Below are 99,181 nucleotides of genomic sequence, written 5' to 3' on the forward strand. Positions count from 1 at the left end.
ATGAATAGGACCTTACCTAGCTTACGGGTGCAATCCGGCGGGTAATGGTGTAAATTCCATCCTGCCCGGACATGCTGCACTACGTAATGCATTAATTTCCAATGTTTCGCGAATGTTAACAAATCGCATCGTGGTCAATTATGGAAATTTTAGTCCTGCCAAATAAAACAACATCCTGAATATTGGAAGAAATTTATAGTGCGGACCGTGAACAACGGTCCCCTAATCATGAGAAAATTTACGCCATTTCAATAACCCGTGCTTTCCTTCAGGAACACAAGTACGACAACTGATCATCATCGCGACCCGGGTTATTTGACATGGCAGGTCAGTTGCAGCGAAATGGTTAAGGCTCTCCAATAGCACCAGCACTTATGCCGGTCCTGCTACCAAGGCTAGCCCGGCAGGATACGCATTACATACTCTCTTTTTAACCCCTGGAGCACCTCCAGGCTTGCAGGCCGCCGTACACTGGGAAATTCAGTTGCAATATGCCAAACAGGTTGAGTGGCGAACGCGCCCTCGATCGTGTGCTGCATCCACAAACATTAAGAAACCGTTACACTGTCATGCGAAAAAACATCCTGGAGCGCCTGGAGCGTATTGACCGCCTTATCCGAATCAAGGGAACCGGGAATCCGGCAAAACTGGCGGCCAGACTGAAAATGTCCGAAAGAAGCCTGTACCAATACCTCAACCTCATGCGGGAATTGGGGGCTCCTATCAAATTCGACCAATTCCGCGACACTTACTACTATAGTGAGGATGGTCAGTTTATCATTAGTTTTCAACGATCTCTCAACGAAAAACAAAAGACCATCTCCGCATTGATCCAAACGGAAGTGCAGGTGGCCTAGTATTCACTTTTATCTGCCATCACCATATGAACTACGCAAAAGTTATCGGATCGGCACTGCAGTTGTTTCCTAAAAAGATACAGGTCACCCTGCTGGAGCCAGGCACCGACAGGCTCCTGGGCAAATGCAAGCTGCCAGCGGCCACTTTACCGCCCGCTTTCGACCGGCCCACCACCCTTACCATCAACAACACATTGTGGCGGGTACTGGCCGCATCGCCCTTGTCGGCAGATGATTTTCTATATTCCAAAAAGTTATTGTTGCATGTACAGCCGGTGACACAGACATCGCCCGATCGCTTCTTCTGGCCTACCCGTTGCGATTGGGAGCCCGAAGTGATCAGTTACCCGGCGGGGCTTGCAACAGACGAGGTAAGTAGTAGGACAGACCCCGCAGGTGCCAGTGAATCTGAACGGCTGACCCTCGACCGGCGCGACTGGCTGCAGTTACAACTGCTACCCTTACAACAGCGGGAGATCGTAGAAGAAGCACTGAGTCATATACGGGCCATCCTGAAACGCGAGTCCAATCCACTGCTCGGGTACGAACAACAATACTTGCGAACGGGTATCGCCGTAGCAGGGCTTTCCATCATGTGGGAAGACTTCCTACAACAGCTGAACGAGCCAACGCCCATGTCACTGACCCTGGAGCCGGGACACGCGGTACGCAATGCCTTTTGCCTCCGCACAGATAGCTACACCTACTATGGCCTGGTGCAGGATGGCCTCATCACCAGCCTGGGGCTGGCCGCCCTGGAGTATGTCGATGAAGAACTCATGCGCATCCTGGAGGCTTTTCAATTGGAGTTGGTCGACTGGTGCCGGGTAAGTCGGCTCAGCGCAGAACCAGGTGACCCGCCAAAAAGTGAAGCGATCGATTGGTAGATTGGTGCCTAATCGTATTTAATCCCCTTGCTGAACAGGAACTCGCGCAGCGAAAGCGTGAGCGTCGCCTGCACATAATTTTCCTTGATGAGGTTGTTGGTAATGGTACCACGACGGCCTGCTTCCAGCGATAATCCATAAAAGAGGCTGCCGCTCAGGTAGCCGCCATACCCAATGCTGCCACCCACTTCTTTGATCGGTGTGTTGCGGATGCGCAGGTAAGAGTCATGGGTGAAGAAGCCAGCCTGCAGGTAATTCTTTTCATAACGACGTCCCCATTTCTCTAGCTGGTTGCTGATCTGTACGCCGGCAGATAGTCGCCGGCTGTCGATGAGGGAATAGCCCAATCCCCGTTGTTGCAGGTCGGTCCAACTCTGGTAATTGTAATCTACTGCGAGCGTCACACGATTTTTGTGGGTAAGCGACAGGCCGGCGTCGTAGGATACCGGTAAGGAGAATGCGGTGGCTGCGATTGTTTCATCTTCTTTTACCGCAGTAGTACCTTCCGTAATGGAGACCGTTCTTTCCGCGTTGAGGGTTGCCTTGGTCGTCATCTTGCCGCCCAGGGCAAACTTCCAGTTCTTGCTGAGATTGGCCGAATAGATGGAGCCAAATTCAAACCGGACATTGTTGTAGTATTCACGGGTTTTGGTGATCAGCGATGCTGCCAGCATATCCCCCGTGAGGGTTTCCGTATGGTTGATGGACCCAAAGATAAAAGACGAGCGAACACCGATCGACAGGTGTTTGCCAATGGCGAAGGCATTGTTCCAGTATACATTGTACAACCCACCATCACCGACATAGTCACCTGCATAGGTATCTTCGGAACCTTCTACATTTTTGGTCGCTGCATAGTGGTAGCCCACATAACTCACCGGCATAAAGCCCACGCTGCTGGCCCATACATTGTTCAGCTTGGTGGCTACCGAAAATGACTTGATCGAGAAGTCGCGCGTTTTGCTGGCGGTAACGTCGATGGGGGTGCCGGCATAAGTAATGATCTTGCCGGTCAGGGCCATGTTCACGTATACATTGCTGCGCTCCAGCCCGCTCAGTGAAGCGGGATTCTTCAGAAACTGGTAATGGGGGCTGCTCATCAGCGATACCGAGCTATTGGCCATCCCAAGGCTACGGTCGTAAAAGCGTTGCTCCAGGTCGCCGACGCCATAAATAGAGTAGGGGGCATTGTAGTCCTGCGCCGTGGCAGCTCCGGCCATCAACAGCGACAGGATCGTAAGAGTCTTCTGCATGAATATTTTTTTGAGTAGTGGCATGTGCAAGGTTTAGCTTATTCAACGGCCATGACGGTCACGCTCAATTGGGTTTTGTACTTGGGGTGGTTGGCGCTGCCCATCAACACCCGGTCGAGGCCCTGGGTGGTGCCGGGTGCTTCCTGCAATACAAAGAAGCCACCTTCCGTAGTGCCGGCGGTGGTGAGCAGGTAGTTGATATACGACGATACGTCAAACGTATAATTGGTATTGCTACGACTGATATAATCCACGAAAGGCGACGCGTACATCATGGAGGCTCCGTCGCTGGAGGTGAGCGCGCTGCCGATCAGGTTGCTCGCATCCGTTTGCGCCAGGTAAAGGCTATCCGGCAGGCGGTATCCATAGTCATCAAAAGTTTGCTCCACGGGTTTCAATACCAGTTTGGCGCTGATCAGCCGTACTACAGGGGTATAGCCCAGTATATTGCGCAGGGAAGGAAACTTCACCTTCATCATCACGCCGGTACCTGCCTGGCTAAAAGCATAAGATGTTTGCGCATCGGGAAAGAACTCTGTTTGTAAGTTGTTTTTAGGCGCCAGGGGCGTGTTGCTGCGATCGCTCACGACGCGGTTGTACTGGTAATCGGTACGGGTGATGTAAAATTGGATGATATGTTCCTGGTAGGTAGGGATGGTGGTATGATAATGAAGCTTCATGACGACACTACTGTCGGCATTGAAGCTATAGATGGCGCCTTTGTCGGTAGCGCCCACCCGGATGCAGAATCCACGCAGGTAGTTGAGAAAATTATCGGCCGTGCTGACCTCGGTGGCATTCGTCCGGATCTTGTTGTACAGGTCCAGTCCCTTGTCTTGCGGCAACCTGATCTGCAGGGAGTCGCCATAACCGGGCCGCAACTGTCTGGTAACGCTGGCCAATGGTGCAGGCAACAACCCCGTGGTCGACGTATTGTAGATCTGGCTGGCATAGGTATAATCGGGTTGGTAGGCCATCTCATACACCGAATAGGTTTGGGCACCAAGCGTATCGCCATAGTATTGTTGTATTGGGTTAAAACCAAGCGCTATGGAGTCGTATACGGCATCGTTGGGGAAAGTGAAACTGACGAGATCGGCAGGCAAGCCAAACTGCAGGTAGGTGCTGGCATCCGTAGTGCCGAGCTGTGCATCGCTCCAGCGGCCGATCAGTATGATCTTGTTGCCGTTGGTGGGGAAGGAGTCAAGCACGACGGTAGACATCACCGGGGTGATCGTGTCGATGGTAATGATCCTGGTATTGCTGTCGCCGTCGGTGATGTCGCCAAAGCTGATCTCGTCTTTATAACAAGAAGTAAAGAACAGGGCGAGGAAAATAACAACGGGTAGCACACGGGTGGCTGATCTCGGTAAAGTCATACGCTTGTCTGGAATGTTGATTGGCGCAATATATCGGCCCGTCATTGGGTGACTTTGTTATAATATATGATCATCCATGAATAATCGACGAAGTCGACATTTCGATCTGTAAAGGGAAAGAGCCTGCTGAATACGTTGCTGCGGCCTGTTGTGCACTTGTTATTGAACCAGCACTGGTACTGATGAAGCGGGTCCGGTGGGTGTTTTTGTCCTGGCAGATTATATTCAGAATTTCGTCGATTCAACCTCGCTACCCATCTATTTTACCAAGACGTTTGGAGACGCACGGAATACTTTTATCGAAAATACTGTAACGCCAGCGGGCTATTGGTGACCGCGCCTGTTTAAACCCCTGCGAAAACCGCGGAAGGTGGAAGACCAGGCCCCTGCTACCTAAAAAAAAAGTAAATGATGAAACAAATTGCTGTTTATGCTGCTGCTTTGTTAATTGTACTATCGCCTATCTTGTTGTTACCGGGTTGTACCAAGAGTACAGACAGCGATGATGAACTGGTGGGCAACTGGTCGATCAGTAAGGACTTTGAAAGCGATGCGCGCGGAGAAGCCATTCTGTTTACGATCGGTGATAAAGCTTACCTGGGCACCGGTGTTTCTTCCACCAAGCGTTACAACGATCTGTGGGAATATGATCTCTACAGAGATTTCTGGACCAAGATGAAAGACTTTCCCGGTACTGCGAGAAATTCTGCCGTAGCATTTGCCGTAGGCAGTAAAGGATATGTTGGTACGGGTACAGATGGTTATGCCCAGTACAATGATATGTATGCATTCGATCCCGCCAATAATACCTGGGATCCCATTACAGCCTTCCCGGGCTCTGCACGTTACAATGCTGTGGCCTTTACCATCGGCAATGTTGGCTATGTATGTTCAGGGTATGATGGCAGCGACTTGCAGGATTTATATTCCTATACCCCTGCTACCGGTCAATGGGAGCAATTGAAAAGTATGAACAGGCGCCGCTCGGCCAGTACGGCTTTCGTATTGGACAACAAGGCTTATATCGTGAGTGGCAATAACAACGGATCGGCCCTCAACGACCTGCTTGTTTATGATCCGGCTACCAAAGACTGGACGGAAAAACGTAAGCTGACCAATGTCTCGGATGAAACCTATGATGACGACTATACCTCCATCGTACGCTCCAACGCTGTCAGCTTTGTGATGAACAACAAGGCCTACCTGGCTACCGGTGTCAATGGATCGTATGCTTCCACGGTTTGGGAGTATGATGCGACCACAGACCTGTGGAGCCGTAAAACGGATTTTGAAGCCAAAACCCGCGAAGGCGCTGTGGCCATGACCTTGAGGAACAGGGGATTCGTGATGACTGGCCGCAACGGATCGGAATACTACTACAATACATTTGAGTTTCATCCCAACGATGAGCAAAATGACAATGACAACCAATAGAGCTGTCCGTATCTTACTGGGGGCCGTGCTGATCGCGGTAGCTATTACGGCGGTAAAGTGGTATGCCTATTACCAGGCTACTCCAGTGGCAGGCTTGCGTGTTCGTTGTTTTGAAGAGGGACCAGGTTGGGGATACGATATCATGGCCGGTGGTAAAGTGGTGATCCATCAACCGATCGATCCGGACCTGGCAGGCCGCCAAAGCTTCGGTAGCCGTGAAGCGGCGGCCGACCATGCACGAATTGTTATCAATAAGATAAAATTGGGTGAGACACCGGTATTTGGTGCGCCTGCCAAGCAGCGTACTGGTGGCTTACCCGCTCATAAACAGGATGACTAAAGAAAAGGCCCGGGATGCCATCTCCTATATACTGGGGTTCAAGCCGGTGAAAACGGCCCGTCATCGGGTGATGGTAATTGTGTCACACATGATCTTGTGGGGATTGTTTCTTGCGATGCCCTTGCTGATCTATCGCATCCGGATCCTCGATGTGACTTTCTTTTATCGAGAGCTCGTGACCAAGTCTTTCCTGGTCATCTTGTTCTATGTAAACTATTATTACCTGCTGCCGACCTTCTTTCAGCGGGGAAAGATGGCCAATTATTTTCTATCGATCACGGGCGCGTTGGTGATGCTGTTTGCCATGAATGCGGCAACGGAATATTTCTTCCGGGAGCATTTGCGGATGCATCCCCGGCGCTATATCCTGACCAGCAAGATGGGCAATGGTGTGATCGCCACGAAGGATTCGGTAGCCGAAGCACGTTTATGGCCCGATGCGCAGGCAATACCTGCCCAGCCGGCCGTCGCTTCGTATCATATTGCGGGCAGTGGGCAAAGAATAGAAGGGGCGGTGATCTTGAATCACCAGGTCATGGTGGATACCCTGTACCGGCCTGCGCGTCCCTGGCATCGTACCTTCCATACCACCTTACCCGGCGACTCGAACAGGATGCAACCGGTGATACCTGCTGGGGGGCCATTCTTCCGGGAAGGGCCTTTCAATGAACGGGGCATTTTCTGGATGGGCTTTCCGATGGTCTTGATGAATACCCTGTCTTCGGGAGTGCTCATCCTGTTGTTTGGGGGATTCATCAAACTAGCCAATTCGCTCATCGTGAGTGAAAAGCAGAAGAAAGCATTGGAGAATGAGCGGTTGAATGCCGAACTGAATTTCCTGAAGTTGCAGATCAACCCGCATTTCCTGTTCAATACGCTCAATAGCATTTATTCGCAGGCACACCTGAAGTCGGAGCAAACGGAGTATTCCATTCTCAAATTCTCGCAGATCATGCGGTATGTGTTGTACGACAGTACGACGGAGAAGATCCCGCTCACCAGAGACCTGGAGTACATCCGCAACTATATCGATCTGCAGAAGCTACGGATATCCCGCAATATCACGATCCAGTACGAGGTAGCTGGTGCCACCGGCGACCTGCTGATCGCGCCTTTGCTGCTGATCACTTTTATCGAGAATGCTTTCAAGCATGGCATCAGCTATTCGAGTCCTTCGGCAATCGATATCAAGATCAGCGTGATCGGTAAGGAACTGACCTTGACGGTAGGCAATACGATCATCCGGAAAACGGCTGCAGCCACCGAAACATCGGGTGGGGTAGGCCTGGTCAATGCACGCCGGCGGCTCGATGTATTGTATCCCAACCGGCACCTGCTCGATATCAGCGACAACACCAGTATTTATGTAGTAAACCTCCAAATCACCCTGGATCATGAATCCGGAAGCGACCAGATCGCCCATGCCTGATCTGTCTGCTACCAGAAACGCGGACCAGTATTAAACAAATAAATGCTAGATCGATGAACCTGAACTGTCTCATCATTGACGACGAACCGTGGGCACTGGACCTCATGGAAGATTTTATCCGTAAAATGCCCAACCTGCGTTTGGTGGGGCGTTGCGAAGGGCCGATGGCAGCGATGCCTTACTTCGAGAAGGAAGAGATCGACCTGGTATTCCTCGACATCCGGATGCCCGATCTGTCAGGTATCCAATTTCTCAAGATCCTGCCCAAGAAGCCAGCGGTGATCTTTGTGACCGCTTACCATGAATTTGCCGTGGAAGGGTATGAGCTGGATGCCATCGATTACCTGTTAAAGCCCGTGCCTTTCGACCGGTTTGTAGCGGCGGTGAATAAGGCTTCGGAGTACATCGGCTATCGCAAGAATAAATCACCCCAACGTAAAGATGATTTCTTGTTCATCAAAACGGCGCACAAGATCCAGAAGCTGTTTTACCATGACATCATCTACCTAGAAGGGCTCAAGGACTATACCCGCATCCACCTGGCTGATAGTAAAAAGCCCGTCGTGACGCTGCAAAGCCTCAAATACTATGAAACCCGACTGCCCAATGAGGACTTTATCCGCATTCACCGGTCCTATATTGTGTCACTTCGCAAGGTCGATACGGTCTCACGCAAGACTGTGTTTCTGGGTGAAACAGAGCTTCCGTGCAGCGAACATTACAAGGACCTGTTGTACAATATCATCGGTGAGAAACTGTAGCACTCCCCCGATGTGTTAATAGTCAGCCAATTATGGCGGTAATAAGGGCTATCTTTTATGGTCTATATATAACTATCTATAAAATGTGTTCTCCCGGCGTAGATTAGTCCGGGGTAACCGTAAAAACCGCTATTTTCGTCCGCGTCCAAAAAATATCCATATTCTCTGGCTATTGGGCAATTTTAAGCCCATTAGCTCGTTGATACTGAAATCATTGATCAATTTGTTCATCCCTTAAAACGGCTGAATCTATGGAAAAACCGAACAAGGCAAGGTGTCGTGGATGGGTAAGTGCCCCTTTATTAGGTGTGGCAATACTGCTCCTATGTTCTTTTGTACCCGTAGCTCCTACGGTCATCGGCAGTACTTTTAACTTTCGTGCTACTACTGCCACTGCTGCGGACATTCCCGGCAAGTCGGCTACTTTTTCCTTTCGCAACGTAATGGACATTTACGATAGTCTCCACCTGGAAACGATGGGGCTGTCGAAGAGTGTATTCCGCCTGGCGGTAAAAGGGATGGAAAAGTTGGCGAAATCGGGTCGCCTGCACAGTAGTGTGCTGTCGATCGTGGATTTTAGTCAGCCCAGTTCGAGCAAACGTCTGTATGTCATCGACCTCGACAACAGCGAGTTGTTGTACAATACCTGGGTGGCACATGGCATGAAGTCGGGCAAATCGATGGCCAATGTCTTCTCGAATAAACCTTCCTCCAATAAAAGCAGTCTCGGTTTTTACATCACGGGTGAGGCGTACCAGGGCAGCAACGGCTATTCGCTGAAGTTGCAGGGCGTTGAAAAAGGCATCAATGATTTTGCCTACCGCCGTGCCATTGTGATCCATGGAGCCGATTACGTGAGCGAACAATTCATTTCCAGCCAGGGATATATTGGTCGCAGTAAGGGCTGTCCTGCTGTGCCGCAAGAGATCTGCCAGCCTATGATCGATCAGATCAAGGAAGGTACCTGCCTGTTTATTTATCACCCAACTTCCACTTACCGTAGCCGTTCACCGTTGTTGAAATAGAATCCAGGGTCTGTCAGCTGCCGGTAACACGCCGTCTGGCGGTACAACTCACGCTGTAGATAACTCGTGCAATTCCTTTTTCCAATTCGAATAGCCAATGGTTTATCTTTGATTTTTAATTCATTATAACTCACAATACCTATGCTAAAGGTTGGCGTATTCGGCGTTGGTCATCTTGGTAAATTCCACCTGAACAATTGGAAAGAAATAACGGATGTTGAACTGGTAGGATTTTACGATCCTAATGATGCGGCGGCGCAGGAAGTCACGGAAAAATACCAATTGCCCCGCTTCCTCGATCCCGAGCGTCTTATCGATGCCGTGGATATGGTAGACATCGTTGCGCCAACCAACTACCACTTCGACCTCTGCAAAGCAGCCATCCGCAAAGGGCGGCATGTGTTTGTGGAAAAGCCCCTGGCCAATACGATGGAAGAAGCGCGTGAGCTGGTAAAACTGGTACGGGAGTCGAACGTAAAATTACAGGTAGGTCACGTAGAACGCTTCAATCCGGCGTATTTGGGTATCCAGCACATGCAGCTGAACCCCATGTTCATCGAAGTACACCGTCTCGCCCAGTTCAATCCCCGTGGTACGGAAGTCAGTGTGATCCTCGACCTGATGATCCACGATATCGATATCATCCTCAGCATTGTGAAGAGTGAAGTAAAGCAGATCTCTGCCAGTGGCGTAGCCGTTATGACGGATACACCCGACATTGCAAATGTGCGGATAGAATTCAACAATGGCTGTGTGGCCAACCTTACTTCTAGCAGAATTTCGATGAAGCGGATGCGAAAAATGCGCTTATTCCAGAAAGATGCTTATATTGGAGTGGACTTTCTCAATAAAAAGTCGGAAGTTATTAAACTGAAGACGCCTCAGGACGTGGATGCCTTTTCCTTTGACCTGGAAACACCGCACGGGACCAGAACGATTGCGGTTATCAACCCCCAGGTTCCAGAAGTCAATGCGATCAAAAAAGAACTGGAAGCGTTTCGTGATTCCATTCTGCACAATACCCCGACCAAAGTGTCGGAGGTAGATGGTTATAGGGCCATGGATGTAGCACACCAGATATTGCACAAAATAAAAAACAATAGTATTACCTCTTAGCGTACATGTCAGCTAATAAACGTATCCATAGCGTCTGGTATTTGCTCAGCGACTATATGGCTGCCCTCCTGGCCTGGATCGTTTTGTACTTTGCACGACGGTATTACCTGCATGAGCCCATCTTTTCAGCGGATGGGCATATCTTTTTCAGTAAGCCCTTCTTGTGGGGCATATGGATCATGCCGATAGCCTGGCTCATCTTTTTCACGCTGGTAGGGTCTTATCATTCCCTGTACAAGAAATCGAGGTTGAGCGAATTCACGAATACCATCGTCACCTGTATTATCGGTTGTATCGTCATCTTCTTTTGTATTGTCATCAACGACCCGCAGCATAAGTATACCTATTTCTACAAAGCGCTGTTTACGTATATCTGGGCCCAGTTGTTCTTTACCTGGATTGGTCGCAGCTTTATCCTGAGCAAAGTGCGGCGGCAGCTGTACGAAGGCAGTGTACAGTTCAATGCCCTGCTGGTAGGAGGCAATTCGCTCGCCACCAAAATTTACACGGATACCAAAAACGGCCTGAGGCTGGCCGGATACCATTATACTGGATTTGTGGCGGCACCTTCGGAGGTGAATGGCATCAGTGCTCACCTGCCACAATATGGCCATATCGCCGATATAGGATCGGTGGTACGCGATCAGCAGGTGCAGCTGGTAGTAATTGCGTTGGAGCGGTCGGAAAAACACCAGGTCGAAAATGTGGTGTCGGTACTCAGTGAAGCGGATGTCGATATCAAGATCGCACCGGATATCATCGATATCTTGTCTGGCTCTGTAAAAACAAGCAGCGTATTTGGGGCTGTGTTGTCGGATCTCAAGACAGGCCTGATGCCCGAATGGCAACAGAATATCAAACGGGTGATCGATGTAACGATCGCCTTGCTGGGCCTGGCCTTGCTGTTACCGGTGTATCTGTATGTGGCCATCCGCGTGCGTCTATCTTCTCCCGGACCGATCTTCTATGCGCAGGAAAGGGTAGGGCTGCGTGGCCGTCGTTTTAATATTTACAAGTTCCGGTCGATGTACCATCCTGCTGAAGAAGCCGGACCGCAATTGTCATCGGCCCATGATGAACGGATTACCAAATGGGGCAAAGTGATGCGCACCTGGCGCCTGGACGAACTGCCTCAGCTGTGGAATATCCTGAAGGGAGAGATGAGCCTGGTAGGTCCCCGTCCGGAACGTGCCTATTTCATCCAACTCATTGAGCAGCGTACACCTTACTTCAAGTACCTGTTGAAAGTGAAGCCGGGGCTTACCTCCTGGGGCATGGTCAAGTTTGGCTATGCAGAAAATGTGGAGCAAATGGTGGAGCGGATGAAGTACGACCTGATTTATATCGAGAACATCTCTCTGGCGCTCGACGTCAAGATCATGATACATACCCTGCGCATCATCTTTTTGGGGCAGGGCAGGTAGCAGAGCGGGGGAGATGTATGACAAATACCTATTCAATAGCATGCTTAAAAAGATCGTTCCCCTATTAACCCTGGTCCTGGTATCCCGTACGGTTGCTGCGCAAGATTACTGGCAACAGGAAGTACAGTACACCATCGACGTTGCCCTCGATGTGCAGCAACATAGCCTCAAAGGCTCCCTGCAGCTGAATTATACCAATCATTCGCCCGATACCCTGCGATATATCTGGTTCCATTTGTGGCCCAATGCCTACAAGGATGAGAACACGGCTCTGGCTCGGCAACTGGCAGCCGATAAAGAAGGCAAAAAGAAGCTGAAGAACCGCAAGAGCGCCGGCTCTATCGATGGATTGGCCTTTGCCGTGAACGGCAAAAAAGTAACGACCGCCCCGGACTCGCTCAACAACCCCGATGTCACGAAGGTTGTATTGAATGAGCCACTATTGCCGGGGCAGTCTGCCGACATTACCACGCCCTTCGTGGTCAAACTACCATTTTATTTTTCCCGCTCCGGATATGATGGCGATCAGTATATGCTGTGCCAGTGGTATCCCAAACCAGCCGTTTACGACAGGAAGGGATGGCATGCTTTCCCCTACCTGGATCAGGGCGAATTCTACAGCGAGTTTGGCAGCTTCAAGGTCAATATCACCGTACCTGCCGATTATATTGTAGGAGCTACCGGTACCCTGTTGACCACCGCCGAACTGGAGCAATATAAATCGGTAGGGGCAAAGAATTACCAGGCAAAAGCAGCTGTTGCGCAGTACAAGCCTGCCAACCCCGGTGGTAACAAAACCCTTCAGTATTTTGGGGAGAATATCCATGACTTTGCCTGGTTTGCCGACAAAGACGTGATCATACAGTACGATAGTCTGCAATTGCCCTCAGGCAAGGTCATCGATGCATTTACCTGGTACCAGCCCAACGGGAACAATAAATGGAACAACAGCATCGATTATGTGGAGGATGCGGTACGACGTTACTCGACCTGGATCGGTGAATACCCCTGGCCGGTGGTACAGGCGGTAGAAGGTCCCAGGAATCTTTCATCAGGAGGGATGGAGTACCCGATGATCACGCTGATCACCAGTCCGGATGCCGGTGTGGAAGAGTTGGATGCCGTTATTACCCACGAGGTGGGCCATAACTGGTTCTATGGCATCCTGGCCAGCAATGAGCGTGACTATCCGTGGATGGATGAGGGTATCAACAGTTTTTACCAGTTTCGCTATGAAGCGGAGAAGTATAAGTCGAACAGTATCTTTGGTAAGTCGATGCCGAAAGAAGTGAAGGCGTTGCCGGCGGAAGAATTGTTGAGCCGGGTGTACAACGCATTGAACAGCATCCCGTCCAAGGAACCTGTCAATACCAGCTCAACGGGATTTGCCAACAAAGATGATTATGGGATCGTGGTGTATGTAAAGGCGGCCACCTGGTTGTACCTGGTAGAGATGGCACTGGGCAGGGAAGGATTCGATAAAGCCATGCAAGCTTATTTCGAGACCTGGAAGTTTAAGCATCCATACCCGGAAGACCTGAAGGCGGCGCTGGAAAAAGCTTCGCAGCTCGACCTGGAAAAATACTTCGAGTTGCTCAATAAGGAAGGCAATTTTTAAGCTAGTATAACGCATGAACATACGTTTGGTCATATTCATCGGTCTTATGCTGCTGCAGCAGGTGGTGCGGGCGCAGGCTTACTGGCAGCAGGAAGTTCATTATATCATCGATGTGGAGCTGGATGATAAGGCCAACAGCCTGAACGGCTACCTTAAGCTGCGTTATATCAACCACTCGCCAGACAGTTTGAATTATATCTGGTTTCACCTGTGGCCCAATGCCTTTAAGAACGACCGCACCGCATTCAGCGACCAGCTGTTACTGCATGGGCGTACCGACTTTTATTTCTCCGATCGGGAAGACCGGGGATATATCAACCGCCTCGATTTCCGCACCAACAATGTAACGCTCGAAACGGAAGATCATCCGCAGTATATCGATGTGGTGAAGGTGCTATTGAACCGCCTGCTATTACCTGGTGCGGCTATCGAGATCACGACTCCTTTTCATGTCAAGCTGCCCAAAAACTTTTCCCGTGGTGGACATGTGGGGCAATCCTATCAGTTAACGCAATGGTATCCCAAACCGGCCGTGTTTGACCAGCGTGGCTGGCACCCGATGCCTTACCTCGACCAGGGAGAATTTTACAGTGAGTTTGGCAGTTATGATGTACGTATTACCGTACCACAGGATTATATTGTGGCCGCTACTGGCGAATTGCAGGATGCCAATGAGAAAGCATGGTTGCGTACAAAGGATGGCGCTTATTGGCTGCAGCATCCCGAGACGAAGCCGGTGACCCGGGCGAAGTTCCTGGCGCCACCGCCCAAGCCGGTGAAGAAAACAGGACAGGGGAGCTCCTCCACTGCGAAAAAGACGACTGTTAAAAAAACAACAACCAGCCAGGGAAAGAAAACAGCACCGGGCAAGAAGAAACCGGCCGATGACATGCCCGTGCCCGAAACACCGGTTGCACCACAGTCCCCGGCAGTACCCACCAAGACCCTCCGTTACAAGCAAGACCGGGTACATGATTTTGCCTGGTTTGCCGATAAACGATTTGTCGTCAACACCGATACTATTCAATTGCCTTCGGGCAGAACCATCGAAGCCTGGACCTTTTACAAGCCAGGTGACAAGATCTGGGAAAGCAGTTTGCGCATGGCCAAGGATGCCATCCGTTTCCGTTCTTCCCTGATTGGTGAATACCCGTACAATGTGGTGAGTGTAGTGGAGACGAGCGGTGATTTTAATGGTGGTATGGAGTATCCCACGATCACGAATATTGGTCCGGTAGACGATACGACTTCATTGGATGCAGTAATCGAACACGAGATCGGCCACAACTGGTTTTATGGCATACTGGCCAGCAACGAGCGCGATCATCCCTGGATGGATGAAGGCATCAATTCTTATTATGGTGATCGCTATAAGGCCTGGAAATATCCGGTGCCCCCGGTCAGGAACGGCCTGGAGCAAAGATTACCGGCCGACCAGGCGGCATTATTGGTAGCGGCGCTCGTGAAAGAAAAAAAGGATCAGCCGATCAGTACGCCTTCGGCCGAATTGTCGCAGCAGAACTATGGTGCGATAGCTTATTTCAAGACAGCACAGTGGATGCGGCAATTGGAGCAGACAATGGGGCAACCTGCATTTGACACGGCAATGCGTCGCTACTATCAACAATGGCAGTTCAGGCATCCATCCCCCGACGATTTCCGGGCAGTGATGGCAGGTAGTACTTCCAAAGACCTGAATGGATTGTTCAGGTTACTTGATACCACCGGTGCGTTGCCAGGCGGGTATACCGGGCCTAAAAAGATCAAGCCGGCTTTCCTCTTCTCGATCAAAGAGTATGACCGGGTAAACTATGTCAATTTCCTGCCGGCTATGGGGTATAATATGTACGATAAGTTCATGGTAGGCCTGGTGCTGCATAACATCAGTATACCTACGCATGACTTTCAGTTCATACTGGCTCCCTTGTATGCTACCAATAGCAAGCAGTTGAACGGCATTGGTAATATCAATTATACCTGGAGACCCAACAAGACGTTCAATACTATCGAACTGGGCGTGACGGGTTCGCGTTTTTCTACGCTGGATGGTGTAGACAGCAATGGAGCTAAGGTATTTGGCGGTTTCCACAAGGTGGTGCCCTCGCTGCGGTTCACGTTCAGGAATAAGTCACCCTTGTCGACGGTGGAGAAGTGGATCGAATGGAAAACCTACCTGATTGGGGAGAAGGGATTCCGTTATGTAACCGATAGCGATGATTCCATGACCTATCCTTCTCCGGCAGCGGTACGCAACCGCTACCTGAACCAATTGACCTTCAACGTGACCAATTACAGGAAGCTATATCCTTACGATGCCCAATTGCAGGTGCAGCAGGGAGAAGGATTTTACCGGGTTAATGCGACCGGGCATTATTTCTTCAACTATGCCAAGGGCGGTGGTTTGCAGGTACGGGCGTTTGCTGCCAAATTTGGTTACCTGGGTGGTAAGACGAATCAAAAGTACAGCAACACCTATCTCTACCAACCTAAGCTGACTGCGGTGCGGGGTGATGAGGACTATACGTACAGCAATTACTTCATCGGTCGATCGGAGTTCGATGGGGCTGCCAGTCAGCAGATCATGGTGCGGGATGGAGGATTAAAACTGCGTACCGACTTGTTTGCAGGGTTGCAGGGGCGTTCGGACAACTGGATCGCTTCGGTAAACTTCAATACAACGTTGCCCAATAAGCTGTTGCCTTTTAAACTACCTGTTCGGGTGTTTCTGGACATTGGTACCTATGCCGATGCCTGGGAAAAAGACGCCGTAACGAGCCGCTTCCTGTATGTGGCCGGCTTACAGGTATCGTTGTTCAAAGACCTACTGAATGTGTATGCGCCCCTGTTTTACAGCAAGGAGTTCAAGGATAACCTGAAGACAGTACCAGAGCAAAATACTTTTGGCAAACGTATTTCCTTTAGCTTCGATATTCACCGGTTTAACCTGCGTAAAATCATTGGCCAGTAACAGGTATTGGCAACCAGTGCTGTCACACGGATAACTTATGCACAATAATTCTATCCAATACTATACCCGTGCGCAGATCGATCCGGTTCGGTGGAACCGGTGTATCGATGCTGCACCCAATGGTCTGGTCTATGCAACGACGCTGTACCTGGATCATATGGCCGGACAGTGGGATGCCCTCGTGATGGGAGATTACGAAGTGGTGATGCCATTGCCCTGGAAACGGAAGTTTGGGATCAGGTATCTTCATTGGGTACCATTTGCGCAACAGCTCGGGGTATTTGGGCCGGCTTCACTGTCGGCAATACAGGTGCAGGCTATGCTGCAGGCAGCCTTGCATCATTTCAACTACGGAGAACTCTTCTTTAATTATGCCAATCAGGGCATTGCGCTGGCTGATGCCCGTACCAACCTGATACTGGACCTGGCGCCTGCCTACGACCAATTAAGGGCTGCTTATAAAAACGACTTGCTCAAGAATCTCGACAAGGCTGGCAAGTTTCCTCTACAGTATCATCAGCAGGTTGCCTTACCGCTGGTGTTACGTGCTTTCCGTGACACCTACAGTGAACAGATAGCCGTGATCAAGCCTGAAGAATACGACCGTTTTGAGCGGCTGTGTACCGACGCGTGGCAGCAGGGGCTGGTCATTACGAGGGGCGTTAAGGAAGCGGACGGTGATTGGTTGTCGACTGCCTTGCTGTTTCAGTACAAAGGGCGGCTATACCTGTTGCACAGCGCTACTGTGGGAGCCGGCCGGAAAGTGGCTGCCAATCATTTTTTGCTGGACCAATTGATCCGGGAGTTTGCGGGCAGTGCTACCGTACTCGACTTTGAAGGATCTGACCTGCCAGGGGTGGCGCATTTTTACCGTAATTTCGGGAGTGTGGAGGAGCCTTATTTCGTGTATCGCTTCAATAGGCTACCGGGGTGGATCAAATGGCTAAAGCGCTTTTCTTAGCGCGATGCCCAATAAATATCTTCATAAGCCATAGGCCGTTTTGTTACCTGGAATCCATGTGCTGCTGCCGTGAGGAGGAATAAGTTCCTCAACTGATCGTCATGTAGTTCAATAAGTATGTGCTGGGTAATGGGCATCCAGGTGTCTGCTTCCTGCAGCAGGAATTTTTCGGCTCCTTCGATATCTATCTTCAGGATGTCGATTCTTTTCAACTCGTAAAGCGTAATGAGGTCGGCGAGCCGGATGCCGTCGACAGGCCATTCGGTAATGGTTTCTGCCACATGGGTGTTGTAGGAAAAGAATTCCTTTTGGAGGTATACAGGCTCCTGTCGGTGGTGTATAGCGGCATGTGTAGGTACTACCCGGCCTGTTTGGATGACGGGGGCCAGGTTACTGCAAAGCAGCTCATAGTTCTGGTTGTCTGCTTCTACCGGGTATATGGTGGCGTTGGGTGCGTGGCGGCTGAAATACAGCGAGGTCATGCCTACATGGGCACCGAGGTCTACAATGACGGCTGCGCGTTGCAGGATGGCATTTGGCAGCTGGTAGGTAGATCGCCACCAAACGTCGTAGAATATCTGCAGGTCTCCCTGCAGAGTGCGTAAGGCAAGGGTGGCTGGTTGGCGGGCAAGGGTAAAATGATAGGAGGTGGTGGCTTCATCGGCCTGGGAAAGGTGACCGGCTGCCGACCAGGATAGTTTCTTGGTATTGGTGATCAATCGGAACCAGGTACGGAGATCACGGCTCACTTTGCAGCAGAACAGCAATTTGCTCGTAGCTGCCGACAAACGGTGTATGAAATTGCCGGAGCGATTAATCGTCATGTATTGCAAGTTATCAAATCCCCATCTCTCTTTCTTCCAGGATCTTTTCTGCGATCAGGACATCAATGGGGTGGGTGATCTTGATGTTGGTGGATTCGCCATCGATCAAGTGGATCTTTACACCCAGTCTTTCTACGACGCTGGCTTCATCGGTGAAGGATTCTTCGTATTCCTGTTCAAAGGCGGCCTTGACGATATCGCTGTAGAAGGTCTGCGGCGTCTGAATGATCTTCACCTTACTGCGGTCGATGTATTCATTGCCTCCGAAGTTCTCGATGCGGATGGAATCGACAGAACCGATGGCGGGGATGGCATTGCCGCGCTCCTGCGCCATGGCATAGCAGCGACGGATGAGCTGTGGCGTGAGCAGGCACCTTACGCCATCGTGTACAAAAACGATGGAGTGGTGGTGGATATGGGACAAGCCATTCCGGACGGAGTGGAACCTGGTTTCGCCGCCTACGGTCATCCAGATGCGATCGGGGGCATAGGTAGAGCGGAGTATTTCCTGCCCGATCTGCAGGTGTGCTTCCGGCAGTACCAGGATGATCTCCAGGTCGGGGAAAGCGTCGAGAAAGGCGGTCAGGGTGTACCAAAGCACCGGTTTACCCTGGAGGGGGAGAAACTGCTTGGGCACGACCGTACCCATGCGCATACCGGAACCTCCGGCTACTATAACAGCATACTTTTTCATGTAAGGAGCAACGTCGACTTTAATATAATGTACTGGTTAAGAGCAAAAAAAGATTTATAAAGCTGCAAATGATCCAAAAAACACCTGTCGGGGCCCCCACGTGACCGTTTTAAGCCCCAATGGCTATGATTTCGGGCGGATCAGGAAGGTTTGACTTTGGATATAAAACACCTGCATGCCTTCTTCCAGGCAATTGCCGCCTATGGCCATGGTGAAATCGACAATTTCAAAGGCTTTATGGGGACATTCCAGTTTGCCAGCTACCAGTACCATTTCCTTCGTAATGGAATCGGTGCGGCCTGCAATGGTGCATTTTCAGGAGAATTGAGCCATTCGGCTTCTTCCCTGTGCAATCGTTAGATGCGGGGCCAAAAATAAGCATAGGAAGCTGAATACAACAAAACGCATGATGACTCTGGTGTTTGTTGAACAACGTGCTACCGGGTCGGCAAAGTATATAGTCGTTACCGGTCGCTAACAATTATTCGCCACCGAGTATCTCCCGTTCGATCTCCTCCATCTGCACGATATCCCATGCTTCACTTTCGGTGGGGGTCACGTTCATCAGTTCAAGAATGCCGGCCTTATCGAGCGCGTCTTCCACACCAGGCTGCATTTCGCAGATCACGAACGACGCACCTTGCTCATAGAAGGTTTGTTGTACCTTTAACAGGTATTCTCCTGCAGCATCGTCCAGTTCGTTAATGTCTTTAACAATCAGTACTACGTTTTTAACGTCATTTTGGAGGATCGGAAGCAAACATTCATCCAGTTCTGCTGTCATATTTGCAGTTAAGACCGGTTCAATGATCGTTATGGCATGGAATTTTTGCTTGGTATCAATTTTGACCTGCATACACACTTAATGTTTGTTAACAGCCGTTAATAAAGAGGCGAGAACATAAGTCAAAAATATTCGTTATTATTGTATAACACAACAAATTACGCAAATGGATAACAATTTTTCAGCCCAGGTAAAGGAGATTATTTCGTTTAGCAGGGAAGAAGCTTTGAGGCTGGGGAATGATTTTATCGGTACTGAGCATTTGTTGCTTGGGTTGATTCGTGAGGGTGAAAATACGGCAGTTCGGATCCTGAAGAGTTTCAATGTTGATCTTTATGAGCTGCGCAAAGAAGTAGAATTGGCTGTCAAGGACAAGACCGGTAAGAACATCGCCAACATAAACAGCTTACCCCTGACCAAACAGGCAGAGAAGGTAATTCGTGTAACGGTGCTGGAGGCGAAGGCACTCAAGAGTCCGACCGTTGAAACGGAACACCTGATGCTCTCCATACTGAAGAACAAGGAAAACATAGCTACTCAAATCTTAAATCAGTTTGACGTGGATTACGATTTATTCAGAAACGAGTTAGGTGTAGTCAAGAGCAACGATGTACGCAGTGAGTATGCAGACGAGAATGAAGACGACTTCGATGAAGAAAAGAAGTATTCTCAGCAAAAATCACGTGCTGCCGGCAACACGAAAAGCAAGACCCCCGTATTGGACAATTTTGGTCGCGATATTACCCGTCTTGCCGAGAGTGGTGCACTGGATCCCATCGTAGGCCGCGAAGAAGAGATCGAGCGTGTATCGCAGATCCTCTCCCGCAGAAAGAAAAACAATCCCATCCTGATCGGTGAGCCTGGTGTAGGTAAAACCGCCATCGTGGAAGGCCTGGCACTGCGTATCGTGCAGCGCAAGGTATCCCGGGTACTGTTTGACAAACGTGTTATTTCGCTTGACCTGGCTGCCTTGGTAGCCGGTACCAAATACCGTGGTCAGTTTGAAGAAAGAATGAAAGCGATCATGAACGAATTGGAAAAAAACCGTGATGTGATCCTGTTCATCGATGAGATCCACACCATCGTTGGTGCCGGTGGCGCCAGCGGATCACTGGATGCATCGAACATCTTCAAACCAGCCCTGGCCCGTGGCGAACTCCAATGCATTGGCGCCTCTACCCTCGATGAGTACCGCATGTACATCGAGAAGGATGGTGCCCTCGACCGTCGTTTCCAAAAAGTAATGGTAGAACCACCGAGTGTGGATGAAACCATTCAGATCCTCAATAACATCAAGTCTAAATACGAAGACTACCACAACGTTACTTATAACGACGAGGCCATCGATGCCTGTGTGAAGCTGAGTGACCGTTACATCACCGACCGTTTGTTGCCCGATAAGGCGATCGACGTGATGGATGAGGTAGGTGCCCGTGTTCACCTCAAGAACATCAATGTGCCCAAAGAGATCCTCGACCTCGAAAAGAAGATCGAAGATGTGAAGGTGGAAAAAAACAAGGTCGTCAAGAGCCAGAAGTTTGAAGAGGCTGCTTCGCTGCGTGATACGGAGAAACGCCTGCAGGAAGAACTGGAAAAGGCGAAAGCCAGCTGGGAAGAAGAAAGCAAACACAAGCGTTACCCGATCGATGAGGAGGCTATCGCCGAAGTGGTGAGTATGATGACCGGCATTCCGGTAAAACGAATGGTGCAGGCCGAAACCGAGAAATTGCGCAACATGACCTTCGACATGCGCAGCATGGTGATCGGTCAGGATGATGCCATCTCCAAGGTGGTAAAAGCCATCCAGCGTAATCGGGTAGGTCTGAAAGATCCCAAGAAACCGATCGGTACCTTTATCTTCCTCGGACCTACCGGGGTTGGTAAAACGGAGCTGGCCCGTGCGTTGGCCCGTTATATGTTCGACTCGGAAGATGCGCTGATCCGCATCGATATGAGTGAATACATGGAGAAATTCACAGTGAGCCGTTTGATCGGTGCGCCTCCCGGATATGTAGGTTACGAAGAAGGTGGTCAATTGACCGAGCGGGTACGCCGCAAGCCTTATTCCGTGATCCTGCTCGATGAGATCGAAAAGGCACACCCTGATATCTACAACATCCTCTTGCAGGTACTGGACGATGGCCAGCTCACAGATGGTCTGGGCCGTAAGGTGGACTTCAAGAATACCCTGATCATCATGACATCCAATATTGGTGTACGCCAGTTGAAGGATTTCGGTGACGGTGTAGGTTTTGCGACCGCTTCACGTCAGCAAAATGCGGAAGAGAACAACAAGGCGGTGATCGAAAAGGCTCTGAAAAGGACCTTCTCCCCCGAGTTCCTCAACCGTATCGACGATGTGATCATCTTCAACTCGCTGAGTAAAGAGAATATCTTCTCGATCATCGATATCCTGATGAAGGGCGTGATGAAACGGCTCAACAGCCTTGGATTCAGCCTGGAACTGACGGAAGAAGCGAAAAACTTCATCGCCGAGAAGGGGTACGACGTTCAGTTTGGTGCACGTCCGCTGCACAGGGCCATCCAGAAATACCTGGAAGATCCGCTGGCAGAAGAGATCCTCAACCTCCATATTAAGCAAGGTGATGTCATGATTGCCGACCTCGATAAGGAGAAAACGAAGATCCAGTTCACCCTGAAGGAAACTTCTACCGAGAAATCAGAAGCGTAAGTATTACCGCTTCCTTACATAATAGCCCCTCCAGCCTGGCCGGAGGGGTTTTTTATTGCGGACCCCGGGGTCTGCAATGCTTTTCTTGACTTCAGTCATGCACTATAATCTTATGAAAGACGTTTATATATCAAGTCCCTCTGTTTAATACTGTAGGCTGGCCGGGGTATCTTTCGCGGTACCAACACCCTGCTTACTGGAACATGGAAAAATCCAATGCTTATGATAACAAGGTGACTTACGCGTAGTAGGTCCGGAATCGTCCCCACTACTTTATTAATGCCGCTCTACGCGTTAGAGCGGCATTACTATTTTGTTTACAAGCTATTACTGGCTGCTGCGAGCAGTACTGCATTCGTCTTTTTTCTTAGTTTTGCTTCCACAACATGGAAAAGAAGATCATTATAACCATCGACGGCTGGTCATCGTGCGGAAAAAGCACCGTGGCGAAACAGCTGGCGCGTGAACTGGGCTATGTGTACATCGACAGTGGTGCCATGTACCGGGCTATTACGCTGTATTTTCTCCGCAATCATATCGACTGGACCCACCACGAAGCGGTGGAAGATGCCCTGGGCAAGATCACCCTTGAATTCCTCTCCAACCACAAGAATGGTCAAAGCGAGATCTACCTGAACGGGGAGAACGTGGAATACGTGATCCGCGACCTGGTCGTGGCCGAAAAAGTAAGTGAAGTGGCGGCGATCAAAGAAGTCAGGGCCTTTGCCGTACGCCAACAGCAAAGCATGGGCTCCAGCAAAGGGATCGTCATGGACGGCCGCGATATCGGAACGGTAGTGTTCCCGCAGGCTGAATTGAAGATCTTCATGACAGCCGACAATGCCATCCGCGTTGAACGCCGTTTCCGCGAGCTTTACGACAAGAATCCCAACGTTACGATCGAGGAAGTGCGGGCCAACCTGGAAATGCGCGATTATATCGACTCCCATCGCGAGGTAAGCCCGTTGCGCCAGGCTGAAGACGCCCTGCTGCTCGACAATTCCAAACTGTCGATGCGCGAGCAACTGGACATTGCCCTTCACTGGGTGAAGGAGCGCCTCAATTCCTGACGATAAAGGCGAAGCGGTCTTTCAGCTTCAGGAACCTTTTCTCGAACAAATGATAGGACAGCATACTGATGCCGATGGTGATCAGCAGTGCTGCTATGCCCAACGTGAGGTTGATGGGTACGGAAAACTCATTGGCGCCAGCCGATCTGAACAAGGCCAGGGCAATGTATATCCCTATAAAATGCAGGCAGTACAGGCCGTAGGTATAGATGCCCATGCTGCTCATCCTGCGGAATTGTGCAAACTTGAAAAAGGAGTTTTGTGAGAAGTTTTGCTCAACGATGATGAGCCCAAAGAAGGTGCCGATGATCAGCCTTTCGGTAATCGCAGCGGCGGGAATCCCTGAATAGAACAGTTTGCGTCGCAGCAGGAACAATCCGGCGGCGATGGCGTAGATGGCAATGATCTGCCAACGCGGCAGTTTGGTGATCCAACGCAGGAAACGGCTGTCGTAGGAGGTCCAATAGGCGAGGAGGCCACCTAGGGCCATGTCACCAATGACGGCAAAGGTGTTGAAATACAATACATCGGGCTGGTTGTGGTGGAAGGCTCTGAATAGCAGCGACCCACCCAGTATCAGCAGGCATACATGCTTGAAGTAGCGCAGCGGGACGAACGACAGCAGCAGGGGCCAGGTGAGGTAAAACTGTTCTTCTATGGCGATGGACCAGAGGATGCCCAACACGAGTGAGTTGGGGTGGCCGGTTTCGATCACGTCGAAGTTGTTGAGAAAAGTGAGGTACCAGAGGGGGCGGGCATGCTCTTCGGCACCCATGCCGATGAGGTAGGCCACTTTGGGAAATACCACAAAGCCTATGAATACGCAGAGGTAAAATAGCGGCCAGATCCTCAATATCCGACGCATATAGAAATGCCCCACATGGATCCTGCCGGTATGTTCTTTCTCGCGGATCAGGAGGAAGGTGATCAGGAATCCGCTCAGCACAAAAAAGAAGTTGACCCCCAGGTTACCATTCTGAAACAAAACGGTAAAGGCTTTAAAGAAGGCTGGCACTTCGCGTTGGCTGGCTTGATAATGTTCAACCGTTGTTTTATTGAAATGGAAAAGGAATACGAGGAAGAAGCATACAAACCGCAGACCGTCGAGGTGGGGGAAGAATACCTTGGCTTTTTTTGCCGCAGGGGTGCTGGCCAGATCGGGTACTGTTGGGTTGCCACCGGCAGCGATGGGGTTGGGTATGCTTGACATGGGGCCGAAAATAGTAATAACCCTGCAGCTTTCCAATGGCGTGACGTTTCGTTAACACGTAGAATTCCGGGTGATATAATAATTTTTATTATTTTGGCGTTTAACTGGGTAATTTTCAGCAGGCAATAAGGCAACCCGTCCGGCGGTACTTCCGGTTATGGATTGATTTGCTTTACTTTGCCCCGGTTTCTACTAAAATATACCCTTAAGCTAAGCCAGGATGGTATTCAACAGCATTACATTCTTAATCTTCAGCGTCGTCTTTTTCCCTATTTACTTTGCGACCAAAGGTAAGCTGCGGCTTTGGTGGATCTTGTTGGCGAGTTACGTATTCTACGGCTCCTGGGACTGGCGCTTCCTGGGTATTATCATGTTGTCGACCTTTATGGACTTCAATTTCGGCAAGCTGATCGGCGCTACCGAGAACAAGGCCAGGAGGCGGACTTACCTGATCCTGAGTATGATCATGAACCTCGGGTTCCTGGGTTTTTTCAAGTATTTCAATTTCTTCATCGATAGTTTCGTGAGCCTGATGCATACGTTTGGCCTGAATCCCGGGTTGAGTACGTTGCAGATCTTGTTGCCGGTCGGTATCTCTTTCTATACATTCCAGAGCCTTTCCTATACCATCGATATCTACCGCCGGGAAATCCCGGTGGAGCGGGATATGCTGAAGTTTGCGGCCTTTATTGCGCTTTTCCCGCAATTGGTGGCGGGACCGATCGTACGGGCACGTGACCTGTTGCCACAGATGGAAACGGACAAAAAGTTTGACTGGGATAATTTCAACTCTGGCCTGGGGCGTGTGTTGTGGGGCTTCTTCAAGAAGGTAGCGATTGCCGATTCGCTCGCACCTTTTGTAGATCAGTGCTGGGCCGATCCTTCTAAATTCTCTTCGTCGCATCTGTTGGTGGGCGTCATCTTCTATTCATTCCAGATCTACTGTGATTTTTCCGGTTACTCGGATATTGCCATTGGATTGGCGCGGATCATGGGTTATCGTTTCGTAGAGAATTTCAAAACACCTTATTTTTCGCAAAGCTTCAGTGAGTTCTGGACACGCTGGCATATTTCGTTGTCGAGCTGGCTGCGGGATTACCTGTACATTCCGTTGGGCGGTAACCGTCACGGAAAGTTTGGCACTTACAAGAACAATATGATCACCATGCTGCTGGGAGGTTTGTGGCATGGGGCCAACCTGGCCTTTATATTCTGGGGTTTTCTGCATGGGGTATACCTGATCATACAACGGATCACGACACCGATCTGGCGGAAGTTTGTACAGTTGGTACGCATGCCGGCCTTTATCAACTCGGCGATCTGTATGATCATCGTGTATACTTTAACCGTAATTGCCTGGATCTATTTCCGTTCCGGCAGTATGGGGCATCGCAGTTTTTCGGTGGCCAATACCATTATCGGCCGCATTACCTCGTTTGAAGAGTTTTCCTGGTATACGGTGTTGAACAAATACCAGGTACTGAAGGGCATTTTGTTGCTGGTGATCATGCTGGCGGTGGAGATCACCAACCAGCGAATGTCGTGGAATGTAACGCAGCTGCGTCGTCCGGCTTTGCGGATAGCGCTGTTTGCCTCCGTGCTGTGGCTGATCGCCCTGTTCGGTACGTTTGGTTCCAACTCATTCATTTATTTCCAATTCTAACCTTACCACATCATGAAAAAGGCAATTTGGGTTGTTGTGTTCCTGGGAATCCTGTTTGTGGGCGACCGCTTTATCGGCTATATTTTCCAACAGCAAATCACTAAAAGCCAGTTCCGTTATTCCCGTATGTACCGTGGTGAGGGGCAGGCTGATATCCTGATCGTGGGTAACTCCCGTGGTCTCAATTTCTACCAACCGAGTGTGGAGAAGGCTACCGGCTTAACTACCTTCAGTCTTTGTTATTACAGTATGCCTTGCGAGATCGCTACAGTACTCGCCAAAGACTACCTGGATCGCTATCCCAAGGTAAAGACGGTATTGGTGGAAACGACGATCGTGGAGATGTCGGATGATAAGTTATTACCTGGTTTTACAACCTATATGCCTTATTCCGAACGCATCGATTCGGTGTTGCGGCTAAAGACCAAGGAGACCTGGAACTACGCTAATTTCTCCCATATCTATCGGTTCAACAATGAGGTATTTCAGCGCGCGATGTATTATCGCAACAAGCTGGACAATGACTGGTATTTTGACCACACGATCACGCAGGACCTGATCGACCAGGCGCCGCACCGGAGTGTGGAGTTTAAAACGCCTGATAGTCATGTACAGGACCTGAAACAATTGGCTGATTACTGCAAGGCCAGGAATATCAACCTGCAATTTGTGATCGCTCCTATCTTCCCAACTTATACTGTCAAGAAACTGGATGTTTTCAAGCAGAAGATCGAAGCGGCTACCGGCATTACTGTGCATGATTACAGTAAAGCTATTCTTGATTATTCTTCCTTTACGGATTACCTGCATGCCAACCTGAAAGGGGGGGCCGAGATCGTGGATACGATGGTGAAGGATGGAGTGCTGCCCCGCGCACCGCAAACTGCTGTGAGTAGTCGTTAACTAACTTTTCATACAATGATAGCTGCCCCGGAATGTAAACCGGGGCAGTTTTGTTTTTAGGCCTCTTGCAGGGGAAGAGGAGCATTCCGTGTTGAAGAAGGGCGCCGGATTCAAATCCCGGGGGCATGGGATATTGACCGCTATTCTGGGCCCAGGTTAACGATTATTGTGTTGGTGGATGATTTTGTATATGATGATTTATTGTGTAAGGCGTTGTCTTTCTTTTAGTAAGAAATGTGTCAACATCCTATTTGTTCCCACGGTGGAATATGTTTCCGGTAATGGGAAGAAATGGACTGTCAGGACTTTTTAATCATCGTTTACGGGCATGAAATCTTTGGGAAAAAACGTAGTGGGTAAGTCGTTGATTGAATATGGCTTAGGATATATTTCGTATAAGTACCGGGTTTAGGGTCGAGTAATTAAAAAGCGGTCTGGCGCGCCGATTGGATATTCTGTGCCAATAACCCACGTATCATGAAACAATCGTACCCTAAACAACTGATCAGTAGCGGACTGATCTTTCTGATCACCCTTACAACTGCTGTGTCTGCGGTGGCACAGTGTCCTTCGGGCAGTGTGGCTCCGGTAGCCAATACCACGTACACGAATGGACAGGTGGTGTGCATCTCCACCAATTACAGTGGTAATCTGCAATTGAACAATGGCGCTAAAATGGTGATCGTGAATGGCGGTCACTACAGTGGCAGCCTTACTGCGATCCAGGGCTCCACTGTAGAGGTTCGTGATGGCGGTAATTTTACTCCCAGCGGCGGTAACTTCAGTGCGACGGTCACTGTAGGTAAAGATGCCAACGTGACCTTGTCTGGTATCAATCCTGGCAATGGTTTCACTATCATCAATAGTGGCAAACTGTTTTGGCCCAACAACATCAACCTGAACAATGCCTTTTCTATTACCAATACTTCGTGCGGAACGATGCGGATTTCCCCTTCCTTGAATTTGTCGAAGTCCGGTACCACCATTCAGAACAGTGGCACGATGGTGTTGTTGGGTGGTCTGGAAACAAGCAGTGGAGTGTCCATTGACAACCGGGGGCAGTTTATCGTGGCGGGCGATACCAAGTTGGCTGGCTCGTTCAAGAACCAATGGAAGGCGGTGTTCAAAGGTGCCAGTCATACTTTCAACAGCGGTGACTCCATCATCAACCTGTACACGATGGTCTTTGGCGGTTCGGTCATCGGCGCCCCACGTGTGCGGAATGAAGGGTTGCTGTGGTTTGCCGGCGCTTTTCAATATAATGGCGGTGGCGGCATCAAGAACAATCGTACGAACGCTCAATTGCGTGTAGGCGGGTCTTTTGTAAGCAATGGTGCCATCAGCGGATTTGGAAGCTTATATACAGGTGGTTCCTTTTTGAATCAGGGAACCATCACTGGTCTTAGTAGCACACAACGGATTATTTTGCGGCAATCGGGTGGTGGAACAACTTCCAATACGAGTACTAATAGTGCTATGGCAGCGGAAGACACCCTGACCTATGCTGGTGGTGCCGGTAACCCGGATGCCAGTTGCCTGGCCCTGCTGCCGATGGTACTTTCCAATTTCAAAGGCATGTATACCGAGGGTGCCGTTGACCTGAGTTGGACAACGCTGAGCGAAACCAATGCGAAGCAATTTGTGGTGGAAGTAAGTACCGATGGTATCTACTATACCCAGGTGGGCACGGTGGTAGCCAGGGGTAACAATGTGCAGGGCGTGAGTTATCAATACCGGTATAGCAAGGAGATGTATCCTACTTTATATTTCAGGCTGTTGCTGGTGGATCAGGATGGACGTACGGAATATTCTTCTGTAGTGAGCATCCGGACGGCGACGAAGCAATCGATATCTGCCGGCGTATATCCCAATCCTTTTGTCGAGAAACTAGTGGTGAACGTAACGATCCCGCGGGCGGCTGCTGTAAGCCTCCGGTTATTGGATATGAATGGTCGTGTTATAAAGACGCAGGATCATGCAGGGCAGGCGGGGATCAACAAGTGGCAACTCATCGGCCTGACCGACCTGGGCAAAGGCCTGTACTTGCTGGAAGTGACAGCGGGCGAAGACAAATGGCTGCAGAAAATAATCAAATAAGGCTAAGAGGTTTTATTTTCATGAATAGTGGTTAAGAAGTCCCGCCCCGCAGGCGGGATCTTCTTTTTTAAACAATTCGGTTGGATAGATACTAAATGCCCGGAAGTGCCCGTTTATGGAATCCGCTGTTTTTGATATAGACAGTGAGGTGTAAAGAGCGCCGGGGTAATGTAGCTGATCCTGTAGTTGTTTTGGAAGGATGATTTTACCGAAAACACGAATGAGATTTACATAAAGCATTACATTAAACCTGATCCTGTGTAGTCGCAGGCTTGCTCTGTAACCTACTTAAGAAGCCCGTTGTATTTGCCGCAGTTGCGCCTTATACTACGGGCTTCGCCTATTGTGGTCAGTACTTTTTGACGTGGGAGGTGAGTGGACACGAGGCACCCTTTCGCCTTTGGTGTAAGTGATTGATTTAGAAAAGTTGTGCTATTTTCATTACACTTCCATGGGAGCGAGTAGGGAGCGGCATGGAAGCGAGTAGGGAGGGGTACCCTCCAGCTGTACGCCGGCGGCAAATATAAGTTCCCAGACAGGGGGGGCCAAGTTTGCTGATAAATGTCATGACATGGCTTGAAAATGTTAAAGAGTTCTGAAAATAACATTGCTGAATAAGTTGATAATCATTGCTTTAGAATATGTTTTGGCCATTATCGGGTATCCTGGCACAGGCCTTGAAATACATAGTACTGAAAGGAATTATTCACTAAACCGAGAGGCTATGAATCAATCGTTCAGTATTCATTTCAAGTATCCATTTAAAGAGAAGAACATTTCCATCGAGCTTACCGGAAATGTCACCCTACACCACTCAACCCCTCATTATACGGTCAGCAATATCCGTTTTGTGAACCGGCCAGATGGCCCTTATGATGCATTCCCAGAGATCCGCCTTCAGCAACGTCCGTTGCATGGTGAGCTGGTATGGGTGCATATGGACACACAAAAGGAAAGTGAGTTAAGTCATATTGTGGGTAAAGCTATTGATGACCATTTGGGCGATTCTTCTGTTGAATAATCGTATGCCTACCATACTCCTATGAGCAGCTGGCTATAAGCTGGCGAACCGGGCCGGAAGCAATTATGAGCTTCCGGTTTTTTTATGGCGCTAATATGGCGCTAATGAGGCATGCCGGTGTGCCTGGTGGGCAGATATTATTCTCCATGTTGGTAGTCATCGATGTTTTCCAGGGGTTCGTCTTTCAGGAACTCTTTGCATACGCAATATTCTCCCAGGGGGCAAGAGGGGGGATCGACGCTGCAAAGTTCAAAGGTCATGAGGCTATTGCTAATCTCGGTTTTGATGTCGAGTGTACTGATGAGTAACTGGTATTTTTTGCTCAGGGGTACCTGGTCGGGGATATCGGTATCGAGGTTCCAGGTGAACATCATTTTACTGAAGGCCTGGCAAATGTTGTCTAACTGCAGAGAGCTCAGCAGGTGTGCCGGCGGAAACAGCTCTTTCTGCAGGCCACAGTAATAACTGAAAGTATGTGTTGGCTCAGTTTCGGACCAGCGGTCATCCTCCTCTGCGCCATCGTCCAGCATTTCAGGAAATACATATTGTATACCGGGTTCTTCGGGCCTTTCCGCTTCCTGAATGTCCGAGATGAGGTGTCTTACATAGGCTTCCATACGCTAAAACATTTAGGTTGTTCCTACACTCATATACGATAAATCGCGCCAAAGGATTTCGATAGTCATGCATTTGAGCAAGATTGTTGCACAAATAACGAAATCCGGTCATTCAGGCTGCTTTAGATATGGCGATATCTATCATACCGGGCAGTTTGGTGGCGTTGTGGGGAAGATGATTTTAAAAGGTTGATTTTAATTGGGGAGAATCCTTCCCCGGAGGATGCCCTGCAGGGCAACAGGGTCACCTGACCGCAAGAAAAACCCCGCCCTAAAAAAGGCGGGGGCTCCCATTCATATGCGTTAACCATTAAACCTTATCCTATGGAGTTAGTTACTAACAATCATGCCGCATAGTTTTATTATATGACTGCTTTGATATTCTGTGTTGCCAATTGGCCATGTTTCTACAGATTAAGCGCCTATCTATAATGGTTGTGATCTGGTTTGGGTATGCTTTGGCCGATTGTGTGCATAGATATTTCTTTTGTTCAATTGTGGCTTGCGGTACTAGTCCCCATACAGGCTGTTAGTATGTAGACGGTTTGTCACAATAGAGGCTGGCACGGGTTTGTTCGGGCCGGGGCGCTGTTTTAAAGCAGCCCTAAACATAAAGAACCCCTCTGCTTGCGCAGAAGGGCTCTTTTGCTTGTCATGTCAGTGTACCTATTTGTGGGTACCTGCTTTTTAGCGCAGGAACAACATTTCGCGGTATTTGGGAAGTGCCCAGTATTCGTCGGCAACGAGCAGCTCCAGCTTGTCAACACGGTAGCGGATATCATCGAAGAAGGCATCCTTGATCTGAGATTGATAACCGATAGCCTTGGTGCGGATATCTGTCATCGCGTTCACTATCTTGCGCGCTTCGATCATTTTCTCGACGAGGTCGCTGAGGATGTTGATGTGCTCAGAGATCTTCTCGAGGATCTGCTTTTGGTTAGCATAGCTTTCTTCTTTCAGGCCGATCTCTTTCAGACCCTTGATGTTGTTGATCAGAAGGTTCTGGTATTTGATCGCTGCAGGCAGTACATGGCTGGTGCAGAGCTCACCCATGATACGGGCTTCGATCTGTACGCGCTTCATGTATTTTTCCAGTTCGATCTCGTGGCGTGCTTCCAGCTCAACGTGGTTGAGTACGTTGTTGCTTTCGAACAGGCTCTTGGCCTTATCAGTCACCATTGCGTCGAGTGCGAGCGGTGTAGTCGGGATGTTGGGCAGGCCGCGTTTTTCTGCTTCCTGGTGCCATTCGTCGCTGTAACCGTCGCCTTCGAACAATACTTTTTCGCTGGCTACGATGTACTCGCGGATCACGTGCATGATAGCAATCTCTTTCTTCTCACCTTTTTCGATCAGGGCGTCAACATCTTTCTTGAATTGCTTCAGCGTTTGCGCCATGATGGTGTTGAGTGCTGTCATCGAGTTGGCACAGTTTGCACCTGAACCTACGGCGCGGAACTCGAACTTGTTGCCGGTGAAGGCGAACGGTGAAGTACGGTTACGGTCGGTGTTGTCGAGCAACAGTTCAGGAATGCTGCGGTGCAGGTCGAGTTTCAGGATGGCTTCATCCTGCTCATCGAATTTACCACCTACTCTTTCTTTCACGTCGGCCAGTACCTTGCTCAGGTAGCCACCGATGAATACGGAGATAATGGCAGGAGGGGCTTCGTTGGCACCCAGGCGGTGGTCGTTACCGGCTGAAGCGATGGAAGCTCTCAGTACGTCGGAATAATCATGTACAGCCTTGATGGTGTTGACGAAGAAGGTCAGGAACATCAGGTTGGTCTTCGGTGTTTTACCGGGAGCCAGCAGGTTCACGCCAGTATCTGTAGCAAGGCTCCAGTTGTTGTGTTTACCGCTACCGTTTACGCCGGCAAATGGTTTCTCATGCAACAGGGCACGCAGTTTGTGACGGCGGGCAACACGGTCCATGATGTCCATCAGCAGGGTATTGTGGTCTACCGCTACGCTCACTTCTTCGAAGATAGGCGCACACTCGAACTGTGCAGGCGCTACCTCATTGTGGCGAGTGCGTAAAGGAATACCGAGCTTGTAAGATTCTGTTTCGAAATCGCGCATGAAAGCGTACACTCTTTCGGGGATGGATCCGAAGTAGTGGTCTTCCAGTTGCTGGCCTTTGGCCGGGGAGTGACCGAATACGGTACGGCCGCTCATGACGAGGTCAGGACGAGCGTTGAACATTGCTTCGTCGATCACGAAATATTCCTGCTCCCAACCCAGGGTGGCAGCTACTTTATTTACATTCTTGTCGAAGTAGTTACATACGTCTACAGCGGCTTTGTTCAGTGATTCCAGCGACTTCAGCAGCGGAGCTTTGTAATCGAGGGTTTCGCCGGTGTAAGAAACGAAGATGGTAGGAATACACAGGGTTTTGCCGGTACCGATCTCCATGATGAAGGGAGGAGAAGAAGGATCCCAGGCAGTATAACCGCGTGCTTCGAAAGTAGCGCGGATACCTCCGTTGGGGAACGAAGAAGCATCGGGCTCTTGTTGTATAAGTGCATCACCATCAAAGGTTTCGAGGGCACTGCCGTCGCCTTTCAGGGTGAAGAAAGAATCATGTTTTTCTGCAGTAGTACCAGTCAGTGGCTGGAACCAGTGTGTATAGTGAGTAACACCTTTGCTTTCAGCCCATTGGCGAAGACCAGCGGAGATCTGGTTGGCCATAGCCCTATCGATCTTTTTACCACCCTTGATGGAGGTCAGCAAACTTTTATATGCTTCATCACTTAAGAACTCACGTGCAACTTTCAGCGTAAATACGTTCTCACCGAAAAAGCCGGTAATTTTTGAATTGTCCAACTCTGCCGTACCATTCGAATGGCTCAGGGCGTTGATAGCTTTAAAGCGTAATGATTCCATTTCTTAGTTTTTTGCGTGTTGTGCAAATAAACAATAAATGGCGGGTAATAAAAAGTTTTTGGCCTCGTTGTGGTTTTTTTTAAACAAAATGTGGAAAAGGGCCTAGTGTTATTGAATAAATCATCAGAATTTAACCTTGGATAGCCTCTAATTTAGATATTTTTCTTTTTACTAATTTGATGCCAGCTCAGCGTTGATCATTACAAGATCTGGAACTAATAATTGATATGATCATTTACTTCAAGGCGTAACGTTTGCAGTGCTGTTGCTGGCTTTTTCAGTGTTGCTTGCTGTGCTTAGTCTGGATACCATCAACACAAGCAACAATAGTTCGGGGATCGCTTTGTAACGCACGATGGCTCCCGGAAAAGGAACTACAAAACCAATCAGGAGGTAGTAGAGCACGCTGAAAAACAACGCCAGCCAATGCCATCGGGGCCCGGGGGCCTGCCATCTGTTTTTATTTCGCCTCACCAGCATGGCCACCAGCAACCCCCAAAAGAAGAGCACCTCCAATGCTGACAGGATTTGTAACGGTCCACGGGCTTCCCATACAAAAGGCCGCAGGAAGGCATTGGTGAATGCCTGGGGCAGCACCTGCAGGAAGCTGCCTGCATGGGGTGTTAGTTCCGACAGTGCGAACCGCGTATTACCTGTCAGCGACAGGAATGCCTGCTGCCGGTTGACGACGAGCTGCAAGGCATTGGGGATGCCCGTTATGTATGTACTGGCAACAACCAACAAGAGGGCGGCTCCATAGACGATCAGAAATGCGCGTACCGGACGATGTTGGCGCTTTGCAGACAGGTACCAGGCAAGCAGCCCCGGCAGGAGTACCAACAGCAATTCGTTTCTGAAAATAAAAATGCCCGTCAGGCAGATCAAGGCATAGACCAATGATGCCGGCCGTTTCTCCTTCATCCATTTATCGCCCTGGTACAACAGGCCGGCGAAGCACAGGAATAACCATCCATCGGACCGGATGCCACTTAGCCAAAACAACACCGGCGGAAAGCCGAAAATGATGAAGAGTAGCCAGTTCCTGTTGCCGGCATATTCGCGCGTTGCTAACCGGTAAAGCAGGAAATGCCCCCAAAAGGTCAGGAAGCTGAAGAAAACCGCGTTGGCGTAATAGTTACCGCGTGTGAACAGGTTGGCGATCGCCAGCGTCTTTACCTGCAGGTGCCATTCGAGTTTGTCGATGTAGTAAGGCGCTGCGGAGGACAGGTTACCACCTGACTGTTTCCAGGCATTAATGGGTAACAAGTCTAGGAAGAACTGAACCGGTGTGGTGGTCAGTATCTTCCATTCTTCGAGTCCACCTGCATGGATCTCCCAGGTATCGTCGCCGTGGTAATACCGCAAAAAGATGTAGCCGTAGGCGCAGGCCAGCAGTGCCTTCAGGCCAAAGGCCAGCGTCACCTCGCCGATTGACAGGGTAGGGGTTGATCGCCGGGTTAACCGGACAATCAGGAAGGTAAACAGTAAAAAAAACAATAACGTAATGACCATGAATTCGAAAGCCAGTTATGGCAATTGCTATCAAATCTATACATTTGATGCAATATTTGCCAATGTCCGGATATTCAGCGTATCATAAAAAATGTATCGCTTTTGTCTCCAACAGCGCGTGGTCGGTCTATAATTTCCGGCTGGATGTGATCAATAACCTGCTGTCGCAGGGATATGAGGTGATCGTTATGGCGCCTGATGATACCTTTTCTGCAGCATTACAAGAACTTGGCTGCCGCTTTATTCCCATTAAATTCGATAACAAGACCAAGAACCCTTTTCGCGATCTGGCTTTTTACTGGCAGTTGAAAAAACTGTACCGTACGCTTCGCCCTGATTTCATTTTCCACTACGTCGCGAAACCGAATATTTATGGTTCATTGGCGGCTTCTGCTACCGGCATCCCCTCTGTAGCTGTCATTACTGGCCTGGGGTATGCGTTTGCCAAAAAGAACTGGTTATACCGCATCATTCGTTTGCTGTACAAACGGGGATTGCGAAAGGCCAGGGAGGTTTGGTTCCTGAACAATGAAGATGCTCGTGTATTTATCGATGAGAAGATCGTCAATATCGAGAAGGTAAAAGTATTGCCGGGTGAAGGGGTGAATACGAAACATTTTTCACCTTTCCGGACTTCGCGAAATCATGACCATGCCTTTACTTTTCTGATGAGCACCCGCTTGTTGAAAAGTAAGGGGATCGGGTTATATGCGGATGCGGCGCGTATTCTGCGTAAAAAGAACTATGATGTACGGTTTGAGTTGATCGGCTTTTTCGAGAATCACCATCCCGATTCGATCTCCCAGGAGGAGCTGACAAGGTGGGAAAAGGAAGGGCTGATCCATTATGGTGGTTTTGCGCAGGACGTACGTCCATTTCTGGCCAAGGCAGATTGCTTTGTATTTCCCTCTTTTTATAATGAAGGCATTCCGCGCTGCCTGATGGAAGCGGCGGCCATGGAACTACCGGTTATCACCTCGATGAACCGTGGTTGTAAGGAAGTGGTACTGAACAATTCGACCGGTTATATCTGCAACAGGCATGATCCCTTCGACCTGGCGGATAAGATGGAAAAAATGATCAACCTGTTACCAGACGAGCGCGCCCGCATGGGAAAGAATGGCCGGTCGCTGGTGTTACGAAAATTCAGTATCGATCAGGTGATCGATGAATACATCGACACGCTTCAGCAAGATCTTCCCGATTAATCTTCTTTAGTGTAAATGGGCCACCGGATGTTCGTGTAAAGCGGACGCAGGTATTCCAGGATGCCCGATCGTTTGATCTGATGGCCCCAGGTCCAGTCGGACATGGCGGGTGTGTGGTAGTTGAAATCTGTGACCCGTTGCCAGGTGAGGTCGTGCAAGTCGGGTGAAAGGTAGAGATAGTTGCCGCCGTATTGTTGCTGAAACTGACGAACCCAGGGATAGCTGGTGGATAGGATGGGCACTCCACAGGCAGCGTATTCCAGCATTTTCGTGGCGGGGAGTTGGTTGAAGGGTTCGCGGTCGGGAATGTAGTTGATCGCAAACCGCGATCTAAGTATATGGTCTTTTACACCAGCCTTGTCTACCGGCCCTTTGAACAGGATATTAGGGTGGCTGGCATATTGCCGTTGCCATTGCTCATAATTACGGCTTAATAACAACAGCGTTCGTTCGCGCAAATCCCCTTGCGTGAACCTATCCAGTAAAATATTTGTTTGCCTGGCTGCCGACAATTCGCCGATATAGATGAAGTCGAAGGATTTTTCCGGCCTTTGGCCTGTGGTCTGCAACCATTCATCGGCAATACCCATGTTCATCAGGAGTTCGGGAATAGCATCGGAAAAGCCGAAGCATTGCCGTGTATAATGATTTTTGAATATGCGGAGATCGGGCCGGGCGTTGATCCATCGTTTGCCCCAGTCTTTGAGACGTCGTGCGGGTGGTGTTGACGGGGATAGATAGTCATGGATCCGGAATATTCCGGGAATGGGGTGGCTTCGGTCGACTCCCATAAAGTACCAGTCTATTTTTCTTTTTAGTAATGGCAGTTCTTTGGGCGTTACTACCTCACAGGGGATCCCGATGCCGGCAAAAAAATGGCTGTAGCCATGTAATTCTGACAAAAAAGCTTTGTTATGATGGATCAGTGCGATGGACATGGCTTTGCAGGGATAGGCGTAAAAATAATACTTTCCTGGTGGATGCCAGGGCGATCGATAACGCCCCTCTTTTTACCTGATTGGAAAAAGGAGCGGAAAGGTTTTGCGACTCGTACTGTCAAATCGGAAAACCGTGCTATTTTTGCGGCATCATGTACAAGCAAGCAACCATCGTCGTAACGGGGGCAGCCGGATTCATCGGCAGTTGCCTCGCCGGATTCCTGAATAAGCACGGTTTTATCAACCTGATCCTCGTGGATGAATTTAGCCGCATCGATAAGGACCCGAATTTGGAAGGGAAAATATTCCTGGAAAAAGTAGAGCGTGATCATTTCTTTGAATGGCTGGAGGGGCAATCGAGGCCAGTAGACTTTATTTTTCACATCGGGGCACGTACGGATACGACCGAGTTCGATTATTCGGTACACCAGCGGTTGAATGTTGAATACTCACAGCAAGTGTGGAATTATTGTGTAGCCCACCAGGTGCCGGTAGTGTACGCATCTTCTGCTGCCACGTATGGGGCGGGAGAACTTGGCTACAATGATGATCATGAAGTGCCTTTTCAATTGAAGCCGTTGAATCCCTACGGTGTTTCCAAGAACGAGTTCGATAAATGGGCGTTGCAGCAGACCAAGCAGCCGCCATTCTGGGCTGGCTTGAAATTCTTCAATGTATATGGTCCCAATGAGTACCATAAGGCCCGTATGGCCAGCGTGATCTGGCACTCCTTCAACCAGATCAAAAAAGATGGTGTGGTGAAATTGTTCCGTTCACACAGGCCGGATTTCAAAGACGGTCAGCAACTGCGTGACTTTGTGTATGTAAAAGATCTGTTGAATGTTTGTTACTGGTTGATGGAAGAGTATGACGAAAATATTAAAACGGTGGCGAGCGGCTTGTATAACCTGGGTACGGGTAAAGCGCGGAGCTTTGAAGACCTTGTCAAAGCGACTTTTGCCGGGCTCGATAAGGAACCGAATATCCAATTCATCGATATGCCGGAAGATATCCGCGACAAGTACCAGTATTTTACGGAAGCCAATATGAAGAAACTTGTCGATGCCGGCTATACCACGCCTTTTCATACGCTGGAAGCTGGTGTAGAAGATTATGTGCGTAATTATCTGGCCTCCGGCCGGCATTATTAGAAAACAACTGTTGCCAGGCAGCACCTATGCGTAATCCCCATTCTAAACTTTGTTTATGAGTAAGAAGATAGCGATCATCGGCGGCGGTAATCTTGGAACCGCGATTGCAGAAGGATTGATCAATAGTGGATTTTCGAAACCTGAAAACATACTGATCACCAAACGGAATATCAAGACGCTGCAACCACTGGAGCAACGTGGTGTTCTGGTTGGTGACGACAATACAGAGGCTATTCGCTTTGCCGACCTGGTGATTCTGGCCGTGAAGCCTTTCCAAGTGAGTGAGGTGCTGGGTAAACTGAAGGAGGTCATCGATCCGGCTAGGCATGTGCTGATGTCGGTGGTGACGGGTGTTACGATCAGCCAGTTGCTGGAGGCGGTGGGAAAGAAAGTGGCGGTGATCAGGGCCATGCCCAATACGGCCATTGCGATCCAGGAGAGCATGACCTGCCTGGCGGCTCATGAGGTGACGAAGGACCAGGTGAGCTATACCGAAGAGCTTTTCAATCAATTGGGGCGTGTGGCTTGGATCGATGAAAAGCTGATGGATGCTGCTACGGTATTGGGCGCTTGTGGTACGGCCTATGCCATGCGGTATATCCGCGCGAATATACAGGGCGGCATCGAGATCGGGTTTGATGCGGCTACGGCCAACCTGATCGCTGCGCAAACGGTGAAAGGTGCTGCTGAGTTATTGCTGAAAAAGGGTACGCACCCCGAGCAGGAGATCGATAAAGTGACTACCCCCAAGGGCTGTACCATCGCCGGGCTCAATGAAATGGAGCACCAGGGGTTCAGTTCTTCGCTGATCAAGGGTATTGTTGCCAGTTATGACAAGATTGCGAAAGATTAATAATATAGTACGCTATAAAAAACGGTGAAGTGCAAAAGCACTTCACCGTTTTCTTTTAATAGAATTTACCGTTTTCTACATCCACCTGAAATGCGCGCAGGTTGATGAGGCGCTTTTCGTACTGTGTTATTTCGGTGGCGCCAGCCGCTGCCAATAAAAAGGGCCAGCCAGCTCCGGCCAAAACGGGCATACGGGGGGCTTTGAACTCCATGGCAGCTGTACCATAAAACTCCCAGGTGTTTTGGTGGTTGTACAACGGGAAGAAGTTGGACCCCATGCGAATAAATACCGTTTGGCCGTCTGAAAAACCCCAGATGTCTTTACGGGCATAGGTATTACCGTCTTGTTCTTTTACGTATACGATATCGGTCAGCGTTTCAAATCTTACTTCGTACTCGGTTGCTGAAGGTTTTCCTTTTTTGAAGTCAGTGAAAGAGCTGTAAATGCCTTTAACGGGTACGTGGGCAGACGGGGTTGTTGTAGTATGCTTATTGTAGGCATCAACCTGACTCGGGCTCAGTGTTTTTCTGGAGACGATCTGTGAAAAATCCGCCTGTTCCAATCGCTGCAAGGCGTCGACGAGCATTTGGGTGATGAACCCTCCTGAAGTATATCCATTTTGTTTGCGTGCGTAGAGGATCGAATCGATGCGAAAAACAGGGTGATAAGCGGCGGGAGTGCGGAGATAAACTTCTGCTTTTACATGCAGCCAGGCGTTCCTTAGGTGCGTATTATGCAGGTTGAGTTCTGCCGAGTCGAATTCCGATAGCCATAATTTCTTGACAAAGATCTCCAGTTGATTGGGTGAACCCAATGTCAGGTTTTTGTTATAATGCGCTGTCAGATAGGCGGTCAATTCCTGGGCAGTGTTGCCGGTGAATCTGTATTTATACGAGTGGCGGTCTTTGGTGGATCGGTAGAAGCCAAGTTTGGTGGTGTCTGGACGTATGTCATGTATCACCAGGCTCGAAAATGGTACAGAGATATTTAGTCCGTTGCCGGTTGCCACCGGATAGATGATCTTATACAGGCTTTTGTTGGAGGGGGCGAGTTGGTAGGACAGGGGAGACTGGCTCCATGCAGCCTGACCAACGGATAAGAAGGCGATAAAAAGAAGAAGATACCGGTTCATGTAATATGCTTAGGCAGTTAGAAAATGAGCTCGTGGCGTCATTCACAGGTTATGATCTTGAATGGGGGGAATTAAAAGGGGCTGATCTGTGTGGGCGGTGAAGTATAAGTGCCACCGTTGGAGCTACTAAAATAGTAAAAAGCCAGATATGGAATGAAATTATTTGATCCTTTCAGGGCATTAAATATAAAGGTTGGAGCAGATATCTGAAGAGTGGGAAGAAAATACCCATAAAAATTCATCGCTATTCATAAAAATAAGGTCTACAGGCAGGTAATCGTACGAATACGTCAATAAATCGTTGATCTACGCTTGCAAATGAAATAAAAAATGCCAACCTTCGTTTAAGAAATACTTTAATATCCCTGATCCAATTGACTATGAAAAGTGAGAGGTCTACGTTTATCATCTTACTGGTTGAAATCGTCGTGATTGGTTATCTACATTCCGCGAAAAGCAACCAACAACTACCTGCTACTGCCCGGCAATCGAGCATTGCTCCGCAGCACACGTCCACCCAAATTCCTTACCAATGGAATAATAATTTTACATTGATCCGCCTGAAATAAAATATCGTCTCTGTTCCTCACTCGTTTACTGGCAGGATTTGCCGGGCAGCGTTGCCTGGTAAAACGTGTGCGAACTGTACCATTTACGGTTAGTGGCCAGGTCATTTCCGAATATAGTATTCGCTGCCTGCATTCAGTTTTTCCACATTACTTTTTTGTGATTTTTTATCCCCCGGAAATTCGTGTATCTTTGCATGACCTTCAGGAAATTTTATTCCCCTAATGTGGTTTTCCGCTGGTCATTAGCCGGACTGGTTCATTCATCAAAGTAAAAAAGTTCGCCAGATAATACAGACGTCCATGTACCCCTGTTCATTCAATTTTGGCAGGGCGCTCAGGCGATGTTTGTGTGGCTTCTTGTTTTGTACCTAAAGCCGTGTTAAGCTGAGCATTGTAAACTGATTTAACGAATATATTATGGCCAAGTACATTTTTGTTACGGGAGGCGTAACTTCTTCATTAGGAAAAGGGATTATTGCCGCGTCATTAGCGAAGCTATTGCAGGCAAGAGGATTGAGGGTGACGATTCAGAAATTTGACCCTTATATTAATGTGGATCCGGGTACGCTCAACCCTTACGAACATGGTGAATGTTATGTAACCGAGGATGGTGCCGAAACGGATCTCGATCTGGGGCATTATGAGCGTTTTTTGAACATTTTTACCTCCCAGGCCAATAACGTTACGACTGGCCGTATTTATCAAACAGTCATCAACAAAGAGCGGGAAGGCGCCTTTCTCGGAAAGACGGTACAGGTCATTCCCCATATTACCGACGAGATCAAGCGCAGGATGCTGCTGCTGGGCAAGAACAACGAGTATGATGTGATTATCACCGAATTAGGTGGTACTGTCGGTGATATTGAAAGTCTTCCTTTTATCGAAGCGCTCCGTCAGTTGCAGTGGGAACTTCCGGAAGAAGACACGGTGGTGGTCCACCTTACCTTGATTCCTTACCTGAAGGCTGCCAAGGAATTGAAAACCAAACCTACGCAACACAGTGTAAAGATGCTGAGCCAGGAAGGTGTGCACCCTGATATTATCGTTTGCCGTACCGAGCGGTCTTTATCGCCCGATCTGCGTCGTAAAATTGCCCAGTTCTGTAATGTAAAACCGGAAGCGGTGATCGAGGCGGCTGATGCACCTACGATCTATGAAGTGCCCCTGGCCATGATGCGCGAGAAACTGGATCTGATCTGTATGAAGAAGTTGAATATCATTCAACAGAATGAGCCGGATCTTCATCGCTGGAAAGAGTTTCTCGACAAACTGAAATATCCCAAGAGTCAGGTAACGATCGGCCTGATCGGAAAATACATCGAGCTGCAGGATGCTTACAAATCTATCCTGGAAGCTTTTGTGCATGCAGGCGCCATCAATGAGTGCAAGGTACAGGTGGTGAATGTGCACAGTGAATTTATTACTGATGATAATGTTGGTGAAAAGCTGGCCAATCTCGACGGTTTGCTGGTAGCACCTGGTTTTGGACATCGTGGTGTAGAAGGTAAGATCATTGCTGTGAAGTATGCCCGTGAAAACAAGCTCCCCTTCTTTGGCATTTGCCTGGGTATGCAGATGTCGGTGATCGAATATGCCCGTGATGTACTCGGTCTGTCGAAGGCTCACTCTACGGAAATGGACCTGCAAACGCCCGATCCGGTGATCGACCTGATGGAAGAGCAAAAGAATGTTACTGCCAAGGGGGGCACCATGCGTTTGGGCTCGTATTCCTGCCAAACGCTCGAAGGAAGTCTCGCACGCCGTATCTATGGCAAAGAAATGATCACTGAACGGCACCGTCATCGCTGGGAATTCAACAACAAGTATCTCGGCCGTTTTGAAGAGTCGGGTATGGTGGCCAGCGGAAAGAACCCTGAAAGTGGTCTGGTGGAGATCGTGGAGTTGCCCAAACATCCTTTCTTTATCGGGGTTCAGTACCATCCTGAGCTGAAAAGTACGGTGGAGAATCCTCATCCGCTGTTTGTACACTTTATCAAGGCTGCAAAAGAATATACCGAGCAAAAGACAGTGGTAAAGAATCCTTTGTTGCAAAGTGAGATGATCTAGGCCTGCCCGCCAGGGAGTTATGGCCATTTTGATAGAAAACATGCTGATCGATGTAACAGACCGGGCTGTGGCCCGACTAATACGTTGATCAGCATGTTTTTATTTATCAATAAGTTACATCTGAATAATCCTTTATGGTAAAACCCTAAATCCGGAATTACCCGCTATCTTTGCACCTCCTTTAAATTTTGTACTAATGAACATGGACCGCAATACGGTGATCGGCTTTATATTATTGGCTGGATTACTGTTTGTTTACCTCTTTATCTCGACCAAGAATACCCACGAATTGCAGGGACAACGCCAGCATTACGAAGATTCTGTGGCCCGGGTAAACAGAGCACTTGATTCTGCAAAGGCTGTAGCTTTGCGCGATACCGCTATCAAATCTGCCCTCGTTGGCGACAGTACCCTGCAAAGCACACAGGGTGTAGAAAAGCTGGTGGTTGTAGAAAACGAAGTCATTAAGATCAGTTTTACCAACAAGGGCGGCCAGCCCGGTAAAGTGGAACTGAAGCAGTATAAGTCGAGCGACAGTAACCTGGTGGTGTTGAACGGCACCAATTTCGACAAGATCTCTTATCCCGTCAATGCTGCGTCCAACCAGGCCCTGCAGGTAGCAGATTTGTATTTTGCAGGTGGCGAAGTGGTGAAGAATGCCGATAACAGTCAATCTATCGTATTCCGGGCACCTGTAGCCAATGGTGTGTTGACCCACCGGTTTACCATCAGACCCAATGATTACCTGATCGATTTCACCGTACAGATGTCGGGTGCAGACCGCCTGCTCACACAAGGAGCTTTTAACCTGACCTGGCAAAACCAGCCGGTACAGCATGAAAGCGATGTGAAGTATGAGCGCCTGCAATCGAATATCTGCTATTATACCAACCAGGATTTTGATTATATCATGGCCAAGACCGAAAGAAAGTTTGAGGGGCAAACCCAGTGGGTAGCTGTTTCTCAGCAGTTCTTCAACTCGGCCCTGTACTATAAAGGTGGGTTCTCTTCCGGCGAAACCCGTTGGTTGAAGCATACCGATACGACCAACAAGATCGCCGATGTAACTACTACGCTGCAGGCCAAAGTGCCCTTGGGCAGTGATGCAATGATCCCCATGCAGCTGTACTACGGTCCCAACGATTTTCGCATCCTGAAGAGCCAGCCTGTTCCCGAAATGGATAAGGTGATCAACCTCGGCAGGGACATGTATGCATTTGTACGCCCGATCAACAAGTACATTGTGATGCCGGTATTCAACTTCTTCGATAGCTTTATCGGCAGCATGGGTATCGTAATCCTGTTGCTGACGTTGTTCATCCGTTTGGCGACATCGCCGCTGATGTATCCCGGATACCTGACCAGCGCGAAGATGAAGATCCTGCGTCCTGATCTGGCTAAGCTGAAAGAAAAGTACCCCGACCAACAGCAATTTGCCATGGAGCAGATGAAGTTCATGCGGGAGGCAGGGGTTAACCAGTTTGCCGGTTGTTTGCCGAGCTTGCTGCAGATCCCGATCTTCTTTGCTTTGTATAGCTTCTTTAACTCGAACATCTCTCTACGTGGCGAGTCTTTCCTGTGGGCCAAGAACCTCGCTTCCTATGATGTACTGGTACAATTCCCCTTTGAGATCTGGGGCCTGGGCAATCACCTCAGCTTGTTTACGCTGACTGCCTGTGCTACCAGCTTCCTGATCTCCTTCTACAATATGGCTTCTACGCCCGACCAGGGTAACCCGGCGCTGAAGTATATGCCATACATTTTCCCTTTCATTCTCTTGTTCGTATTCAATAAGCTGCCTGCGGCGTTGACCTGGTACTATACCGTGTCGAATATCATTACGCTGGTGCTGCAGTTTGTGATCCAGCATTACATTATCAACCACGATAAACTGGTGGCAACGATCGAGACTGCGCGCAAGAAACCTAAGGTAAAATCCAAATGGGCCGAGCGCCTGGAGCAAATGCAGGAACAACAAAAGAAACTGCAAGACGAGCGAGCGAAGCAGGGCAAGAAATAGTCCATCGTTATCTACCTTATATTTTATAGAAAGGGCCGTCTCTGCAAGGAGACAGCCCTTTTTGCTTTTGCACCGGATGGCTATTGGCGATCAATGACTCTATTGCGTCTATAGGTTGCCAAAATGTGGTCATTCGCCTCGCTTGTGTACGATAACTGAAAGTATTTCGTTAAAAATCAAGTCAATAGTTCAAAAAATTGGCGGGTAGTTGTTATTTTAGGCAACGGTTATTCGCAGTTATTCGTCTTACAGTCAACTCAACAACCCGGGTTAACATGAAAAAACACATTGGTCTCTTCTTTGTCAATTTGCTGCTGGTGCTTTCGGTAGTAGCGCAAAAGAAAGTTTCTGAGCTGACCCTCGTGTATGATGCTTCTATTTCTTCTGGTAGTGCGGAGCCTAAAATGGCAGATGCGCTGGATGGTGCTACCACCACTGTTTACCTGAAAGGGGCCATGAGCCGCACGGAAATGGTGAGTGCTTTGTTTTCATCGACGACAATCCACGATTCGAAAGCGGGTACTGCTGTTGTTTTGAAGGAGGTAAGCGGACAAAAATTGCTGATCCGGATGACCGCGGAAAACTGGGTGGAGAAAAACAAGCGATACAATGGAATGACATTCACCGATACGAAGGAAACGAAGACCATTGCCGGTTATAACTGTACGAAAGCCGTGGCCAAGCTGGCAGACGGGACCACTTTTACAGTGTTTTATACTTCTGATATCATACCTGAGAACAAGGATTACGACTCCCAATTCAAGAACCTCAACGGACTTCCGCTGGAATATGAATTGGTACAGGGGAAGCTGACTATCAAGTACACGGTATCTAGGATCAACCTCAATCCTGTACCTGCCTCAAGGTTCGACATCCCCAAAGCGGGCTATAGAGAGCTTACCTACGAAGAAAGCAGGAAAGTAAACTAAATCAGTATTTTAATGGGATTTTAACCAGTAAAGCTTACTTATGAAGCTTTATTTTAAGGTCTAACAGGTTGAAATTAGACCTGAACGTCGGTTTTGTAATCATCCTGACCTGCTGTGGCATGATGTAAACTGTGTTACCTTTTTGGTAGGTCACCACGGCGCCCAGGGTTACCGTATTCCGGTTGCGTTCAGTACTAAAAATATGACTACCTGTGTAGGCCGGACCGGCTTTCAGCGTGAAGCCATTGGTCGTTCTGATTGGTGTGTAGACGGGCTTTAGCGGCTCCTCAGACTTCTTTTTACCACCACCGCTGCTGGCAACAGCAGCAAGTGCAACCGCCCCGATCATCGCACAACTGATGAGGGTCTTTTTAAACATGTGGTTAAATTTAAGAGTAGAGTTTGCCTTCATAACTAACGCAAAAATATTGAAAAAATTTTAGAAACCTTTAACCGATTGTCACAAATCTTAGTATCTCTTTAACGATTAGAGATGCAGAAAGGTTACAGTTTCCATAAAATTGACACCGTAATTTTAACAAATGTTGCAAGGCGCTGTTAAAATATTCAGGTTCAGTCTCTTTCAAGGGCAGTTATCAACAGGCTGTCGATAAGAAAAAATTGGCGTGCATCCACTAAAAAGGTATTTTACATAAACCATTGCTGAAATACATGAGAGATAATCCATCACGTAATGATAATGAGGAACTTAGGGAGTTGGTGAAGCAATTTCAGAATCTAAAATCAGGTCGCAGTCACTCCTTCCTGGACGAAGAATCCTTCGAACGGATCATCGATTATTTCGATGACCGGGAGGACCTGCCACAAGCCCTGGAGGCGGCGGAAATTGGTATTGAGCAATATCCCTATTCGGCCATGTTGCAGATCAAGAAAGCGGATCTGCTAATTGCCACCCGGCATTACCAGGAGGCCCTGACCATATTGGAGCATGCGGAACTACTGGATAGTAACGATATCAACCTGTACATACTGAAAACCGACGCCTACCTGGCGCTCGATCAACAGGAAAAGGCGGTGGCATTGCTGGAAAACGCCCTGCAGCTTTTTGAAGGACAGGAGCGTATTGAGCTTTTGTTTGAGCTGGCGGACGTTTATGATGATTATGAGGAGTTCGACAAAATATTCGATTGCCTGAAGCTGATCCTTGGGCAGGAACCCAATAATGAAGAGGCCTTGTACAAGATCTGTTTCTGGACGGATTTCACCGGGCGCAACGAGGAAAGCATTCAGCTGCACCAGCAGATCATCGATGAATACCCTTACAGTGAGTTAGCCTGGTTCAACCTGGCTGCCGCCTTCCAGGGGTTGAAGCTCTATGAGAAGGCCATCGATGCCTACAATTATGCCATCGTGATCGACGAGAAGTTCGACTACGCTTATCGTAATATGGGTGACGCGTTCATCCGGATGCGCAAGTACAAAGACGCCATTGAAGTGCTGGAAAAGGTGCTGGAGTTGTCACGTCCCGAAGACGTGATTTACGAGGCGATCGGTCATTGCTATGATCGTATGAAGAACTATGCGCAGGCCAGGTTCTACTACCGCAAAGCGTCGCACCTGAATGTGGAAGACAGCAAGCTGCACTACAAGATCGCCTATACGTATATCAACGAGGCCCAATGGCCTACTGCCATTAAGCACCTGGAAACTGCCTTGCAGATACACCGCATGCAACCGGAGTACAATATGGCCATGGGTGAATGTAAAATGCAGCTGGGTGAATACAAGGAGGCTATCCAGTATTTCTCGAATGTAGTACGTCAACGTCCGCGAAATATTTCCAGTTGGGAAGCTCTGATCCGTTGCCTCTACAATGGTGAGTTCTATGAAGAGGCGCTGGAGCAGGTCAAGGCTGCCATCAAGATGACCGATGGAAAGCCGTTGTTCTTATTTTACCTGGTTGGTGTATACTTTGCCCTGGGCAGGGTCAAGGAAGCTCTTTTGCAATTGGAGCAGGCCATGCATGTGGCACCCCGGATGGTCAAGAAGCTGGTACAACTTAACCCAGCCCTGCTACAGCACCAGCTGGTAGTAGATGTGGTGGCGCGTTTCAAGAAAAACAAGTCCCAATAAATGATGCCAGGTATACCCTGGTTTGCGTAAGCAAAGGCACGCAACCTTTGTAGCAGCAACCTGTTGTATAAGACAATTAATTGTCTTATACGGGTTTAATATAATATACGAGGAATGGCTGTATGCGCTTTTTGTCTGTTTCTTCCCTATTTTTGCGCCGGCTTTAGAAAACCGTAATTGTAAAATCCAGCGAATGAATTTTAATCTCACACAGATTCCTGATAGAAACCTTAAGCCCCGTACCAATGGAATCACCATGGTGATGGATAAGGGTCTGAGTATCCCGGAAGTGCATAATTTCCTGAGTGTATCGGGTCCACATGTGGACATCGTAAAACTGGGATTCGGAACCTCTTTCGTCACACCCAACCTGCGCGAAAAGATCGAAGTATATCAGTCTTATAACATTCCCATTTATTTTGGCGGCACGTTGTTCGAAGCGTTCCTCGTTCGCAACCAGTTCAACGATTATATCGCTGTTTGTAAAGATTATGGTATCGAATACATGGAAGTGAGTGATGGATCCATCACGATACCCCATGCGGAAAAGTGTGGCTACATAGAAAAGCTTACCAAACATGGAACCATCCTGAGTGAAGTGGGCAGCAAAGATGCGGCTCATATCATCCCTCCCTATAAATGGATTGAACTGATGCGTGCGGAACTCAATGCCGGCGCTACCTATGTGATCGCTGAAGCACGCGAAGCCGGCAACGTTGGTATTTACCGCGGCAGCGGTGAAGTACGGGAAGGTCTGGTGCAGGAGATCCTCACCCAGATACCAGGTGAAAAGATCCTTTGGGAAGCTCCGCAAAAAGCACAGCAATTGTATTTCATCGAGCTGTTGGGGTGCAATGTGAACCTCGGCAATATTGCTCCCACAGAAATGATCTCGCTGGAAGCTATGCGGGTGGGGCTGCGTGGAGATACTTTCAGCTTGTTCCTCAATAAAGAAGAAGCTTAATGAAACAATACGGCCTGATCGGTTATCCGTTGAGTCATTCTTTCTCTCAACGGTTCTTTACTGACAAGTTCAGCAAAGAGCAGATCGAGGGCTGCGTGTACGACAATTTTCCCCTGGAGAATATTGACGTTTTACGGGAAGTGTTGGCCAGATATCCCAACCTGGCTGGCCTCAATGTTACCATTCCCTATAAGGAAAAGGTGATCGCCTACCTGGATCACCAAAGCGATGTGGTGAAAAAGATCGGCGCCTGTAACTGTATCAAGTTTGTTCAGGGAAAACTGCACGGATACAATACCGACGTAACGGGCTTTGAAGAGTCGCTTCGCCCGTTACTGGCCGCCCATCACCAGAAGGCGTTGGTACTGGGAACCGGTGGTGCTGCCAAGGCGGTTCATTTTGTGCTGGAAAAACTCGGTATCATCTTTCTGGAAGTATCGCGTACTCCTTTTACTGGCCGGCAGATCAGCTATGAAGACCTGTCGACGGAGGTAATTGCGCAGCATTCGCTGATCATCAATACGACACCGGTGGGCACTTACCCCAAGGTAGACGAATGTCCGCCATTGCCCTACGGGTTGTTCACCAGTCAGCATTATCTGTTTGACCTGGTATACAATCCGGCTAAAACCCTGTTCCTGCAAAAAGGGGAGGAGCGTGGCGCTGTGATCAAGAATGGCGCCGATATGCTGGTGATCCAGGCAGAAGAAAGCTGGCGGATCTGGAACAGCTAAAGTCCAAACTTTTCTATTACTTCCCCGGGAACGGCAGCTACTTTTTTCTTCTCATAATCAAAGCAAACCATACCGGTCTTAGCGGCTGCTACCAGTATAGTCTTTCCTTCCACTATTTTCTCCAGTTTGTAATACAGGTCAAAAGACACTTTGGTGAGGTCGCCTGCAGTTACAGAAGCCCTGATGTTATCGGGGTAAAATAATTCCTGTTTAAACTCGATAGCGACGTCACTCATGATCAATCCTACGCCTGCAAGTTTCAACTCGGTATAACCATGGTGTTGTATGAACTGCACGCGTGCTTCGTGGAGGATGGATAGTATTGTATCATTGCCTACATGTCCGCCATAATTGAGGTCGGTAATGCGAACCGGGATCTGGGTGGTAAAAGCAAATTCGGCTGGTAGGTCTACTTTTATTCTTGCCATACGATGGGGGCCTCCGGGGAGTCTATTGTTCTTCGATGAGTTCTTTCAGTGCGATGATGTCGAGGAAGTTGGTGGCGGTTGGCATAAAAGAGGCTTCCTGCATCAGTTTGTACCTCCATTGCGTGAACTTACCTTTCCAGATACTGCTTTCCCGGATCACCGCATCGAAGTACTCTGTGGGATCTGCGGCGGCATTGAGATCGGTGAGTACCGGCAGGAACTTGGCCGATATCCTGGTTTGCTCGCCATTGGGACAGGTAATGATTATGTAGTTCTTGTCGCGGGAGATAATGAGGTTTTTGTCCAGTATGATATTACCATTGGCATCTTTGATCAGTGGCGCTTTGATGCCGGTTCTGTGTGTGGTGGTCTGTGCCCGCATATCTTTTACCGCGGCATATTGTATATCATTGAAAGGATCTTCCTCTATGACGGCAGCGCTATAGCCGGGTATCAGCCTGGCGTCGCTGCTGACCCTGCGGGCTACATCGATACGTTGCCGGGGCCGAATGGCGATCGATGCATCCACGGCAGGTAAGGAAGGTTGTACTTTGGTATTGTCGGTGTCGGCAACGGCGGCGGGTATCTGTGGTCCGCCCTGTGCTGTGGTGGCTTGTTCCTGATTCAGAAAACTCCAGGTAACCAGGCCTGCTACGATGAGCACAATGGCAGCTACTGCGATCTGCCGAAACGGGAGGCGAATGACTTTTGCCGGAGCGGCTGATGACTGGGCCGTTTCACGGGCTGCTTCGTTTACTTCCAGGGCCAGGTGGATCTGCTGCCATACAGCAGGTGGTGGGGTGGCTTCCCAAGCATAAAGTTTGTCGGTTATTCTTCCTTCACGGGCATCATATTCTGTATCCAGACGGGCGCTAATAGTGTCCCAAACGCCTGCTGGTGGAGGTGTCTCGTAGTCGTGAAGAATATGTTTGTTGTTGGCGGACATATCAGCGGGTAAAGGATTTTTTCGTGTCGCTTAAATACTGTGCTACTTTCTTTTGCAGGATCGACTTGGCGCGGGCCAGTTGTGATTTACTGGTTCCTTCACTGATGCCGAGCATTTCGCCGATCTCTTTGTGCGAATATCCTTCTATCACATACAGGTTAAATACGGTTCGGTATCCGGGTGATAACTCCTGTACGATGTTGATGATATCCTTTTCTGCCAGGCTATCGAGTGCGGTAATATCTGCGTCTTCGATGGTATTCTCTTCCTTCTCACTGACGCTCGATAACTGAGCCGATTTTTTACGAAAGTGTTCTATTGACGTATTGACAAAAACTCTCCTGACCCATCCTTCAAACGAGCCTTCCGAACGGAAGCGATGAAGGTTTTTGTACACTTTGATAAATCCCTCCTGAAGCAGGTCCTGGGCATCGTCGGCATTATTGGCATAACGCAGGCATACAGCATACATCTTTGGTGCGAAACGTTTATACAGTTCTTCCTGCATGCGCCGGTCGCCCGCAATACTGCCTCTTATCAAGTCGGATTCAGAAATGTTATAGTTGCTTAGTTGATCCAAATTTTTAAATAAATATTATGAAGTGGTGTCGTGGGGTGATCTTTCAACAGAATCCGCAGCATTCACCAGGGTGGTCAGGTATGCAGTACCATTTCCTGCAAAAAGGAAACCAGCTTGTCGGCCGCTTTGCGGCGGTGACTCATCCGGCCCTTTTCTTCCAGGCTCATTTCTCCAAAAGTAAGGTTACTTCCTGCAGGAACAAAGACGGGGTCATATCCAAATCCACCGCTTCCTTTCCTTTCTGGTATTATGGTCCCTTCGCAGATGCCTTCAAACTGGTATTCCTGGCCCTCCCAGATGAGGGAAATGACCGTACGGAACCTGGCCCGGCGATTGGGATTATTACCCAGTTTATGCAATAATTTGTCGATGTTATTGTCAAAGGCTTGGTCACCATCGGCATAGCGGGCGCTTTTTACGCCCGGTTCGCCCTGCAGGGCTTCCACCTCGAGACCGGTATCTTCGCTGAAACAATTGACCCTGGTAAGCCCCCAGATGGTGCGTGATTTCTCGGTGGCGTTGGCCTCGAGGGTATCGTGGGGTTCGGGGATGTCGATGTCGATACCGGCGTCTTTCAGGCTGATCACGGTGATCTTTGTGCCGATCGTTTGTTGTATCTCTTCTACTTTGTGTGCGTTGTTGGTCGCGAATATGAGTCTTATCATCGATTTGGTTTATGGGTCATCAAACGCCAAATATCTTCTTCAGGCTATCCCACAAACGACGTTTCAGCAATTTACCATCGTCTGTTTCTGTATTCAGTTCATCGAGCGACGGGGTATAGAGGTAGGTGGTGCCTGCATATTCCTGGTCTTTGAATAGCGGGAAGGAGAGGGGCAGGCCGGCCTCTTCGGGCTTAACGCCAAACAGCAGTACGCGTCTGGGCGTAAGCTGTTCTTTCAGTATCTGTATATCTACCCGTTGGGCGGCATCGTTGATAATGGCGACATCGCCCAGGTTGAGTTTACAGGCGCCCAGCATTTTAGTCAGCATTTGCAGGTGATGTTCGGGCAGGAAGGCTTCGCCGGGGCAGCGAACCACGACGGCTACCTGTTGCCGGTTATTACCCAGCATTTTATAGAGATGGCCGGCCGCTGGTGGAGGTGCGGCGGCTGCGGGCTGTGGCGTCGCTGGTATTTCCAATGGTGCGGCGGCTGCGGTAACAGGGGCAGGCATTGGTGTGACCAGGGCAACCGGTGCTGGTGTCGGGGTTGCGGCGCTGGCGGACATGGCTGGTGCAACGGGTTGCTGGGCCTCGACGGTCGGAGCGACCACTGTGGCCGGCTTTTCTTCCACTACGGCTGGTCTGCCTCCTTCGAGTACAGCTTTGCCTTCTCCCTGCACGATGGTTTTTTTGTAAAGCCCGGCCAGCACAACTCCCGGTAATTCTATGTTATACGCCGACATACAATTGATTATGGGTCATTTTGACGATGGATGGAAAACTGATCATGATGCTAACAATTGTTAGCAAAAACTGCCTGGATTTTTTGCAGGCAGCCAGTTTAATTGTTTCTTTGCGGTTCAAAAATACTGGATTATGATTGATGCATACAGCATACCTGTTACAAAAATTGAAAGGAGTAAGTTGAACGATATTTCGTTGGAAAACATCCCCTTTGGCAGGTATTTTACGGACCACATGCTGGAAGCCGATTACATCGATGGTGAGTGGAAGAATGTGGAGATCAAGCCCTATCAGCCCCTGGTACTGAGCCCTTCGCTCGCGTCGCTGCACTACGGTCAGGCCATTTTCGAAGGCATCAAGGCTTACCGGAATGAGGCAGGTGAAGCATTTATTTTCCGTCCTTACGATAATTACCAGCGTTTCAATGTTTCAGCTCGCCGCATGCAAATGCCTGAAGTGCCTGAAGATCTGTTCATTGAGGGTATGCGCCAGTTGATCAACCTGGACAAGAGCTGGATTCCCAATAAGGAAAATCATTCTCTGTATATCCGTCCCTTCATGTTCTCTTCCGATGAAGTGATTGGTGTAAAAGCATCTGATACTTACAAGTTTATGATCATCCTGAGCCCTACCGGGCCTTATTACGCGGCGCCGGCACGGATCTACGTGGAAGAGACCTACACGCGGGCTGCTCCGGGCGGCGTTGGGTTTGCCAAGGTGGCCGGTAACTATGGTGCCAGTATGATGGTTACCGCTGAGGCCCGGAGCAAGGGGTTTGACCAGGTATTGTGGATGGATGCAGCTGAGCATAAATATGTACAGGAGATCGGTACGATGAATGTATTCTTCATCCTGGACGATAATAAGGCCATCACACCCGGACTTGAATCCGGAACGATCCTGGCGGGCATCACGCGCGATAGTGCGATCACCATTTTGAAAGAAATGGGACTTACGGTGGAAGAAAGGCCGGTGAACATCGATGAGGTGATCGAGGCTTACAAAGCCGGAAAACTGAAGGAAGTATTCGGTACCGGTACGGCTGCGACGATTTCTCCGATCCGGGAACTGACTTACAAAGACTTTGTAATGAGCTTCGATGTAGAGGGCTGGAAAACGGCTCCGGAGATGAAACGCCGGCTGGACAGCATCCGCGAAGGAAAAACTACTGACAATCATGGCTGGATGTTCAAAATTTAACACCGGGCGTGTTAGCCATTAACTGTGAATGTATTACAGCGGTTATAGGCAGCATTTGGCGGGCCTTAATTCAGAGTTTATCCACATTCGGCCCGATAATTACGTAAAATGGTAGATTAAGATTTGGTATTTAATTGGCTGGGTTTTACCTTTGCCGTCCCAAAAATAAAAGGTTCAGAATGCCTACAATTCAACAATTGGTAAGAAAAGGAAGAGAGATCATCAAGGCCAAGAGCAAGTCAAGGGCTTTGGATAGCTGTCCGTTCCGTCGCGGTGTTTGCACCCGTGTATATACAACTACTCCCAAGAAGCCTAACTCGGCTTTGCGTAAGGTAGCGAAGGTACGTTTAACGAATAAAGTAGAGGTGATTGCCTATATACCCGGTGAAGGTCATAACCTGCAGGAGCACTCCATTGTGTTGGTTCGTGGCGGTCGTGTAAAGGATTTACCTGGTGTTCGTTACCATATCGTTCGCGGTAGCCTTGATACAGCTGGTGTGAAGGATCGTAAGAAGAGCCGTTCTAAATACGGTACTAAACGCGAGAAAGCCAAGAAATAGTAACTGGCGGTCCCCGTTTGTGTACATACACCCGCTTCCGCGGATAACAACATAGTAAGATAAAACCGGATCGGCAAGGCTGGTCCAACTTATAAACAAGCGATAACAATGAGGAAGACTAAAGCCAAAAAAATTGCCCCGGCTCCAGACGCAAAATACAATGATGCTCTGGTTACCCGTTTCGTCAACAACCTGATGTGGGAGGGGAAAAAGAATACAGCATTCACCATTTTTTATGATGCTATGGATCGTATTTCCAAGCAGACTAACGAAAATGGTTATGAAATTTGGAAGAAAGCATTATCTAACGTTACCCCGGCTGTAGAAGTACGTAGCCGTCGTATCGGTGGTGCTACTTTCCAGATCCCTGCTGAAGTTCGTGCAGACAGAAAGATCTCCCTGAGCATCAAGTGGCTCATCCGTTACAGCCGTGAAAGAAACGGTCGTAGCATGGCTGAAAAGCTGGCTAACGAAGTGGTAGCTGCTGCAAAGGGTGAAGGTGGTGCATTCAAGAAGAAGGAAGATACGCACCGTATGGCTGAAGCCAACAAGGCTTTCGCTCACTTCAAGGTTTAATCTCCTCCAGGATCAATATATTCAAGCCATTCCGGTATCCGGAATGGCTTTTTTTGTTCTGCTCTCCTAAATCTATCCATTAAAGCAGTTCAGGAAGCGGTTAATCCCCGTTGACTTCGTCGCAGGAATGCCCAAAGACCCGCCTGTTCTGCACAACGTTTCGCCAAGGCGACATAATAATTATCCACATTTACCCGTTCCGCACCCAAATTTAATACTGCCCGGCTGCCATTCTCAATACCCCTTCAATAGGCTGTCTATCAGCTTTCCTGTACATGTTTATTAATTGCCATGCAATCTTCCCGCTTCCATGATAGCATGCTTTTCCTTAATAAGTTATCCAGAGACACTTGCATTAATGGCCAAAAGCTATTTATTTTATTCTCGTATTTCAATAAGAGCCTATATCCTATAGAAAAATAATCCGAAATCGTACCCCATGAAGAGCCTGTTGAAATTGATGCGTATTGGGCTTCTTGTGCCCCTGCTGTACCTGCCCCCCCTCCTTGGAGTGGCCCAGGACTGTACCAAGTTGAATTTTACCACGACTACCCGGGAATCCCGGTGTATCGCCACCGGTAGTATGACGGTCAACGTCACCGGAGGATCGGGTAATTACAACATTAAAGTAACCGGGCCGGTATCCACGGCCTACACTTCATCCACCAGCATTACCGGATTGTCTGCCGGCACTTATACAGTGAGTGTTAAGGACATTACTACAAATTGTGTTACCGAAAAATACAATATCGTAGTACCTGGTTCTTATAGTGAGCCCAGGTTTGTACTGAACAAGACCGACGTGACCTGTATGAATGGTAACGACGGAACGGTAACGGTAGCCAACCTGCTCGGTGGACGTTCTCCCTTCAGCTATACCATCGTGGCCCCTTCGCCATCGAAAGTGGGTACTACCAATACCACCGGACAGTTTACCGGATTGGTAGCCGGCGAGTATGCTATTCAACTAAAAGATTCCTGCGGCGGTCAACAAACCCGCCGCATCACCATTTTGAACTACCAATGGTGGGTAGATGGTGTTACCATCTCCAAAGTTGGTTGCGATAGTGCGCAGGTAAGCGTTAGATTGGGAGATAGTAAAGGCAATACGACCGTGTTCAATAACTTCAAATTTGGAGTTGTAAGAAGTGCCGGCGATACCGTATGGTCTACCAATAGTACGTTCCGTTTCCTGATCGGGAAAAAGCGCTCCGTTACGGTAGTAGTCAAGGATCCTTGCGGTACTACACAGGTAAAAACCTGGGTTGACCCCAACGTGCCTTCGGTAAATGCGAGTGTCACCACCAGTGACCTTACCTGTGATAATTTCAAGGCCACAGTAACTGGTCAGGCTAACCTGACGAATCCTACCTACAACTGGTATACCGCAGCGGGTGCTTACCTGGGTAATAATACTACCGGGGTAATGCCGGGATTGGCCTATGGTAACTATTATGTGGATATCCGCGATAATTGTTATGATACCACGATCCGCCGGCCCTTCTCCGCAACACGCGCTAAGCCTACGGCGGCTGACTGGATCAATACCTACGAGAAAGCTTGTGCTACCTTCAGTGCTTCGGTGGTCTATATGTCGAATATGACCAACCCGACTTTCACGCTGCATAAAACGGCAACTGGTCCACAGATAGCTACCAGTACTGATGGTGTATTTACGAATATTCCTTACGGATCTTATTGTATAAAAATTAAAGATGGATGCTATGATACTACGCTTACACGTTGTTTTACTGAAAAAGCGCCCGTTCCGTCCGTGTCGTTAGATGTATCGACCAATAGTTCTTCCTGTGCCAACTTCTCGGCATCAATAAAAGGACAGAGTAACTTAACCAATCCGGAGTATTGTCTCTATAAAGGCAATGTTAAAGTGGACTGTAACAACACTGGCACTTTCAACAACCTGCAATTCGACACACGGTATTGCATCAGGATCAAAAATGATGTATGTTATGATACGACGATCGAGCGTTGCATTACCGTGCCTCGTACCCGGCCGAGTATAAACGCTGCTCCCGACTTTACCTACAATTGTAACAACTTCAATATTCGTGTCACTGGCCAGACCGGCCTGGAGAATCCCCGTTATTGCCTCTACGCACCGAATGGAAGCGAGATCAGCTGTAACAACGATGGGATTTTCAATAATCTTCCTTATATCACGACTGGTACGTATTGTGTAAAAGTCAAGAATGGGGCTGGCTGTTATGATACCACCATTACACAATGTTTTACTCCCAACAGACCCAAACCTTCTCTGTCCAGCGTGATCAATATCAGTGGTAAAGGTTGCGATGGTTTTACGGCTAAAGTGTCGGGATCGAACCTCGGAACTGCCAAGTATATTTTATACAACGCATCCAGTGTAGCCATCGATAGTAATAGCACAGGTACTTTCAATAATGTGCCTTATGGCAACTTCTGTATTCGTGTAAAACCCAATTGTTACGATACTGTCATCGAAAGATGTAACACGGTGAAAAGGGATGTACCCAGCGGTGGAAGCGTCTCCGTTAGCGCAATCGCCTGTGGCGATTTTACCGCTAAGGTGAACAACCCTAACAATATCAAGAATCCAGAATATCTGATTTACGATACCCTGGGTAACTTTATCGTCAAGAACAGTAACGGTACTTTCACCAAACTACCGTTGGGTTACTATGAGGCACGGATCAAAGATACCTGTTACGATACGATCATTGTACGTCGCTTCAATGCAAACCCTGTATCGATCACTATCTCCGTTTCTGCCAAGGAGTCGTGTACTTTCGGGACGACAGATCTCAGCGTTACTTTCAGTAGTGGCAATGCGCCGTACAAAGTACAGGTGTTGAACCCGGTTGGTGTAACGGTGATAAATACCACGTCTGCCACCAGCCCCGTGTTGATCAGCGCACTTCAGCCGTTGACCGGTGGCCAGCAATATACGGTGATCGGTATCGACAATTGCGGTGGCCGTGATACAGTCCTGGTAACGCCGAAGCCCAGTATCATCAACAAGACAAAGTTTGTGAAATCGAAATGTCCTTCTGGCGTATGGGAAAACGGCGCCACGGATATCGATATCGATGTTAGTTCTAACATGGGCGTGGTGAAACCCGTGATCATCAAGAAGAACAATACCAACACAACCATTAACTACGCTTCCAATGTTGGTACACAATTTAAGTTTGTAGACCTGGAGCCGGCCAGCTACATTGTGCAGTACACTGTACCCAACTGTACGGGAAAGATCTATGATACCATCGAAGTGGTGCCCTACTCATTCCCGGGTCTGCAGCAATCGGCGGCTTATCAGTGTGATAATAATAACTTTAGCGTGGGCGCCGTGGTGACAGGTGGTACTGGTCCTTTCGCTTATGAGATCATTGGTAGCATACCGGCTTCGCCGAGCATCAATGCCACCGGACAAACAAGCCCCGTATTTACCATCACCAATGGTGTGCAATACTCGCTAGTTCGTTTGCGCGCAGTGGATGCCTGTGGTAATGCTACGCTTAATGACGTCAACATCCTGCCACTGGCCAACACCCTGATTTACGCCAGTTCGGATTGTTACTACAATGAAGTGAACCTGCAAGTCGACTCTACAGCCAATGCCAGCTACAAATGGTACAAGAAAAAGAGTGCTACGGATAGCGTACTGGTCAGCAATACCACTTCTTACCGGATACCTTACCTGCTGCCATCGGATATCGGTACCTATGTATGTCATATGAGTGTGAACAATGGTTGTCTTTCAAAGCTTTCTTACTTTGAAGTAACTGGTATGTGTGGCGGAACCCTGCCCACTGAAGTAAAGCTTTCCGGCAGGCAGATCAATGGCATCAATCACCTCAACTGGGGTACGCAACGTGACCTCGACACCAGGTCTTATGTGGTAGAGCGAAGTACTGCTGCCGACGGTTCCTTTACGACACTCGGTACGGTGAGTTCACGGCAGCTCAATGCCCAGAGCATCTATGCTTTTGCCGACGAATCACCCCTGTCTTTGGGTTACTATAGGCTGCGCATTGTGAGCAATGATGGAAAAATAACCTACAGCAATGTCATCAGCATGAAGACAGCGGTAGTGAATTCGATCGGATTGTATCCCAACCCGGTCAAGCAGGTGCTCAACATTGCCATCTCTGCTACCCAGCAGGAAACGTACAAGTTGACACTGATGACTTCTACCGGTCAAACCGTGCAGGAGCAAATCATGCAGAAAGGCCCGCAGGGTGTACTGCAATTGCACCGCGGCCCGGGGGTAGTGAGTGGTGTGTATGTGTTGCGGATACTGGCCATCAATAGCCAGGAGTCGTATGTCTACAAAGTCATTTATGAATAAACGTTTTTTTGAGGTTTAAGAACAAAGAGGCCGCCTTCGTGCGGCTTTTTTGTTGCCTATGCTCCAACCGGCCAGCGAGGCGGTCTTGCCCGTTGCCAGTCGCCTAGTTGATCACCAGTTTGCCGGTTTGAACCTTATTGCCTGCCTGGCGGATCTGATAGATATACAGACCTCTTTGCAGTCTTTGCAAGGAGATCTGTTCGTGCAGGTTGAGCAGCTTGTATTGCAGTACCTGCTGACCGATCGCATTGTACAGAACGATACTGCCGCTGCCGGGTTCGGCAGATAGCACCTGCAGGTAGCCAGCAGCTGCGGCGGGATTGGGAAAGACCAGGTAGGCTGCATCCTGGAAATGGTATACGGTTTCCGGTTGGCTATAGATCTCTACTCCGTCCGTTCGGCGTATTTTAAGCCGATAACTGTTGAGGCCCCTCGTCAGTACAGGATCGGTTAAAGTGTATTGTAATTGGTTCACTGGCGTCACGATTTGCAGGTCGGTATAGCCGGACGCTCCTTTTTTTTCCAGGGTCAAGGTTTGTATGCCATAGAAAGTGCCCAGTTCTATCGACAGGCGGCTTGAATGATCTACCTGATCTGCCAGAAACTGTTTGATATAACAGCCTACTCCCTGCGCCTCATAATTGAAGGTATAGGCTTTCCTGCCGTAGGCTCCATTGGGCAACATGGGGGCCACCGTATAATGTACAGCCTGGTTGGTTGCCTTGCTCAGGATGAGGTTGGTATCGGTAGTGGTTGTTAATAACCGGAGATATTTTTCTCCTAACACAAATACAGAAAATTGCGGTATACCAGCGGGCCTGTTCCAGCTCAGCAGAAAGGAGTCCGGGCAGTTGAAGCCTGTAGTGGCCTTCAGCTGGTTGGTCAGCAGGAAGGTATCTGTCGGGAAGGCTTGTTGGGCCGTGGTCATACGCAACAAAGCGCTGGCCAAGGTATCTGGTGGCAGCCATTGAAAATAGCCCCGGGCAAGATCGACCTGTGTTTCGATCGGGTGCCAGCGTATACCGTCGGTCGTGTAGGCTATCGATGCCGTGCCGGTGAGCGTGCTCTTCCAGCGCAGTATGTTCGCCTCTCCGCTGGGCAGCAGATCGCCTTTGGCCGGATAGTACCATTGAAATTTATTGACGGTGTCTAATTGCCAGGACAAGGAGAAGGATTGTATCGCCTCATCGAGTTGGTGCCCCCTCACGTTGATCTGGTAGTTGCCGGGCAAGGGCTGTTCGATCGTGACCTGTTCCTGGTTGTTGAGGCTGTCGCGGCTTCTCACAGGCAGTTTTGCCAGTGAGTCGGGATGTGCTGTGTGGTTGAGCACCCAAGGGAGCCAGACCTGCCCCGTGGTGGTATTGACGATCGACAGGTCGAGGTCGTGAACCAGGGCTTTGGCGGCATTAGGGGTGGCGGGCGGGTCGTTCCAGCAGAGGGTTACTTTCAGTTGGTGGATACCGGCTGGTAGGGTGAGCGGGGTGGTATGGGAGTTTGCTTCGGAGACAACGCCTGTTGTTACTCTGCCTTGCTGTATGGCCTGTAAGGCCGCCCAGGCATTGAGGTTGCCGTAGCCAGTCTGGTAATCGATGCCTGGTGTTCCAGCGTCATCGGCGCTGTTGAGCAATACTGCTTTGATGACGGTGGCAAGGGGCAATTGTCCATGGATGGAGCGGTAAGCCTGTTGAAGTAGCAAAGTAGTGCCACTGGTTATGGCGGCTGCTCCGGAGCTGCCATCTTCGCCAAAAGCTACCAGTTCGGGTTTCACGCGTCCGTCGTAGCCAGGTCCTTTCGATCCCAGTACTTCTGGTGCCAGGAGTTTGTTGGCGGCACCCACCGTCAAAATGTTTTTAGCCATTTTAAAGCTACCGGTCAGGTTGGCGTAGCCAGGAATGCCGGCATAGGCGCCGATCGTACTCGTTTGGTTACCGGCATTGCCGGCGGAAAAAATATGCAGGAGGGTAGGGTTGTCGACACAACTGGCGTCATATGCGGCCGCATCGGCCCCGTAGTAATACTCGATACCCGTGCCATAGGAATGATTTTGAACGGCGATCTGGTATTGCTGGTACGCCTGGTTGGCATCGGGCAAGAGCGATGCAAAATTGGAGGAGGTCAAACTGCTGGCCCGGGCTGCACCGGTTGCCGTCAGGTCGCTGTTACCGGCGCCGCTGATGATGGTACTCATGATGCCGGCGTGCTGCGAGATGTTGGGGGAGGCGAGGGGGGTAGTTATGTACCTGCCCTTTAAGTCGATGTCCGTGGTGTCGGGCTTGTTTTCTTTGACGGATACGGTGAGGCCTTGTCCGTCGAGGGTCGGAAAGTGGCTGTGTATCAGGTTGATCTGGTTACTGGAAAGGTCGTGGTTATTGATGATGAGTTCTTCCCGCGGGGTACGTGGCAGGTCGGCAAAGACGACGTCCGGGAGGGGCAGCAGGAGGGAATCGAGTATGCGTCGGGAACAGTAAATTGCCAGGAGGCGAACGGGGGTATATTCCTGTCGTATCCGTTCTTGCAGGCCGTGGTGGGCCAGGTAATTTTTGAAACGGGGAAGGTCGGTGCAGACGATCCAGTACAGGCTTTCCTGGCTGTAGGGCCTGGTTTGTATCCGCAACAGGGGCGATTGCTTCGCCAGGATTGCTTTGGCACTTTCCTGGGCTATTGCAATGGCCGACCCGCATAGGAATAAGGTTAATAACAGGTAGATTCTCATAAGCATTAGCAGGTTACCCAATTTAGGCAATCGGGCGCTGATATATAATTTTTTTTGTGTGCGGCCGCGGGGCGTCGGCTGCCTTCCGGGCAGGGAATCTCGCGGTTGAAGGCTAGTGAGGGGCTTATGGTGCTGATAATGAATTAAATATTGATCTTCTGGCGAGAAGGAACCAGCCAGCAGGCCCTCTTTTTGCTGCGATAGGATGATCCGATCGGCGTGGGCAAAGAACAGGCGGAAAGGCGCATTAGGTATGGATTTGGCTGGTTTTCCACATTTAATCTTTTGTTCTTATCCAATCTGATTTTTACGGGAGATTTTGTATACCTTTGCGCACTTATTTTCAGGGAGTTTCCCTGCAATACAATTAAAAAGAAAACAACAACAAAGTCATGGCAGACTTACGATTACAGAGAAACTTTGGTATTGCGGCACACATCGATGCCGGCAAAACCACCACTACGGAGCGTATCCTGCGCTACACCGGTATGATCCATAAAATTGGTGAGGTGCATGATGGTGCTGCTACCACTGACTGGATGGAGCAGGAAAAAGAAAGAGGTATCACGATTACCTCTGCTGCAGTTAGCTGCCAGTGGAATTTCCCTACCGATAAAGGTAAGGCCGACGCTAACACTAAGAAATATTACTTCAACATCATTGATACTCCAGGTCACGTTGACTTCACTGTAGAGGTGGAGCGTTCTATGCGTGTACTGGACGGTCTGATCGCCCTGTTCTCTGCAGTGGATGGCGTAGAGCCCCAATCTGAGACTGTATGGCGCCAGGCCAACCGTTATAAAGTACCCCGAATCGGTTTCGTTAACAAAATGGACCGTTCCGGTGCTGACTTCCTGATGGTGGTTAAGCAGGTGAAGGAAATGCTCGGTGCTAAAGCCGTTCCCCTTCAATTGCCCATCGGCGCTGAAGATGATTTCAAAGGCGTAGTGGATCTGATCAAGATGAAAGGTATCATCTGGCATATGGAAACAGAAGGTATGACCTTCGACGAAATCCCAGTGCCTGCTGATATGGAAGCTGAAGTAGCTGAGTGGAGACAAAATCTGATCGAGGCTGTTGCTGAATACGACGACAAGTTGCTCGAGAAGTTCTTCGAAAACCCCGATTCAATTTCTGAAGAGGAAGTACACGAAGCGATCCGCAAGGCGACTATTGACCTGAGCATCGTTCCGATGATGTGTGGTTCTTCTTTCAAGAACAAGGGCGTACAAACTGCACTCGATGCTGTTTGCCGTTACCTGCCTTCTCCTGTTGATATCGAAGATACTGTAGGTACCAATCCTGATTCCGGTGAACCAGAAACGCGTAAGCCCGATCCTAAGGAGCCGTTCGCAGCCCTGGCCTTCAAGATCATGACCGATCCTTTCGTAGGTCGTCTGGCATTCTTCCGGTGTTATAGCGGCCACCTCGATGCTGGTTCTTATGTATTGAATGTAAGAAGCGGTAAGAAAGAGCGTATCAGCCGTATCATGAAGATGTTTGCCAACAAGCAAAACCCGATCGACTTCATCGAAGCCGGTGATATCGGTGCAGCTGTTGGTTTCAAGGAAATCAAGACTGGTGATACCCTCTGTGATGAAAATCACCCGATCACCCTCGAGAACATGTTCATCCCTGAGCCTGTAATCGCGATCGCTGTTGAGCCTAAAACACAGGCCGACGTTGATAAGATGGGTATGGCTATCGCCAAGCTGGTGGAAGAAGATCCTACGCTCCGCGTAAATACAGATGAAGATACCGGACAAACCATCCTCCGTGGAATGGGTGAGTTGCACCTGGAAATCATCATCGACCGTATGCGTCGTGAGTTCAAAGTAGAAGTTAACCAGGGTGCTCCCCAGGTTGCTTATAAAGAAGCGTTCCGCAAAACTGTTGAACACCGTGAAACGCTGAAGAAGCAAACCGGTGGTCGTGGTAAGTTCGCGGATATCGTGTTCGAGCTCGGACCTGCCGACGAAGAGTGGCTGGCAGCAAACCCCAAGGATAACCTGCAGTTCGTGAATGATATCTTCGGTGGTTCTATCCCCCGTGAGTTCATTCAGCCGATCCAGAAAGGTTTCCAATCTGCACTGGGTACCGGTGTACTGGCTAACTACCCTGTAGAGAATGTGAAGGTTCGTATTTTCGACGGTAGCTTCCACCAGGTTGACTCTGACGGTATGTCGTTCGAACTTTGCGCAAGAGCCGGTTTCCGGGAAGCTGGTCGCAAGGCCCAACCTGTACTGCTCGAGCCGATCATGAAAGTAGAAGTGATCACGCCTGATCAATACATGGGTGATGTAACAGGTGACCTCAACCGTCGTCGTGGTATGCTGGAAGGCATGGACAGCCGCGGTGGTGCACAGGTTATCAAGGCGAAAGTGCCTTTGAGCGAAATGTTTGGTTACGTAACACAATTGCGTAGCTTGAGCTCTGGCCGCGCTACTTCTACCATGGAGTTCAGCCACTACAATCCTGCTCCCAACAACATCGCTGAAGAAGTGATCGCGAAGGTGAAAGGAAAGCTGAAAGTGAGCGAATAAGTATTCTAGTTAATCGCTATACAAGCCCCGCCATTTGGCGGGGCTTTTTTTGGTATGTCAGGCATGCCCTGTTTCTCTAGGGTGCAAGTCCCGAATGCGCGGTTACAGCCCGAAGCATTAGCCAATAGCAAGGGTGTCCATCGCGAGTTGGAATCTGAAAGAAGCTGGCGGCAAAAGTTCGAACCTACGAATAGAAACTGCATATAAGGCCATTTAAGCGCGGGCGATGTTGCCATAGAAACAAAAGCCCAATGCTGTGCGGAGCGCTTATAGGTAGATGCAGAGGTTACATGAGCTGAAAGAGACAGAGCTTATCATGAGAGGTCTGTAGTCGATTCTTCGACTAAGCAGAAGTCAGCAGAGGCCATAGTAGCTTGTTGTTGTTTTTTTTTCGAGAAAGAAGACTTGGCAAGCGAAGGGCTGAATGTCAGAGTAAGGCGTATGATCTACAACTGATTTATTGTAAGGCTATGACAGCCGAAACCCGTAAGAGAACTCCGGGATTGAGCCGTAGGCCGGAAGCCGAAAGTCATGCCGGAGGTGCTGAGCCTAACGATGCAATCTAGTAGAAACAAGCCGTGTATAAAAGTTAGTGGACAGCGTAGTTATGCTAGAAGATATTTTAGACCGACGTAATATTGAAAAATCCCTTGTTCAGGTTGAAAAGAACAAGGGCGCCAGTGGCATCGACGAGATGACCTGGGATAGCTTACGTACCTACGTCAGTAAAAACTGGCAGGTGTTACGGTCTGAGATTCTGGACGGCAAATATGTTTCCATGGCCGTAAAGGAAGTTGAGATTGACAAACCCCAGGGCGGTAAGAGAATTTTAGGGATACCTACGGTAGTAGACCGGATGATAGGTCAGGCTGTAGCGCAGTGGTTGACTTACCAGTTCGATAAAAACTTCTCGGAGCGAAGCTATGGCTTCCGCCCCCATCGCAGTGCTCATCACGCCGTTCTGCAGGCATATGAATATGTGAAGGAGGGAAAGGAATGGGTCATAGAGCTGGATCTGGAAAGCTTTTTCAACCGGATCAACCACGACAGGCTAATGAGCAGGCTGGCAAGCACTATTACGGACAAGCGAATACTTAAGCTAATCCGGGGGTTTCTCAGGAGCGGTATCATGGCGGGTGGAGTAATTAGTCCACGCCGTGAGGGTCCCCCCAAGGCTCCCCCTTAAGTCCGATACTTTCAAATATCGTATTGGACGAATTGGACAAGGAACTGGAGGGGCGAGGGTTATCATTTGTCAGATATGCAGACGATATAAGTATCTATGCAAGGAGTGAGACTGCCGCCAGGCGCATTCTAAGTAGCGTGACCCGTTACATTGAAAGAAAGCTACTGCTAAAGGTGAATCCGAAAAAGACCCGCCTTAGCCGCCCCGAAGATAGCAACCTGTTAGGCTTTTGCTTCCGCAAACCTAAAGGCGGATCCCAACAGTGGACAATAGTCATCGCCAGGGATAGTATCGTACGTGTAAAAGCTAAATGCAAGGAAATTACGCGACGCAACAAAGCTTACTCTTTGGAGGAGCGTATCAGTAAACTGAACCAGTTACTTATAGGCTGGGTCAACTACTTCCTGATAGCTAGAGACTACCCGCCATTGGATCAACTAGATGGTACAGTCCGCTTCCGGCTGCGAATGTGTATATGGAAGGACTGGAAAACGCCCAGAACAAGAATGCAAAGACTTCTAAGGCTGGGTGCCAACCGTCGCTCCGCTGCAGGGCACGGCCATAGTTACAAAAGCTATCACAGGATCGTCAATGGATGGACCGTTAAAATGGCCCTATCCAACGAATACTTCCAAAAAAACGGATACATAGGGTTCCGAAACCACCGCTATCATCAAACCGGAAAGCAGAAAAGTTTATTCTGACAAACCGCCGTATGCCCGAAGGCACGTACGGTGGTGTGAGAGGACGGACCATCAAATAATGGTGGTCCTCCTACTCGATTTTTTGGCAGCCGCAGGCTAATCGTGTGCGCGGCGGTTTGTAAAATTGATCCGGTCTGCTGCTTTTCCCGACAATTGCCTGCACAGTTATCAGCCAAAACTGCACGGTTATGCCCCGTTTCTACACGACGGCCAGTTCGGTCGGAAGGGTGTTGGTCGGTATAGTATCTTGAGTATGCTCCCGCTCTATTTTTCTTGGAACGGTGACGTATATAAAAGAATATCAAACTGACTTATGAAGAAATTCTACCCCTTGATCCTGGTGCTGCTGTTGGCAGCACCCTGCTCTTTGCAAGCACAGCGTGCTACCCTGCATAGGCAGCAACGATGGAATGGTTCCAGCGCTTACCTGGCGGGATCGTTAGCCGTACAATTTTTCGCCGACAGCAAGCTGGTGAAACCGGTCGTCAACCAAAGCGGCATCGTAGATCGGGTTAAGCCTTCGAATACCCCTGCCAATCACTCCGATAGCAGGAATACCAGTAGCGGCAACGCTGTGTCGTCCATTGATCCGATGGATCCCGTGATCACTTCTTTTTCTCCAATGGCTGCGGCTTACCGTGACACGGTGATCATCAATGGCAGGAACTTTGTCAATGTAACAGACGTTATGTTTGCCGGACAATCCCCCATTTACCTAAAGGTTGTGAACGACTCTACCATCATCACGGTGGTACCTACCACTACGTCTGGTAGCGTGATCGTGCAGACCGCCACAGGCTTTACCACGGCACCAGGCTTCACCTATATTCCTTACATTACTTTCGCACACCAACCATCATATGGACCTCCGGGCACGATCGTTACCATATCGGGTGGTCCTTTTAACCCAGATCCTGCTGCCAATAAAGTGTATTTCGGTGGGGTAGCAGCGGCAATACCTCTTACTGCCACAGGAGCAAAATTGACAGTAGCAGTACCTGTAGGGGCTGTGAGTGGAGAGATCAATGTACGCGCAAATGGCTCCAGCGGCTATTCCTATCGTCATTTCTTAGTGACGGAATCTGGTGAAACGCCCGTTGAGCGGTTTAGATTTGCAAAAGCCACGGCTATCGATTCCAGTAGTGACGCAAGAGGAGGTGTGGCTGCTGCTGATTTTGATGGTGACGGAAAAACGGATGTGGTATCCATTAATCGCCACACCAGTAAAGTAGCTATCTATCGGAATATCAGTGCCACCGCGCAAGTTGGCTTTGCTCCCAAACTCGAATTGCCGGTTGGCGGCTATCCGGTGGAGCTGATTGCTGGCGATGTTGATATGGACGGTAAGCCGGATATTATTGTTAAAACCATGCTGCCCGGCCAGATAGTTGTTTTTCGCAATACGAGCAGCGGAACCGCCATGTCTTTTGGTGCCGGGGTTTCCGTGGCGGCTTTTGTCAACAATACAGGCTTTCCCCCCTACTACGGCAGAAGAATGGCTATGAAAGATGTGGATGGTGATAGTAAACCTGATATTGTTTCCGTTAATGGCCAGCAGCGCTTTTCTGTGTTCAGGAATACCAGCTCACCGGGAGCTGTGAGTTTGGCTACCGGTATCGATATGCCTTGTGACGCCTATGCCAGTACTGTGATCATGGAAGATTTGGATGGCGACCAAAAAGTAGACTTAGCAATCCTGAGCTCAGGAGCATTCTTTACCACCTTCAGAAACAATGGCCTACCCGGTAGTATTTCATTCGTTGATCCCAAACATATCTCAGCGAGTGCGACCATTTTTAGTCTTACTGCTGGTGATTTCGATGGCGATGGTCAACTCGATCTGGCTGCCGCGACCATTGTCACCAGACGACTTACCTTATTTGCCAATACGTCGGTTGCCGGAAACATAACCTTTGCCCCAAAGATCGAGCGATCGTTGATCGACTACCCATTGTATATTGATAAGGGCGATTTTGACAACGATGGCAAACCCGATTGGTTGGTTCTGAATAGTCACAGTACCAAGAGCATGGCTGTTTCTGCCAATCTGAGCACCCCCGGCAATATAGTCACATCGTTTGCCCAGGATGTGGAAGTGGGGTTAATATCGGAACAGTCGTTCATTGCCGACCTAAATGGCGATGGGTTGCCAGACATATTGGCTGCAGATTATAATGGTAATGGATTGTTTTACATAAAAAATAACCTACAGGATCCGGTTATCAGTTCATTTCATCCCTCCGCAGCAGAGACCGGTGATACCCTCACCATCAAGGGGCGGCATTTCGCAGGCGTAACGGGTGTACAATTCGGCGGTGTAACCGCAAGTAGCTTTATAGTGCTCAACGATACCACTATCCGCGCGGTGCTAGGCAATGGGGCATCTGGAAATGTGGTGGTATTTACTAACCAGGCACAGGCCGAAAAAGACGGTTTTATTTTTGGGTTGCCACCGATGATCACTTCGTATACTCCAATAGCCGGACCTGCCGGCACCCCGGTTGCCATTGCAGGCAAAAGGTTTAGCCCGGTAACGACAGGAAACATTGTATACTTTGGAAGTGTACGGGCAACCGTTACAAACGCCACCGATTCCCTGTTACAGGTGATTGTGCCTGCCGGTGCTACCAATCAATCGGTTACCGTGACGACAGGCGGAAAAACAGCCTATGCCACTCGTGGCTTCACCCTGACTTTTGCAGGGGGTAGTACCATCAGTCACCAATTATTCTCTGTGGATACTTCGATTGATTCTTATAGAGACCCCGGGCATGTCCTGATGGGCGACTTCAATAGCGACGGATTGAACGACCTCGTGACAACCAATAATAAAAACCAGGTTATGACGATGTTTACCAATCGGAGCAAACCTGATTATTCTTCTTTGATGTTGACGAACCTCCATTTATCAAGTGGTTACCCGACCAGCGTGGCTTTGGGTGACATGGACGGCGATGGTAAAATTGATGTTGTTTTTGGTACTACTCATTTTAAATCGATTGGTGTGTTGCGAAACAATACCACCCAGGAGTGGGTTGAATTTAATAATTCCGTTTTTGAACTGGAAGCTGGTACGGAGCCCTCGGCTGTCGCGGTTGCCGATCTGAACGGCGATGGTCGACCGGATATCGTAACGGCTTGCCCACAGGATAAGAAATTATTTATTCTGCTGAATAAGTCAACCATTGGTAAAATCTCTTTTCAACCAGCCATCACCCTCAATACCGGTTACAGCCCCCGGATAGTAGCCGCCAGAGATATCAATGGCGATGGGATCACCGATCTGGTTGCAGCTGGTGACCAAGGTCATCTTACTTCATTCATCAATATTGTGAATGATAATGAACTGACTTTTGAAACACAGACTGCTCAATTCCCTGGGGGTAATATTACAAGTCTGACCGTTGGCGACATCGATGGTGATGGTAAACCCGATATGTCGATCGGTAGGGATTCTTCAAATATCGTTACGATCCTGAAAAATAACAGTACCACCACACCAGTAGTACTGGCTGCCGCTTTACATATTCCTGTAACCGGTTGGGTCACTGCTATCACTATGGGCGATCTGAATGGAGATGCCAAAGAAGACCTGATAGTAAGTACAGGTAGCAAAGCCCTGGTATTGCTGGAAAATGCCAGCAGCCAGGCGTCGATCCAATACCTGGCGGCCGACACCCTGTTGTGTGGCGATAGTTCCCTTTATTGCACGGCTATCGGTGATTTCGACGGCGACGCGATCCCGGACATCGTGGCCGCCGATGGCGTGGCCAGGCGTTTGGTTATTATAAAGAACCGTATGGCACAAGGGCTTATTGTGGCATCGGGTAGCCATCCGGTCTCGGGCGCCATCATGAATTTCGTTACCATCGATCCTGTGGTGCAAACGCACCTGGGACAGGCTTATGTACAACGTCATTACGATATCACCCCGGTTAACAATGCTGCGACTGCCACGGCAACAATTACCTTGTATTTCACACAACAGGATTTTGACAACTACAATGCTCATACCGCTCATGGTTTGGACCTGCCGCATGGGCCAGCAGATGCCTTCAACAAAGCCAACTTGCGCGTATACAAATATCATGGTTTTAGCACGACGGGTAAACCTGCTAGTTATTCCGGCAACGGTATCGAGATCGATCCGGATGATGCGAAGATTGTTTGGAATACGGTCACACAACAGTGGGAGGTGACCTTTGATGTCAATGGCTTCAGTGGCTTCTTTGTGTCTTCGGTCAACAGCGCCATGCTGCCCGTTACGCTGTTGTCTTTCACCGGCCAGGTAAAAGACGAGCAAGTATTGCTGCAATGGAAAACAACCGACCAGCTCAATGTGGCCAGGTTTGAACTGCAGCGGCGTGATCAGCATAGTGAGTTTGTGACCATTGCCCAGGTGAAACCGATCGGTAATCAGTTTGTCGTTGACTACGATTATACCGACGCTCCACGAGAGGCTCCGGTCTATCAATACCGGTTGAAAATTGTCGACGAAGACCAGAGCGTGACCTACAGCCAGATCGTAACCGTGCGCAAAACTGGGGGCAGCCTGCCCCTCTCGCTGAGGCCCAATCCGGCTACCGATTTTGTGGTTGTACAACATGCTGTTTCGGATGGCAAGGCAATGATCCGGATCGTTGACATGCACGGCAAAACCATTCGTTCGGTACGCATCGGCGCCAACCAGCTTCAAACCCGCTTGCCCCTGGCTGGCATTCCCAAGGGCCCCTATACTTTGGCCCTGGAGCAGGGTGGAGAAAGGTTGAGCCAGCTGTTGATCGTCCGCTAAAAAAATACCATATTTTAAAGCCCCGTTCTGCAAACCTCCAGGAAGGGGCTTTTTTTGTTGACCAAGCGATCGTGCATACCGCCGCGCTTAAGTGGCCTCTGTGTGATGTTTTTCACGCGATGTCTGCACGGTTAACCACCAAAACTGCACAGTTTTGCCTCAATTCTGCACAGTTGTCGGTTTGCTTGCATGAAAAGCTGCTGATTTTTATATTTGACCTCATTGATTGGCCGGCTATTAGCCCAACCCCGACTTAAATATGATGAAAAACTTTTACGCTGTTCTGCTTTTGAGTGTCCCCCTTATACCAAGCGCCGCTCGGGCACAATCTGCTCCACGGATCGATTCCATAAAACCTTTATTGGGAAAAAGCGGTACAACCGTTAAACTGTTTGGCCAGCACTTCAGTACCACACCGGCTGGCAATGCCGTGTATTTTGGTGGCATGAAGGCCAGCGTAGCTGGTGCCTGGACAGATAGTTTATTAGTTACGGTACCTGCCGGAGCTGCCTATGGCCCCTTATCAGTGAGCTCCGGTGGATTGGTCGCAGTGAGCCAGCTCCCCTTTCAACCTACCTACCAGGGATATGATACGTTGAGCTCCTCCACCCTGACCACCAGCGTCGAACTTTCCGCCGGCTGGCAGCCCTACGGGCTTGTCAATGCGGATTTTGATGGCGATGGCCGCAATGACCTGATCGCTGTCAATTCAGCCTCCAATACGGTTACTGTACTTCGCAACAATGGCAACGGAAATGGTGATGCCTTTACGGTCTCCACGTATTTCCCTGTCGGCTTTTACTGCAATAGCATTATTGCTGGCGACATCAATGGAGATGGCAAAGCTGATCTGGTCCTTACTGCCGGAAACGATAATAAGCTATTGGTGATGCGTAATACAAGCATTGCCGGAACGATAGCTTTTGACGCTCCGCTCTCCTTAACGACGGCCTCGTTGCCCAGGCAGGCCGCCATCGCCGATCTGGACGGAGACGGCAAACCGGATATCGTTACTGCCAATTTCCTGGACAGGAGTTTATCGGTTTTTCGAAATAATGGTATCGCCGGTAACCTTCTCTTTGGCGCCAAATTAGATTTCCCGGTAGGATCACTGTTTCCCAATTCAGTGGTGGCAACCGACCTGAACGGCGACAACCGTCCGGACCTGGCCGTGTCGGTAACCAATCCGACAGGCATCGACTCGCTGACCATCTTATTAAATGCCGGAAGTCCGTCCTTTGTTTTCGAAAGCGGCAATAGCTGGGCCGTTGCCGATAGTGTCACCATGATTTCTACTGCCGACGTCGATCTGGATGGCCGGAATGACCTGTTGCTTGGCAGCTTTAGTCCTGGTTATATAACGATTTTCAGAAATACAACCACCGGCAATGTATTATCACTAGCTCCGAAATTGCAGCTACCAGCTTCTACAGAATCGGAGAAAGTGGCCATTGGCGATATTGATGGAGACGGCAAGCCGGAACTGGCCGTGACAACAAAAGCAGCCGGCACCATCTCTGTATACCGCAACCGGAGTACACCCGGTTTGGTACGATTCAATGAACGCCAGGTTTTTAACGCCGGATCTAGCCCCGCCGACCTGGTCATTACCGATCTCAACCTGGATGGGAAGACAGATATTGCCGTGACCAACCAGGTGGGCAGTAAGGTGGTAGTGCTGCGGAATGTGAGTAGCGAACCGCTCATCAAGTCCTTTACACCGACTGCCGGAAACACGAATACGGTGGTAACGATCAAAGGTCAACGACTTTCCGGCATCAATGCGGTGAGCTTTGGTGGCGTGCCGGCACAGGTTTTTACCGTGGTCAATGATTCTACCATTCAGGCAACGGTGGGCAGTGGCGCTACGGGTAATGTACGCGTGAGTTCACCGGCCGGTAGTTATGAAAGATCCCTGTTCCTATTTGGCAGCCGCCCGGCGATTGCAGGCTTCTCGCCTGCATTAGGAGCCGCTGGTACGTCGGTCGTTATTACGGGAGGCAATTTCAGCAGTTACGCCGATAGCAACATCGTATATTTTGGAGGCGGCAAAGCCACCATCACGGCGGCATCGCCCACCAGCCTCACGGTAAATGTTCCTACCACGGCTACTTATGCGCCTGTTACCGTTACGACAGGATTATATACTGCCTATAGCCACCAGCCATTCCTGCCTTCCTTCTCGGGCATGTCGCAGCTTCACGATACCTCTTTTACGCAACCTGTGAATTTCAGTACCGGCGGAAGAGCACGCAGTGTAACCCTGGCCGACCTCGATGCCGATGGTAAACTGGATGCAGTGGTCCTGGATAATACCGGTAAACTGGTGTCGATACTCAGGAATACCGGAGTGGTCGGCGGATGGGCTTTTGGTCAACGCATCGATTCTGTTACAGGGTCCAATCCGTTCATGGTGGTCACAGAAGACCTGGATGGTGACGGGCGCAAGGACATCGTCATTGCCGAGCTGGATGGCAGCCACATCAGCGTGCACAAGAATAATTCAGTACCGGGTACATTGTCATTCGGCCCGAGAAAGACTTTTAACACGGGCGAGAATCCGGTAGACCTGGCTGTACGCGATATGAACAATGACGGCAAGCCCGATGTGGTGACCGTCAATAGCAATGGACATAGTATTTCCGTATTGCAAAACCTGAGTACTGCCAGCACGATCTCCTTTGCTGCAAAAGTTGATTTTGCGACGGGACAATGGCCACATGGCCTCAGCATCGATGATCTTACCGGCGATGGTAAACCGGATGTGGTGGTGGCCAATCACGATGGAAAGTCCATCTCACTGCTCCGCAATACCAGCCAGGGTGGGGCATTGTCCTTTGCACCGAAAATCGATCAGGGAGTGGGCGGTATTGTTTATTGTGCCGTCACGGCCGACTTCAATGGCGATGGGTTGATCGATATTGCCGCCACCAACGCCAGTACCGGTAGGGTACTCGTATTCCGTAACCTCGGCGTTACCTCCGATACCGTTCGCCTGGCGCCACCAAAGGAGATCGTAACGACCGGCCAGCCTCTCTATATAGCTGCAGCCGATCTGAATGGTGATGGTAAACCCGACCTGGCCATCGCTGAGATGGGTAGCTTCCTGAGTATGTATGAAAATACCAGCAGTGTCGACAGCATTTCCTGGGACCCCCGGACGAGCTCGCCGGTTGAGAACTTCGCGCAGACCCTGGCCATTGGTGACCTTACCGGCGATGGTAAGCCCGATATCGTAGCTGCCAAACCGCTTTCAGGCGCCATATCGGTGATCGTTAACAAGAGCAGTCATGCAGGCATTGTTGCTTCCGGATCTAATCCGGTGTCGGGGCCTGTCAATAACCAGATATTTTGTGATACCATTGTCAATACTTACCAGGGCGTTCCGTTTGTGCAAAGACACTATGACCTATCGCCCGCTAATAACGCGGCCACGGCCACGGGAACAGTCACCCTTTATTTCACACAAGCAGATTTTGATCAGTATAACCTCCATCCGGCACATGGTAAAAAACTGCCTGTCGGTCCAGCTGACCAGGTCAACAAAGCCAATTTGGTCATCTTCCAATTTCACGGAACGAGTGTTACAGGATTACCTGGGAGTTATACTTCTGCCGGTAATTTGATCGATCCTGATGATAGTAAGATCGTTTGGAATACAGCTGCCAAACGTTGGGAGGTCACTTTCGATGTTACAGGTTTCAGTGGCTTCTTTGTCACCAGTGCCGGCAATAGCTTGCTTACGCTTGCTCCTGCAACACCGGCTATTGGAGGCATTACCAATTCTTATTGCAGTACTGCAGGGATACAGACGGCCAAACTGACGAACCTACCCGTTATCAAAGAAGGAACGAAGGTGTTGATTACCCTCGACGGCAAACTGCTGTCCTTGGTGCAGGACAGCCTATTCCGGTTTAATCCGGATACACTTTCAGGCGGTAGTCATCTCCTGAAGGCAACCTACAGCAACGTTGCGGCAGCAAAAGTGACCGAGCAATCTTTCGAGGTTGTAAAAGCTATCTTGCCGGCAGTAGATCTTTCGGCCAATATCACGAATATAATGAGCCTCACGTCGGAAGTAGTCGTAACGGCCAGCCATACCGGCGGTGGTACCACTCCGCTGTTCACCTTTGCCCGCGATAAAGCGTTCACCAGTATCCTGCAGGCAGAAAGCAGTAGCCAGGTGCTCAGGATCGATCCTGCCTTGCTTACGATTGGCGATAACAAGGTCTTCGTGAAGATGAAGACCAGCCTAACCTGTTATACTTTACAAACCGATGTGGACAGCCTGCTGCTGCGCAGGGATGCGACAACAGGCATCGCCGATCCCAATGCACCCGGCCAGCTTATTCGCTTGTTCCCCAATCCGTTTACCGAAACCATGTATGTCAGCGGATTGAATAGCGGTAAAGCCTACCAGGTAGTGTTGTATGATAGCCGAGGTACCATTGCCTACCGTGCGGTAGTGAAAAACAGGTCGGTACTGGAGATACCGGCTGCCGGATTGAGATCTGGTATCTATTGGCTCAGTGTTTATGACGACAAACGACAGCTGATCGGTAGTGAAAAGATCCTAAAACAGTAAATCGACAATTTATACCTCAAGCCCCGCCTTCCGGCGGGGTTATTTTTTTGCCTGGGTTGGTGCGTACAACGCCTGGGGCACCGGATGTATGCCCGCTTACGGGTAGATAACCCCTTTCATCCTTACGGGCAATGCCACTTCCGTAATGGTTAATACTCGTTTACCCGGATTCAGGGTTTTGCCTTAATTTCCCGCCCTAAATTTTTACGCATGAAATGTAGATCTGCATGCTTTGCAAGATTGCTCTTCTTATGCCTGGGTATCCTCGCAGCGCAATGGCTGCATGCCCAGGGAGCCGTCAGGTGGGCCAAAGACGGTAATGGCTATTACAGCGCCCAGGGCGGTGAACTATTGTTGTTCTCCCTGCCTCAGAACACCAAGACCGTTTTGCTCTCTAAAGAGCAGCTGACCCCGGCGGGTCAGAAACCATTAACCTTCCGGAATTTTTCCTTTTCCGACAACGATACCAAAGTGCTGTTGTTTACCAATACCAAAAAAGTTTGGCGCCTGCATACCCGCGGCGACTACTGGGTGTATGATCGCACGGCAAAAACTTTGCAGCAGGTCGGTAAAGGGCGCCCCGTGTCATCTCTCATGTTTGCCAAATTCTCGCCCGATGGCAGCAAGGTGGCTTACGTGAGTGAATTTAACCTGTATGTTGAAGACCTCGCTTCCGGGGCGATCAAGCAACTCACGACCGATGGTACCCGCAAACTCATCAATGGCACCTTCGACTGGGCGTATGAAGAAGAGTTTTTCTGCCGCGACGGTTTCCGCTGGAGCCCCGATAGCAAGCAGATCGCTTACTGGCAGATCGACGCAAAAAATACCAAGGACTATCTGATGGTGAACAATACGGATTCCATCTATCCCCAAGCCATACCTGTTGAGTATCCGGTAGCCGGAGAAACCGTGTCTCCCTATAAGATCGGGGTAGTGGACATCAGCAATGCGCAAACCAAATGGATGAACGTGCCTACCGATCCGGTATGGCAGAGTTATGTGCCCCGCCTCGAATGGGCCGGCAATGGCAACGAGCTCATCCTGCAACACCTCAACCGCAAGCAAAACGAAAGCAAGGTGATGTTGTGTAATGTACAAACGGGTACCGCACAAACGATCTATGCAGAAAAGGATTCAGCCTGGATCGATATCCTGCCTTTGTGGGACAATGATTATATCTGGGGTGGATGGGATTGGCTCAACGGCGGTAAAGAATTCATCTGGCCTTCTGAAAAGGATGGCTGGCGCCACCTGTACCGGGTTAGCCGCGATGGTAAAAAAGAAACATTGATCACGGTAGGTAACTACGATGTCATGGAAATTACCTGCATAGATGAAAAAGGCGGTTTTGTGTATTTCATGGCATCTCCGGAGAATGCCACACAGAAATACCTGTACCGTATCAAGCTCGACGGGAAAGGCAAAGCAGAAAGACTGTCGCCTGCCGCCCAGCAAGGCACGCACGACTACGATGTATCGCCTAATGCAAAGTATGCACAACATACCTTCTCGAACTATTACACTTCCTATGCCAACGAAATGATCACCCTGGCCGACCACAAAGGCCTTAATGGCGACAACAAGGTGGCTGATGCCGTGGCGAAGGCCAACAAGGCTTCGTCCAGGACCGAATTCTTCAAGGTAACCACCTCCGAAGGGGTGACTATGGACGCCTGGATGGTGAAGCCCGAGCATTTCGATGAGAAGAAAAAATACCCGGTGGTGTTCTATGTGTACACGGAGCCCTGGGGACAAAATGTAAAGGATCAGTATGGTGTAGAAGGCAATTTCCTGTACCAGGGTAGTATGGCTAAAGATGGCTATATCTATATTTCCATCGACAACCGAGGTACACCGGTCCCCAAGGGAAGGGCCTGGCGCAAGTCTGTTTACCGGAAAATCGGTTTGGTCAATATCCGTGATCAGGCGCTGGCAACTACAGAGATCCTGAAATGGCCATTTGTTGATACCAGCCGGGTGGCGGTTTGGGGATGGAGCGGTGGTGGATCTGCTACCCTCAACCTGATGTTCCAGTATCCCGAGATCTACAAAACAGGTATTGCTGTGGCTGCGGTGGCCAACCAGTTGACCTACGATAATATCTACCAGGAGCGTTACATGGGCCTGCCCCAGGAAAACCGGGAAGATTTTGTGAAGGGTTCGCCGCTCACCTATGCGAAGAACCTGAAGGGTAACCTGCTGTTCATCCATGGTACCGGCGATGACAATGTTCACTACAATAACGTGGAAATGTTGCTGAATGAACTGATCCGGCATAACCGCCAGTTCCAGATCATGCCGTATCCCAACCGGACGCACAGTATTTCTGAAGGTCCTGGTACTTTCCAGCACCTGTCAACTTTATATACCAATTACCTGCGGCAACATTGCCCTCCTGGTGGCCGATAATCCGGCGTTGAATAAAGCTTCGTGAAACGGGGCAGGCCAAATTGGCCGCCCCGTTTCTTTTTAGGTTGCTACGGCCCTTAAATCAGTAAGGGCTGCCCTCGAACTAACGGCGTTCGGTAGGCAACGCCAGGTGGACACAGACGGGGACAGGTCTGAAAAAAGTATGGCTGTAAGCGGTGTTAACTACCTTAAAAAGGTTTTTTGGAGGCGTCATGTACTCAGCGCTTTGCACCGAATTATTTGAAGTCATCTAAATAAAATATTATATTTGGATATAAACTACTTCTTTTCAGTAGGTTAACCTTGGGCGCCCGATTGCCTGCATTATGCCTGCACATTGCCTACACACTAAGGAAATATTGCCTCCGCTCATTGACAAGCCAGGCAATGTGTAGGCAATCCGTAGGCAAAGCGTAGGCAATGTGGTGTAAGGTACCGGCGGCCGGGTTTTACTGTATTGAAACTTGCCGGGGCTGCCTCATAACTGCTTCTAAAGAGGCCGGGAACTCCTAGCGAACTGGTACTGCTATATAGAGGATCCTTACCAGTGTGATACCAGTAGTATACCAGTAGGGGAGGAGTTGTACCGCTATCAGGTTACCCGTTTGGGGCAGGTGCCTGGGAACCCGAGAGTGTAGCGGGTGTCAGATTGGGACGGACCTGGCAGGAATGCCTGTCAAATTGAGAGCTGCGCTGGCTTGTTCATCGGCCACTAAATCGGGAGGGAGCTGACCGTCTAAGCTTTTGCGAATTGTAGAATTCTTAACATAAGTGATTGACAGGGAGCGGTAAATTGGAGAAAAACCGGTCCATGAAACATCTTCTACCTATTTCCATCCTATTATTCCTTTCGTCTTGCACCGCCTACCAAGTGATGACAGTATCCAGCAACGAGATCCGGCAGAATAATGCCAATGAGTTTGTGATCGAGAATGACAGCCTGGAATTGTGTTACAATTTCAATGGGCAGAATGGCCCGATCAATGTCAAGATAACCAACAAGCTGCAGCAGCCACTGTATATTGACTGGCAACGATCGGCATTGATTATCAATAACCAGGCGATCAGCTACGTTCCCAATACGGTAGCGATCAATGGTTCGCTCGGTACCTATTCTTTTGACTGGACCCGGGATTTCTCTAGTACTTCCGGTCGTTTCAAGGCGACGGCGACCCTGCCAACGGAGATAGATTTCGTTCCACCACAAACTTATGTTACCCGGCAGCTGATGGGTATTACCAACCAGGGTATCGACAAGCTGCCCGACAGTATTTTCAAGAAAAAGAGAATTCCCGCGATGGGCGATGGGGTGGAAGTGGTGAAAGAAGCCTGGTTTACCTCGGCGACGTCTCCGCTTGTTTTTACCAGTTACCTGACCCTGATGGTGGGTAAGGCAGATCCCCAACCTGTTGTTTGTCAGCACCATTTCTATGTCTCTCAACTTGTTAAGATGAATAATTTGCCGCAACTGCTGAATGGCGACCGGCGCGGTGATCGGTTTTACGTGGTACAGGGCACTCCGATCGACAGTGTCAGCTATGGCTACGGTATTGTGGGCGGGCGGGCAGTTTACCAACAGCTCCGGCGAGCGCGATAGTTGATGGCGATCGAACTTTTTGAAGTTACACTGGCCTTTATGATGGGAAACTCATTGGCCAACTTCCGCTTGGCCTCATTTTCATCCTGGCAGGGGCGGGGAGGGGCATTGGCGCTATTGTGGTTGGGTTCGGTTGTGCTGGTGGGGCCAGGTATCGGCGTATTTTTCCTGGTTAATTTGCTGTAATTGGAATTCTGGTGTAGTGAGGCCAAGTTGATTTTTATTGTTTCGGATCTTGTACTAAATTTGCAGCCCCTTAGAAAAATTAAATATACATTATCAATAAGTTAATGGGGCGCGACAGGTAAAACGGGGGAAGACGGAGAGAAATGAAGCTGGAAACGAGGGTAGGAAACAGGCGGCAATCAAACGCTGGCACGGGATTTTTTAGTGTTGTGGGGCAAAATTTCTTTCCAAATCTTTTGTAAGTATTCAAACTACTCTTACCTTTGCATCCCCATTAGAAAAATGGGAATAGAACTATGTCTCAACGAATCAGAATCAAATTACAGTCTTACGATCACAACCTGGTAGATAAATCTGCAGAGAAAATCGTGAAGACAGTGCGCAGCACAGGAGCGGTAGTAACAGGTCCTATTCCTTTACCTACCCGTAAGAAAATCTTTACTGTATTACGCTCTCCTCACGTAAATAAGAAGAGCCGTGAGCAGTTTCAGTTGTGCACGCACAAGCGTTTGCTGGATATTTATACTTCTTCCAGCCGCACTGTGGATGCCCTGAGTAAGCTGGATCTGCCCAGTGGTGTGGAAGTTGAGATCAAAGCATGATAGATCATAGATGAACCCTGTCAGGGTTCTAAAATCCTGACAGGGTTTTTTCGTATATCACTACGTCAAGTAGTAAAGTTCTTTCAAACCTATCTGTAAACTTTGTTGCCGTTGGTGACGAATAAAGCAGCGCTGGGTAAATAACAATTGAATAAGCTGGAGGGGGCAACCCTGACAGTTTCTATAAACATTAAATATGAACTGACCCTTCGAGGTTAGTTTACTATCGGTACTTCGAATTCTGCGGTTTTCATGTAAGATGGAATAAAGCAGATAATAAAAGAAAAGGTCGGTAGCAAACGGGGATTGAAGTTGCCATGGTTGTGCCTTCACTGTCCGCCCGGACAGCAGGTATTAGACAATCATACTGCAAATGTCTCTTTAACCGAGAAGGCAAAAAAGAACAACGATGAAAGGAATTATTGGCAAAAAAATCGGGATGACCAGCATCTTCAGCCCTGATGGTAAACAAACAAGTGTTACCATCATCGAGGCCGGTCCCTGTGTTGTAACCCAGGTCAAAACAAAAGACACTGATGGTTATAATGCTGTGCAGTTAGGATTCGGCGACAAAAAAGAGAAGCAAACCCTCGCTTCTGAAAAGAACCACTTCGCAAAGGCCAATACAGCCGCAAAAAAGTTTGTAAAAGAATTTCGTGATTACTCCATAGAGAAAGCTCTTGGAGAGACTATTACTGTCGACATTTTCGCTGAAGGCGATAAAGTTGAAGTAGTAGGTACTACCAAGGGTAAAGGTTTCCAGGGTGTTGTAAAACGCCATGGATTCAGTGGCGTTGGTGAGCAGTCTCACGGTCAACACGATCGTCAGCGTGCTCCGGGTTCAATTGGTAACTCATCTGATGCTTCGCGTGTATTCAAGGGTATGCGCATGGCAGGCCGGATGGGTCAGGACCGTGTAAAGGTGAAAGGCTTGAAGGTGGTGAAGATCTTCGCTGAGAAGAACTACATCCTGGTAAGCGGATCAGTACCTGGACACATCGGATCAATTGTCTTAATTCAAAAATAACATCAGTAGATCGACAGCTTGAATAAAGTGGTCTTCTTTCTGAACTGAAAAATAGCGTACAATGCAAGTAGAGGTATTAAATATAAGCGGTAAGAAAACAGGTCGCTCGGTTGAGTTGCCCGATGAGATCTTTGGTGCTGAACCAAACGATCACGTGATCTACCTGGCTGTAAAACAATTTTTGGCTGCACAGCGTCAGGGTACTCACAAAGTGAAAACCCGTGCTGAAGTACAAGGTTCCAGCAAAAAGCTGCACCGTCAAAAGGGTACCGGTGGTTCCCGTAAAGGTAACCTGCGTGCTCCTATCTTCAAAGGTGGTGGTACTATCTTCGGACCTAAGCCCCACGGTTATGATTTCAAACTGAACCGTAAAGTAAAGGACCTGGCTAAGATCAGCGCACTGTCTTACAAAGCAAAAGAAAATGCAATCGTAGTTATTGAAGATATCAACCTGGATGCTCCCAAAACAAAGACTGTTGTTGGTGCACTGAAGGCGCTCGGTATCGATAATAAGAAATCACTGGTGATTCTGCCCGAGTACAACGACAACCTGTACCTGAGCCTGCGTAACGTGCCTGGTGTAATCGGTGCACTGATCGCTGATGTGAACACTTATGATGTCGTAAATGCGAACGTGCTGGTGTTTACCGAAAGCGCTGCCAAGATCTTCGCAGAAGACGAAGCAGAAGTAACTGCATAGTATATGCGGTTGGAGAATGCTCCGGTATTCTCAGCATTAAACATTTTAAATTTTCAAATTAGAGTTATATGAGACTCGCAGAAGTATTGATAAAGCCGATCGTAACCGAGAAGAGCAATAAGCTCTCTGACAAGAGCAGAACTTATGCTTTCAAAGTTGGTCGCAAAGCCAATAAGCTGGAAATCAAAAAGGCAGTAGAAAGTTTCTACAGTGTGAATGTAATCGATGTGAATACTGTCGTTGTTCCAGGAAAGGCTAAGAGCCGTTTCACTAAAGCTGGATTCATTTCCGGTGTTAAGCCCGCTTACAAGAAAGCGTATGTAACCGTAGCTGAAGGTGAAACCATCGATCTGTACGGTAACATTTAATAACTAAGTCGCTGAGGCGACAGGGTTATTAAGAAGAATGGCGCGTCAAACGCCGCTAAGCATTGACAAAACGATTTTTAAAAAAGAATAAGAATTAAAACATGGCACTGAAAAAGTATAAACCAATTACGGCCGGAACTCGCTGGAGAATTGGCAATGCATATGAAGAAGTGACGACGAATGTTCCTGAAAAGAGCCTGGTAGAGAAAGTAAAGTCTACCGGTGGTCGTAACGTACAGGGACGCCGCGCAATGCGCTACATCGGTGGCGGTCACAAGAAGATGTACCGTATCGTTGATTTCAAGAGAAACAAGAAAGATATCGAAGCAACTGTAGCTTCTATCGAATATGATCCGAACCGTACTGCATTCATCGCTCTGCTGCACTACGTAGACGGTGAAAAAAGATATATCATCGCTCCCCAGGGTTTACAGGTAGGTGCTACCGTAATTGCTGGTGATGCTGTTGTGCCTGAGATCGGTAACGCTCTTCAGATGAAGAACATGCCGCTCGGTACCAACATCCACAATATCGAAATGCAGCCTGGTCAGGGTGGTAAGCTGGTGCGTAGCGCTGGTACTTCCGCTCAACTGGCGAACAAGGAAGAAAGATATGCAGTATTGAAGATGCCTTCCGGTGAGCTGAGAAAGGTACTGATCAATTGCTACGCTACCGTAGGTATCGTGAGCAATGGTGATCATAACCTCGAGATGATGGGTAAGGCTGGCCGTAACCGTTGGAAAGGTATTCGTCCCCGCACTCGTGGTGTTGCGATGAACCCTGTAGATCACCCGATGGGTGGTGGTGAAGGTAGAGCTTCTGGTGGTCACCCACGTTCAAGGACTGGTAAGTACGCTAAAGGTCTGAAGACACGTACACGTGGCAAGGGAAGCGATAAGCTGATCATCCAACGTAAGAACGGTAAAAAATTAGCTAAGTAATCATACGCTGATTTTAAAACTTCAAATACTCAAATTAAGATATCATGGCTCGTTCGATAAAAAAAGGTCCTTATGTAGCTGCGAAACTGGAGCATAAAGTCCTGGCTGTAAACGAAGGCAAAGCAAAGAAGGGTGTTATCAAAACCTGGAGCCGTCGTTCTACCATTACTCCGGACTTTGTAGGTCATACCTTCGCCGTGCACAACGGTAATAAATTCATCCCTGTTTATGTGACTGAATTTATGGTTGGCCATAAGCTGGGTGAGTTTGCGCCCACGCGTAACTTTAAAGGACACTCAAGTAAAAAAGTATCGTAATTAACTGGTGAGGAGATTGGAGCGGGCGGCTCGCTGAAACGACTACCGGCTCCGGACTCTGAACTTGAAAATTAATAAAAATGGAAGCAGTAGCTAAACTGAGAAATTATCCCACATCACCCCGCAGAATGCGTTTGCTGGCTGATGAGATCCGCGGTGTAGAAGTGGAGAAAGCCCTGGCTTTGCTGGAACACCATCCGCAACATTCCGCGACTCCTTTGTACAAGCTGTTGAAGAGTGCTATCAACAACTGGGAGCAAAAGAATGAAGGAAAGAGTGCTGCTGACGCTGCACTGGTGGTGAAAACAATTTTCGTTGACGGTGCACGTACCCTGAAAAGGATGTTGCCTGCTCCTCAGGGAAGAGCGTATCGCTTGCGGAAACGTAGCAATCACGTAACCATCATCGTTGATTCGAAAACAAATTAAAGCGAACAATCTGAAGGGTGCGGATGATCGTGTCGGCATGAACTTCGGGTTTTCAAATATTCAAATTTTCAAATTCTAATAAATGGGTCAGAAATCAAATCCTATTGGTGCCAGGTTGGGGATTATCCGTGGTTGGGAATCTAACTGGTATGGTAACAAAAAAGATTTTTCTACCAAGTTGATCGAGGATAACAAGATCAGGACCTACCTGAACGCCCGTATCAACAAAGGTGGTATCTCTAAGATCGTTATTGAGCGTACGCTGAATAAACTGATCGTTACCATTCATACCTCTAAACCCGGTATCATCATAGGTAAAGGCGGTGGCGAAGTAGACCGTATCAAGGAAGAGTTGAAGAAGCTGACTGGTAAAGAAGACGTACAGATCAACATCCTCGAGATTCGCCGTCCGGAACTGGATGCGATGATCGTAGGTGACACCATTGCCCGCCAGATCGAAAATCGTATCAACTACAAGCGTGCTATCAAGATGGCGATCGCTTCTGCGCTCCGTATGGGTGCTGAAGGTATCAAGATCAAGGTGAGCGGTCGTTTGGGTGGTGCTGAAATTGCCCGTACTGAAGAGATCAAACAAGGCCGTACTCCTCTGCACACCCTGCGTATGGATATCGACTACGCTAACGTGTTTGCACTGACAGTATATGGTAAAATAGGTATCAAGGTATGGATCTGTAAAGGTGAAGTACTTGGTAAGCGTGACCTGAACCCCAACTTCGTTGGTGGTAAGAGTGATGTAAGTGACCGTCGTGACCGTCAAGGTGATGACCAGCGCGGTGGAGATCGTCGTGATGACCGCAGAGGTGGTGGTGACCGTCGTGGTGGCGGTGGTGGTGGTGATCGTCGCGGTGGCGGCGGTGGTGGTGACCGCAGAGGCGGTGGTGGCGGTGGATTCCGCGGTGGAAACAACAGAGGCCGTTAATTGGATCCGGTTTGTACCGGAACTGAATTAATGCTTCAAATTATCAAATTTTCAAATTGTCAATAGATGTTACAGCCTAAAAGATCGAAACACAGGAAAGCGCAGAAAGGCCGCATCCGGGAAGTAGCAAAACGCGGTACGACCATTTCTTTTGGTTCTTTCGGTCTGAAAGCCCTTGAGCCAATCTGGTTGAATAACCGTCAGATCGAAGCTGCCCGTCAGGCGCTGACCCGTTCCATGAAACGTGAAGGTAATGTGTGGATCCGCATTTTCCCTGATAAACCAATTACCCGCAAGCCTCTTGAAGTGCGTATGGGTAAAGGTAAAGGTAACCCCGAGTTCTGGGCTGCTGTAGTTGAACCAGGTCGTATCATTTTCGAATGCGACGGTGTAAGTGAAGCAACTGCCAAGCAAGCGCTTGAGCTGGCTGCACAGAAGCTGCCGATCAAGACCAAGTTCATCGTTCGCCGGGATTATCAAGCGTAAAACATACAGTAAGGTGATTATTTGAAAAGTGGGAGAGAAGCGTAGCAGATAGTTTTCAAATTTTCAAATTGCCAAACTTTCAAATTGTATATCATGTCTAAGAAAATCGATTTCGTAAAAAGCCTGAAAGATCTGAGCGTTGCTGATCTGAAAGCCAGGATCCAGGAAGACGAACTGCGCTTGAAGAAGCTGGAGTTTGCTCATGCTATTTCTCCCCTGGAGAATCCTATGAGCATCCGTAGCGTTCGCAAGGACCTCGCTCGTCTGAAGACTGAGCTGAAGCAAAAACAACAGGCTGTATAAATGCCAACGCGGAAATTTGAAAAAATGCAAATGTTAGTGGTCGGAAGGCCGGGCATGTTTCAAATTTTCAAATTTTCAAATTCACAAATTAAGAACAATGTTAGATAGAAATTTGCGTAAAACTAGAACTGGTGTTGTTACCAGCAATAAGATGGCCAAGACCATTACTGTTGCTGTAGAAAGAAAGGTAAAACACCCGATCTATGGTAAGTTCGTAAAAAAGACCACCAAATTCCACGCTCACGATGAGAAGGATGAGTGCACGATCGGTGATGTTGTGAAGATCATGGAAACCCGTCCGCTGAGCAAAACAAAGCGCTGGAGACTGGTTGAAGTGGTTGAGAAGGCGAAGTAATTCGGAGAGCTGTGGGCTACGAGCGAGGAGCTACGAGCCACGGAATAAATATAATTGTATCAATGCTCGAAGCTCGCAGCTAAGAGCTCAAAGCTTAAGAAAATGATTCAGCAAGAAAGCAGATTAAACGTAGCTGATAATAGTGGCGCCAAAGAAGTACTGTGTATCCGCGTGCTGGGTAACAGCGGCCAGGATTACGCGAAGATCGGCGATAAGATTGTTGTAACCGTTAAGGATGCAATCCCTGCCGGTGGTATTAAAAAAGGTACCGTTGCGAAAGCCGTTATCGTTCGTACCAAGAACAAGCTGCGTCGTAAAGACGGATCTTATATCCGTTTCGACGACAATGCGGTGGTACTGTTGAACGCATCTGATGAGCCCCGTGGTACCCGTATCTTCGGACCAGTTGCACGTGAACTCCGTGACAAGGGTTATATGAAGATCATCTCTCTGGCACCTGAGGTTCTCTAGAATATGCAACGAGCAACGAGCCCTTGCGCTACGAGCCCGTCTCCAAATAGATTTTTTATAACGCTATTAGCTCGCCGCTCGCAGCTCATAGCTCAAAGCTTAAAAAGATGAGCAATCGTTTTAAACCGAAGTTCAATATTAAAAAAGGCGACACCGTGGTAGTGATCACTGGTGACGATAAGGATGTAACAAAGCCCCGCAAAGTGCTGGAAGTATTTCCAGACAAGGAAAAAGTGCTGGTTGAAGGAGCGAACATCATTACCCGTCATACCAAGCCTTCTGCCCGCGATACCAAAGGTGGTATTGTAAAGAAGGAAGCTCCTATTCACATCTCCAACGTAATGCTGTGGGATGCGAAGAAGGGCGAAGCCACCAAGGTTAAGCGTACCCGCGAGAGTGGAAAGCTGGTGCGTGTTTCCAAAGTGTCTGGTGAAGTAATCAAGTAATTCCAACTGCGGCAACGGTCTTCAAAAGGGAGATACGGCCGGCAGACATAGATAGATCATTGCAAAACGCTGTAGGCCGCTAAGGCGGTTGTCAGCAAAAGTTTTTAAAAATGAGCACAACAAAATATTCTCCGAGATTAGCAGACAAGTATAAAAAGGACGTAGTACCTGCCCTGATGAAGCGTTTCAGCTACGGTAGTGTAATGCAGGTTCCCCGTCTGGAAAAGATCTGCCTGAACCGTGGTGTAAACGGTGCAGTAACTGACAAGAAGCTGGTTGATGTAGCAGTTGATGAACTGACTACCATCACTGGTCAGAAAGCGGTTACTACTTTGTCTAAGAAGGACATTTCTAACTTCAAACTGCGTAAGGCGATGCCTATCGGCGCTCGTGTTACACTGCGTGGAGAGAAAATGTACGAATTCCTGGACAGGTTGATCTCTACTGCTTTACCTCGTGTACGTGACTTCAAAGGTATCAGCGACAAGGCTTTCGACGGCCGTGGCAACTATACCCTGGGTGTTACCGAGCAGATTATCTTCCCGGAGATCGATATCGACAAGGTAAACAAGATCACTGGTCTTGATATCACTTTCGTAACAACTGCAGGTACCAACGAAGAAGCTTTCGAGCTGCTGAAAGAGTTGGGCATGCCGTTCAAGAAGAAAGACTAAGTACCAACAGTACTTTCAAACGAAGTAAAAAATACAAATCCGGGATCGCGTAGCTAATTCCTCCGGGGTTCCGACATTCAAAATTCGAATTTGTAATTATTATGGCAAAAGAGTCAGTTAAAGCCAGACAAAGGAAAAGAGAACGTATGGTAGCTCAGTATGCTGAGAAGCGTGCTGCACTGAAAGCTGCCGGAGAATGGCAAGCGCTGGATGAGCTGCCGAAGAATTCTTCTTCAGTTCGTCTCAAGAACCGCTGTCAATTGACCGGTCGTCCCAAGGGATATATCCGTTATTTCGGACTTTCCCGTGTAACGTTCCGTGAAATGGCCCTGAATGGCAAGATCCCGGGAGTACGCAAGGCTTCCTGGTAAGACACTGCTGCAGGATATGAGGTACGGTAATAATCAGTCCCGTATCAGTGCATCCTGTAGATAAGATATAATCATATTTAGAACTGATACATAACTTCTATACAAATGGTAACAGATCCCATTGCAGATTTTCTGACCAGAGTTCGTAACGCACAAATGGCAGGCCACCGTATCGTTGAGATCCCGGCTTCTAACCTGAAAAAGCGTATTACAGAAATTCTGTACGATCAAGGCTACATCCTGAAATACAAATTTGAGGATGACAGCAAACAAGGTGTGATCAAGATCGCCTTGAAATATGATGCTCAGTCCAAAGAGCCTGCTATCAGGTCACTGGAAAGAGTAAGCCGCCCCGGTCTGCGTCAGTACGCCAGCCCTGCTGAGTTCAAACGTGTGAAGAATGGTTTGGGTGTTGCAATCGTGAGCACTTCCAAAGGAGTGATGACCGATAAGCAAGCGAAGCTGCAGAATGTAGGTGGCGAAGTACTTTGCTACATCTATTAATATAATAGCGAGGGCCCCTGGCCCCCGCTATTCGATATATATAAGTTTCCGGTACCTTAAGCCCGACCTATAGAGGCTGACCGACCGGAGGCAATCAACAAGAATCAGAACAGTTTAAATTAATTTTTATGTCACGTATAGGTAAACAACCCGTCGTTCTGCCCAGTGGTGTTACTGCTGCTATCAGCAAGGACAATGTGCTGACTGTTAAAGGCCCCAAGGGCGAATTGAAGCAAGAGATCGACCGCGATATCACTGTAGAAGTGAAGGACAATGCGGTTAATTTTACACGTCCTACTGATCAGATCCGCCACCGCGCTATGCACGGCTTGTACCGTGCGCTGGTAGCTAACCTGGTTAAGGGTGTTACTGAAGGTTTCAAGAGAAACCTGGAGCTGGTGGGTGTAGGTTACAAAGCCTCTAACCAAGGCAACCTGCTCGACCTGTCGCTCGGTTACTCTCACAATATTATTTTCGAAGTTCCCAAAGAACTGAAAGTGGCTACTTCCCAGGAAAAGGGTGAAAACCCCAAGATCATGCTGGAAGGTATCGACAAGCAACTGATCGGACAGGTAGCAGCAAAACTGCGCAGCCTGCGTAAGCCCGAGCCGTACAAAGGTAAAGGTGTTAAATACGCTGGTGAAGTTATCCGTCGTAAAGCTGGTAAGGCTGCTGGTAAATAATTTGATTAAAAAGGCCGCCCGGCAGTATCGGGTGGCCATAAAATAAAGAGCAATGAGCAAAGTTGATAAGAAACAGAAAATCCGCTACCGGATTCGTAAAAAAATCGGCGGTACAAGCCAAAAACCCAGGCTGGCTGTTTTCAGGAGCAATACAGCAATTTATGTGCAACTGATTGACGACGTTACTGGTACTACACTGGCTGCGGCTTCTTCTAAGGATAAAGAAATTGCTGCCCAAAAAGTAACAAGGGTTGAACAGAGTAAGTTGGTAGGTCAGGCAATTGCCCGCAAGGCAACTGAACTGGGTCTTACTACTGTTATCTTTGACCGTGGTGGCAACCTGTACCATGGCCGCGTGAAAAGCGTAGCTGATGGTGCCCGTGAAGGTGGTCTCCAATTCTAATCCTTAGCGTAATTATTAAAAATCGTCAATTCGAAATAATGGCAAAAGTTAATTTAAACAGAGTTAAAGCCGGCGATCTTGAGCTGAAAGAGAAAGTGGTTGCCATCAACCGTGTGGTAAAAACCACTAAAGGCGGTCGCGCTTTCAGTTTTTCTGCCCTGGTGGTGGTTGGTAATGATAATGGTGTGGTAGGACACGGTCTCGGAAAAGCCAAAGAAGTACAGGAAGCAATTACCAAAGGCATCGAAGATGCTAAGAAGAACCTCATAAAAGTTCCCATCATGCACGGTACTATTCCGCACGATCAGTGGGCGAAAGTGGGTGCTGCTAAAGTGTTGATCAAGCCAGCCGCTCATGGTACTGGTGTGATCGCCGGAGGTAGCATGCGTGCAGTACTGGAAGCCGCCGGTGTAACCGACGTACTCGCCAAGTCACTGGGTTCTGCTAACCCGCACAACGTGGTGAAGGCTACAGTAGCAGCCCTGGCCCTGTTGCGTGAGCCAATTACTGTTGCCAAGCAACGTAAATTGAACCTGAAGAAAGTATTTAACGGATAACTATTGGCTTTGGCCGGAAGCTGCTGCTGCAAACAGGAGCTGCCGGCTGATGGCTAATCATAAAGATTATAGTATGAGCAAGATCAAGATCACTTTAGTTAAGAGTGCTATCGACAGACCCGAGCGTCAGAAATTAACGCTCCAGGCGCTCGGCCTGAACAAGCTGAATTCTACTAAAGAAGTAGAAGCTACGCCACAGATACTGGGTATGGTTCGTGCTGTAACCCACCTGGTAAAAGTAGAGCAGGCTTAATAATTTGAATATTTGAGTGTAGCTAACCTGAAAATGATTAGTTTAGCGGCCCTTTTGGGCTAAAACTCAAAAATTCGGATCGATAATTATCAGTATTTATTAACGCGAGGGGAGATTCCCCGTTGAGTAAAAATCAAAGAACATGAAGTTACATCAGATTAAGCCCGCAGAAGGCGCAACGCACAGAGAGAAAAGATTAGGTCGTGGTGAAGCATCCGGTAAGGGTGGTACATCTACAAAAGGTAACAAGGGTGGTCAAAGCCGTGCCGGTTACCAACGTAAGAATGCCCACGAAGGTGGCCAGATGCCTATCCAGCGTCGTTTGCCCAAGCGCGGTTTCAAAAATATTAACAGGGTTGAGTATAAAGTATTTAACCTCGGTCAGGTAGATCACCTGGTAGAGAAATACGATCTCAAGGAATTCTCCCTGGAGAACCTGTACATCAACGGATTGGTTAGCCGTACTGACCTGGTGAAAGTACTGGGTAATGGCGAGCTGAAAAGCAAAATCACTTTCAAGGTGAATGCGGTGAGTGATAAAGCCAAGGCCGCGATCGAAGCAGCCGGCGGCACAGTGGAAGTTGTAAAGTAATTTTCCGTAACTTGCAAGGACGCATGGCAGCATGCGTCTTTTTTGCATAACACAGCTTTTAAGTTAACCAAGCTACATAACTGTACAGCAGGTTTGCGATAAGGGATTGAAACGGTCTTTTAAGCAAACCTGTTTTGTGGTTTTCAAAACAGAGGCCATCATAAAAAATTTCTGGATTCCGTGAAAAAATTCATACAGACCCTGAAGAATATCTGGAGTATTGAGGAACTGAAGAGTAAGATCCTGGTGACCATTACCCTGATAGCCGTCTATCGCCTCGGTACACACATTGTATTGCCCGGTATCAACCCCAACCTGATCAATACTTCTGCATCCGGTGGTGGTATCCTCGGGTTGATCGATGCTTTTGCCGGTGGTGCCTTCTCACAGGCTTCTATCCTGGCCCTTGGTATCATGCCTTACATCTCTGCTTCGATCTTCATGCAGTTGATGACCATTCTCTATCCGCCATTCCAGAAAATGCAAAAAGAGGGTGAGAGTGGCCGTAAAAAGATCAACCAGTATACCCGCTACCTCACTGTAGCCGTGGCAATACTTCAGGCCAGCGCTTATGTGGCCTACCTGCACCAAACGAACAAAGATGCGATGATCGACGCCTATTCTTCTTTCTTCTGGCTGTCGACCACCGTTATCCTCACTGCCGGTACACTCTTCGTGATGTGGCTGGGTGAGAAAATTACTGATAAAGGTCTGGGTAACGGTAGCTCCGTGATCATCATGGTAGGTATCCTTGCCCGTCTCCCGCAGTCTATTATGCAGGAGTGGACAGCGAAAACAACTGGCGGCAGCGGCCGTGGTTTGTTGCTGTTCGTGATCGAAATCGCCGTACTGGTAGCTATCATCATGGGCCTGATCATCCTGATCCAGGGTGTACGTAAAATACCGGTTCAATACGCTAAGCAGATTGTCGGTAACCGCCAGTTTGGTGGCGCCCGCCAGTTCCTGCCTATTAAAGTGAACAGTGCTGGTGTAATGCCGATCATCTTCGCCCAGGCGATCATGTTCCTGCCCACCTTGTTGTCCAACTTCGACTCTACCCGTGGTTTAGCCAAGATCTTCGGTGATCATAGCAACTTCTGGTATATGTTGATCTATGCAGTCATGGTAATTGGTTTTACCTTCCTGTATACTGCCTTGATCTTCAACCCCAAGCAAATCGCTGATGACCTGAAACGCAACAACGGTTTCATTCCTGGTGTAAAACCAGGACAGCCCACAGCCGATTATATTGGTGCAGTTATGGACAAGATCACCCTCCCCGGCGCTGTATTACTCGCTGTAGTGGGTATTCTGCCAGGTTTTGCACAACGTCTAGGTATACAGCAACAATTCTCTTCCTTCTTCGGTGGTACATCGCTGCTGATCATGGTGGGAGTAATTCTGGATACCTTGCAACAAATTGAAACTCAACTTTTGATGCGTCAATACGATGGTTTGATGAAGAGCGGACGCGTACAAGGTCGCCAGACAGTATCGCCTGCCTCCTTGTAAGAAAATCATTATAGAACTTTAAAACCTGGCAGCTGTTATATAGCTGTCAGGTTTTGTTTTAAAAATAAGATACTAAAGAACATGGTTCATCTCAAGAATGCGGCAGAAATAGAGCTTATGCGCATTAGTGCGACATTGGTAAGCGCTACACTGACCGAAATTGCCAAGGTACTTCGTCCCGGTATTAATACCCTCTCGCTCGACAAAACGATCGGCGAGATGATCCGAGACCACGGCGGTATACCTTCTTTCCTCAATTTTCATGGCTATCCCTATAACTCCTGTATTTCGGTCAATGACGTCGTAGTACACGGCTTTCCCAATAACCGGGAGCTAAAAGACGGGGATATCATCTCTGTAGATATCGGTATCATCAAGAATGGCTGGCATGGCGACCACGCCTATACATTTGCTATCGGCGATGTAAAACCAGAAGTGCTTCAGCTGATCCGTGTGACAAAGGAGTCCTTGTATAAAGGCATTGAGAAAGCCACTGCCGGCAACCGGATTGGTGATATCGGCTCTGCTATCCAGGACCATACTGAAAAGAAATATGGTTATGGTGTGGTGCGGGAACTGGTAGGTCATGGCTTAGGCAAGAGCCTGCACGAAGATCCTCAGGTGCCCAATTATGGTAAAAGAGGTGGTGGTGCCAAATTGAAGGAAGGCATGGTGTTGGCCATCGAACCGATGATCAATATGGGTAAGAAGGATGTTTATACAGAATCCGATGGCTGGACAGTGCGGACGATCGATGGTACGCCTTCTGTGCATTTTGAGCATGATGTGGCCGTCATGAAGAACAAGGCAGATATATTATCCGACTATAGCATCATTGAAGCTGCTGAGAAGGCCAACCCGAACCTGATTGCCGAACAACCAGCACTGGTCGGCTAATTGGCGGATATCGACTCAAGACAACTCATTAAAACCCTCTTAGCGGAGGGTTTTCTTTTACCGGAACGACAACAACATGAAGGCTGAAAAAAAGACAAGATTGGTAGTAATAGGAGGGGGGGCTGCGGGTTTTTTCTGCGCTGTCAATGCCGCCCGCCTGTTGCCCGGACTGGAAGTGATCATCCTGGAGAAAACAACCAAGATCTTATCGAAAGTGAAGATATCGGGCGGTGGACGCTGTAATGTGACCCATGCCTGTTTCTCTATTGCCGATATGGTCAAGCGCTATCCAAGAGGAGCCAATTTTCTGAAGAAGTCTTTTCATCATTTTTTCACTACTGATACGATCGGCTGGTTTCAATCCCGTGGCGTGGTACTCAAAACGGAAGACGACGGTCGTATGTTTCCCGCAACAGACAGGTCGCAAACCATTATCGATTGCCTCTTACGTGATGTGAACCGATATGGTGTGGAAGTGAGCATGGCGACTGAGGTGAAGGCTATCGGGGCTGATAAAGCAGGTGGTTTTGTGTTGGGGCTGGCGGGTGAGCGGGAGCTGAAAGCTGATTATGTATGCGTGGCTTGCGGGGGTTATCCCAAATCGGTGATGTTCGACTGGTTGGTGCAATCGGGGCATAGCATCGAAACGCCGGTACCATCGTTGTTTACTTTCAATATGCCTGGTAATCCTATTACGCAACTCATGGGGGTTGCTGTACCAGATACACAGGTAAAGATCGTGGGAAGCAAATTGAGTTCGAACGGACCTTTACTGATCACGCATTGGGGGCTGAGTGGTCCGGCAGTATTGCGATTGTCGGCCTGGGGCGCACGTGAGTTGGCGAATGAGCAATATAAGTTTTCCATTATGGTGAACTGGGTACCTGCTTTTCATGAGAATAGCTTACGGGAGCATATACAATCTCTGCGTTTTGAGCTGGCTACGCAGAAGATCGTTAACCGAAATCCCTTTCAGCTACCCCAACGTTTGTGGGATTACCTGCTTGAACAAAGTGGCATCAATGGTCAAATTCGCTGGGCCGATCTTCCCGCAAAAGAGCAGCATAAACTGATCAAAATGTTGTGCGCGCAGGAGTTTGAGGTACAGGGCAAAACGACCTTCAAGGAGGAGTTTGTAACAGCTGGTGGTATTCGTTTGAACGAGGTGGATGCCAGCAGTATGGAAAGCAAATTGTTACCGGGTTTATTTTTCGCGGGAGAGATCCTCGATGTGGATGGGATTACCGGCGGGTTCAATTTTCAACATGCCTGGACCAGTGGCTATATTGCCGCTGTGAGCATTGCCAAACGAGAAGGCGTGGAAGTTGCCTGACGGTTGGTGGGCTCCGAAGCTGCCCGCGCAGGTTCAAAAAGAAAGTTTGGCGGGATTGCCGCCAAACTCCGGAGAAAAAAGCTTTTATGCTGGTTGTTGCCCTACCAATCTTCTGTGGTAGTTGATCTGGCCAATGTGGTAGTTCAGGTGCGAAAGCAGGTACACCAGGAAATACTCTGTATTGACCATTTCGCCATTGATCGGCAGCGGATAGTTGTTGTCAAGCTGGCGTTTGCTTACCTGCTCGAGCGTGTCCTTCACGGCTTTTCTCGCTTCTTCGATCTCGTTGAGCAGTTTGCCCTTTACGATATTCTTCACTTTGAATTCCGCTTCGCGGTTGCGCACATATCCTGAATCATTCAGTACGGAGCCGAGGAAATGCTGAAGATTTCCGGTAAGGTGCAGGCAAAGGTTTCCACCACTGTTGTTGATTCCTTCCTTCACCAACCACATGCTGGCGTCGTCGGGATACGCATTCATTTCTTCTGTCAATTTGTTAAGGCCTTCCTCAAATAGCTGGATTAAAACCGGTGTGATCATTGTTGACGGTTGGTATAAAAAGGTTTCAAAAATAGCAGAAAACTGGTTGCTGTGAAATGTTTTGCAGAAAAATAATAATTGTCGATATCGTAACTACGGTTTGCAAGGGTGGCTGATGACGGGGCAGCCGCGGGCAAAGTTATCCGGTTTTTGTGCTCTGCCTGCAAAAGATTGCCGTTGAACCCTTTAATAGGCCAAAAAATCGCTAAAAACCCGCGCCCATTCAGCATTTTGGCGTATATTTGCAGCCCCGGAATCAAAACCCTCCGGGATTCTATCATGTTTCAAAATTTAATTGTTAAACAACTAAACGCTGATGCACAGGAGTCTTCTTCTGCACCTGCTGAAGAGGCTACAGCGACACCAACTGCACCTGTAGAAGCGGCACCTGCTAAAGCAGTGTACGTGGAAGAAGATAAAGGTGCACACGATGATTTCGACTGGAGCATCGACAAACGTAACGTAGCTACTTACAGCAAAGAAGAAAAGTTGAAGTATGATGCTGTGTACGAAGGCACTTTCAAAGCAGTTACCGATGGTGAACTGGTGAAAGGTCTGGTGGTTGCCATGACAAAAACTGACGTGGTGATCAACATTGGTTTCAAGAGCGACGGTCTGGTTTCCCTCAACGAATTCCGTGATCTCACCAACCTGAAAACAGGTGATGAGGTAGAAGTGATGGTTGTTGAGAAGGAAGACCGGGATGGTCACCTGAACCTCAGCCGCAAACAAGCGCGTATCACACGTGCCTGGGAGCGCATCGTGGAAGTACACAAGACTGGCGAAGTTATCACTGGTACTGTTACTTCTAAAACAAAAGGTGGTCTTATCGTTGATGTGTTTGGTATGGAAACGTTCCTGCCAGGTTCTCAGATCGACGTGAAGCCTGTAACTGATTACGATCAGTTTGTAGGTAAGACCATGGAGTTCAAGGTAGTGAAGATCAACGAAGCTATCAAGAATGCTGTAGTATCACACAAGGCACTGATCGAGAGCGATATCGAAGCACAACGTGCAGAGATCATGAGCAAACTCGAAAGAGGTCAGGTGTTGGAAGGTACTATCAAGAATATCACCGATTTCGGTGCGTTCATGGACCTTGGTGGTCTGGACGGTCTGCTGTATATCACCGATATCAGCTGGGGTCGTATCAGCCATCCGAGCGAAGTGCTGAAGCTGGATCAAAAGCTGAAAGTGGTGGTACTGGATTTCGACGACGAGAAGAAACGTATCAGCCTTGGTCTGAAGCAATTGACTCCTCACCCATGGGATATCCTGCCAGAAAATGTGCATGAAGGTTCTGTAGTGAAGGGTAAAGTAGTTAACATCGAAGATTACGGTGCGTTCCTGGAAATCATGCCAGGCGTAGAAGGTCTGGTTCACGTAAGTGAGATCACCTGGGCTAATACTCCGATCAATGCGAAGGAATTTTTCAAATTGGGCGATGAGTACGAAGCTAAGATCGTAACCCTCGACAAGGGAAGCCGCAAAATGAGCTTGTCTATCAAGCAAATGAGCGAAGATCCCTGGAGCACCATCGAAACCAAGTTCCCTGAAGGAAGCCGTCATACCGGTCTGGTGAAGAACATCACGCCTTACGGTGTGTTTGTTGAACTGGCTCCTGGTATCGGTGGTATGATCCACATCAGTGACCTGAGCTGGCTGAAACGCTTCAACCATCCTTCCGAGTACACGAAAGTTGGTAGCAACATCGACGTAGTGATCCTTGGTATCGATAAAGAAAACCGCAAGCTCCAACTCGGACACAAACAACTGGAAGAAGATCCCTGGAATGCACTGCAAGACACATTCGCTGTGGGTTCAGTGCACGAAGGAACTGTTATCCGTCGTGATGACAAGGGTGGTATCGTTCAGTTGCCTTACGGTCTGGAAGGATTTGCGCCTAACCGTCACCTGAGCAAGGAAGATGGTAAGAGCATGGGTGCTGATGAAACTGCACAATTCATGGTGATCGAATTCGATCGCAATGAAAAACGCATCGTTGTATCGCACACACGCATCTGGGAACAATCTAAGATCGAAGAGAAGGAAGCTGCCCGTAAGGAAGCTCGCACAGAAGCCGACAAGACCAAGAAGGCTGTGAAGAACATCCAGGGTAAAGTAGAGAAAGCTACCTTAGGTGATCTGGGTGCTTTGGCTGAGATCAAAGAAAAGCTGAAGCAAGAAGAGAAGCAAGGTGGTGAGACTAAAGAGTAATTGAATCATTTCAATACCTTATAGCAAAGCGTCCCGGTTTATCCGGGACGCTTTGCTATTAGTGTGCCCAGCATGATCTTAAACTTGGAGGTGGGAGTCCTCTACGGGCCTTGATAGTGGGAACCGTTAGCCAATGGCAAGGGTGTCCACCGCGAGGTGGAATCTGGAGGAAGCCTGCGGCAAAGTCCCGGTCCGACGAACAGAAACTGTATACAAGGCATCAAGAGGTGGACAAGGCTGCTAAGCAAGCTAAAGTCCTAAACTATCCGGACCTGTTTGATGTAAATACAGCGGACACATGGGATGAAAGTGTACGGTCTTACCTGGGGATATCTGCCCAACTGCTGCCGGCGGGAGACGCGTATCCTAAAGGGGCAATGAATATCAGAGATGGTATATCAGGTTTGGCAGAAGTCAGC

85 protein-coding genes are annotated in these 99,181 nt (G+C 48.9%); 64 read left to right on the forward strand and 21 right to left on the reverse strand.

Going from position 1 to position 99,181, the window contains the following annotated elements; all coding sequences use genetic code 11:
* Positions 1-569 precede the first annotated feature (569 nt).
* Both P2W70_RS09470 and P2W70_RS09475 read left to right on the forward strand, forming a co-directional pair.
* The gene (locus P2W70_RS09470; protein WP_276481204.1) at positions 570-857 is read left to right on the forward strand and encodes a hypothetical protein; all 288 of its coding nucleotides are present in this window, start codon (positions 570-572) and stop codon (positions 855-857) included.
* 26 nt (positions 858-883) lie between these two features.
* Positions 884-1,744, forward strand: a complete 861-nt coding sequence (locus P2W70_RS09475; protein ID WP_276481205.1) for a hypothetical protein — start codon at positions 884-886, stop codon at positions 1,742-1,744.
* An 8-nt stretch (positions 1,745-1,752) separates the two neighbouring features.
* Here P2W70_RS09475 and bamG read toward each other — a convergent pair whose 3' ends face one another.
* The gene (bamG, locus tag P2W70_RS09480) at positions 1,753-2,997 is read right to left on the reverse strand and encodes a BamG family beta-barrel-assembly machinery protein (protein ID WP_276481206.1); all 1,245 of its coding nucleotides are present in this window, start codon (positions 2,995-2,997) and stop codon (positions 1,753-1,755) included.
* A gap of 38 nt (positions 2,998-3,035) precedes the next feature.
* Entirely contained in the window at positions 3,036-4,376 is a 1,341-nt protein-coding gene (locus P2W70_RS09485) for a DUF4270 family protein (RefSeq protein ID WP_276481207.1), read from the reverse strand.
* Positions 4,377-4,784: 408 nt separating this feature from the next.
* On the opposite strand from P2W70_RS09485, the gene P2W70_RS09490 reads away from it, so the two are divergent.
* The 10 genes from P2W70_RS09490 (at position 4,785) to P2W70_RS09535 (ending at position 17,452) form a co-directional block, all read left to right on the forward strand.
* Positions 4,785-5,810 carry a Kelch repeat-containing protein gene (locus P2W70_RS09490; RefSeq protein ID WP_276481208.1) on the forward strand — a complete coding sequence of 342 codons (1,026 nt, stop codon included), beginning with the start codon at positions 4,785-4,787 and terminating at the stop codon, positions 5,808-5,810.
* Positions 5,797-6,150, forward strand: a complete 354-nt coding sequence (locus P2W70_RS09495; RefSeq protein WP_276481209.1) for a DUF4907 domain-containing protein — start codon at positions 5,797-5,799, stop codon at positions 6,148-6,150. Before P2W70_RS09490 ends, P2W70_RS09495 begins: the two co-directional genes overlap by 14 nt.
* Positions 6,143-7,579: a sensor histidine kinase gene (locus tag P2W70_RS09500; RefSeq protein WP_276481210.1), complete on the forward strand. Its 1,437-nt coding sequence runs from the start codon at positions 6,143-6,145 to the stop codon at positions 7,577-7,579. Before P2W70_RS09495 ends, P2W70_RS09500 begins: the two co-directional genes overlap by 8 nt.
* Before the next feature lie 53 nt (positions 7,580-7,632).
* A complete protein-coding gene (locus tag P2W70_RS09505) occupies positions 7,633-8,340 on the forward strand; it encodes a LytR/AlgR family response regulator transcription factor (protein WP_276481211.1) in 708 nt (235 codons plus the stop codon).
* 251 nt (positions 8,341-8,591) lie between these two features.
* Positions 8,592-9,365, forward strand: a complete 774-nt coding sequence (locus P2W70_RS09510; RefSeq protein ID WP_276481212.1) for a murein L,D-transpeptidase catalytic domain family protein — start codon at positions 8,592-8,594, stop codon at positions 9,363-9,365.
* A gap of 141 nt (positions 9,366-9,506) precedes the next feature.
* Complete coding sequence (locus P2W70_RS09515; RefSeq protein WP_276481213.1) at positions 9,507-10,481, forward strand: Gfo/Idh/MocA family oxidoreductase; 975 nt, start codon at positions 9,507-9,509, stop codon at positions 10,479-10,481.
* A 5-nt stretch (positions 10,482-10,486) separates the two neighbouring features.
* Positions 10,487-11,905, forward strand: a complete 1,419-nt coding sequence (locus tag P2W70_RS09520) for a sugar transferase (protein ID WP_276481214.1) — start codon at positions 10,487-10,489, stop codon at positions 11,903-11,905.
* 40 nt (positions 11,906-11,945) lie between these two features.
* Complete coding sequence (locus tag P2W70_RS09525; RefSeq protein ID WP_276481215.1) at positions 11,946-13,523, forward strand: M1 family metallopeptidase; 1,578 nt, start codon at positions 11,946-11,948, stop codon at positions 13,521-13,523.
* A 13-nt stretch (positions 13,524-13,536) separates the two neighbouring features.
* Positions 13,537-16,491: a M1 family metallopeptidase gene (locus tag P2W70_RS09530; protein WP_276481216.1), complete on the forward strand. Its 2,955-nt coding sequence runs from the start codon at positions 13,537-13,539 to the stop codon at positions 16,489-16,491.
* Positions 16,492-16,528: 37 nt separating this feature from the next.
* Positions 16,529-17,452, forward strand: coding sequence for a GNAT family N-acetyltransferase (locus P2W70_RS09535; protein ID WP_276481217.1), 924 nt, complete (start codon positions 16,529-16,531; stop codon positions 17,450-17,452).
* Here the strand turns inward: P2W70_RS09535 and P2W70_RS09540 are convergent.
* The 4 genes from P2W70_RS09540 to P2W70_RS09555 form a co-directional block, all read right to left on the reverse strand.
* The gene (locus P2W70_RS09540; RefSeq protein ID WP_276481218.1) at positions 17,449-18,276 is read right to left on the reverse strand and encodes an FkbM family methyltransferase; all 828 of its coding nucleotides are present in this window, start codon (positions 18,274-18,276) and stop codon (positions 17,449-17,451) included. The two genes, P2W70_RS09535 and P2W70_RS09540, sit on opposite strands and share 4 nt — an antisense overlap.
* A gap of 13 nt (positions 18,277-18,289) precedes the next feature.
* The gene (locus P2W70_RS09545) at positions 18,290-18,970 is read right to left on the reverse strand and encodes a 2-C-methyl-D-erythritol 4-phosphate cytidylyltransferase (RefSeq protein WP_276481219.1); all 681 of its coding nucleotides are present in this window, start codon (positions 18,968-18,970) and stop codon (positions 18,290-18,292) included.
* A 123-nt stretch (positions 18,971-19,093) separates the two neighbouring features.
* The gene (locus P2W70_RS09550; protein WP_276481220.1) at positions 19,094-19,243 is read right to left on the reverse strand and encodes a hypothetical protein; all 150 of its coding nucleotides are present in this window, start codon (positions 19,241-19,243) and stop codon (positions 19,094-19,096) included.
* A gap of 208 nt (positions 19,244-19,451) precedes the next feature.
* The gene (locus tag P2W70_RS09555; protein WP_276481221.1) at positions 19,452-19,826 is read right to left on the reverse strand and encodes an STAS domain-containing protein; all 375 of its coding nucleotides are present in this window, start codon (positions 19,824-19,826) and stop codon (positions 19,452-19,454) included.
* Between the two features lie 94 nt (positions 19,827-19,920).
* On the opposite strand from P2W70_RS09555, the gene P2W70_RS09560 reads away from it, so the two are divergent.
* Both P2W70_RS09560 and cmk read left to right on the forward strand, forming a co-directional pair.
* Positions 19,921-22,446, forward strand: a complete 2,526-nt coding sequence (locus tag P2W70_RS09560) for an ATP-dependent Clp protease ATP-binding subunit (RefSeq protein ID WP_276481222.1) — start codon at positions 19,921-19,923, stop codon at positions 22,444-22,446.
* Positions 22,447-22,832: 386 nt separating this feature from the next.
* On the forward strand, positions 22,833-23,516 hold the full coding sequence (gene cmk, locus P2W70_RS09565; protein WP_276481223.1) for a (d)CMP kinase: 684 nt from the start codon (positions 22,833-22,835) through the stop codon (positions 23,514-23,516).
* Here the strand turns inward: cmk and P2W70_RS09570 are convergent.
* Entirely contained in the window at positions 23,506-24,726 is a 1,221-nt protein-coding gene (locus tag P2W70_RS09570) for an acyltransferase family protein (protein ID WP_276481224.1), read from the reverse strand. The genes cmk and P2W70_RS09570 overlap by 11 nt on opposite strands.
* A gap of 220 nt (positions 24,727-24,946) precedes the next feature.
* On the opposite strand from P2W70_RS09570, the gene P2W70_RS09575 reads away from it, so the two are divergent.
* The 4 genes from P2W70_RS09575 (at position 24,947) to P2W70_RS09590 (ending at position 30,410) form a co-directional block, all read left to right on the forward strand.
* On the forward strand, positions 24,947-26,389 hold the full coding sequence (locus P2W70_RS09575; RefSeq protein ID WP_276481225.1) for an MBOAT family O-acyltransferase: 1,443 nt from the start codon (positions 24,947-24,949) through the stop codon (positions 26,387-26,389).
* 12 nt (positions 26,390-26,401) lie between these two features.
* Positions 26,402-27,292 carry a hypothetical protein gene (locus P2W70_RS09580; RefSeq protein WP_276481226.1) on the forward strand — a complete coding sequence of 297 codons (891 nt, stop codon included), beginning with the start codon at positions 26,402-26,404 and terminating at the stop codon, positions 27,290-27,292.
* Positions 27,293-27,769: 477 nt separating this feature from the next.
* Positions 27,770-29,389, forward strand: a complete 1,620-nt coding sequence (locus tag P2W70_RS09585) for a T9SS type A sorting domain-containing protein (RefSeq protein WP_276481227.1) — start codon at positions 27,770-27,772, stop codon at positions 29,387-29,389.
* 724 nt (positions 29,390-30,113) lie between these two features.
* Positions 30,114-30,410 (forward strand): hypothetical protein, encoded by a 297-nt coding sequence (locus P2W70_RS09590; RefSeq protein ID WP_276481228.1) that lies wholly within the window; start codon positions 30,114-30,116, stop codon positions 30,408-30,410.
* 137 nt (positions 30,411-30,547) lie between these two features.
* On the opposite strand, the gene P2W70_RS09595 is transcribed toward P2W70_RS09590, so the two are convergent.
* The 3 genes from P2W70_RS09595 to P2W70_RS09605 form a co-directional block, all read right to left on the reverse strand.
* Entirely contained in the window at positions 30,548-31,027 is a 480-nt protein-coding gene (locus tag P2W70_RS09595) for a hypothetical protein (protein WP_276481229.1), read from the reverse strand.
* Between the two features lie 687 nt (positions 31,028-31,714).
* Positions 31,715-33,907 (reverse strand): glutamine synthetase III family protein, encoded by a 2,193-nt coding sequence (locus P2W70_RS09600; RefSeq protein ID WP_276481230.1) that lies wholly within the window; start codon positions 33,905-33,907, stop codon positions 31,715-31,717.
* A gap of 240 nt (positions 33,908-34,147) precedes the next feature.
* Positions 34,148-35,419, reverse strand: coding sequence for a hypothetical protein (locus P2W70_RS09605; RefSeq protein WP_276481231.1), 1,272 nt, complete (start codon positions 35,417-35,419; stop codon positions 34,148-34,150).
* A 62-nt stretch (positions 35,420-35,481) separates the two neighbouring features.
* Here P2W70_RS09605 and P2W70_RS09610 point away from each other — a divergent pair, with 62 nt between their 5' ends.
* Positions 35,482-36,627 (forward strand): glycosyltransferase family 4 protein, encoded by a 1,146-nt coding sequence (locus tag P2W70_RS09610; protein ID WP_276481232.1) that lies wholly within the window; start codon positions 35,482-35,484, stop codon positions 36,625-36,627.
* Here P2W70_RS09610 and P2W70_RS09615 read toward each other — a convergent pair.
* Positions 36,624-37,529, reverse strand: coding sequence for a glycosyltransferase family protein (locus P2W70_RS09615; protein WP_276481233.1), 906 nt, complete (start codon positions 37,527-37,529; stop codon positions 36,624-36,626). The genes P2W70_RS09610 and P2W70_RS09615 overlap by 4 nt on opposite strands.
* Positions 37,530-37,717: 188 nt before the next feature.
* Between P2W70_RS09615 and rfaD the strand changes: the two genes are divergently transcribed.
* Together rfaD and proC are read left to right on the forward strand one after the other, a co-directional pair.
* Positions 37,718-38,716, forward strand: coding sequence for an ADP-glyceromanno-heptose 6-epimerase (gene rfaD, locus P2W70_RS09620; RefSeq protein WP_276481234.1), 999 nt, complete (start codon positions 37,718-37,720; stop codon positions 38,714-38,716).
* Between the two features lie 55 nt (positions 38,717-38,771).
* The gene (proC, locus tag P2W70_RS09625; protein WP_276481235.1) at positions 38,772-39,569 is read left to right on the forward strand and encodes a pyrroline-5-carboxylate reductase; all 798 of its coding nucleotides are present in this window, start codon (positions 38,772-38,774) and stop codon (positions 39,567-39,569) included.
* Between the two features lie 55 nt (positions 39,570-39,624).
* On the opposite strand, the gene P2W70_RS09630 is transcribed toward proC, so the two are convergent.
* Positions 39,625-40,701 carry a hypothetical protein gene (locus P2W70_RS09630; RefSeq protein WP_276481236.1) on the reverse strand — a complete coding sequence of 359 codons (1,077 nt, stop codon included), beginning with the start codon at positions 40,699-40,701 and terminating at the stop codon, positions 39,625-39,627.
* A 380-nt stretch (positions 40,702-41,081) separates the two neighbouring features.
* Here P2W70_RS09630 and P2W70_RS09635 point away from each other — a divergent pair, with 380 nt between their 5' ends.
* From P2W70_RS09635 to P2W70_RS09650, 4 genes are all read left to right on the forward strand, one after another.
* Positions 41,082-41,270, forward strand: a complete 189-nt coding sequence (locus P2W70_RS09635; RefSeq protein ID WP_276481237.1) for a hypothetical protein — start codon at positions 41,082-41,084, stop codon at positions 41,268-41,270.
* A 417-nt stretch (positions 41,271-41,687) separates the two neighbouring features.
* The gene (locus P2W70_RS09640) at positions 41,688-43,337 is read left to right on the forward strand and encodes a CTP synthase (protein ID WP_276481238.1); all 1,650 of its coding nucleotides are present in this window, start codon (positions 41,688-41,690) and stop codon (positions 43,335-43,337) included.
* Positions 43,338-43,533: 196 nt separating this feature from the next.
* Positions 43,534-45,357: a membrane protein insertase YidC gene (gene yidC, locus P2W70_RS09645; RefSeq protein WP_276481239.1), complete on the forward strand. Its 1,824-nt coding sequence runs from the start codon at positions 43,534-43,536 to the stop codon at positions 45,355-45,357.
* 275 nt (positions 45,358-45,632) lie between these two features.
* Complete coding sequence (locus P2W70_RS09650) at positions 45,633-46,286, forward strand: hypothetical protein (RefSeq protein WP_276481240.1); 654 nt, start codon at positions 45,633-45,635, stop codon at positions 46,284-46,286.
* Positions 46,287-46,320: 34 nt separating this feature from the next.
* On the opposite strand, the gene P2W70_RS09655 is transcribed toward P2W70_RS09650, so the two are convergent.
* Positions 46,321-46,665, reverse strand: a complete 345-nt coding sequence (locus P2W70_RS09655; RefSeq protein WP_276481241.1) for a hypothetical protein — start codon at positions 46,663-46,665, stop codon at positions 46,321-46,323.
* Between the two features lie 293 nt (positions 46,666-46,958).
* On the opposite strand from P2W70_RS09655, the gene P2W70_RS09660 reads away from it, so the two are divergent.
* The 3 genes from P2W70_RS09660 (at position 46,959) to P2W70_RS09670 (ending at position 50,078) form a co-directional block, all read left to right on the forward strand.
* Positions 46,959-48,380 carry a tetratricopeptide repeat protein gene (locus P2W70_RS09660; protein ID WP_276481242.1) on the forward strand — a complete coding sequence of 474 codons (1,422 nt, stop codon included), beginning with the start codon at positions 46,959-46,961 and terminating at the stop codon, positions 48,378-48,380.
* A gap of 193 nt (positions 48,381-48,573) precedes the next feature.
* Complete coding sequence (locus tag P2W70_RS09665) at positions 48,574-49,344, forward strand: phosphosulfolactate synthase (protein WP_276481243.1); 771 nt, start codon at positions 48,574-48,576, stop codon at positions 49,342-49,344.
* Complete coding sequence (locus P2W70_RS09670; protein ID WP_276481244.1) at positions 49,344-50,078, forward strand: shikimate dehydrogenase family protein; 735 nt, start codon at positions 49,344-49,346, stop codon at positions 50,076-50,078. The genes P2W70_RS09665 and P2W70_RS09670 overlap by 1 nt, the downstream gene beginning before the upstream one ends.
* Here P2W70_RS09670 and P2W70_RS09675 read toward each other — a convergent pair.
* The 5 genes from P2W70_RS09675 to P2W70_RS09695 all read right to left on the reverse strand — a co-directional run bounded on the left by P2W70_RS09675 (position 50,075) and on the right by P2W70_RS09695 (position 53,439).
* Positions 50,075-50,506, reverse strand: a complete 432-nt coding sequence (locus P2W70_RS09675) for an acyl-CoA thioesterase (RefSeq protein WP_276481245.1) — start codon at positions 50,504-50,506, stop codon at positions 50,075-50,077. The genes P2W70_RS09670 and P2W70_RS09675 overlap by 4 nt on opposite strands.
* A gap of 22 nt (positions 50,507-50,528) precedes the next feature.
* Positions 50,529-51,452, reverse strand: a complete 924-nt coding sequence (locus P2W70_RS09680; RefSeq protein WP_276481246.1) for an anti-sigma factor — start codon at positions 51,450-51,452, stop codon at positions 50,529-50,531.
* Position 51,453: 1 nt separating this feature from the next.
* A complete protein-coding gene (locus P2W70_RS09685; protein ID WP_276481247.1) occupies positions 51,454-51,993 on the reverse strand; it encodes an RNA polymerase sigma factor in 540 nt (179 codons plus the stop codon).
* 113 nt (positions 51,994-52,106) lie between these two features.
* Positions 52,107-52,697: an RdgB/HAM1 family non-canonical purine NTP pyrophosphatase gene (gene rdgB / locus P2W70_RS09690; RefSeq protein ID WP_276481248.1), complete on the reverse strand. Its 591-nt coding sequence runs from the start codon at positions 52,695-52,697 to the stop codon at positions 52,107-52,109.
* A gap of 19 nt (positions 52,698-52,716) precedes the next feature.
* The gene (locus tag P2W70_RS09695; protein ID WP_276481249.1) at positions 52,717-53,439 is read right to left on the reverse strand and encodes a hypothetical protein; all 723 of its coding nucleotides are present in this window, start codon (positions 53,437-53,439) and stop codon (positions 52,717-52,719) included.
* Between the two features lie 133 nt (positions 53,440-53,572).
* Between P2W70_RS09695 and P2W70_RS09700 the strand changes: the two genes are divergently transcribed.
* The 4 genes from P2W70_RS09700 (at position 53,573) to P2W70_RS09715 (ending at position 60,124) form a co-directional block, all read left to right on the forward strand.
* Positions 53,573-54,640 (forward strand): branched-chain amino acid aminotransferase, encoded by a 1,068-nt coding sequence (locus P2W70_RS09700; RefSeq protein ID WP_276481250.1) that lies wholly within the window; start codon positions 53,573-53,575, stop codon positions 54,638-54,640.
* Positions 54,641-54,819: 179 nt separating this feature from the next.
* The gene (gene rpsL, locus P2W70_RS09705) at positions 54,820-55,200 is read left to right on the forward strand and encodes a 30S ribosomal protein S12 (RefSeq protein ID WP_054281116.1); all 381 of its coding nucleotides are present in this window, start codon (positions 54,820-54,822) and stop codon (positions 55,198-55,200) included.
* A gap of 108 nt (positions 55,201-55,308) precedes the next feature.
* Entirely contained in the window at positions 55,309-55,776 is a 468-nt protein-coding gene (rpsG, locus tag P2W70_RS09710) for a 30S ribosomal protein S7 (RefSeq protein ID WP_276481251.1), read from the forward strand.
* A 439-nt stretch (positions 55,777-56,215) separates the two neighbouring features.
* Positions 56,216-60,124 (forward strand): T9SS type A sorting domain-containing protein, encoded by a 3,909-nt coding sequence (locus tag P2W70_RS09715; protein WP_276481252.1) that lies wholly within the window; start codon positions 56,216-56,218, stop codon positions 60,122-60,124.
* 103 nt (positions 60,125-60,227) lie between these two features.
* Here P2W70_RS09715 and P2W70_RS09720 read toward each other — a convergent pair whose 3' ends face one another.
* Positions 60,228-62,837 carry a S8 family peptidase gene (locus P2W70_RS09720; RefSeq protein WP_276481253.1) on the reverse strand — a complete coding sequence of 870 codons (2,610 nt, stop codon included), beginning with the start codon at positions 62,835-62,837 and terminating at the stop codon, positions 60,228-60,230.
* A gap of 392 nt (positions 62,838-63,229) precedes the next feature.
* On the opposite strand from P2W70_RS09720, the gene fusA reads away from it, so the two are divergent.
* The 31 genes from fusA (at position 63,230) to P2W70_RS09870 (ending at position 96,005) form a co-directional block, all read left to right on the forward strand.
* Complete coding sequence (fusA, locus tag P2W70_RS09725) at positions 63,230-65,380, forward strand: elongation factor G (RefSeq protein WP_276481254.1); 2,151 nt, start codon at positions 63,230-63,232, stop codon at positions 65,378-65,380.
* Positions 65,381-65,987: 607 nt separating this feature from the next.
* The gene (locus tag P2W70_RS09730; protein ID WP_276481255.1) at positions 65,988-66,566 is read left to right on the forward strand and encodes a reverse transcriptase domain-containing protein; all 579 of its coding nucleotides are present in this window, start codon (positions 65,988-65,990) and stop codon (positions 66,564-66,566) included.
* A 32-nt stretch (positions 66,567-66,598) separates the two neighbouring features.
* Complete coding sequence (locus P2W70_RS34435) at positions 66,599-67,270, forward strand: group II intron maturase-specific domain-containing protein (protein WP_420832390.1); 672 nt, start codon at positions 66,599-66,601, stop codon at positions 67,268-67,270.
* Positions 67,271-67,583: 313 nt separating this feature from the next.
* Positions 67,584-72,062 (forward strand): FG-GAP-like repeat-containing protein, encoded by a 4,479-nt coding sequence (locus tag P2W70_RS09735; RefSeq protein WP_276481256.1) that lies wholly within the window; start codon positions 67,584-67,586, stop codon positions 72,060-72,062.
* Positions 72,063-72,324: 262 nt separating this feature from the next.
* Positions 72,325-76,647, forward strand: a complete 4,323-nt coding sequence (locus P2W70_RS09740) for an FG-GAP-like repeat-containing protein (RefSeq protein WP_276481284.1) — start codon at positions 72,325-72,327, stop codon at positions 76,645-76,647.
* A gap of 210 nt (positions 76,648-76,857) precedes the next feature.
* The gene (locus P2W70_RS09745) at positions 76,858-79,059 is read left to right on the forward strand and encodes a S9 family peptidase (RefSeq protein WP_276481257.1); all 2,202 of its coding nucleotides are present in this window, start codon (positions 76,858-76,860) and stop codon (positions 79,057-79,059) included.
* Positions 79,060-79,870: 811 nt separating this feature from the next.
* Positions 79,871-80,656 (forward strand): hypothetical protein, encoded by a 786-nt coding sequence (locus P2W70_RS09750; protein ID WP_276481258.1) that lies wholly within the window; start codon positions 79,871-79,873, stop codon positions 80,654-80,656.
* Positions 80,657-81,138: 482 nt separating this feature from the next.
* Positions 81,139-81,444, forward strand: a complete 306-nt coding sequence (gene rpsJ / locus P2W70_RS09755; protein WP_014220852.1) for a 30S ribosomal protein S10 — start codon at positions 81,139-81,141, stop codon at positions 81,442-81,444.
* A gap of 409 nt (positions 81,445-81,853) precedes the next feature.
* The gene (gene rplC, locus P2W70_RS09760) at positions 81,854-82,471 is read left to right on the forward strand and encodes a 50S ribosomal protein L3 (protein WP_276481259.1); all 618 of its coding nucleotides are present in this window, start codon (positions 81,854-81,856) and stop codon (positions 82,469-82,471) included.
* Between the two features lie 61 nt (positions 82,472-82,532).
* Positions 82,533-83,171, forward strand: a complete 639-nt coding sequence (rplD, locus tag P2W70_RS09765) for a 50S ribosomal protein L4 (RefSeq protein WP_276481260.1) — start codon at positions 82,533-82,535, stop codon at positions 83,169-83,171.
* A 68-nt stretch (positions 83,172-83,239) separates the two neighbouring features.
* The gene (rplW, locus tag P2W70_RS09770) at positions 83,240-83,539 is read left to right on the forward strand and encodes a 50S ribosomal protein L23 (protein WP_276481261.1); all 300 of its coding nucleotides are present in this window, start codon (positions 83,240-83,242) and stop codon (positions 83,537-83,539) included.
* A gap of 101 nt (positions 83,540-83,640) precedes the next feature.
* A complete protein-coding gene (gene rplB, locus P2W70_RS09775; RefSeq protein WP_276481262.1) occupies positions 83,641-84,480 on the forward strand; it encodes a 50S ribosomal protein L2 in 840 nt (279 codons plus the stop codon).
* Positions 84,481-84,524: 44 nt separating this feature from the next.
* A complete protein-coding gene (gene rpsS, locus P2W70_RS09780) occupies positions 84,525-84,797 on the forward strand; it encodes a 30S ribosomal protein S19 (protein WP_276481263.1) in 273 nt (90 codons plus the stop codon).
* A gap of 80 nt (positions 84,798-84,877) precedes the next feature.
* Positions 84,878-85,225, forward strand: coding sequence for a 50S ribosomal protein L22 (gene rplV / locus P2W70_RS09785; protein ID WP_276481264.1), 348 nt, complete (start codon positions 84,878-84,880; stop codon positions 85,223-85,225).
* 82 nt (positions 85,226-85,307) lie between these two features.
* A complete protein-coding gene (gene rpsC / locus P2W70_RS09790; RefSeq protein ID WP_276481265.1) occupies positions 85,308-86,165 on the forward strand; it encodes a 30S ribosomal protein S3 in 858 nt (285 codons plus the stop codon).
* A gap of 66 nt (positions 86,166-86,231) precedes the next feature.
* Entirely contained in the window at positions 86,232-86,651 is a 420-nt protein-coding gene (gene rplP / locus P2W70_RS09795; protein ID WP_275832189.1) for a 50S ribosomal protein L16, read from the forward strand.
* 93 nt (positions 86,652-86,744) lie between these two features.
* On the forward strand, positions 86,745-86,954 hold the full coding sequence (gene rpmC, locus P2W70_RS09800) for a 50S ribosomal protein L29 (protein WP_276481266.1): 210 nt from the start codon (positions 86,745-86,747) through the stop codon (positions 86,952-86,954).
* Positions 86,955-87,051: 97 nt separating this feature from the next.
* Positions 87,052-87,309 carry a 30S ribosomal protein S17 gene (gene rpsQ, locus P2W70_RS09805; RefSeq protein WP_276481267.1) on the forward strand — a complete coding sequence of 86 codons (258 nt, stop codon included), beginning with the start codon at positions 87,052-87,054 and terminating at the stop codon, positions 87,307-87,309.
* A gap of 102 nt (positions 87,310-87,411) precedes the next feature.
* Positions 87,412-87,780, forward strand: coding sequence for a 50S ribosomal protein L14 (gene rplN, locus P2W70_RS09810; RefSeq protein WP_038108777.1), 369 nt, complete (start codon positions 87,412-87,414; stop codon positions 87,778-87,780).
* A gap of 107 nt (positions 87,781-87,887) precedes the next feature.
* On the forward strand, positions 87,888-88,226 hold the full coding sequence (gene rplX, locus P2W70_RS09815; protein WP_276481268.1) for a 50S ribosomal protein L24: 339 nt from the start codon (positions 87,888-87,890) through the stop codon (positions 88,224-88,226).
* A gap of 110 nt (positions 88,227-88,336) precedes the next feature.
* Positions 88,337-88,900, forward strand: coding sequence for a 50S ribosomal protein L5 (gene rplE / locus P2W70_RS09820; protein ID WP_276481269.1), 564 nt, complete (start codon positions 88,337-88,339; stop codon positions 88,898-88,900).
* A gap of 101 nt (positions 88,901-89,001) precedes the next feature.
* The gene (gene rpsN, locus P2W70_RS09825) at positions 89,002-89,271 is read left to right on the forward strand and encodes a 30S ribosomal protein S14 (protein ID WP_275832202.1); all 270 of its coding nucleotides are present in this window, start codon (positions 89,002-89,004) and stop codon (positions 89,269-89,271) included.
* Positions 89,272-89,376: 105 nt separating this feature from the next.
* On the forward strand, positions 89,377-89,775 hold the full coding sequence (rpsH, locus tag P2W70_RS09830) for a 30S ribosomal protein S8 (protein WP_276481270.1): 399 nt from the start codon (positions 89,377-89,379) through the stop codon (positions 89,773-89,775).
* A gap of 128 nt (positions 89,776-89,903) precedes the next feature.
* The gene (gene rplF / locus P2W70_RS09835; RefSeq protein ID WP_276481271.1) at positions 89,904-90,458 is read left to right on the forward strand and encodes a 50S ribosomal protein L6; all 555 of its coding nucleotides are present in this window, start codon (positions 89,904-89,906) and stop codon (positions 90,456-90,458) included.
* A 52-nt stretch (positions 90,459-90,510) separates the two neighbouring features.
* On the forward strand, positions 90,511-90,861 hold the full coding sequence (rplR, locus tag P2W70_RS09840; protein ID WP_276481272.1) for a 50S ribosomal protein L18: 351 nt from the start codon (positions 90,511-90,513) through the stop codon (positions 90,859-90,861).
* A gap of 38 nt (positions 90,862-90,899) precedes the next feature.
* A complete protein-coding gene (gene rpsE, locus P2W70_RS09845; RefSeq protein WP_276481273.1) occupies positions 90,900-91,418 on the forward strand; it encodes a 30S ribosomal protein S5 in 519 nt (172 codons plus the stop codon).
* A gap of 73 nt (positions 91,419-91,491) precedes the next feature.
* On the forward strand, positions 91,492-91,671 hold the full coding sequence (gene rpmD / locus P2W70_RS09850; RefSeq protein ID WP_276481274.1) for a 50S ribosomal protein L30: 180 nt from the start codon (positions 91,492-91,494) through the stop codon (positions 91,669-91,671).
* Between the two features lie 142 nt (positions 91,672-91,813).
* Positions 91,814-92,263: a 50S ribosomal protein L15 gene (rplO, locus tag P2W70_RS09855; protein ID WP_276481275.1), complete on the forward strand. Its 450-nt coding sequence runs from the start codon at positions 91,814-91,816 to the stop codon at positions 92,261-92,263.
* Positions 92,264-92,443: 180 nt separating this feature from the next.
* Positions 92,444-93,775, forward strand: coding sequence for a preprotein translocase subunit SecY (secY, locus tag P2W70_RS09860; protein WP_276481276.1), 1,332 nt, complete (start codon positions 92,444-92,446; stop codon positions 93,773-93,775).
* An 81-nt stretch (positions 93,776-93,856) separates the two neighbouring features.
* Positions 93,857-94,672: a type I methionyl aminopeptidase gene (gene map, locus P2W70_RS09865; RefSeq protein ID WP_276481277.1), complete on the forward strand. Its 816-nt coding sequence runs from the start codon at positions 93,857-93,859 to the stop codon at positions 94,670-94,672.
* Between the two features lie 76 nt (positions 94,673-94,748).
* Positions 94,749-96,005 (forward strand): BaiN/RdsA family NAD(P)/FAD-dependent oxidoreductase, encoded by a 1,257-nt coding sequence (locus tag P2W70_RS09870; protein WP_276481278.1) that lies wholly within the window; start codon positions 94,749-94,751, stop codon positions 96,003-96,005.
* An 84-nt stretch (positions 96,006-96,089) separates the two neighbouring features.
* Here P2W70_RS09870 and P2W70_RS09875 read toward each other — a convergent pair whose 3' ends face one another.
* Together P2W70_RS09875 and P2W70_RS09880 are read right to left on the reverse strand one after the other, a co-directional pair.
* Positions 96,090-96,545, reverse strand: coding sequence for a DinB family protein (locus tag P2W70_RS09875; RefSeq protein WP_276481279.1), 456 nt, complete (start codon positions 96,543-96,545; stop codon positions 96,090-96,092).
* Positions 96,542-96,826, reverse strand: coding sequence for a hypothetical protein (locus tag P2W70_RS09880; protein ID WP_276481280.1), 285 nt, complete (start codon positions 96,824-96,826; stop codon positions 96,542-96,544). The genes P2W70_RS09875 and P2W70_RS09880 overlap by 4 nt, the downstream gene beginning before the upstream one ends.
* On the opposite strand from P2W70_RS09880, the gene rpsA reads away from it, so the two are divergent.
* A complete protein-coding gene (gene rpsA / locus P2W70_RS09885; RefSeq protein ID WP_276481281.1) occupies positions 96,825-98,762 on the forward strand; it encodes a 30S ribosomal protein S1 in 1,938 nt (645 codons plus the stop codon). The two genes, P2W70_RS09880 and rpsA, sit on opposite strands and share 2 nt — an antisense overlap.
* Positions 98,763-99,181 lie beyond the last annotated feature (419 nt).

Source organism: Paraflavitalea pollutisoli, assembly GCF_029360705.1.
Lineage (GTDB): Bacteria > Bacteroidota > Bacteroidia > Chitinophagales > Chitinophagaceae > Paraflavitalea > Paraflavitalea pollutisoli.

Excerpts from the sequence above, each read along its gene's own strand:
- rpsG (WP_276481251.1), top strand. The coding sequence starts at position 55,309 with ATGAGGAAGACTAAAGCCAAAAAAATTGCCCCGGCTCCAGACGCAAAA.
- P2W70_RS09700 (WP_276481250.1), top strand. The coding sequence starts at position 53,573 with ATGATTGATGCATACAGCATACCTGTTACAAAAATTGAAAGGAGTAAG.
- P2W70_RS09720 (WP_276481253.1), bottom strand. The coding sequence starts at position 62,837 with ATGAGAATCTACCTGTTATTAACCTTATTCCTATGCGGGTCGGCCATT.
- rpsC (WP_276481265.1), top strand. The coding sequence starts at position 85,308 with ATGGGTCAGAAATCAAATCCTATTGGTGCCAGGTTGGGGATTATCCGT.
- P2W70_RS09605 (WP_276481231.1), bottom strand. The coding sequence starts at position 35,419 with ATGGTCATTACGTTATTGTTTTTTTTACTGTTTACCTTCCTGATTGTC.
- rplX (WP_276481268.1), top strand. The coding sequence starts at position 87,888 with ATGAGCAATCGTTTTAAACCGAAGTTCAATATTAAAAAAGGCGACACC.
- rfaD (WP_276481234.1), top strand. The coding sequence starts at position 37,718 with ATGTACAAGCAAGCAACCATCGTCGTAACGGGGGCAGCCGGATTCATC.
- P2W70_RS09585 (WP_276481227.1), top strand. The coding sequence starts at position 27,770 with ATGAAACAATCGTACCCTAAACAACTGATCAGTAGCGGACTGATCTTT.
- P2W70_RS09730 (WP_276481255.1), top strand. The coding sequence starts at position 65,988 with ATGCTAGAAGATATTTTAGACCGACGTAATATTGAAAAATCCCTTGTT.
- P2W70_RS09590 (WP_276481228.1), top strand. The coding sequence starts at position 30,114 with ATGAATCAATCGTTCAGTATTCATTTCAAGTATCCATTTAAAGAGAAG.
- bamG (WP_276481206.1), bottom strand. The coding sequence starts at position 2,997 with ATGCAGAAGACTCTTACGATCCTGTCGCTGTTGATGGCCGGAGCTGCC.
- cmk (WP_276481223.1), top strand. The coding sequence starts at position 22,833 with ATGGAAAAGAAGATCATTATAACCATCGACGGCTGGTCATCGTGCGGA.
- P2W70_RS09500 (WP_276481210.1), top strand. The coding sequence starts at position 6,143 with ATGACTAAAGAAAAGGCCCGGGATGCCATCTCCTATATACTGGGGTTC.
- P2W70_RS09735 (WP_276481256.1), top strand. The coding sequence starts at position 67,584 with ATGAAGAAATTCTACCCCTTGATCCTGGTGCTGCTGTTGGCAGCACCC.
- rpsE (WP_276481273.1), top strand. The coding sequence starts at position 90,900 with ATGGCAAAAGTTAATTTAAACAGAGTTAAAGCCGGCGATCTTGAGCTG.
- P2W70_RS09575 (WP_276481225.1), top strand. The coding sequence starts at position 24,947 with ATGGTATTCAACAGCATTACATTCTTAATCTTCAGCGTCGTCTTTTTC.
- rplB (WP_276481262.1), top strand. The coding sequence starts at position 83,641 with ATGGCACTGAAAAAGTATAAACCAATTACGGCCGGAACTCGCTGGAGA.
- P2W70_RS09555 (WP_276481221.1), bottom strand. The coding sequence starts at position 19,826 with ATGCAGGTCAAAATTGATACCAAGCAAAAATTCCATGCCATAACGATC.
- P2W70_RS09475 (WP_276481205.1), top strand. The coding sequence starts at position 884 with ATGAACTACGCAAAAGTTATCGGATCGGCACTGCAGTTGTTTCCTAAA.
- P2W70_RS09505 (WP_276481211.1), top strand. The coding sequence starts at position 7,633 with ATGAACCTGAACTGTCTCATCATTGACGACGAACCGTGGGCACTGGAC.
- rpsL (WP_054281116.1), top strand. The coding sequence starts at position 54,820 with ATGCCTACAATTCAACAATTGGTAAGAAAAGGAAGAGAGATCATCAAG.
- P2W70_RS09535 (WP_276481217.1), top strand. The coding sequence starts at position 16,529 with ATGCACAATAATTCTATCCAATACTATACCCGTGCGCAGATCGATCCG.
- P2W70_RS09525 (WP_276481215.1), top strand. The coding sequence starts at position 11,946 with ATGCTTAAAAAGATCGTTCCCCTATTAACCCTGGTCCTGGTATCCCGT.
- P2W70_RS09510 (WP_276481212.1), top strand. The coding sequence starts at position 8,592 with ATGGAAAAACCGAACAAGGCAAGGTGTCGTGGATGGGTAAGTGCCCCT.
- fusA (WP_276481254.1), top strand. The coding sequence starts at position 63,230 with ATGGCAGACTTACGATTACAGAGAAACTTTGGTATTGCGGCACACATC.
- P2W70_RS09680 (WP_276481246.1), bottom strand. The coding sequence starts at position 51,452 with ATGTCCGCCAACAACAAACATATTCTTCACGACTACGAGACACCTCCA.
- P2W70_RS09600 (WP_276481230.1), bottom strand. The coding sequence starts at position 33,907 with ATGGAATCATTACGCTTTAAAGCTATCAACGCCCTGAGCCATTCGAAT.
- rplO (WP_276481275.1), top strand. The coding sequence starts at position 91,814 with ATGAAGTTACATCAGATTAAGCCCGCAGAAGGCGCAACGCACAGAGAG.
- P2W70_RS09470 (WP_276481204.1), top strand. The coding sequence starts at position 570 with ATGCGAAAAAACATCCTGGAGCGCCTGGAGCGTATTGACCGCCTTATC.
- P2W70_RS09560 (WP_276481222.1), top strand. The coding sequence starts at position 19,921 with ATGGATAACAATTTTTCAGCCCAGGTAAAGGAGATTATTTCGTTTAGC.
- P2W70_RS09745 (WP_276481257.1), top strand. The coding sequence starts at position 76,858 with ATGAAATGTAGATCTGCATGCTTTGCAAGATTGCTCTTCTTATGCCTG.
- P2W70_RS09655 (WP_276481241.1), bottom strand. The coding sequence starts at position 46,665 with ATGTTTAAAAAGACCCTCATCAGTTGTGCGATGATCGGGGCGGTTGCA.
- P2W70_RS09740 (WP_276481284.1), top strand. The coding sequence starts at position 72,325 with ATGAAAAACTTTTACGCTGTTCTGCTTTTGAGTGTCCCCCTTATACCA.
- P2W70_RS09520 (WP_276481214.1), top strand. The coding sequence starts at position 10,487 with ATGTCAGCTAATAAACGTATCCATAGCGTCTGGTATTTGCTCAGCGAC.
- P2W70_RS09640 (WP_276481238.1), top strand. The coding sequence starts at position 41,688 with ATGGCCAAGTACATTTTTGTTACGGGAGGCGTAACTTCTTCATTAGGA.
- P2W70_RS09595 (WP_276481229.1), bottom strand. The coding sequence starts at position 31,027 with ATGGAAGCCTATGTAAGACACCTCATCTCGGACATTCAGGAAGCGGAA.
- P2W70_RS09670 (WP_276481244.1), top strand. The coding sequence starts at position 49,344 with ATGAAACAATACGGCCTGATCGGTTATCCGTTGAGTCATTCTTTCTCT.
- P2W70_RS09540 (WP_276481218.1), bottom strand. The coding sequence starts at position 18,276 with ATGACGATTAATCGCTCCGGCAATTTCATACACCGTTTGTCGGCAGCT.
- rplN (WP_038108777.1), top strand. The coding sequence starts at position 87,412 with ATGATTCAGCAAGAAAGCAGATTAAACGTAGCTGATAATAGTGGCGCC.
- P2W70_RS09660 (WP_276481242.1), top strand. The coding sequence starts at position 46,959 with ATGAGAGATAATCCATCACGTAATGATAATGAGGAACTTAGGGAGTTG.
- P2W70_RS09530 (WP_276481216.1), top strand. The coding sequence starts at position 13,537 with ATGAACATACGTTTGGTCATATTCATCGGTCTTATGCTGCTGCAGCAG.
- rplF (WP_276481271.1), top strand. The coding sequence starts at position 89,904 with ATGTCACGTATAGGTAAACAACCCGTCGTTCTGCCCAGTGGTGTTACT.
- rpsQ (WP_276481267.1), top strand. The coding sequence starts at position 87,052 with ATGTTAGATAGAAATTTGCGTAAAACTAGAACTGGTGTTGTTACCAGC.
- rplP (WP_275832189.1), top strand. The coding sequence starts at position 86,232 with ATGTTACAGCCTAAAAGATCGAAACACAGGAAAGCGCAGAAAGGCCGC.
- P2W70_RS09630 (WP_276481236.1), bottom strand. The coding sequence starts at position 40,701 with ATGAACCGGTATCTTCTTCTTTTTATCGCCTTCTTATCCGTTGGTCAG.
- P2W70_RS09550 (WP_276481220.1), bottom strand. The coding sequence starts at position 19,243 with ATGGTACTGGTAGCTGGCAAACTGGAATGTCCCCATAAAGCCTTTGAA.
- P2W70_RS09580 (WP_276481226.1), top strand. The coding sequence starts at position 26,402 with ATGAAAAAGGCAATTTGGGTTGTTGTGTTCCTGGGAATCCTGTTTGTG.
- rpsA (WP_276481281.1), top strand. The coding sequence starts at position 96,825 with ATGTTTCAAAATTTAATTGTTAAACAACTAAACGCTGATGCACAGGAG.
- P2W70_RS09695 (WP_276481249.1), bottom strand. The coding sequence starts at position 53,439 with ATGTCGGCGTATAACATAGAATTACCGGGAGTTGTGCTGGCCGGGCTT.
- map (WP_276481277.1), top strand. The coding sequence starts at position 93,857 with ATGGTTCATCTCAAGAATGCGGCAGAAATAGAGCTTATGCGCATTAGT.
- P2W70_RS09665 (WP_276481243.1), top strand. The coding sequence starts at position 48,574 with ATGAATTTTAATCTCACACAGATTCCTGATAGAAACCTTAAGCCCCGT.
- rplV (WP_276481264.1), top strand. The coding sequence starts at position 84,878 with ATGGAAGCAGTAGCTAAACTGAGAAATTATCCCACATCACCCCGCAGA.
- P2W70_RS09750 (WP_276481258.1), top strand. The coding sequence starts at position 79,871 with ATGAAACATCTTCTACCTATTTCCATCCTATTATTCCTTTCGTCTTGC.
- P2W70_RS09490 (WP_276481208.1), top strand. The coding sequence starts at position 4,785 with ATGATGAAACAAATTGCTGTTTATGCTGCTGCTTTGTTAATTGTACTA.
- yidC (WP_276481239.1), top strand. The coding sequence starts at position 43,534 with ATGAACATGGACCGCAATACGGTGATCGGCTTTATATTATTGGCTGGA.
- P2W70_RS09635 (WP_276481237.1), top strand. The coding sequence starts at position 41,082 with ATGAAAAGTGAGAGGTCTACGTTTATCATCTTACTGGTTGAAATCGTC.
- P2W70_RS09485 (WP_276481207.1), bottom strand. The coding sequence starts at position 4,376 with ATGACTTTACCGAGATCAGCCACCCGTGTGCTACCCGTTGTTATTTTC.
- rplC (WP_276481259.1), top strand. The coding sequence starts at position 81,854 with ATGAAAGGAATTATTGGCAAAAAAATCGGGATGACCAGCATCTTCAGC.
- rplD (WP_276481260.1), top strand. The coding sequence starts at position 82,533 with ATGCAAGTAGAGGTATTAAATATAAGCGGTAAGAAAACAGGTCGCTCG.
- rplE (WP_276481269.1), top strand. The coding sequence starts at position 88,337 with ATGAGCACAACAAAATATTCTCCGAGATTAGCAGACAAGTATAAAAAG.
- P2W70_RS09570 (WP_276481224.1), bottom strand. The coding sequence starts at position 24,726 with ATGTCAAGCATACCCAACCCCATCGCTGCCGGTGGCAACCCAACAGTA.
- P2W70_RS09880 (WP_276481280.1), bottom strand. The coding sequence starts at position 96,826 with ATGATAGAATCCCGGAGGGTTTTGATTCCGGGGCTGCAAATATACGCC.
- rpmD (WP_276481274.1), top strand. The coding sequence starts at position 91,492 with ATGAGCAAGATCAAGATCACTTTAGTTAAGAGTGCTATCGACAGACCC.
- P2W70_RS09875 (WP_276481279.1), bottom strand. The coding sequence starts at position 96,545 with ATGATCACACCGGTTTTAATCCAGCTATTTGAGGAAGGCCTTAACAAA.
- P2W70_RS09545 (WP_276481219.1), bottom strand. The coding sequence starts at position 18,970 with ATGAAAAAGTATGCTGTTATAGTAGCCGGAGGTTCCGGTATGCGCATG.
- P2W70_RS09715 (WP_276481252.1), top strand. The coding sequence starts at position 56,216 with ATGAAGAGCCTGTTGAAATTGATGCGTATTGGGCTTCTTGTGCCCCTG.
- rpsH (WP_276481270.1), top strand. The coding sequence starts at position 89,377 with ATGGTAACAGATCCCATTGCAGATTTTCTGACCAGAGTTCGTAACGCA.
- proC (WP_276481235.1), top strand. The coding sequence starts at position 38,772 with ATGAGTAAGAAGATAGCGATCATCGGCGGCGGTAATCTTGGAACCGCG.
- rplW (WP_276481261.1), top strand. The coding sequence starts at position 83,240 with ATGAGACTCGCAGAAGTATTGATAAAGCCGATCGTAACCGAGAAGAGC.
- rpsN (WP_275832202.1), top strand. The coding sequence starts at position 89,002 with ATGGCAAAAGAGTCAGTTAAAGCCAGACAAAGGAAAAGAGAACGTATG.
- rpmC (WP_276481266.1), top strand. The coding sequence starts at position 86,745 with ATGTCTAAGAAAATCGATTTCGTAAAAAGCCTGAAAGATCTGAGCGTT.
- rdgB (WP_276481248.1), bottom strand. The coding sequence starts at position 52,697 with ATGATAAGACTCATATTCGCGACCAACAACGCACACAAAGTAGAAGAG.
- rplR (WP_276481272.1), top strand. The coding sequence starts at position 90,511 with ATGAGCAAAGTTGATAAGAAACAGAAAATCCGCTACCGGATTCGTAAA.
- P2W70_RS09495 (WP_276481209.1), top strand. The coding sequence starts at position 5,797 with ATGACAACCAATAGAGCTGTCCGTATCTTACTGGGGGCCGTGCTGATC.
- P2W70_RS09610 (WP_276481232.1), top strand. The coding sequence starts at position 35,482 with ATGTCCGGATATTCAGCGTATCATAAAAAATGTATCGCTTTTGTCTCC.
- rpsJ (WP_014220852.1), top strand. The coding sequence starts at position 81,139 with ATGTCTCAACGAATCAGAATCAAATTACAGTCTTACGATCACAACCTG.
- P2W70_RS09650 (WP_276481240.1), top strand. The coding sequence starts at position 45,633 with ATGAAAAAACACATTGGTCTCTTCTTTGTCAATTTGCTGCTGGTGCTT.
- P2W70_RS09515 (WP_276481213.1), top strand. The coding sequence starts at position 9,507 with ATGCTAAAGGTTGGCGTATTCGGCGTTGGTCATCTTGGTAAATTCCAC.
- P2W70_RS09675 (WP_276481245.1), bottom strand. The coding sequence starts at position 50,506 with ATGGCAAGAATAAAAGTAGACCTACCAGCCGAATTTGCTTTTACCACC.
- rpsS (WP_276481263.1), top strand. The coding sequence starts at position 84,525 with ATGGCTCGTTCGATAAAAAAAGGTCCTTATGTAGCTGCGAAACTGGAG.
- P2W70_RS09870 (WP_276481278.1), top strand. The coding sequence starts at position 94,749 with ATGAAGGCTGAAAAAAAGACAAGATTGGTAGTAATAGGAGGGGGGGCT.